Genomic DNA, 111,489 nt, shown 5'->3' on the forward strand with positions numbered 1-111,489 from the left:
AGCCGTCGGGCGGTGCTTCATCGGGTTGATGCAGGCGCAGCCATTCGTGCAGACGCAGCAATTGCTTGAGCGTCCAGGCCAGGTAAATCCCCAGACCCGCCGCGAGGCTCCAGCCGTAGTAGCCGCTGATCAGGCCGATCACCAGGCAAACGGTGACCAGCAACAGCATGTGGCGAATCAGGGTGCCATGCCAGTTTTGATTCACGGGGGCGTCCTTAGCCGCAGCTTCAAGTTTCAAGCTGCAAGCTACAAGTCAGAGCGGCTCGCTGTTTCTTGCCGCTTGTAGCTAGAAGCTTGCAGCTGTTTTTATGCTTTTGTGGAGAACCGGTAGCCGGTGCCGCGCACGGTTTGTACCAGATTTTCGTAGGCGTCGCCGAGGGCCTTGCGCAGACGCCGGATGTGCACGTCGACGGTGCGCTCTTCAACATAGACGTTGCCACCCCAGACCTGATCCAGCAACTGGCCACGGGTGTAGGCGCGTTCCTGGTGGGTCATGAAGAATTGCAGCAGACGGTATTCGGTCGGGCCCATCTCGGCCGGTTTGCCGTCGATGGTCACGCGGTGGCTGATCGGGTCGAGCAACAAGCCGCCGACTTCGATCGGCGCTTCGCCATCGGTCGGGCCGGCGCGGCGCAGCACGGCCTTGAGGCGTGCCACCAGTTCGCGGGGGGAAAACGGTTTGGTGATGTAGTCGTCGGCGCCGACTTCCAGACCCTGGATCTTGTTGTCCTCTTCGCCCTTGGCGGTGAGCATGATAATCGGGATGTCCCCGGTCAGCTCATCACGTTTCAGACGACGGGCCAGCTCGATGCCGGAGGTGCCGGGCAGCATCCAGTCGAGCAGGATCAGGTCCGGTTTGCGGTCGACGATGATGGCGTGCGCCTGCTGCGAGTTCTCCGCCTCGAGGCAGTCATAGCCGGCCATTTCCAACGCAACGGCGATCATTTCGCGAATGGGCGCTTCGTCGTCGACGATCAGAATGCTCCTGCCAACCATGCCTTAATCCTCTTGTCATTTAACTGTCTTGCGCCGCATTAGATAACGGAATTATTGCAGTCGTGTGACAGTATTTTAGTCCGGCGGCGATTGTACGGATCCTGAACTAAGCTCTAAGTCCGAATCCTGACAACCACAAAAGAAGGTTTCCATGACTCAAATGACTGCTTCTTTCAAAGCCCTGTTGATGGCTGCTGCCCTGACTCTGCCTGGATTTGCGCTGGCTGCCGAGCCGGCCATGATGAAGGACGGCATGATGGTTGATCACAAAGGCATGACCGTTTATACGTTCGACAAGGACGCTGGCGGCAAGTCGATGTGCAATGGTGATTGCGCCAAGAACTGGCCACCGATGATGGCGCCGGCGGGTGCCAAGGCAGAAGGCAAATGGACGGTCATCAAGCGCGATGACGGCATGATGCAGTACGCCTACGATGGCAAGCCGCTGTACACCTTCATGAAGGATGAGAAGCCTGGAGAAATGAAGGGCGATGGCATGAAAGACGTGTGGCACGTCGTTCACGAATCACAAAAATAACCGCAATCTCCCTGTGGGAGCGAGCCTGCTCGCGAAAGCGGTGTGTCAGTTAACCAATTTGCTGACTGACACGACGCCTTCGCGAGCAAGCTCGCTCCCACATGTTTAAATTCTTATCGCAACGCGTAATCCAGCACGATCCCGACAAAAATCGCCAGCCCGGCCCAATGGTTGTGCAAAAACGCCTGGAAGCAGCGCATCCGGTCCTTGCTGCGGGTGTACCAGAACTCCCACGCATAACACCCGGCAGCCACCAGCAAGCCAAGATGGAACCAGACGCCCAGCTCAAATTTCGACCCCGCCAGCAGCAGGCAGCCCAGCGACAACGCCTGCAAGCTCAGGATGATTACCCGGTCCGCCTCGCCGAACAGAATCGCCGTCGACTTCACGCCAATCTTCAAATCGTCATCGCGGTCCGTCATCGCGTAATAGGTGTCGTAACCCACCGTCCACAGCAGATTGGCGATCCACAGCAGCCACGCCGCCGCCGGCAACTCGCCCGTCTCGGCAGTGAACGCCATCGGCATGCCCCACGAAAACGCCGCGCCCAGCACCACCTGCGGATAATAGGTGTAGCGCTTCATGAACGGATAAGTGAAGGCCAATGCCAGCCCACCCAGCGACAGCCAGATGGTCGGCGCATTGGTGCACAACACCAGCAGGAAACTCACACCCATCAGCAGCGCGAAGAACACCAGGGCTTCTTTCGAGCTGATCTTGCCGCTGGCCAGTGGTCGCTGCGCGGTGCGTTTGACGTGGCCGTCGACCTTGCGATCAGCCCAGTCATTGATCACGCAGCCACCGGCGCGGGTCAGCACCACGCCGAGGACGAAAATCACCACGTTGGCCAGCGACGGTGAGCCTTTGCCGGCTATCCACAAGGCCCACAGCGTCGGCCACAACAGCAGATAAATGCCGATCGGCTTGTCCATGCGCGTCAACTGAATGAAATCCCAGGCACGCGGGTTCAAGCGATTCAGGGACTTGAGCAGGCTCTGATACATCAGCAGTTCTCCGGATGGGCGCGGACGGCGCTCCACAGGCTCGGCAGGAAGATTTCGGCAACCAGCACGCTCAGCGCGCCACGATCGAAACGCGAGCGCCGACCCCACAATTCAGGGGCGCGGGAGACTGGCGGCAGCCAATGTTCCGGGTAGTGGCAGACTTCGATGGCGCGGCGCTGAAAGGCGTGATCGCAAAACAGCAATTCGCCCAACGAGCGGCTGCCCAATTCGTCCATGTGCAAGCCGTCACCCTGCAGGGCTGCGCGCGAGGCCACGCTGCGGGCAAACACCCAGGCCTCGCCATGGCCACGCAAATACACCTCGCGCACCCAGCCTTCGCTGCCTTCGGCCAGGTCCAGTGCTGCACATTCGTCCGCGCGCAAGGTGTCCCAGCCTTCGAACAATGGCGTGACGCTGAAGCCATCGTTGGACAGACGGGTCAATCGGCGGGTCAGCGAACCTTCGTCGAACAGCCAGTCGAGGGTCGACGAATCGGGGAGCGGGGACAGTTGGCTTTGAGTCAGCCAGAGCGGGGCCGGGCAAGGATTAGTCTGTTGCACAATGAGTCATTATTGGCCGCAAATGAGGCGGCGAGCTTACCATGGCGGGCGGCGATATTGATTGATCCGGGTCGCCGTTGCGCCGAACAGGCTTGCATCTGCCCGGCTCGATCAGTACAAAACGCGCTGAGCCGGACGGCAGCGCAGCACCCATCGACCGTCCGTGCCGGCAAAACAGCCTGAACCCTGAGGAAGTACCTGAATGAAGAAGTGGCAATGTGTGGTCTGCGGCCTGATCTACAACGAAGCCGATGGCTGGCCGGATGACGGCATCGCACCGGGCACCCTGTGGCAGGACGTGCCGGAAGACTGGCTGTGCCCGGACTGCGGCGTCGGCAAGATGGACTTCGAAATGATCGAAATCAACTGAGAAAAACCAAGGAGTAAGGCATGAACGCACCTGTCGTAATCGTCGGCACCGGGCTTGCGGGCTACAACCTGGCCCGGGAGTTTCGCAAACTCGATAGCGAAACCCCGTTGCTGCTGATTACCGCCGATGACGGCCGCTCTTACTCCAAGCCGATGCTCTCCACCGGTTTCGGCAAGAACAAGGACGCCGATGGCCTGAGCATGGCCGAACCGGGCGCCATGGCCGAGCAATTGAAAGCCGAAGTGCGCACCCACACGCGCATCAGCGGCATCGACGCCGGCCACAAGCGCCTGTGGATCGGCGAAGAAGCGGTGTACTACCGCGACCTGATCCTCGCCTGGGGCGCGGAAACCGTGCGCGTGCCGATTGAAGGCGATGGCGCGGATCTGGTGTTCCCGATCAATGATCTCGAAGACTACGCACGTTTCCGCGCAGCGGCGGCCGGCAAGCGTCGGGTGCTGTTGCTCGGTGCCGGCCTTATCGGCTGCGAATTCGCCAACGACCTGATCCTCGGCGGCTACGAGGTGCAACTGGTTGCACCGTGCGAGCAGGTCATGCCGATGTTGCTGCATCCTGCTGCGGCGGCAGCGGTGCAGGCCGGGCTGGAAAGCCTGGGCGCTAAATTTCACCTCGGCCCGGTGCTGACCCGTCTGCAGAAAGTCGCCGACGGTCTGGAAGCGCACCTGTCCGACGGCCAGGTCATCCCGTGCGACGTGGTGGTCTCGGCGATCGGCCTGCGCCCACGCATCGATCTGGCGGCGGCTGCCGGCGTGCAGGTCAATCGCGGTGTCGTGGTCGATCGGCACCTGAAGACTTCCCACGCCAATATCTATGCCTTGGGCGATTGCGCCGAGGTCGACGGGCTGAATCTTTTGTACGTCATGCCCCTCATGAGCTGTGCGCGAGCGCTTGCACAAACCCTCGCCGGAAACCCGACGGCGGTGAGCTACGGCCCAATGCCGATCACCGTGAAAACCCCGGTGTGCCCACTGGTGGTTTCGCCGCCACCACGCGGCAGCGAAGGCGTCTGGACCGTTGAAGGGCAGGGCGTCGACATCAAGGCCCTGTGCCACAGCGCCGACGGTCAGTTGCTCGGTTATGCGCTGACTGGCGCGGCGGTGATGGAAAAACTCGCACTGAACAAACAGCTTCCGCCCCTGCTGGCGTAAATACTGGTCGTTCTGTCGGAATCACCCCGCTTTTGCCCCCACAAAGGTCGCGGGGAGACTGGCGCCGCCGGTATCCGCGTGCCATTCTCACTCCCGTCTGCCGCAGAGTAGAGCCTGCGGCGCCTTGGGCGCTGTTCCAACGAGAACAGCACGGACATAACAACAAAAAACCGTCAAAGGGGCTTCACTAATGCGTAAACCAGAACTCGCCGCTGCAATCGCTGAAAAAGCAGATCTGACCAAAGAACAGGCCAACCGCGTACTCAACGCCGTCCTCGAAGAAATCACCGGCGCTCTGCACCGCAAGGACAGCGTGACGCTGGTAGGCTTCGGCACCTTCCTGCAACGCCACCGCGGCGCCCGCACCGGCAAAAACCCGCAAACCGGTGAACCGGTGAAAATCAAGGCCAGCAACACCGTTGCGTTCAAGCCAGGCAAATCGTTGAAAGACAGCGTTAATCCTTAATTGCGGCGAACTCCCTGAGTAAAGGGGAGCACCGTAAGAAGAAATGGGCACGTCGATTGCGGTCGAGTGCCCATTTTTTGTGGATGTATGTCAGGTTATTTGCGGAAGCAGGCTTTGCCGTTGCCAAAGTCTACGGCCAGGCAGTTTGGCTCGATCGCCAGTTGCAGATCTTTGAACAACACAGAAAGATCGCCGTTGGCAGGGTCAGGATAGGCTTGCCAGTCCAGCGTCGCCCATCGAGTTCCCGGCATGACGGTGAACCACTCGATTTCATCAGGAGAATTTTGTGTATGTAAGCCGATTTTTGCCAATGCTTTATTTGGGGAGAACGGCAGTGTCAGCGTGTTTCGCTGCGAGTCTGTCCAAACCTCCTTCAACGTCGAACCGTCTTCGAGTTGCCAATGAACTTCCACTGGATGGATCGCGGGTGGTGAGACCGGATCGAAGTGATAAAACGTCAACCAATAGTTATGGTCAACTCGTTCTCGCTCTACTGGAGCCAAATAACGGCTGGTGGTCGCCAGATCAAATTCGATTGGTTGTTCGAACGTTAAGGGCTGGTTTTTTCGTTTCTTCCAGCCAATGTTGAAGGCTCGGCTATCCCCCGCGACATCGAACCATTGATAGGTTCCACGATTATGATCTGTGCCAAAGCCAATTTTTTTCAGCGTTCTCTGGTAATCGTAAGGAAACCAGAGGTCTGTTTGTTGATTCGAGTTCAAGAGCAATTGACCCGGTGGGCCTGTATTGAACTCGAGACTGACCATCACGGGCTTCAGGGGCGGCGGCGGAGGTTGGTGATCGTACCGTAGCTCTAAAACGTAGCTCTCTTTAGCCAACTCATTTTTTTCTTTTTCGGCATATTCCTTTAGTTCGATCAGCGTTCTCTCGCGTGAAAGATTGTAGGAAAGCTTCTTTGCTGGTTGGGCAGCAGGCTCTTGCTCCAACATGAGAGTGTTTTCCTCGACATACCAGTTTCCCTTGGCGACACCGCCAGCCGATCCGTAGGCGATACCAGCAGAAAAGGTGCCGTCCTTACGCAACAGCAACTCGGCGCCCATTTCCATTGCGCCCGTCAGGTAGTAATGGCCGTCCAGTGGCGGTTTGTCTGCGGATGCGTGGGTAACGGGAAGCCACATCAGCGCTGCGAACAACAGCGGTTTCAATTCCATGAGGTAATGCTCCTTACCAGCTCCCGAAGGGAATGCCGAATTTTTCGATGTAGGCTTTAGATTCAGGTGATAGAGACAGTGCGTACCGCCCCTCGTTTTTTCCTTGATACGGGCCTTCCTTCATTGCACTCCCTTCGACCCGAGTAATCTCGACAGACTTGAGGCAAGCGCCCCCTAGCCAGACCTTTGCAATACCGCCGGGGGCCAAGCCAATACCGATGTCATCGCGGTAGTCCGTGATCCATTTGCCATCAGCCCTGCAGAAAGCTTTTTCCGGCTTACGCATGATTTCCCGAGCCGATTCGGAAATGGTGATGTAAGCCTCATAGGTTTGAGGTTCGGCCAGGGATTGCCATCGTACATAGATCAAGCGGGGCAGGTCGGCGCCGGTGATATCCCGCCCTGCGCCACTTCCGGGGTTTTCTGGCCACCCTGCGGGCGTGCCTTTGTTATCAGCGGGAGCTCTTACCGAAGCAATACCGGCTCCGGCACGTCGGAATACTCGCTCTCGAATATCCACCACATCGGCGGTTTCAATCCAGACCTCCATGTAGTCCGGTGCTCCAAAGCCAAGGAACCATGGACGCTTGTCCGCAGCTTGGGAGACGTCTAGTCCGCAGCCGGCCAATAATATGCCTAGAAGGAAGTACATTGTTTTCCTGATAGGTCGAGTGAAGTCATTCATGGGGGTGCACCACTCGTTGGTTGTTCTTGGTTGGTCGGTTGATGAAAACAATATTCAAGTCGCTGCTGTTCAAGCCCTTGGCCGCATTCCAGTGAGCAGAGAGATGTATATAGCGGCTACGTAACAATGCCCTTTCTTTGATAGTCAGGCCTTCGACGGGAGACTCGCCCAAGGCGTAGGACTGGAGCTTCCTGTGAATGGGGACCAACTCTTCGGGCAGTTTCAGATTCGGCGTATCTGGGATGACCTTGAACGGCACATTTGCTCTGACCGCAAGCTCACGCATGATGCGCAGATACACCAGTGACAGCTCGCCATGTACTGGCCGCTCAATGCTGGCCGCCCCGTAAACCCGCTTTTGGGGATCCGGACTGAATCTGCCCTTTTGTGCTGATTGAGCCACGGCTCTTTCCCAAAATGCCACGCGCAATTGACTGCCCGGGACGTCCTCTTCGATGACGCCTTTTGCATACCAGGCAAATGCTTCTTTCTCGGCAGCAACATAGGCTGCACTGCGGGTCGCGTCCTTGTCTCGGCTGATAGTGCTGGTGATCGGGTTGCTCAGCAGAAGTTTTTCCTTGGCTCTGGGCAAGTAGCCGCCGCCCAGATCCGAGTGAGCGCCGGGCAAAAACAGATCGATGTCGCCCAGGCTGTTGAGTGCAAAGTTCTCGCGATATTCATCGCGCGCAACCAGATGGACTACTTTGTTGGCGCAACCATCAGGCAGCTTTAGATCGAGTCCGGAGTTTCTGCTGTTAGCGCCGGTAAAATCGAACAGCCATGGGTTGGCGATTGCTGCAACGGTGTCAAACAGACCAATGAAATTGATGCTGATGCTCGATTGCGGGCGCCAGTCAAAGGTGCTGGAGAGTGCCGGAGAACCTGCTGGAAACGCATCTGCGAGAATACTGCGCTCGCCTTTGAGAACCTCATTTGCAAAGTGTCGAGCCGCGGCGGCACCACGACTGAAGCCGAAAATATCGAACTCGATCTTTTCTATAAGTAGATTGGGATTCTTATCGATCAGTGAGCGCACTTGACCGATAATTTTTTCAGGGCTCTGCTCCACACGAGCTGATACGCCAGTCTCACCTCGGCCTGTCGCTTGTGCGTAAAGTGAGTCACCTGCGTCAGCTGTTGTGCCAATACCTTCGATGTACACGCGCAAAGAGGCATTTCTCGTTTTCTCCGGCAGTGTTTCGAAGGAATGATCCGTATACAGCTCATACAGCCGCACAATATTGCTCACATCATTTCCATAACTGTTGTCCGGCGAACTCCCGTTTCCGTCGTAACCGTAGGTGGCGCAGTGCTGCTGGATCTCTGCAGCCGCTTCCGCAAGATTGGCATCTGCGGCGTAGCACGCGGCGACTGTCTCGCTGTTGGCCTTGTTATTCCCAGTGCCATCGAAAAACACGCCGATACGCAAAGTTATTCCCCCAGGTGTCTCATCCTCCAGGTCGACTTCTTCCTCCTCTTCCTCAAGTTCTTCCTCTGCACGTGCGTTTACCGCTGGCGCAACGGGAAACGCTTGATCCAGGCCTGGTAGCAGCAGATTGGGCGCTTCACTGTCGTGTGGCTTGCGGCCCGTTTCGATTTCCTTGCTACTGAAAATGCCGCCAGCATCGATCACGAGGTGATGGCCGCCGGCTTTCAGCGTGATGCTGGCGCCGGCATCCAGCACCACACTGGCGCCGGCCTTCAGATGCACTTGCTGACCGGCCTCGATGTCGAAAGACTTTCCAGCCTGGGTGTAACTGCTGCCATTGATGGTTTCGCGACGTTCGTTGCCCACTTCCAGTTGAAGGCTGTTGCCGATTTTCTGCGCCATGTCGCGTTGCGCGCGCAGGTAAATCAGTTCCTGCCCGGCGCGATCCTCGATCGACAGTTCGTTATAGCCGCCGGTGTCGGGCGAGCTATGGCTGCGTAGCACTGTTCTGGTTTTGTGGTCGGGCAACGTGTAGGGCGGCAAGTTGGCTTTGTTGGTTACGCAACCGGTGATCAGCGGTTTGTCTGGATCACCTTCCAGAAAGGTCACCACGACTTCCATGCCAATGCGCGGAAGTGTCACCGCACCGAAGTGATCGCCGGCCCAGCTTGAGGAAACCCTCACCCAGCAACTGCTGCGTTCACTGTTGAATTCGGCGCGATCCCACGGAAGTTCGATCTTCACCCGACCTAACTCATCACAGTAGATGTCCTCGCCCTCAGGCCCGGTGATGCGCGCGGTCTGGGCAACCAGTGGTGGACGACGCGGGGGCAGAGGCGGGCGGAAAACTACCTCGGCGGGAATGGCGCAGAAACTATTGCGATAACCCTGGATGAAGTCGTCATCGGGTTTGAAGTCGCTGGTGGCTGATTCTTCCAGCACTTGGGGTTGCCTGCCGGTGTGCATCACACTGGCCAGCAGCCACAGGACATTGCACTGCTTGCGGGGATGCTCGGCAAGTTGGAACAAATGGCCGCAGCGCAGCGTCGGCTGGTCGCTTTTACCCTCGGCCAATTCATAGTCGGTGCGGTGTCGCTCCAGTGCCTGTCGGGCAAGCTGTTTACCGTGCTTTTCGTTTTCCAGCAGCGACGGGTAGCGGTAGTCCTCCAACGCCGGGATGAACTCAGCGGTAAATCGGCTTTGCAGCAGAAGATTTGGGCGTTTGAGGTCATAGCCGCGGCGAATCGCCGTGCTGGTTCGAGTGCTGTTGCGGACGCTGAAACGGCTGATGACCGAATGCTCCGCGACCATCCCCGTGTCTTGCTGATACGCGGTAGCACCCAGTTTTGGCAGGAACACCTGGTCATCGGTGAAGACCAGCGAATGGCCGTCTGACGAGTGTTGGTGGTGCCAGGCAATTCCATCCTCGGCACAAAGACGCTGGATAAACGCGAAATCACTTTCGCCATACTGCGTGCAGTATTCACGCTCCGGGCTGGTGGAGACGTGAAAAATATACGCATCGGCCAATATGCCGTGGGGTTGGAGAACCTGAGCAATGATCTGCGGCACAGTCAGATTCTGGAAAATCCGCTGATCCTGACTGAACTGCAAATAGTGCAACGCCGGCACCAGCGTCAGCTCATAGCGGGTCAAGCGTCTCCCGAATTCACCCACCTTCACATCTTCAATGCGCCCGTGAATGCCTTCCTTGTTGAACCCGAATTGCAGAAACGCCGGCTGACTGAGCAGGCCTTCCAGATCGATGTCAGCGCGTTCGCTGACCAGTTCGATCCGGATGGCGTATAGGCAACTGATGGCTTCCTCACCATCGAACGCGAGCACTTCAAAGTCGTGGCGAACTCCGGGAATTTGCAGGATAAAAGGTGCGCAACTGCCCGTGCTGAACATACGCTTGTCCTTAAGCAAAGTGAGTCGATGCGCGGTGTCCGATCATCCTTGATCGCCACGCGAATAGAATTTGCCAAGGCACGCTAGCAACGCGGGAAATAAATTGATGTAAGAAGTATCTCTGACATTTGTCAGAGCATTCCGGGTGTGAAAGTGCGGGATAAATTTGAAGGAGAAGACTGTAGGAGGGCACTTCGATAATTATTGAGTTGGCACTGATGTGCAGTATTGCCGGTTCGGTGAAACTTTCAGAAAAATGAAATGCCATCAAATTGATGGCACTTTTTTTGTTGGGCGTTGTCGCCGGTGAATGGTTAATAGAAGTGCGAGAATTTTCGGAAGAGTCCTACTTCTATTTTTTTCGAGAGTTGTCATGCTTGGCGCCGCATAAAGAGACCCGCGTTCGGGGCGATGCGGTCAGGCTTGATCGGGCCGCTCTGGCTCAAGGGTTGTGAGGGAGGAAGACAAATGTGCGCAATATAAATCGCTATCAGGGATTCCCCTGTCGAATATAGGGTGATCTCTTACAGGCGCCAATGAACACTTCGTCTTGTTGTTTGATCAGATGCTTGCTAGTGGCCATCATAGTGATTACGATGCGCCCACTTGAAAGAGCACACACTCAATTGGATGAGTTACGTCACTGCTCTTCGATACTGTCCAGCGCCGCGGCAACTCCAATAGGCGCATGACCGTAATCCTAAATAAAGGCCATGGATGTCCTACTCAAGCAAACTTTCCGCCCATTACCTCGAACTCGCAAAAGTCTCTGTTTCCAAAGAGAATTTCGCGGGCGAAGACGTTCGTTTTTCGAGCGAATTCGAGGCGCTGGAAAGCGAGCTGGCCAAAGCCTCTTCGATGCACGAAAGCGGGCAGATCGACTGGCTGAAAATTCGCGAAAACAGCGAAAATCTCCTGCGTACCCAATCCAAGGATCTGCGTGTCGGCGCCTGGCTGACCTGGTCGCTGTACCAGCGTGAATCCTTCCCCGGACTGCTGGCCGGTCTCGGTTTGCTGCACCATCTGTCGGAAAACAACTGGGCCGACGTTCACCCGCTCAAACCCCGCACCCGTGCCGCCGCGATTGGCTGGCTGGTGCCGCGTCTTGAGCAGGTGATTACCGAAAACATCGCAATCAAAGAGCAGTTGCCGATGTTCCGGCAGCTCTCCGAACACCTGTCCGGCCTCGAAGCCGCGTGTGCCGAGCACTTGGGCGACGACTCGCCGCTGTTGCTGCCGATCTCCCGTCGTCTGAAAACCATGATCCAGCGTGCGGCCGACAATCAGCCGGCCCCCGGCGTCGTGGGCGCGGCGGTGGCGCAGGTCAAGCAGGCCGCCAGCCAGTTGCTTGCACCCGGCGCACCGATCGACAACGAAAGAGATGCACACAAAGCCCTGCGTGCCCAACAGGACAGCGCCCGGCCGTTGTGCGCCTGGTGGCTCAAGCAGAAAGCCACCGACCTGCGTGCCCTGCGCCTGAATCGAACTCTGCTGTGGATGACCATCGACGCCGTCCCCGAGCGCAACGCCGAACAGATCACCGTGTTGCGCAGCTTGCCGGTCGACAAGCTCAAGCAATATCAGGATCGTTTCGATCAGGGTAAGTACGCGGACTTGCTGGTGGAACTGGAGGCGAGCCTGGCGAAGGCGCCGTTCTGGTTCGATGGCCAGCGAATGGTCTGGGAATGTCTCCAGAACCTCAACGCCGAGTTGGCCATGCGCGAAGTGGAAATCCACTTCGCGCTTTTGGTTCAGCGCCTGCCCGGCATCGTCGAGTTGCGTTTCCATGACGGCGTGCCTTTTGCCGACCCGGTCACCCGGGCGTGGATCGCCGCCAATGTCATGCCGCATCTGCAAAGCGCCAGTGCGCCGCGCAAGGTCGAAAGCGAAAACGTCGAAACCCAGCCGGCCTGGGAAAAGGCTCTCGAAGACGTCCTCCCGCTGCTGCGCAAGGAAGGCCTGAAGCCTGCCGTGCAGACGCTCAAGCAAGGCTTGCAGTCGGCCCATGGCGGCCGCGAACGCTTCTTCTGGCAGTTCGCCCTCGCCCGGCTGTGCTTCATGGCCAAAAAATACGAACTGGCCAAGAACCAGCTCGAAACCCTCGATCAGACATTACAGGACTCAGGCCTGCACGCCTGGGAGCCCGATCTTGCATTGGAAGTGCTGCACCTGCTGCACAGTTGCTGCGAGTTGTTGCCGCAGAACCATGCAGTGCGTGAACGCAAGGAAGAGATTTATCGCAGGCTGTGCCACCTCGATCTCGAAGTGGTACTCGAATAGGCCCCAGGGCCACAACCGCAAGGAGAAAAGCCATGGCCAAAGAAGGCTCGGTAGCCCCCAAGGAACGCATCAACGTCACCTTCAAACCCGCCACCGGCGGTGCTCAGGAAGAGATTGAACTGCCGCTGAAGCTGCTGGCAATCGGTGACTACACCCACCGCAAGGACGATCGCAAAATCGAAGATCGCAAGCCGATCAGCATCGACAAGATGACCTTCGACGAAGTGTTGGCCAAGCAAGAACTGGGTCTGACGCTGAGCGTGCCGAACCGTCTGCAAGAAGATGGCGAGGCCGACGAGCTGGCTGTGCAACTGCGCGTCAATTCGATGAAGGACTTCAACCCGGCCAGCCTGGTCGAGCAAGTGCCTGAGCTGAAAAAACTGATGGAACTGCGCGATGCGCTGGTGGCCCTCAAAGGCCCGCTGGGTAACGCACCTGCGTTCCGTAAAGCCATCGAAGGCGTGCTCGCCGACGACGAATCCCGCGGTCGCGTACTCGGTGAGCTGGGCCTGAACGCCGCAGCCCCGGACGCCTGAGACTCCAGCCAAGGAAGCCAACACAATGAGCACTAGCGCAGCACAAGAGAAGAGCGCCGGCAACGGCGAGTACAGCATTCTCGACAGCATCATCGCCGAAACCCGTCTGACTCCGGACGACGAAGCCTACGACATCGCCAAGCGCGGCGTGTCGGCGTTCATCGAAGAACTGCTCAAGCCGCAGAACAACGGTGAGCCGGTCAAGAAAGCCATGGTTGACCGCATGATCGCCGAGATCGATGCCAAGCTCAGCCGTCAGATGGACGAAATTCTGCACCACCCGGACTTCCAGGCGCTGGAATCGTCGTGGCGTGGTCTGCAGCTGCTGGTCGATCGCACCAACTTCCGCGAAAACATCAAGATCGAAATCCTCAACGTCTCGAAAGAAGACCTGCTGGACGATTTTGAAGATTCGCCGGAAGTCATGCAGTCGGGCCTGTACAAGCACATCTACACCGCTGAATACGGCCAGTTCGGTGGTCAGCCGGTTGGCGCGATCATCGCCAACTACTACATGTCGCCAAGCTCGCCGGACGTGAAACTGATGCAGTACGTGTCCAGCGTAGCCTGCATGTCCCACGCGCCGTTCATCGCCGCTGCCGGCCCGAAATTCTTCGGTCTGGAAAGCTTCACCGGCCTGCCGGATCTGAAAGATCTGAAAGACCACTTCGAAGGCCCGCAATTCGCCAAATGGCAGAGCTTCCGTACCTCGGAAGACTCCCGCTATGTTGGCCTGACCGTGCCGCGTTTCCTGCTGCGTAACCCGTACGACCCGGAAGAAAACCCGGTCAAATCGTTCGTGTACAAGGAAACCGTTGCCAACAGCCACGAGCACTACCTGTGGGGCAACACCGCTTACGCGTTCGGCACCAAGCTGACCGACAGCTTCGCCAAATTCCGCTGGTGCCCGAACATCATCGGCCCACAGAGCGGTGGTGCGGTTGAAGACCTGCCTCTGCACCACTTCGAAAGCATGGGCGAAATCGAAACCAAGATTCCTACGGAAGTATTGGTTTCCGACCGTCGTGAATACGAACTGGCCGAGGAAGGCTTCATTTCCCTGACCATGCGTAAAGGCTCCGACAACGCGGCGTTCTTCTCCGCAAGCTCGGTGCAGAAGCCGAAGTTCTTCGGCATCAGCGCAGAAGGCAAGGCGGCAGAGCTGAACTACAAGCTCGGCACCCAACTGCCGTACATGATGATCGTCAACCGCCTGGCTCACTACTTGAAAGTGCTGCAGCGCGAGCAACTCGGTTCGTGGAAAGAACGTACCGACCTCGAGCTGGAACTCAACAAGTGGATCCGCCAGTACGTGGCTGACCAGGAAAACCCGAGCGCCGAAGTCCGTGGCCGTCGTCCGCTGCGCGCTGCGCAAATCATCGTCAGCGACGTTGAAGGCGAGCCGGGCTGGTACCGCGTGAGCTTGAACGTGCGTCCGCACTTCAAGTACATGGGTGCCGATTTCACCCTGTCGCTGGTTGGCAAGCTGGACAAAGAGTAAGAGCGACTCATGGACGGATACGGCAGCCTTTTCGAACGCCTCAATGGCGACGCGGAACTACGCAATGGCAAGAGCCTTGAGGTTTCTGCCATGGCGTCGGTGGCTGCCCATCTGGCCAAAATGCTCAGCACCCGGGCGGGCAGCGTGCAAACGCTGTCCGACTACGGGTTGCCCGATCTCAATGACATGCGTCTGAGCCTGCACGACTCCCTGAGTCAGGCCCGTCTGGCCATCGAAAACTTCATCGAAGCCTACGAGCCGCGCCTGAGCAACGTGCGTGTCATTTCCCTGCCGCGTGATCACGATCAGCTTCGCCTGTCCTTCAGTATCGAAGGCCTGCTGGAAGTTGAAGGTTTCAAGCGTCAGGTCAGTTTTTCCGCGCGCCTGGATGGCAGCGGGCAAGTGAAGGTGAATTAGGACCATGCGAGGGAGCGCCGTTCACCGGGGAACGTTGGCAATGTTGGGGCGTAGCACTTTGCTATTTGTCGCCTTGGCTGGCGCTGCGCTGATCGCTGCTGCCTGTTACGTGAAAACGACGGCGGCACGCCTGGCTCAAGAGTACTCCACAGACTGGAACGAAGCCGGAACCTGTTTCATCCGCTCCTGCATTCCGCAGTATTCGGCGCTGGGCGTCGCGGGAAGCATTGCGAAGATGTTCACCAGCGAAGCTTTTTTCCGGGTTTACGCCAAAGACGGCACGTTGTTGAAGTCGTCGGAATGGTTGCTCTGGCAGAACGAGTTCACCACGGATGAGCGCTCGTATTGGCTGGGTACCCGAGCGGTCTACCCGACAGTGTCGGGTTACGAGGGCTGGAATGTTCCAGCGTGTGGTCAAGAAATGAACAGTCGTCATCCCAAGTTGTGATTCTGGAAAATTGATGAGATGACTCGCCCATTACGTCCCCATTCGTTCGCGCGGACTGTGTCGAAATGATCTGGCTACAGCGCTTCCTCATGGTGATGGGTGCGCTCGCCTGCGTGGCGCTCGCGCAGGGCGCTGAAAAAGCCATGGCCGGGATCGCGCATGAATAGCCGTCGAGTCATCGGTCTGGCCGTGCATGCGCTGGCCTGCGTGATTTATATCGTCCTGAATGGCTATGCCGTGCCGGCCTACAAACAGCTGGTCGGCGGGCTGACCTCGCGTGGCGTTGCAATCGGCATGGCGATGTACCTGATTTTCTATTTTTTCGTTTCTCTTAATCTGATTCTGGTCTTCATCCAGCGCCAGGCCATTCAGTTCGGTCTGGTGGTTTTCATGATGCTGGCGATCCTGTTTTACCTGCTGCCGCAGTATCCCATCCGGGGTTTGGCGTATTGCGCGCTCACGGGTGGTTTGACGGTTGGCGCGCTCCTGCTGAGCAACGCCCTGAACTCGGTGTACAGCCGCTGGCGCCGGCCGGCGGGCGGGCAACCGCTGACGATTCATCCGCGTCGAGCGACATCGCGACTGCTGCTGATTACCGCGCTGATCGGTGTGTGCATATGTACCGTTTTGCTTGGGTTGAAGATTTTCGGTGGTGTAACGGCAAAGCCCATCACCCGACACTCGAACGATTCGGGCGAGTGCTATCTCGTCACTTACGCGCCCGGCTATCACAAGCTGGGATTGATCGGGCGAGTGTTCGAATTGTTCGCCAGCGAATACTTTTTCCGCGTCTACACCGCTGACGGCGCGCTACTCGAATCGTCCGAATGGAATTTTCGGGTCACTGAAATTTTCGGTGGGCCTCCGGAGTTCAGCGGCTCGACAGTGCTGTATCCCGGTACGCAAGGTTATGAAGACTGGTGGGTGCCGGAATGCGCCTGATCACGCCATTGAACACGTTGCTCGTCCTCGCCAGGCAGCCTCTTTTTTACGGGCTGACGGCGCTGCTGTCGGCGCTGGCGCTCTTCGCGACGCCGGTGTTTTCCAACGCGATGATGTTGCTGATGGAACGGAGCAACTTCATCCCGCAAGAGTCGTCGATCTGGGCCTTCGAACCTTACGAAATCAATCAAGGCTCCTCGTCGTACTGGCTCTACGGTGAGGACCGGGTGAATTACTACCACTTTGCCTACAGCCCTGAAAACGCCTACCGCCTGATCGCCAAAAACAACCAGTGCGCAGGCTTCGACAAGCGTGATGTGCGCACATGGTGCACGCCATGATGCCTTGGCCGCGTGTGTGGAAATGGCTCAATCACCTGCTGAGCCTTATCGGAGCATTGGCCATCATCGCCGTCGTGATGGTCGCGATCAAATTGAGCTGGAGTCACTCGAAAAAGCCGGTATTGCCCGGTTACCCCGACGCGGTGTGGCGGGGTGCTGAGGATGGTGGCGACTTCATCGAAATTACCCGGTCGATGCCGCCGGACTACTTCATCGAGGTGCGCTCAGAGGGCGGCAGTCTCGTCAAAGCAGGCTGGGTGCGCTTCGCCACTCACGATGGCAAGCCGTTGACGATGAACCGTGTCAGTGCTTCCGACGGTGAATACCTCTTCATCGACTCGTATGTGCCGATCACCGCCAGCAAGGGAGGGCGCGCTCAGTGAAATTTGGCACCTGCATGAAATCGCTGTCGGCGGTGGCCACTCTGTTGTTGGCGGGCTGCACGACGCAGCTGGTTTATATGAATGATATTTACCTGGTCAACACCTGTGGTGTACCGCTTGAAGTACAAGCGCAGCACGCGACCAACTGGCTGCCGCCATTGGAACTGCGTGTGGTTGCGCCGGGCGAGCGAGTCAGCGTGGCCAGTTACCGGTCCTACGGCGAAGACGTCGATGGGCAGGTCAGCTGCCGCTATTCGCTCACGGTGAAAGGGCCGCAACGCACGCGCCTGGTCAGTGCCGATGAAATGCGCCAGGCCTTGCTCGACATCAAACGCGAGCGCGATGGACTGCAGCGCAGCTGGACTCTCAAGGAAGGAGTGTTTTGCCCATGATCGACGTATCGGATGAGATGCGCTCGTACCTGATCTTCATGGTCGACAGCGATCTGTTCGGCAGCATCGCGATCCTGAGTTTTCTGCTGCTTGTCACGGCAATCAGCAAGCGCCTGCGTCAGTCATGGCTGCATCGCGCCTTGACGTTCTCGGTGCTGGTGGCGTTGGTCGCCATCGAAATTGCCGGCGGTTACTACTCATCGTTGCCTGTCGCATGAACCTGCCGGCCCGCCTGATCTGCTGCCTGTTGATCCACACAGTTTTCTGTGTGGGTTACACGTTGCTCAACAACTTCGCGGCCGACTGGTACATCTCCACCTACGGCAGTTTGACCTCGCGTGGCGTGAACATTCGCCTGACCAGCAAATTCCTCTACGAGTTTTTTCTGGTGTTCAACTGGCTGCTGGCGATGATTCTGGTCCTGCGCGTGAAGCTGGTGTTGTGGGCGATCTGGGTGACGCTGGTGCTGTTGTGGATGCTGCCGGATCACCCGCTGCGGGCGCTGTTGTATGGCGTCGGTCAAGGAACTTTCACCTTGGCGGCGATCCTTCTCTGCACCGGGCTGGACCGCTGGTACATGCGCAAATCCATGGCCGGCAAGAGCCGGGCACTCGGGCAAGCAGCGGCCAGCGTGACTGCTTCGGGGGCCGACCATGCTTAGTCGCGCGCAACTGAATTTCTTCATGGCGGCCTTGTGGGCGCCATTGCTGTTGATGCTGGCGTTTTCATCCTATGGCCTGTGGATTGGCGACTCCTCGACAATCGAATCGTCCGAGACCCACTGGGTATATCTGTTGTGGTTCGGCATGCCCGGGCTGCTGTTGTTCGCCCTGTGGGTATCACGGACCGCGAAGAGCCGTAATGAGCAACAAGCGTTACGGATGGTGTGGTGGGCGCCAGTCAAGTTCATCCCGTTTTACGCCGTGCCATGGATGCTTTATGGCCTGTGCAGCCTGATCGCCGGCCCGTTCGATGACGCTTTCATGGCCTACAGCTGGATCATGCTGGTGCCGTACCTCCTGATCGCCGGTTACTTCTGTGCCGGCGTGACGGTTGCGCTCTACAGGATATTTTTTTGATGAGTTCCACTACCAGGCAGGTAACCCGTGTCCTTTAACCACTACTACCAAAGCGAACTCACCGCTCTGCGCCAACTCGGTCGCCGTTTCGCCGAGCGTAGTCCGGCGCTGGCCCCGTATCTGGGGCAGGCCGGGCGGGATCCGGACGTGGAACGGTTGCTCGAAGGCTTTGCGTTCCTGACCGGGCGGCTGCGTCAGAAGCTCGATGACGAGCTGCCGGAACTCAGCCATTCGCTGATGCAACTGTTGTGGCCGAACTACATGCGCCCGTTGCCGGCGTTCAGCATTTTGCAGTTCGATCCGCTGAAGCGCTCGGGCCCGGCGCTGTTGGTCGAGCGTGATACGCCAATTGAAAGCAAGCCGATCGAAGATGTGCGCTGCCGTTTCCGCACCTGCTACCCGACTGAAGTGTTGCCGCTGGATCTGGCTGCGCTGAACTACTCGGTGAAGGGCGACGGCTCGCTGCTCAGCCTGCGTCTGGAAATGAGCGCCGACGGTCACCTCGGTGAGCTGGAACTGAGCAAACTGCGCCTGCACTTTGCCGGTGAGCGTTACATCAGCCAGATGCTCTACCTGAGCCTGCTGCGCAACCTTGAAGGCATCGAACTGATCCCGCTCGACGGCGCTGGCAAGCCCATCGATGGCGTGGCCGGCAAGCCGATGGCGTTCAAGATTCCTGGTGACCGGGTCAAACCGGTGGGCTTTGCCGAAGAAGAAGCATTGATCCCGTATCCGCTGAACACCTTCCGTGGCTATCGCTACCTGCAGGAATACTTCGCCTTCCAGGACAAATTCCTGTTCGTCGACGTCAACGGTCTGGACATCCTCAAGGCGCTGCCGGAAGACACCCTCAAGCAGATGCGCGGCCTGGAATTGCGTTTTGATATCCGCAAGAGCGGGATCATGCGCATGCGCCCGACCCTGGATAACGTGAAGCTGTTCTGCACGCCGATTGCCAACCTGTTCGCGCACGACGCACTGCCGATCCGCCTCGACGGCAAGCAGGATGAATACCTGCTGCTGCCGGCGGAATACGATCTGGAAAACTGCGGTGTGTTCTCGGTGGAAACCGTGACTGGCTGGAAGCCCGGCGGCCTCGGTTATCAGGAGTACGTGCCGTTCGAGTCGTTCGAGCACGACCCGAGTTTCGACGTGCCCAACAGCCGTCCGCATTACAGCATCCGCCAGCGTTCGTCGCTGCTGCACGATGGCCTCGACACTTACCTGAGCTTCGGCATTCGCCACACCGAGGCCCACGAAACCCTGTCGATCGAGCTGATGTGCACCAACCAGAACCTGCCGCGCAAGCTCAAGCTCGGCGAAATCTGCATGGCCTGCGAAGAGACCCCGGAGTTCTTGAGTTTCCGCAACATCACCCCGGCCACTTCGAGTTTTGCACCGCCGCTGAACCGAGACTTCCTGTGGAAGCTGATCAGCAACATGTCGCTTAACTATCTGTCGCTGGCCGACGTCAATGCGTTGAAGGTGATTCTCGAAACCTACGACTTGCCGCGTTACTACGACCAGCACGCCGAAAAGGTCAGCAAACGCCTGCTCGGCGGCCTCAAGCACATCAAGCATCACCACGTCGATCGGCTGCACCGTGGCCTGCCGGTGCGCGGTTTGCGCACCGAACTGACCATCGACCCGGAAGGGTATATCGGCGAAGGCGACCTGTTCGTTTTCGCTTCGGTTCTTAACGAGTTTTTCGCGCTTTACGCCAGTCTCAATTCGTTTCACGAGTTGCGCGTAAAAAGCACACAGGGAGAGGTGTACCAATGGACACCACGTATGGGCCTGCAGCCCCTGCTTTAAGCGGGCTGACGAAGGTAATACGCGAGTACTCGCTGTTTCAGGCCGTGCTGCTGGTGATCGACCGGCTGCGCGAGGCACACCCGCACCTGAGCGAAGACGATCTGTACGATCAGGTCGAGTTCCAGGCTAACCCGAGCCTGGGCTTTCCGCGCAGCGATGTCGATCGCGTGGAGTTTTTCGAAGAGCACGGGCAGATGCGCGCGCGCATGCGATTCAACCTGATCGGCCTGGTCGGCTCGGGTTCGCCGTTGCCGGCGTTTTACGGCGAACAGGCGTTGGGCGACAGCGAAGACGGTAACCCGACGCGCAACTTCCTCGACCTGTTCCACCATCGTCTGCAACGGCTGATGCTGCCGATCTGGCGCAAATACCGCTATCGCGCGAGCTTCCAGAGCGGTGCGATCGACCCGTTCTCGTCGCAGCTGTTCGCACTGATCGGCCTGGGCGGTGACGAGATCCGCAAGGCCAAGGAGCTCAACTGGAAACGCCTGCTGCCGTACCTCGGCCTGCTCAGCTTGCGGGCGCACTCGGCGGCGTTGATCGAAGCCGTGCTGCGTTACTACTTCAAGCACGAAGACCTGGTCATCGAGCAGTGCATCGAGCGTCGCGTGGAAATTCTCGAAGAGCAGCGCAATCGTTTGGGTCGCGACAACAGCGTGCTCGGCGAAGACCTGGTGCTCGGCGAGCAGGTGCGCGACCGCAGCGGCAAATTCCGCATTCACATCACCCAACTCGACTGGCAGCGATTCCATGAATTCCTGCCGATCGGTTTCGGTTACCAGCCGCTCTGCGCGCTGGTGCGGTTCACCCTGCGTGACCCGCTCGATTACGACATTCGCCTGGTCCTGCGCCAGGAAGAAATCCGCGAACTGCGCATCGGTGAGCAGAACGCCTGTCGCCTTGGCTGGACCAGTTGGCTGGGCCGCGAAAAAGCGGACGGCGTGGTGACCCTGGGCAGCAAAATTCATTAAGGACGTGAGCCATGATCAACGTAGACCTGCAACAACTCATCCAGGCGCTGGACGCCGAAACCCGCCGTGATCTGGAACGTTCGGCCGAGCGTTGCGTCGCCCGTGGCGGCAGCAAGATCCTCGTCGAAGACCTGATGCTCGGCCTGCTGGAGCGCCCGAATGGTTTGCTGTCGCGCGCGTTGCAGGATGCCGACGTCGATGCCGGTGAACTCAGCGCCGCGCTGCAATCGCGGGTTGAGCACAGCGCTTCGCGCAACCCGGTGTTCGCCCCGGAACTGGTGCAGTGGCTGCAAGATGCGCTGCTGGTGGCCAACCTCGAACTGGGCCAGACCCAGGTTGAAGACGCCGCGTTGATTCTCGCCTTGCTGCGCAATCCGATGCGCTACGCCGGCAGCCGTTATCAGCCGCTGCTCGCCAAGCTGAACATTGATCGCCTGAAGGAATTTGCCCTGTCGCAAAAAGAGCAGCCGGCCGCCAATGGCAAACCCGCCGCGCAGGGCGAATCGCTGTTGCAGCGCTTCACCCACAACCTGACCCAACAGGCCCGCGACGGCAAACTCGACCCGGTGCTGTGCCGTGACGGCGCGATTCGCCAAATGGTCGACATCCTCGCCCGTCGCCGCAAAAACAACCCGATCGTGGTCGGTGAAGCCGGCGTCGGTAAAACCGCCATCGTTGAAGGCCTGGCGTCGCGCATCGCTGCCGGTGAAGTGCCGCAAGTGCTCAAAGGTGTTGAACTGCTGTCGCTGGACATGGGCCTGCTGCAGGCCGGCGCCAGCGTCAAAGGTGAGTTCGAACGCCGCCTCAAAGGCGTGATCGACGAAGTCAAAGCCTCGCCGAAACCGATCATTCTGTTCATCGACGAAGCCCACACCCTGATCGGCGCCGGCGGCAATGCCGGCGGTTCCGACGCGGCCAACCTGCTGAAACCGGCACTGGCGCGTGGCGAACTGCGCACCATCGCCGCCACCACTTGGGCCGAGTACAAGAAATACTTCGAGAAAGACCCGGCGCTGGCCCGTCGTTTCCAACCGGTGCAGTTGCACGAGCCAACCGTCAGCGAAGCGGTGACCATCCTCCGTGGTCTGGCTCAGGTCTACGAGAAGAGCCACGGCATCTACCTTCGCGATGACGCAGTGGTCTCGGCGGCGGAATTGTCGGCGCGTTATCTGGCCGGTCGGCAACTGCCGGACAAAGCCGTCGACGTCCTCGATACCGCTTGCGCCCGTGTACGCATCAGCCTCGCCGCTGCCCCGGAAAGCCTTGAACGCCTGCGTGGCGAACTGGCTGAAGGCGGTCGTCAGCGTCAGGCCCTGCGCCGTGATGCCGAGGCCGGCCTGCTGATCGATCACGAAGCACTGGACGCACTGGAAGCGCGGCTGGAAGAAGCCGAAAGCGAAATGGTCGCGCTGGAAACCCTGTGGACTGAGCAGAAAGCGTTGGCCGAGCGCCTGCTGGAACTGCGTCAACAACTGGCCAAGGCCCGCGAAGCCGCCGCCGTCGAGCCGACCGTCAGCGTTGAAGAAGACGCCGAAGGCACCGTGATCGAAACCATTGCGGCTGAAGTTGAAGAAGGCCAAAGCGTCGAAGCGCTGGAAGCCGAACTGAACAAGACCCACAGCGAGCTGACTGCCGCACAGGTCAAGGAGCGCCTGGTCAGCTTCGAAGTCTGCCCACGTCTGGTGGCTGAAGTGATCAGCGCCTGGACCGGTGTGCCGTTGGCGCAACTGGCCCGTGAGCACAATGCCAAAGTCGCCAGTTTCGCCACCGACCTGCGCACGCGCATCCGTGGTCAGGAGCAGGCCGTGCACGCCCTGGATCGCTCGATGCGCGCCACAGCTGCTGGTCTGAACAAGCCTGATGCGCCGGTCGGCGTGTTCCTTTTGGTCGGCCCAAGCGGCGTCGGCAAGACTGAAACCGCATTGGCGCTTGCCGATCTGCTGTACGGCGGTGACCGTTTCATCACCACCATCAACATGTCCGAGTTCCAGGAGAAGCACACCGTCTCGCGTCTGATCGGTGCGCCACCGGGCTACGTCGGTTATGGCGAGGGCGGCATGCTCACCGAAGCCGTGCGGCAGAAACCGTACTCGGTGGTCCTGCTCGATGAAGTCGAAAAGGCTGATCCGGATGTGCTCAACCTGTTCTACCAAATCTTCGACAAAGGTGTGGCCAACGACGGCGAAGGTCGCGAGATCGACTTCCGCAACACGCTGATCCTGATGACCTCGAACCTCGGTAGCGACAAGATCAGCGACCTCTGCGAAGACGGTGCGCGGCCGACTGCCGAACTGCTCGAAGAAACCATTCGCCCGGTACTCAGCAAACACTTCAAACCGGCGCTGCTGGCGCGTATGAAAGTGGTGCCGTACTACCCGGTCGGCGGTCCGGTATTGCGCGAGCTGATCGAGATCAAACTCGGTCGTCTCGGCGAGCGCCTCAACCGTCGTCAGCTGGATTTCAGCTGGTGCCAGAACCTCGTCGATCACTTGTCCGAGCGCTGCACGCAAAGCGAAAGCGGTGCGCGCCTGATCGATCATTTGCTCGATCAGCACGTCCTGCCGCTGGTGGCCGATCGTCTGCTCGACGCGATGGCCACCGGTGAAAGCCTCAAGCGTGTGCATGCCACGCTCGACGGCAACGCCAGCGTGATGTGCGAGTTCGCCTGAGGTGGCGGTGATGTTCACTCAAGTACCGCAACCACTGGTCTACGCCGAAGCGTTGCTGGCGCAGTTCGCCAGCCTGTCGCGGGCGGCGGACGGTGCTGCGTTGTTGGGTGACTTCGTGCGTGGCCTGGCCGAGCTGAGCGGTTGCGAACTGACGCAACTGTATCTGCTCGACGCCACCCACACCTGCCTGGGGATGAACGCCGAGTGCCTCGACGGCGCGCTGCAACCGCGCCAGGCGGCGAGCCTGCCGGCGGATTACAACGGTGAGCAATTGCTGCAATTCGCCCTGTGCCAGAACCGCGTGGTGTGTCTCGACGACCTCGGCGGCAGCCTGCACGAAACCAGCTTTCTGCCCGCCGTTTCGGCGCCGTGGCAGTCGCTGTTGTGCGTGCCGCTGGTCAATCGGCACAAGGCTGTCGAAGGCCTGTTGTTGTGTGCCAGTCAGCGTCGCACCGACTTGCACGGTTTTGCCGAATCGCTCGGCCAGCTTGGCTCGTTCGTGCTCGGCCAACTGCATTTGCTGCAACGCCTGCGCCAGCCGCTGGATGCTCATGCGCCGGCGGTGCGCAGCGTGCCAAGCATCAGCGGTTACGGTTTGATCGGCAAAAGCGCCGCGATGCGCCAGACCTACTCGTTGATCAGCAAAGTCCTGCACAGCCCGTACACCGTGCTGTTGCGCGGCGAGACCGGCACCGGCAAGGAAGTCGTGGCGCGGGCCATTCACGACTGCGGCCCGCGACGTTCTCAGGCGTTCATCGTGCAGAACTGCGCGGCGTTCCCGGAAAACCTGCTGGAAAGCGAGCTGTTCGGCTATCGCAAAGGCGCCTTCACCGGCGCTGATCGCGACCGCGCGGGGCTGTTCGATGCGGCCAATGGCGGCACGCTGTTGCTCGATGAAATCGGCGACATGCCGCTGTCGTTGCAGGCCAAGTTGCTGCGCGTGTTGCAGGAGGGCGAGATTCGTCCGCTGGGCTCCAACGACACGCACAAGATCGACGTGCGCATCATCGCCGCGACCCACCGTGATCTGTCGGTGTTGGTCAGCGAAGGCAAGTTCCGCGAGGACCTGTATTACCGCCTCGCGCAATTCCCGATCGAACTGCCGGCCCTGCGTCAGCGCGAAGGCGACATTCTGGAGCTGGCCCGGCACTTCGCCGACAAGGCCTGCGCGTTCTTGCAGCGTGATCCGGTGCGTTGGTCAGAGGCGGCGCTGGAACATTTGTCCGGCTACAACTTCCCCGGCAACGTCCGTGAACTCAAAGGCCTGGTCGAACGCGCAGTGCTGTTGTGCGAGGGCGGCGAGTTACTGGCCGAGCATTTCTCCCTGCGCATGGAAGCGATGCCCGAAGACAACAGCGGCCTGAACCTGCGCGAACGCCTGGAGCAGGTCGAACGTACGCTGTTGCTCGATTGCCTGCGCAAGAACGACGGCAACCAGACCCTCGCTGCCCGTGAACTGGGTTTGCCACGGCGCACGCTGCTGTACCGCCTCGGTCGCTTGAATATCAATTTGGGTGACTTCGATGGTTGATCTGATCACTGCTTTCGCAGTCTGCACAAATCCTGTGTTGAAGGGCTTCTCTGTGGCGAGGGGACTTGTCCCCGATCGGCTGCGCAGCAGTCGTAATCCGGTGAATGCGGTTGGCCAGAACCACCTCGGTGTCTGGTTTTGGGGCTGCTTCGCGGCCCAGCGGGAGCAAGCTCCCTCGCCACAGGAGGTGCGTGCACCTCGTTGGTCTGGCTCAAGGCCCCGATGTAGAGCCTTACAAATGACTAAAAGAATTAATTTCAGCGCCGCCCGCAAGGGTCGGCGCTTTGTGCTTTGTCTACCCCTGGAGACCCTCTGATGTCTGTTCGTCACTGGCAAGCTGTCCTGCTGACCCTCGTCGTTCTCTGCGGCCTTGGTGGCTGTAGCGGCAATTACAAATTCAACGATAACGACTATCGCCCGTTGGGTGATCCGCAAGCGGTCAATCGCGGCAAGTGACCGCAAGGAGCATCAAACATGGAATTGGTTTTCGAAATGCTGAACACCAAGCAGTTCGTGCCCACCGAGTTGTGCCAGAAAACCTTCAAACAGGCTGGCGGCGTGATCGGACGGGGCGAGGACTGCGACTGGATCATTCCTGACCGCAAGCGTCATTTGTCCAATCACCACGCGATTGTCAGTTACCGCGAAGGCACGTTCTTCCTGACCGACACCAGCAGCAACGGGGTCCAGGACGGCGACAGCGGTGCACGTCTGCACAAAGGCGAGCCGGTGCGCATCGAGCACGGCAGCACCTACGTGCTGGGCGATTTCGAGATTCGCGCGCGGCTGGTGCGTGACCCGGCGACCTTCGACGGTGAAGCCGGCCGTCCGCGTGCTGCCGGCAGCATCATCCCGGACGACGCGTTCCTCGATCTTGACCCGCTCAACGCGCTCGAACAGCAAGAACGCGTCTACTCGGAAATCGACGAACTGCTGGCGCCGAACACCAAGCCTGAAGACTCGCGTCAGCGTGCCGACTACGCGCGCATCGACATGGAAAGCCTGATGGTGCCGGAGCTGATCGCAGCCCCCGCCGAGCCTGAACCGGCGCCGGCACCGAAAGCCGTCGAGCGTCAGAGTGAAGGTTTCTGGGAGCACTTCGGCGCGGCGCTGGGCGTGGATGTCAAAGGTCTCAGCCACGACGAACGCGAAGCCATGGCGCTGAACGCTGCGCGTCTGTTGCGTCAGAGCGTCGGCGGTTTGCAGCAGAGCCTGCGCACCCGTTCCGAATTGAAAAACGAGCTGCGTCTGGCCCAGACCACCGTGCAAGGGACCAACAAGAACCCGCTGAAATTCGCCGTCGATCCGAGCGAAGCACTGCAGATTCTGTTGCAACCGAGCAAGCCCGGGCATCTGCCGGCCGAACAAGCCATCTCCCGCGCGTTCCGCGATTTGCAGGCGCATCAGGTGGCGTTGCTCACTGCCAGCCGTGCCGCCGTGCGCGGCACGCTGGAACACTTCTCGCCCGAGCAGTTGACCCTGCGTTTCGAACGCGACAACAAACCGCTGATCGCTACGTCTGGCGGGCGCTGGAGAGCATTCGGCCGCTATCACCAGGCGCTGCGTCAGGACGACGACTGGAGCGAGCGTCTGCTCGCCCGCGACTTCGCCCAAGCCTACGAAGAACAGATCCGTCTGATCTCCACCCTCCACACCGACCACCAAGGATGATGCGCATGTCTCGCCGCTCGACCGCTTTTTTCAAGACGCTGACTGCGCTCACCGTACTGGTGTTGCTCGCCGGTTGCTCGTCGCTGTCGCCGTACTCGAAAGTGACCAAAGTCAATCTGAAGCTGACCGGCAGCGATCAGCTCAACCCGGACCTCAACGGTCGCCCGTCGCCGATCGTGGTGCGTCTGTTCGAACTCAAGCACCCGGTGACTTTCGAGAACGCTGATTTCTTCAGCCTCTACGAACGCGCCAAGGAATCCCTGAATCCGGATCTGGTGGCCAGCGAAGAGCTCGAACTGCGCCCGGGTGAAACCGTGGAAATGAAGCTCAGCGTGGAGGAGGGCAGCCGTTACGTCGGCATCCTCGCCGCCTACCGCGACCTGCCGGAAACCAAATGGCGCTACACCGTGCAGATCACCCCGCTGGAATTGACCGATGCTGATCTGACCCTGGATCAGGCCGGTATCCGCAATACCCACGAAGTGCTCGCCAAGGCGGATGACTGACCATGAATACCCATAAAGTCATTTGGCAGGAAGGCATGCTGCTGCGTCCGCAGCACTTCCAGCACAACGATCGTTATTACGATCACCAGATGAAAACCCGCACCCAATTGCTGGGTGGCTACACCTGGGGTTTCCTCAATCTGCAGATCGACCTGCAGTTTCTCAACATGGGCAAACTGGTGATCAGTGAAGCCTCGGGGATTCTGCCGGACGGCAGCCTGTTCGAACTCGGTGGCAACACCGAGCCGCTGGCGCTGGACGTGCCGCCGAATACCGGCAACACGCCGATCTACCTGGCGCTGCCGCTGGTCACCGGCAATCACATCGAGTCGCGCCGTCCGGAGCAATCCGACGTGCTCGCGCGTTACACCGCCTACGACGCCGAAGTCGCCGACTCCAACGCCGGCGACGATTCCGCCAGCCAGGTCAGCTGTGGTCGTCCGGACTTCAAACTGCTGCTCGGCGAGCAGCAGAGCGATCAGGCCTACGTGAAGCTGAAGATCTGCGACGTGCTCGACACCACGCCCGACGGCGTGATCAGCCTCGATCCGGATTTCGTACCGACCTACATTCAGGCCCACGCCTCCAGCTACCTGCTGTCGTGCCTGAAAGAAGTCATCAGCATGCTCAACCACCGTGGCGACACGATTGCCGAGCGGATTCGCTCCAACGGCAAGGTCGGCGGTGCGGAAGTCGGCGACTTCATGATGCTGCAACTGATCAACCGCACCGAACTGCTGCTGCGCCACTATCTGGGCCTGGAGCAGGTGCATCCGGAAGAGTTGTACCGCACGCTGTTGACCATGCTTGGCGATCTGGCGACCTTCTCCGGCGAGAGCAAACGCCCGCGCCTGGACAGCCGCTACTCCCACGCCGACCAGGGCGCGAGCTTCCGCAAACTGATGGAAGCGATTCGTCAGGTGCTGTCGATGGTGCTCGAACAGCACGCCATCGAACTGATCCTGCAAGCGCGTCAGTACGGGATCATCGTGTCGCCGTTGCACGACCACAAACTGCTCGGCTCGGCTTCGTTCGTGCTGGCAGCCAGTGCCAACTGCGACTCCGAAGAATTGCGCCACCGCTTGCCGGCGCACCTAAAGGTCGGCCCGGTGGAGCGCATCCGCCAACTGGTCAACCTGCACTTGCCGGGGATCAAGGTCAAACCGTTGCCGGTGGCCCCGCGGCAGATCGCGTTCCACTCCAACAAAACCTATTTCATCCTCGAACTCAGTTCCGAAGACCTGGCACAACTCGAGCGCTCCGGCGGCTTCGCGTTCCACGTGTCGGGCGAATTCGCCGAGCTTGAACTGAAATTCTGGGCCATCAGGAACTGACCGACATGATCAAGGACATGGAACACAATCAGGACGACAAAACCGTCCTGCTCGACCGTCAGGGCCATGGCCCGGCGTCGAGTCCGCTGACCGACTTCGCTGCGCCGCCGCGCTTCGAGCAACTGGAAGAACGGATGATCTACGCCGCGCGCCTGCGCCCGGCGGAAGCGTTCAACATCAGCCTCAATTCGCTGGTAGCGGCGTCGTCCGAACTGCTTTCGGAAGTGGTGCGTCTCAAGCACAGCGAAACCCGTGAAGACCTCTACGCGCTCAACGAGCGCCTGACCGCCGGGCTGAAACTGTTTGAAGTGCGTGCGCTGCACAACGGTGCGGAAAGCAGCCAGGTGATGGCCGCACGTTACGTGCTCTGCACCGTGGTCGACGAAGCTGTCGTGACCACGCCGTGGGGCAACGAAAGCGAATGGTCGCAGATGAGCCTGCTGAGCAGCTTCCACAACGAAACCTTCGGTGGCGAGAAGTTTTTCCAGCTGCTCGATCGGCTGTCGAAAAACCCGGTCAAGCACCTGCCGATGCTCGAACTGATGTACCTGTGCCTGTCCCTCGGTTTCGAGGGCAAGTACCGCGTGCAGGCGCGCGGCATGCTCGAACTCGAAGGCATCCGTGACGCCTTGTACCGGCAGATCCGTCAGTTGCGTGGCGACGTGCCGCGTGAGTTGTCGCCGCACTGGGAAGGCCTCAACGATCAGCGTCGCAGCCTGGTGCGCATCGTGCCGGCGTGGATGGTGGTGTTGTTCACTTTTGTCTGCCTGGTGGTGATGTATTCGGGTTTCGCCTGGGTCTTGGGCGAGCAGCGCGAAACCGTTCTGCAACCTTATCAGCCGCTTGATCCGGCCGCGGTTCAGCCGCAGTCGCAGCCGTAAACAGGGACGTGTGATGAAGAATTTTTTCAAGAAAGTCGGCGCCTTTTTGCGCCAGACCTGGGTCTGGACCCTGCTGCTGGTGCTGTTCGTGGCGCTGCTGGTGTGGTTCGTCGGCCCGTTGCTGGCGGTGGATGACTACAAGTTCTGGGAAGGCGCGACCTCGCGTCTGCTGACCATCAGCGTGCTGTTCCTGATCTGGGGCCTGACCATGGTCTTCGTCAGCTGGCGCGCCGGTGTGCGCAAGAAAGAAGTCGAAGCCACCGAAGACGGCCAGGAGCGTATTCGCCGCGAAGAGCAGATCGACGACGAGCAGAAGGAGTTGAAGGCACGTTTCAAAGACGCGCTGAAAACCCTGAAAACCTCGAGCCTGTATCGCGGCCGCAGCGAACGCTGGCGCAGCGACTTGCCGTGGTACTTGCTGATCGGTCCGCAAGCCTCCGGCAAGACCAGCCTGCTGGACTTCTCCGGTCTGGAATTCCCGATCAACAAGATCGACCGCAAGCTGACCCGTGACACCCTCGGCACCCGTCATTGCGACTGGTACTTCGCCGACCACGGTGTGCTGATCGACACCGCCGGCCGCTACACCACCCAGCCTGACGCGGAAGTTGACGGCAGCGCCTGGCGCACCTTGCTGGAACTGTTGCGCAAGCGTCGTCGCGGCCGTCCGTTGAACGGTGTGCTGGTGACCATTCCGGTGGAATCGCTGACCGGTGGCACCGAGCAGGACATTGATGTGCTGGCGCGCCAGGTTCGCGCCCGTCTGCAGGAGATCTATCAGAAGCTGCACGTCGATGTGCCGGTGTATCTGGTACTGAGCAAGGCTGACAAGCTGCTCGGCTTTGACGAGTTCTTCGATCAACTGACCCGCGAAGAAAGCGATCAGGTACTGGGCACCAGTTTCCGCAAGGAACAGGTCGGCACCGACGTCGCAGTGCTGCGCAACGAGTTCGAAGAACTGCTGCGTCGCTTGAATAGCCAAGTGATCATGCGCATGCACTCCGAGCGCGACACCCAGCGCCGTGGCCGCATCCTCGACTTCCCGCATCAACTGGGGCAGATCGGCGAGCGTCTGTGCCTGTTCGTCGACATGGCATTCACCGGCAACCGCTATCAGCGTGCAACGCAACTGCGCGGTTTCTACCTGACCAGTGCACCGCACCTGACCCAGGAAATGGACGCAACCACCGCTGGCATTGGCGCCAACCTCGGCATTAATGCCGGCGTGCTGCCGACCTTGCGCAGCGGTCGTTCGCGCTTCATCCATCATCTGCTGAGCCAGGTGATTTTCCCCGAGGCCGATCTGGCCGGTCTGGACAAGCGTGAGCGCAGCCGCATTCATTGGGGCCAGCGTGCGTTGTACGTCGGCGCACTCGCAGCACTGGCACTGTTCGGCATGCTCTGGGCGGGCGGTTTCTCGGCCAACTACGAGCGTCTGGAAAACCTGCGCACACTGGCGCAGAACTGGACTCAGCAGCGTTCGGCACTGACCCCGCGCGATGATGCGATGGGCGTGCTGAAAACCCTCGACACCAGCTACGCCGCGACGCAGGCCTTCCCGAAGAAGGGCGACGTTTCGTATCACGAGCGCGGCGGTCTGTATCAGGGCGAAGACGTCAATCCGGTGGTCAAAGTGGCTTACGAGCGCGAGCTTGAGGCGCAACTGCTGCCACGGGTTGCAACCATGCTCGAAGGGCAAATCCGCGCCAACATGAAGGACCGCGAAAAGCTGATCAACAGCCTGCGTGCGTACCTGATGTTGAACATGAAGGATCGTCGCGACGCCGCGTGGCTCAAGGACTGGGTCGCCACTGACTGGTCGCAGCGCTACACCGGCAACACCGCCGTGCAGAACGGCTTGACCACCCACCTTGAGCGCCTGCTGAAGCAGCCGTTCATCTACCCGCTGAATGATCAGTTGGTCACGCAGGCACGTCAGGTTCTGCGTGCCGAATCGCTGGCCACCGTGGTCTACCGCATGCTCCGCGAGCAGGCGCGCAACCTGCCGGAATACCGCTTCAGCCAACACCTCGGCCCACAGGGCTCGCTGTTCATCGGCACCGAATACGTGATCCCGGGTTTCTACACCCAACAGGGTTATCAGCAGTACTTCTCGGTGCAGGGTTCGGCGCTGGTTACCGACATCCTGCGTGACAACTGGGTGCTGGGCGAAGGCGCGGGCATCAGCGACATGGACTTGCGTCGCCTGATGGTCGAACTGGAGCAACTGTACTTCCGCGACTACGCCAACTACTGGAGCGAGGCCGTTGGCCAGGTGGCCTTGCCACCGATCAGCGACGCCGGTGAAGGCGCCGAGCAACTGGCGGGCCTGACTTCGGCCAACTCGCCGGTGCTGGCATTGCTCACTGAAGTACGCGAGAACACGCGCTTCCCGGCCGCCGCTGATCCGGTGGATGAAGCCGGTGACGCTGCCGATGCACTGGCTGGGCAGAAGGGCAAGCTGGGTAAAGTCGGCAAACTGGCCTCGGCCGTAGCGGACAAGGCTTCGGCGATGGCCGTGGCGAAAAACCTGCCGGACACCGCTAAGAAGTCGCTGCAACGTCGCTTCGAGCCGCTGCATCGTTTGCTTGATGACAACAACGGTCCGGCCGCTGACCTGACGCCGGCCCTCAGCGCGCTCAACGATCTGCAACTGCAACTGTCCGGTCTGGCCCGTTCCAGTACGCCGGAACAAGCCGCGTTTGAAATGGCGAAAACCCGCATGAGCGGCCAGCGTGATGCGCTGACCAACCTGCGCACCGCGTCGGGTCGCCTGCCGCGTCCGCTCAGCGTGTGGTTCAACGTGCTGGCCGAAGACTCGTGGCGTCTGGTGCTCAACGATGCTTACCAATATCTGAACGGCCGTTATCAGAACGAGCTGTACAGCGTGTATGGCAAGACCATCAGCAAGCGTTATCCGTTCAGCGCCAGCAGCACCAGCGACGTGGCGATCAGCGATTTCCGCGAGTTCTTCCGGGCTCAAGGCACCGTCGACCGCTTCTTCGACAGCTACATGCGTCCGTTCGTCAGCGGTGATCCGGGCAACTACCGCATGCGCAGCATCGACGGTCACAGCCTGCCAGTGTCGAAGATGTATCTCGACCAGATGGCGGCAGCCCTGACCATTCGCCAGAGCTTCTTCTCGATCAACCCGGCCGAGCCGACCGTGCAGTTCAAGCTTGAGCCGTACACCCTCGACCCGGCGGTCAGTCGCTCCGAGTTCAAGTTCGGCGACAAGACCATGGAATACCGTCACGGCCCGATCCTACCAATGTCGTTCAAATGGCCGACCGATGCTGAAGACGGTCGTACCAGTCTGGTCATGGACAAAATGGCCGGGCGTCCGATCGGCATCGAGAAGAACTCCGGCCCATGGTCGCTGTTCCGTCTGTTCGACCTGATGCAGACCGAGTACTTGAGCGGTCGCGACGTGCTGGTGCTGAAAGCTGACGTGGGCGGCCTGCGCGCCAACTACCTGCTGACCAGCCAGCGCACGCCGAACCCGTTCGACATGGGCGTGCTGCGCACCTTCCGTATGCCGGTGCAGCTCTGATGCTGGTGGCCAGTCCCTGGCGCAGCGCGGCGCGTACCGACCCGGGCAAGGTGCGGGCGCGCAACGAAGATGCCTTCCTCGACAATCCGCAGCAGGGGCTGTGGGTGGTCGCGGACGGCATGGGCGGTCATCAGGGTGGCGACATCGCCAGCCAGTTGATCGTCGCCAGCCTGGCTGAACTGCCGCAACACGAGGACTTCGACGAACGCCTCAAAGCCATTCGCCAGTGCCTGCACTGGCTGAACCGGCGTTTGGGGCAAGAGTTGACGGTCACCGCCGGGCGTCACGACAGCATCATGGGCAGCACCGTCGTGGCGCTGCTGGTGGAAGGCAATCGCGCGGCCTGCATCTGGGCTGGCGACAGCCGTTGCTACATGTGGCGCGGGCAGCGGCTGTATCAGCTGTCCAAGGACCATTCATTGCAACAGCAACTGATCGACGAACAGCAAATGAGCGTCGAGCAGGCGGCAGCGCACCCGGCGGCTCAGGCCTTGACCCGAGCCGTCGGCGCCGCCGAAACACTGACCCTGGATGTGCTGGAACTTGAGGTGTATCCGGGCGATGCGTTTTTGCTCTGCAGCGATGGTTTGTACCAGGGACTGAGCAGCGATGCCCTCGGCAACGCCCTCAGCCTCAGTGCGCCGCACGTGGCGCTGGAACGTTTGTTCGACGGCGCCCTGCGCGGCTCCGCTCGCGACAACCTGACTGCCGTGGTGATCCGCCAATGAGCAAAATCGAATCGCCAATCGATGACTTGCTGATGAGCGAAGAACAGGCCAACAACCTGACCTACTTCGCCTTCGCCAAGGCTAACAACGCAGAGCCTTTGCTGGCGCCAACCAAGGCCAGCATCGGTGCACTGCCAGACGTACTCGCCGGTCGCTACCACCTCGAGCGTCTGCTCGGGGCCGGCGGCATGGGCGCTGTTTACCGGGCCAGGGATCTGCTGCACGAACAGTTCGGCGATCCCGACCCTTACATTGCGCTGAAAATCCTCAGCGAAGAATTTGCCGAATCGCCGGACGCCAGTGCCTTGCTTTACAGCGAGTTCGCCCTGACCCGACGCCTGCGCCACGACAACGTTGTGCGCGCGCACACCTTTGAAGTCGACACCGATTGCCAGCGGGCCTTCATCACCATGGAATACATGCGTGGCCTGACCCTGGACAAATTGCTCTGCGAGCGGCCACTCGGCCTGCCGTGGAAAGAACTGCGCGACATCGTCCTGCCGCTGCTCGACACGCTGGCCTACGCCCACCGTCGCGGCGTGCTGCACGGAGACATGAAGCCGAGCAACGTCATGCTCAGCGAAGACGGCCTGCGCCTCTTCGACTTCGGCTTGGGTCAGGCAGAGGAGGGCACGTTGCCCGGCCTGCCGCACCTGAGCCGCGAACGCTTCAACGCCTGGACCCCGGGCTACGCCGCCCCCGAACTGCTTGAGGGCCAACAGTTGTCGGCCAGCGCGGACGTGTACGGCGTGGCCTGTGTGATCTATGAACTGGCGGGCGGCAAACACCCGTTCCGCCGCTTGCCCTCGACCCAGGCCCGCGACGAGCACCTGGAGCGCGAGCTGCAAGCCCCGCAGAACTTACCGAAACACTGTTGGCCAGCGCTGCAAACCGCGCTGAGCTTCGATGCGGCAGCGCGCACCATTACTGCCGAACAACTGCGTGACGCCTTGGGCGCCACTTCATCCTGGCTGCAACGTCTGCGGCTTCGGGCGTAACGGATGACATTCGAACAGGGAGCACACAATGTTCAACTCAGCTAACGAGACCCACTTCAGCCTCAAGGTCGAAGACTACGTGGGCGACCTGCAAGTGCTGGCGTTCACCGGTACCGAAGGCATCAGCCAGCCGTTTCGCTTCGACCTCGAACTGGTCAGCGAAAACCCCGATCTGGACCTGGAAAAGCTCCTGCACAAACAGGCATTCCTGGCGTTCGATCCACAAGGCTCCGGCATTCACGGGCAGATCTACCGCGTCGCCCAGGGCGATGCCGGCAAGCGCCTGACCCGCTACAAAGTCTCGATGGTGCCGCAACTGCAATACCTGCATCACCGCACCAACCAGCGCATCTACCAGCAGATGTCGGCGCCGAAAATCATCGCGCTGATCCTTGAAGAGCACGGCATCAAAGGCAACGCCTACAACTTCCAACTGAGCCAGCCGTGCCCGGATCGCGACTACTGCGTGCAGTACGACGAAACCGATCTGCACTTCGTCCAGCGCCTGTGCGAAGAAGAAGGTATTCACTACCACTTCCAGCACACCCCGAAAGGTCACCTGCTGGTGTTCGGCGACGACCAGACCGTGTTCCAGAAACTCGGCCAGCCGACCGCGTACGTGCAAGGCAGCGGCATGGTCGCCGACGAACCGGTGATCAAAGGCTTCAAACTGCGTCTGGAAACCCGCACCAGCCGTGTCACACGCCGCGACTACGACTTCGAAAAACCGCGTCTGCAAATGGAAGCGGCATACAAGCCAGAAGGCGAGAGCACCGAACCGGATCTGGAAGACTACGACTACCCCGGCCGCTTCATCGACCGCGCGCGCGGCAAATTCCTCAGCCAGCGCGCCCTCGAACGCCACCGCGCCGACTACCGTCAGGCCGAAGGCCGCAGCGACCAGACCCGCCTCGTCAGCGGCCACTTCCTGGAAATGTCCGACCACCCGCGCACCGAGTGGAACGACCTCTGGCTGCTCACCGAAATCGTCCACGAAGGCAAACAGCCGCAAGTCCTCGAAGAAGGCGTGACCAGCGACACCACCGACAACAAGGACGACTTCCACCAGGGCTACCGCAACACCTTCCTCGCCACCCCGTGGGAAGTGTTCTACCGCCCGGCCCTCGAACACCCGAAACCCCGCGTCCTCGGCAGCCAGACCGCCCACGTCACCGGCCCCAAAGGCGAAGAAATCCACTGCGACCAGTACGGCCGCATCAAGGTGCAATTCCACTGGGACCGCGAAGGCCAGGCCGACGACAAAACCAGCTGCTGGCTGCGCGTCTCCAGCTCCTGGGCCGGCGACCGCTACGGCGCCATCAGCATCCCGCGCATCGGCATGGAAGTCCTCGTCACCTTCCTCGAAGGCGACCCCGACCAACCCCTCGTCACCGGTTGCCTGTACCACAAGGAAAACCCGGTGCCCTACGCCTTGCCGGCGAACAAAACCCGCAGCGTCTTCAAAACCCTCAGCTCACCGGGCGGCGGCGGATACAACGAACTGCGCATCGAAGACAAAAAGGGTGCAGAGCAGATCTACATCCACGCCCAGCGCGACTGGGATGAAAACATCGAGCACGACCAGAAGATTCGGGTCGGCAACGAACGCCACGACACCGTCGAGAAGAACACCTACACCGAACTCAAGGCCGAAGAACACCGCACCACGGTGTCCGACCGCAAGGTTGAAGCGCGAGTCGATGATCACCTGACAGTTGGGCAGAACCAGCACATCAAACTGGGCACCGCGCAACTGACCAGTGCCGGGAAAGAGATACACCTCAAGGCTGGGGACAAGATCGTTATTGAGGCGGGGACTGAGCTGACCATTCTTGGCGGTGGCAGCTTTATCAAGCTCGATGGCCGTGGGGTTACGGTGGTTGGGCCGGTGGTGAAGATCAATGCTGGCGGGGCGCCTGGGAATGGGACCGGGATCGGGATCAAACCGCCAGTGCTGCCGGGGGCGGCGGATAAGGATAAGGCTGGGAGTTTGATGGATCAGGCGTTGGCTAATTCGCCGCCTGAGAAGGTTAAACCGAAGGCTTTTTTTGTGTTTTCCGAGTGATTTTGTGATGACAACAAAAAAGTATGTAAGACAGATGAAGTGGTTTTTCATTGCACTGTTGAGCCTGGGTATGAGTTCGGGTGTCTTTGCCTCTTCGTCCAGTACCGCCAAATGTCCAAGCGACAGTTTTGCTGAGTTCGTCAAAGCTTTTTCATCCGAACGAGAGATACAGAAAGCCTTTGTTGTGTCTCCAGTGAAGCATGTTCACGTAACAGCTGATGGGAAAATACCGAAGGTTGTCGAGCAGAGTCTGAGCGCTATCGCCGCTGATGAGTTGAATGTACTGCTACCTGAAAATGCCATCAGCTTAAATCTCAAGATCGAAATCGAACTGCCGAATAGGGTTATCGTTCGAGACGAGAAAGGTCACTTTTTGAAGATTTTTGTCTTCAAACATGATCACTGCTGGGCTCTGAAGCGTGTAGAGGACTGGACACTCGATGCGGTCATGGACGAAATCACCCAGTCTGAGAAACTAGCGCCCGGTGAGCTAGAGTTAAAAAAAGGCGTGATATTCGACAGACTGGTCAATAAGGCTTCTGCCGAATCCGGTATCTATTTGTACGCTGCGGTATTGGATAGCTATTTAGATGGCGCGCGTAAAGGTTCGGCTCAAGCTGCAGTTGCTGCTGCGGGAATCAGCCTTTCGGGAATGGCACCGCGATTGGACAATGACGAAATTTTGAGTCTTTTAATTCAGGCATATAACAGCATTCCTGATGTGGCTGTGTCGCTCGCACAATTTTACTGCGATCAGGGGGATTACGAAGTTAGACGTGCTTGTGTGGATCCACAGAAATCAATAGCCACATTGGAGGGTGCAGTGATGCGTGGTTCAACCCGTGCGCTTATTAGACTGGGTGAAGTTTATGAAAGTGACGCTGTCGTTCCTTCCGATCTTCCTCGGGCATTGGCGTGCTATCGGGAAGCCCAAAAGACAATGCCTCAATTAGTTGCTCGTAAGGTTGACCAACTAGTGGCGAGAGGTGTCTTGGATAACTCAATTCAGTGTATTAAAGCAGGAAGCCTTTGATGAGCACCGGACTACTAGAGCAGCTGGATAAATATCGCAGCGGTTATGAATACGGCCCTCACAAGGGTGAGACTGACATTGATAATGACGGTAAAAAAGAAATCGATTGCTCAGGCCTGGTTTATCGATTGCTGAAGGATGCCGGGTATACAATCCCTTACCGCACAACATCACAACTCAATACAGATCGAGTTCATTTCGACGAGATTCCGGTTGAGAGCGCCGAACCTGGTGATATCGCGCTTTGGATTAATTTTCATGGGCATACCGGCGTTATTGAGACTCTTAGTGGTATTTCAAGTTCAGGAGATTTTTTTGGCTCACAATCTCGTGGCCCGAAAACCGCGAAATATGGTCCGGGTAGCGATCACTGGCCAATGCCAGAGAAGGTTCTGCGTCCTAAACCACAATTTAGAGGGGCGCAGCCTGCTCCTGCGGCTGCACCAGTTCCTACTCCTGTTTCCGCAGGACCCGCACCACTGATGAACTTCCAATACCCGTTCCGAAAATCAGATGGTAAACAGTTCACTGATTCAGAGGAGATTTATAAGTTATTAGAGAATGAAACGTCGGGCAACTTCTTGTTGGGGAGTCATGGGTTCTGGCATGGTGGTATTCACATTTCCAATAACGTTGCGCCGCAATGTATGCGAGATGAGCCAATACGTTGCATTGGTGATGGTGTAGTTGTGGCGTATCGTTTGAATGAAGATTATCTTGCTACCGCCTTTGAGGCGGAATATACGACAGAGGCATTAAGGTACTCAAATTCATTTTGTCTTGTTAGGCATGATTATAAGTCACCTCCAAATACAGATGTTACACCCAATACCAATAACGAGCTTACATTTTACAGTTTATACATGCATTTGTTGCCTTACCAACGTTATGCAGATGATCCGGATTCTCTTGTCGCGCCAAAAATTAAAATGGTTGCTAGTGGATTCAAGGCTCGCAGTGATATTAATGGAGCAGCGGATTGTGTCTTATATGGTTCTATTTCTGCCGGAACGGAAATTGAAGTGCTTGAAGAACACGCGGATCATATTCATGCTAAAGGTAAGCTGATTAAAGGAACTGTTGGAGGTCGTACAGTAGGACAAGAGTTTTGGTTTGCATACAAACAAAACGGTGTCGCTTATCCCAGAGATGGTGGAGCTCCGAGTTGGACGCAGATAAACGCACCAGAGCGAAAGCGGCCAGACTATTGGAAAGGTAAGGTCAGAGCGATTGTATCCGGTATTGGAGTTACATTACGGGCCGCACCCTCACCGCAGAACAACGGTGCTTCAGCTGGTGAAGCTATGAGGCAAGTAAATGATCATGGAGAAAACAAAGAACTTATCCTCTGTGCAAACAGCGTAATAGAGTTTGATAGCGAAAAAATTCTTAATCTTAAGATTGGGCCGAAGTTATATAAAATGGCGGAATGTAGCTTCTTGCCGAGCGCTTCCGGTGCTCCTACCGGTTTGAAGTACCATTCTACGTCGGTGCCCGAAGTTTTTTGGGCTTGTGTTGAACAACCTTATGTCCAGTGGCAAGGGCTGGTCCCAGCGGAGTTTGATAAAGTTGTGCCGATGAATGCGGCAATTAAGGCTGGTGATACAATCGGCTTCCTTGGTTTGAATGAGACGCTGGCAGGTCCGGATGGTGGGGTGTCGAGAAGTTATCAAGTTCATGTTGAGATTTTCTCTGCTGATCCCAAGATTGAAGATTTCCTGAAAAATAAAGCGGCTGTTAAAAAGGGAAAGCAATATTTGCATTTGCCTGCCGATACTAATTTGAAAGGTAAATCTCCGCAAACTGGATTGGTAAAAATTTCAAATGAAAACTTCGTTGAACTCGAGAAAGCTATTCCGTATAAGGATACGGAAGATTGGTATGATGTAACGGTCACAGATAATGCAGAGAAAAAAACGGGCTTGCTTAAAAAGGAAGGCGCTTTGCTCCTCAGTCAGCACGACTGGGAAAAATTAGGTTTTCGAGTTGTTAAGGAATCGAATTCGAATGCTGACGGTTTTCTAGATCCTGATGATATGCCAGATTTTTTTCAAGCCTTATATAAAGAGTTGGATAGGCTTGGTAATAAAGATCAAAAAGTTACTCCCGAAGATTTTCCAATCGCACTTAAGAATGTAGAGTTTAGGAATCATTGGTCAAGGCTTATTGCTTATCACCCAACTGAATGGAAGTCGAAGTCGGATTCTATCAAGTGGGCGCGATTGGACAAATTGCTTGAAGATTCTCCATCTGTTCTAAAGCATGAGAAGGAGCGGATAGATAGCTTAGTATTTTGGGATGACCCAGTTGTACAATCTAAAGGGTTAGGTGACGGTGTGATTTGGCACTTTCACCCAATAGCATTCCTCAGCAATTTCATAGGCGGAGGGTGTTGCGAATTAACACTTGAAAGCTTCAAGGCTATTTTTGGCAATCGTCCGCTATTTACCGCGGATAACATGTCGACAACTTGCTCGTCTTATAATGTTGATCATCAGAAGTTTGTAGATTTGTTAAATGCTGCATTCAAAAAATTTAATTTCACTGATTGCAGATATAAAATACATTTCTTGTCTCAGTGTTATCATGAGAGTGATAAATTTGCGACTACTAGAGAGTATGCATCGGGTAATGACTATGACCTGGCAACTTATCCGGCATCGATGTGTACTCTCTATGATGAGGGTCACAAGAAATGTAAGCGGCACAGGCAGATTCTTGCTGAGGGAAATACCACGATAGGTGATGGGCCCAAATACAAGGGTAGAGGTATCATGCAGGTTACGTGGAAAGGCACCTATCAAAGATATAAGGATTTTAGCGGTATAGATTGTATTGCGAATCCGGAAATTCTATCTGAGCAAATCGAGCATGCGGTCAATGCCTCTGTTTGGTTTTGGGTGAAATACAAAAATCTTAATGCAAGGATTGATCAGTATTACGATAGTTTGAAAAATAGCGGGAAAACACAAGAAGAAATCGACGCTGAAGTGGTTCGGCTAGTTACTAGAAAGGTTAACGGTGGTGCGACTCATCTTGGTGAAAGGCAACAACTGTTTAAAAAGATAAATGAGGCTATGAAGTGAAATATATATCGCTGCTTATACTCGGCTCTCTGTTTGCTGCCACCTCTTGCTATGCTGATTTTCAAACTGTCACGATAAAGCATCAGAGTGAGAGCAGCATTGGGGTTCCATGTGTAGGGAATGATTCAATTATTCAGCTTCGGAATGGGAAAATTGGAATAAGGACCTCTTCCGGTAAGCACTACAGTTTAAATCTCGATGAGCAGGATGAAGACCTTTCAGCCTTTGTTGGCTCGGTTACAGACTCTGATCTGTGTGTGATTGCGCTTAAATATTCAGAAAATGATGTGAATGAGAGTTTTTCTTTGTTCGTCTTTGATGAGGCTTCTGGTAGGTTTAAGCAATCTTCCATAAAAATGGTAACTAATCCAGAGTTTTTAAATGATAAAATCATAAGCGAGTATATGGATGGGCCGAAAAGTAGGAAAGATACGGCCTGCTATTCGGTTCATGCAAAAGATTTCTTTTTCTGTGAGCAAAGAGAGCAGTTTTCAGAAAAATTAGAGCGAGTAGAAACGTGCAATGAGAAATCTTGTGCTCCTCCGGTTGTTGTAAGGCCTGGTGAAGCTGTTCCAGTCAGGGCTACAGTGGCAATCGAAAAGGCTCATTTCTATGAAAAAAAATCTACTGAGAGTTTTGATCAGAAACAATCTTATTTGATTAAGGGCGATAAAGTAGTTCTAAATGATTACTATCGTGGTGATGAGGGGCTGTTCTACCAAGTGACTTTTTTTGGAAAGAAGACGATTACAGCTTGGTTGACAGCTAGCGCCATTTTGATTGATGAATAGAGTTGTAAGTCTGAGCTATAACAAGTAGTCGAATAAGGGACGGATTTTATCCGTCCCTTTGACGTCTCTTACGTTTTCACTTCCTGCCTCGCCGCAATCAACTCCTCCAGATGATCCAGCGCACGCTCCACCATGAGCTGTGCGCCATCGGCGATTCGACTCAGGGCCAGCGCTACTGAGCGGTTCGAGCCTTCGACATCGTCGGCTAATTTAGCGGCGATGGCGCTGATGGACAGCATGTCTTCGGAGGCGTTGGCCAGGAGGGCTTCCGGGTCAATGCCGGTGGAAATGGTGAAGAGCCTGCCTTTGCGGCGTTTGGACGGTTTGTCGTTGGTCGGTGGGAAGTAATGAGCGAAGGCGCGGTCGGCGGCTTCTTTGTCGAGCATTTCTGTATCGATGGATTGCTCGGCGGGGGTGCCAGTGTTGTCTGGCGGGTTGGGCGTTACTTTGAACATGGATACATCCCGATATGAGTATTTAAAGGGACTGACACCCGTTCGCTTGCATTCGAATGAAGGTGGCAGCTGTACGCAGGTGTGCAAGACCGGGCATATCGGACCCGGCAGACCCCAAAAGGACCTCCCGCGCACAGCCGCCATAAAGCGTCATAACGAGCACTTGAAAGCTCGAACCTCTGACCAGGCGTTTGTGCGGCGATATGTACCGGACTTGCACGTCCGTGTCACCGTTTTTTGCGGTGACAAATCAAGGTTAGCGGTGAATGCAAGGGGTGGATAGTTCATGGATGGCTCGGCGTCTTGCGGGAAATGTCCGACGAACATGACATCCGTTTAGCCGAAGATCGAAAGATCGTAGGTTCTGTTTAAGCGCTTGCTCCAGAAAGTGGATGGGTCTTACAGCAGGTCAGCTGCGTCTGGTTTTGAAGGTTGAATGGGTCAAATTCAGATCGGATGAATTGCAGTCTTTTTTTATTTTTCCAAGGAAACCAGGGAATGAAGATTTTCAGATTCGGCGTCGTTTTTTTACTGTCCTTGCTATCGTCCCTCGCCCACGCGGAAGGCACGTTTATAGCGACCGTGCTTCAGGCGGACTTTTCCAAAGATCCGGAAGTACGACTGCTCGTCAGAGTGATAGACATTGCAGCGGGGCCGGATACGCCCTCTATGGCGCTTCGTAAGGAGTGTCTGGCGCGGGTGAAATCGTCTGACCGTCCCGGCCCGGACCCATGCTTTTCGATTGAAATCACCGAGAGCAAAAAGCAACGGGCCATCGTTCGGCAAACGCTGCTCAATGATCCTCAGCGTTCAACTGACCCGATCTATCTGGAGATTGTTTACCAGTCGGAAGTCAGTGCGAGCGATCCGACCAATCATTATGGGCGCTCAGCCTGGCTGAAAATTGAAGAGAACGGTTTCTACAACTGGAACAACGAAACCAAGCAGGCATTGGCGGACGTTGAGTGGCCAACTGTGTCGAGTGGGGCGCTTGATCTGGTCGTGACGGATACGGATGCGTTGCTCAACCTGGTTTACCGGGAGCGCATGGAACGGTTGGACGAAAATGCACAGAAAGGGCTGAGAGAAACCCAAAGAGCCTGGATGAAGTTTCGCGATGCGGAGTGTCTGCCTGAGGCGAAATCGTATAAATCGGTTTTCGGTGAATGGTCAAATTCCTGCTTGATCCGCGCGACGATAGAGCGAGCGCGTCAATTGGCTATGGCTCCGGACAAGAACAAGCAGTGAGCTAAAGCGTTCATGTTTATGGAAAGTTCATGGATAAGGACATCCTTTTAATGATCACTATGATGGTTGGAGAATTGACGAATTATGGATAGCCGTCAGCCCTTTATGACTGAGGCGTATTACAAGCGCCTTGTCGAGTTTTATGACTCTTCGGAATCATACTGGCGTTCTCACAATCTGGATGAGGACTTTCCGGGTCAGGCTGTTTCTTTAAAAGCGTTTGAAGTTAAACAGGATTCACTCCATGCCTTGATCATCAGGTATACGGCAGGTGAGCCTATTGCAAGTCTGCATGAGCCACTTGAAAGGCTCGTGGGAAATTTTGAGTTGTACCAACAAGCCTTGGCTGATTATGAAGGCGTACACCATATATCGCCGTTAAATATCGAGGATTATCCCGGCGAATTTGAGGAGTTTGTACAGGTTGCGAGCCTGTGCATACTCATGCATCGGAATGATCTTTTGGCCAGGTTTGTGCTCTTGACTGATAGGGCTGGCTTCAAAGGCGAAGATACGCTCTACGAAGATTTACTGCGGAAAAATCTGCCGGGAAGGGCAGATATTGATGAATGGTTTCATCCGGTGTACTCGCAATTGATCAGGGCGATATATGCGCCAGATCGGGCAGAGGCGTCTGCGCTTTTGAGTGAATATTGCGCTCAATGGTACGTTTCATTCGGGGACCTGCAAGCCAGTTGGCATGATACTCACTTGAGTATTAATGGTGATGACGGTAGTTACTTCGGGTATTGGGCCTTTGAGGCGGGTGCCATTGCATTTTTGTATGGGATCGACGATAGCCAGATAAAGCAGATGGTTTATCCAAAAGATCTTGTTGAGTATGCGAGAGAGATTGCAGGGCAGGAGAGGCAATGAAGGTCGTTTACCTGTTGTTTATGGCGTTGACATGGACATTGTCCGCAAATGCAGCGCTAGTCGGTTTAAGTACAGGCTCTACAATGCCTAACAACATGATCGCCGCCATCGTGAAGGAAAGTGAAATGCCTGCCGATAGTTTCCACTCCATTGCAGATGGCGTCTTGAACTGGAGCGGCGGAACGATAGCTGCCGTGGTAATCGAAGATCCGAATGGCATTTGCGCGATTTACAGGTACCAAGGAGGCCAGTTGGATCTGCCTTTTGATGGCGTGCCCTGTAAGTTTCAGGGGCCACCCTCGCTGATGTCGGATAGAAAAACTGCTATGCCCGATGTCGTGTTCGCTGTCGAGTTGTTCGTCCCCAACCGGGGCGGGATGGCCAATCACAAGGTCGCGTTTTATTACGATTCCGAGAAGAACGCTTATTGCGAGAGTCAGTCGCTTGCGAGTTGGTATCTGTCAGGGAATCGGGCGCTGGCTCCTGATCTTCAGGACGGCCAGTGTCTAGCAGGATCGGAATAGGCCAGTGCCCCGATCTCTCATAAGGAAATGAACATGAAAAAAGTACTACTTCTCTTGGGCAGCCTCCTGCCCCTGATGGCCCATGCAGAAGTCAGCACTGAATCACTTTGCTTCGAACTCTCCCAGGACAGCCCAGTAAAATTTGAGCTCCGCACTTACTACGATGGGGCCAGCAAATGGTCAGGTGGCTTCGTCAAATACGCCAAGTCCAAAGTGCCCATTTCCATCGTGTTGACGGATTCCGAAAGTGAAATCCTCGACCCGGATGCCCCTTGGCAAAACACCAGAACCTGGTCTGAAGTCGTCTACGGCAAGGTCACGGGAACCTATGAATTAATGACTCAAGGTTCACAAATCGTCTCCATGTCGTACACCAAAAAGTCCAACGGCAAGGAATACAGCTTTCTGCTCAGTCCCGGCGTTGACTCATCCCTGGAGTCCGGATGCAAGTGGGAATAGGGCAAGCACATGCAATTCAAAACTCTATTGGTATCACTGCTCGGCCTGCTGTGGACGATCCCGGTGTGGGCCGAAACAACCACGTTTAGTCCCACCAAAGGCATCGAAGCAACATTGGTCCTAGAAGGTTCCACGCTGAACGTCGCCGCTAAAAGCGCAGCCCATAGCGAGTCGCAGACAATCGATTTTCAAGCGGAAAAACCACTGCATATGCAGATCGACGATTTCAATTTCGATGGCCTGAAAGACTTTTCCGTTTGGCAAATTGATGACGGTATGGGCACTTACAGCTACTTCAGAGTGTTCATCTATCAATCCAAGACAAATCGTTTCAAGGAGGCTCAGCCCGATTGCGGCGATGGCTTCATCAATCTGCGCGTGGACAAAAAGCGTAAGGCGTTGCTCAGCACTTATTGGGGCATGAACGGGCCAGAGCAATGCATCACCCGATTCACCAATCGCAAAACCCGAATGACTCAAGGATGAATACAGTGAACCGTTTTTTTGCGGTACCGAGTTGCGGTATGACAACACGCAGGCTAACCCAGTGGCTTTCCTTCGCATTGTTGAGCACCGGCCTTTGCACAAGCGCCTTTGCCTCTACTGAACAACAATGCCCGGCTAACAACTTCGCTGACTTCGTCAAAGTCTTTTCATCGGACTCGACGGTACAGAAAACATTTACCGCATCGTCGGTGAAGACAACTCACGTCGTGGCTGAGAACAACATACCCATGGTCGTCGTGCGCAGCGTCAAGCATTTGCCCGCCGATGAATTCAGCATGCTGAGTGCGGAGAATGCTGCAGCGTCGAATCTGGCTATCGAGATTCCGTTTCTGAACAGGGTGGTGGTGCGTGATCAGCAAGGGGCCTTCTTGAAGATTTTCGTCTTCAAGCACAGCGACTGCTGGGTGCTGAACAGTGTTGAAGACTGGACGCTCGAAGCGGTGATGGATGACGTGGCTCGGACTGACCAACCCGCACCCGGTGAACGCGAACTGAAAAAAGGCGTGATGTTCGATCGGCTGGTCAACAAGGCATCAGGCGAATCTGGTGTCTCTTTGTACGCGGCAGCGCTGGATAGCTATGTGGACGGTGCCCGCAAAGGTTCGGCCCAAGCGGCGATAGCGGCTGCGGGAATCAGTCTTTCCGGGCAAGCACCACGATTGCCGAATGAGCAGATTCTGGAGCTTATGAATCAGGCATTTCAGAGCAATCCCGACGATGGCGTGGCTCTCTCCTTGTTTTACTGCGATGAGGGTGAGTACGGCGATGACAAGGCCTGCATCGATCCGCAAAAGTCGATGGCGACATTGGAAAGCGCCGCGCTACGAGGCTCTACCCACGCACTCCTGCGATTGGGTGAAGTCTACGAAACCGGCACCGTCGTCGCTGCTGATCTACCCCGCGCAATCGCCTGTTACCGCGAGGCCAGCAAGACCGAGCTTAAGTGGAGCCCTGCTGCGGTCGAGCGCTTGTTGGCCCGAGGCGTCGTCATGGACAGCTCAATTGAATGTATTGGCGCAGGTGGAACTCAGTGAATGTCGCCCGTTTGATGTTCTTTGCATTTGTGGCGATGTCAGTCTCGTCAGTCAGCTATGCCCAAGATGCAGATTGCGAGGCCGTGGCCGGGCAACGTGCCGAGTGCGCAGAAGAAGCGATGAAGGCTGCGGATCGCGTGCTTAATGACCGTTACCAAGCGCTGATTGATAGAGCAGGGTCTCGGTATATTTTTCAATACCAGTCTCGGCATGAAGAGCATAAGGCGTTTCTGGATCGACTGAAAAACTCCCAACGGACGTGGATAAAGCTGAGGGATTCGAACTGCAGGCTTGAGGGGTTTGAGAATGAATGGGACAAGCCATCCTATTCTGCAGACCTGAATAGGTGCACCGCGAAGATGAGTCTGGAGCGAGCCTTATATTTGGACGGCATCCTTCCGGCACATTGATGTTGTGCTGATTAATGTTTTTGCTTGGTTGGGTGGTGATATGGAAATGTATAAAAGGGCCATTCGATTGAGTGTGTCCCAATCTTCTTTCACCTGGGTGTTCGCGTGCTGCACGGCACTTCTATCACCGACAGTGTTTGCTCAACAATCCACCTGCGAGTTTCACGACGTCCAGTCAACGCTCGAGGTGGTCAGTTGTCTCAACGAGGGCGCCGTGGAAGTCCTGAAGCTGGCGCCACGCAATCATCCAACTTATGAGAGTGATATAGATCGCCTCTCTACATTTATCGTGCGGGGTGATGACCTCAACGAGGTCAAGAAAACGGTGGGAATGAGTGCTTTGTCGTCGCCCTACAACTTGCTCGTCAAGTTGCCGAATGCTGAGGGAATCATGTACTTCGATCAGTTGCCCGAATCAGCCACTAAAAAACTGGCAATGCCAGGCTGGGTACTGACTGATGCCCGAGATGTCGTGTATGAACGACAGGGTGGCGGGGAAGGTTTTGGACTTGTATGCAGTACCCACGAAAAAGCAAACGGCTCTCAATATGTAGTCGTCACGCAATGTAATGGCTTTTACGAAGAAGATATTGCCAGGTTGAAGAATTTACTCGGCGTGATCGACGCTCACGCCGTGCGATAGCGGTTACTGAACGCGATCAATCGTTTGTCTTCGAGCGACTGATAGCCCGCGTTTTCCTTTAAACTCCCCACCCCCAAAGGAATGCGCTCAGGACACGGAATGCCAGCCCCCTCTTTCTCCCTTCGCCGCGCGTTGGTGCTGTGGTTATACGCCGCCGCGCTGGTGCATCTGCTCGCCGGTCTGACCCTGAGCTGGGCCGGTCATTCCGGTTTGCTCGACGGCTATTTGCACACCCTCGAACAGATTTTCTGGGGCGTCGACGCGGTGCCTGCCGCCGCCCGCGAACAGCAGGTCTGGTGGCTCGCGCTGTTCGGCGCGACGCTGCAAAGTTATTCGCTGTACATGCTCGCGCTGGTGCACATCGGCCATCGTCTGAAAGCGCCGATGGCCTGGGTCTGGTTGCTTGCCGGCATCCTGCTCTGGGCTCCGCAGGACATGTTGCTCTCGGCACAAAAACAGGTCTGGTCGCACCTGTGGCTCGACGCTTTTGCGCTGCTCGTCCTGTTGCCACCGCTGCTCTGGCTGTACCGCCATGACCGCCGAAATTCCCTTTCCGATACCGCAATGAGTGAGTCGTCCCATGCCTGATTTTTCGCTGCTGGATTGGGCGTTCACGTTGCTGATCGCGCAGGCTTGCCTCGGTGCGCTCGACACCCTGTATCACCACGAGCTGACCGTGGCGCTGCCGTATCGGCATAGTGCGCGGCTGGAGTTGTCGATTCACGCGCTGCGTTCGTGTTTCTACGGCGTTCTGTTTCTCGGCATCGCGCACTTGCAGTTCGGTGGCGCCTGGGCGCTGGTGATTGCGTTGTTGTTCGCCCTGGAAATCGGCCTGACGCTGTGGGATTTCGTGGTCGAGGATCGCAGCCGCAAACTGCCGGCCATCGAGCGCATCATGCACACCGTGCTGGCGGTGAACGGCGGGGCGTTTTTTGCGTTGTACGGTATGCAATTGGCGCAGTGGGCGAGTTTGCCGACCGGCCTGAGCGCTGTGGATTTCGGCTGGAAGGGCTGGGTGCTGACGCTGTTTGCCGTGGGCGTGACGGCGTCGGGGATTCGCGATGGTCTGGCGGCGTTGCGCATGCAGCGCGAAGGCAAGCCGTCCAACCCGTTTGCCGGCGGCGCTTTCAAACGTGTGCTGGTCACTGGCGGCACCGGGTTTATCGGTGAAACGCTGGTCAATCAATTGCTCGATGCCGGCCACACCGTCAGCGTGCTGGCGCGGGATCCGTTGAAAGCCGCGTACCTGTTCGACGGTCGCGCCCGCTGCGTGCGTTCGCTGAGCAAACTGGGCTACGACGAAACCTTCGACGTGGTGATCAACCTGGCCGGGGCTCCGGTCGCCGGGCCGCGCTGGAGCCCCAAGCGCCAGGCGCAACTGATCGCCAGTCGGGTCAACACTACCGAAGCGCTGATGACCTGGTTGAAAAACGCTCGGCACAAACCGGCGTTGTGGGTGCAGGCCTCGGCCATCGGGTTCTACGGCGTGCGCGATGCCAGCGAAAGCCTCGACGAACAGGCGAGCAAGGGCGACGGTTTCATGGCCGAACTCTGTGCGCGCTGGGAAGCCGCCGCGCAACCGGCCACCGAATTTGGCGTGCGTCAGGTAGTGCTGCGCCTCGGCGTGGTGTTCGGTCCGGGCGGTGCGTTGTTGCCGTTGCTGATTCCGTTTCGCCTGGGCTTCGGCGGGCGCATGGGCGATGGTCAGCAGATCATGAGCTGGGTGCACCGCGACGATGTGATTCAGGTGATCGCTCGATCCTTCCACGATGAAAACCTGCGCGGCACCTACAACATGGTCGCCCCGGAAACGGTCAGTCAGGCAGCGTTCGCCGAGAATGTCGGCAAGGTCCTCAAGCGTCCGGTGTGGTTCCACATTCCCGCCGCGCCAGTGCGCGCGTTAGCAGGGGAAATGGCGCAGCTGTTCTTCGACGGGCAGCGTGTGGTGCCGCAGCGTTTGAGCGAGGCCGGATACACGTTTCGTTATCCGACCCTCGACGCCGCTTTGCGCGATCTGGCCTGAGGATCGTCCATGAGCAAGCCCTTGATGTACCTGCTGGCCGGCAACGGCAGCGCCGCCGATTGGTGGGACGACGCGCTGCCGCACTTTCAGCGCTACGAAGTGGTGCCGCTGGAATTGCCCGGTTTCGGTGCCAACCCGCAGCCACCCTGCGAGGATCTCGCGGACTACGCGCAGACCTTGCTGAAGATGACGCAAAAGGGCAGCGCGATCATGGCGGTCGGGGTCAACGCGTTACTGGTGCTGCATGCGCTGCAACGTCGGCCGGGGCATTTTTCGCGCAGTGTTTTGCTGGCGCCGGTAGGGGCGTTTTTGTGGCAGCGGCGGTTGCCGGCGCTGATGTCGCCGCTGCCGATTCGCAAGACCATTCACTGGCTGTTGTCGAACAAACCGACGCTGTTCGCACGCAAGTTTTCCAATCAGACCTGGACGCCCGCGCAGTACCAGCGCATGGGCGCCGGTTATGCGCGTTGCCGGGCATTTGTGCCGCATTGGGACCTGGTCCGCGCTGACACCGCGCTGCTGTTGCTGGAGTGGATCACCGATCCGGTCGAACTGGTTTGGGGCGATCAGGACAACGTGCTCGGCTTCGAGCAAGCGGCGGCGTGGTCAGCGATTCTGGCTCGCGCCGATCTGACCATCAGCCTCAAACCCGGCTGGGGTCATTACCCGTGGATCGATTCGCCGGCCGAATTTGCCGCGTGGCTGGAGTCCGGCGAGCGCGGATTTGTTGCGCACACCAAGGGCGGTCGGTTGCGCCTCGCTGAACTAGCCCGGCAACCGGTGCCGGCGGCGCTGACCCTCAACGATTGCGATGATCCGCGTCTGTCTGCGTTTCTCGCCGCGCAACCCGACGTGACCTGGGCGGTGCGCTCCTCCAGTTATGGCGAAGATCAGGCCGACTCGGCGAATGCCGGCCTGAGCACCACTTATCTGCGCGTGCCGCGCGCCAACGTGCCGACGCGCATCGCCGAACTGACCGCCGAAGGCGTCGAGGAAGTGGTGGTGCAGCGCTTCATCACGCCGCAGGTTTCCGGCATTGCGTTTGTGCGGCATCTGTCGGTGGAGCTGGAATGGGTTGAAGGCCATCTGGAGTCGCTGGCCGACGGTCATGTCAGCCCTGAGCGGGCGACGCTGTCGCGGTTCGGTGATGCCTGGCGCAGCGGCACGTTCACCACGTCCCACGGTTTGACCGAAGCGCTGCTCTGGCAGTTTCTGCAAGACGTGTTGCGCGTTTTTCACTACGTGCCCGGCGACGTCGAATGGGCCTGGGACGGTGCGCAACTGTGGCTGCTGCAATACCGGCCGATCAGCGACTACGGCTGGCGTCGGCACCTGACTGCCGCCAACATCGCCGAGATCCTGCCGCCGCAACCGAGCGTTTTTGTCGAGTACGCCCAGCGCCGGGCGGCGGCGAGTATCCCGGCGATCATGGCGCGTTGGGATGCGCGGGTGTTGCAGGACAACGAGCCGTTCACCGCAGTGTTCGGCGGCGCGTCCTACATCAACAATGATCTGTTTCTCGCCCGACTCGCCGACTGGGGCATCAGCGCCAGCAACTACGCCGGCGAAGTCGGCGGCGCGACCCCGCATTTGCCGTGGCAGCTGCTGAAAATACTGCGCTCGTTGCCGCTGTTCCTGCGCATGCAGCGCATCGCTCGCGGGCATCTGCCGAGCCTTGAACGCGGCTTGCAACGCTTCGATCAAGAGCTGACCGAACTCGTCGCCCAAAACGCTGACGGCCAACAACTGGCGGACTGGTTCACCCGGTTTTACGTGTTCGTCGTGCAAGGCAATCTGTGCATCGCCACGGCGCTGGCCAGCAGTGGCGGCGATTGGCTCGGGCGCCCGCCGACCGCTTACGACAACCTTGAAAACAGCCCGCATCGATTGCCTTGGGAGACCGATCCCGGCACCCCTCGGCCGGCGTCGAGCGAACTGCCGCTCCAGCCATTTCCGCAATGGTCAGGGCTGATCCGCCTCGCGCATTCCACCGGCCTGCCGGGCCTGCGCGGTTATTACCTGCAAGTGCGCGAGTGGTACCGCGACAACCTGATGCGCATCTTCTTCCGCCTGCATCACGCCATGCCGCTGGCCGACCGCGAACACTGGTTCGCGCCGCACCCGGACGTGCGGACGCGCGATGGCAGCTTCTGGCAGGACGGCCGTGAAGGCGCCGAGCAGGCCACCGGGTTCATGATTTATCCGGGGCAGGTGCAGGGCATTCTGGGCGAGGACATTTTGCTCGAAGACACCCTCGATCCGGGGCGTCATGCGCATTATCAAACGGCGCGGGCGGTGATTGCTCGGATGGGCGGGCGCTTGTCCCACGGTTCGACGTTGTTGCGGGAATTGCGCAAGCCGTCGGCGGTGATGCCGCAGGTTGATCCGGCGTGGGTGGGCTGTGAGGTGTTGTATCGGGATGGTGAGCTGCAATTGATCAATGCGAAGGATGCGCAGTGAAGCCTCGATATTTCCATGGATTACTGGCGTGTTTGTTCATGCTTGCTCAAATGGGCCATGCCGCTGAGACCGTGATGGTCGGCAATACGACAGGCCAGTCGCGGGTCGCTCAGGGGCCGGCGGACGTTGGCGTCGATATGGGGGCGTGCCGGTTTTCCATGCCGCTCTTGCAAGACCAATGGCTGCAATTCAACGCCCCCGATCTGATATTCATCGCCTCCCGACAACGGCCCGATCCCTCCAGCGCACCGCACTTGTGGCAAGCGCCGACATCCAGCGGTTATGAATGGAATTTTGAAACGTCGGCCAATCGGACTCAGCCATGGTTCGGGATGATGTGTGAAAACCTCGGCAGCTTTTCCTCCCTGACGACGCAGCCGCCAGCGGATGACACGATCGAACTGCAACTGCTGCGCGAGGCCAATGACCGCAAGTGCCCGGCGACCTTGACCGAAAACGGCTGGCGGCCAACAGCGCTGGCGGGTGATCCGCAAACCTATGCGTTTGAGTCACTGGAGGGGGCGAAGTCGTCGGGGTTCATCATCGGCTACCACCCACCGCATCAGCCCCAATTCAGCCGTATCGCCTTCTGCCTGATGCAAGGTGAGCAGGTGCTGATCGGCGCTGCCGAATCAGGCTCGGCCACGCCGTTGTCAATTAACGCCGCAGGCTTCGAACAGATCAAGACAGCGGTGCGCAGCATTGCCTTCGAATGAACATCCCGACGATACGTCGCACAGATGGAGTTACAGCGTGAAAGGATTTCTGGTTCTACTCGGCAGCTTGCTGCTGGCGGTCTCATCCATGGCCTTCGCCGCCGACCCGGATTTCAAGGATTACACCGTCACCCCGGTCTTCACCGGCACTCACCCTGCGCTGGTGCCGCAGGAAAACAGCAGCCCGGTGATGGAGCAGGCACGCGCCCAGGCGCTGAAAGGCAAGGTCAACTTCGCCGGCCATTACATCGTGCACCAGTTTGGTTGTGGCGGCGGTGCCATCTGCGCCGAAGTGCTTGATGCGCGCACCGGAGAAGTCGTCGGCGGGCTGCCGAATGCCTACGACGGCAGCACGTTCGCCATGCTCCACCATCCCGACAGCCGCTTGATCTTCATCACCGGGGTTGCCCTCGATGGTGAAGTAGACGCTCAGGGCAATTCGCTGGAGAGCGTTAACCGCTACCGTTACTACGAATTTGTGAACAACGAATTCCGCCTGCTGACGATGACCGACGCGGAATCGCCGCCGCTTGAATAAGGATGATGGAATGAACCGTTTTTTCATTCGGAGCGTGCTGAGCGCGCTACTGCTTTTGCCTTTCGCCCTGCCGGCGAGTGCCAGTGAAGGCAGTTGCTACGGCTACCTCACTGAACTGGTCAGGAGCAGCGATTTCCCGTTTCAGTATGTCGGCAAGGACAAGGTCAATCTGCTGATTGATGAGGACGACGGAGAAATGGTGCGCGCCCAATTGTTCTTCGACACCAACGGCACCGGGACCATTGGCTGGGTCAAATACACCCCGGCGACGCGCGTGTTGCTCAACACCTCGGCGGAACTGGACGAACCGGTGGCGTTGTCCTTCGACGCCAGGTTCGCCGATGGCTACGCAAAATGCCTGACGGAAAAACAGGCCGGCTAACGGCGACAGGGAATTCTCGATGAATCAGTTTTATCTCGCGGGCAGCCTGGGGTTGCTGCTCTCTGCGCCTGCGTTTGCAGCGCCGGCGGATGCTTACACCCAGCGCGATGTCATGCAGTGCGGCGGGGTTGAAGTGGTGTTGGTGTCGTCCTGCCGATCGGTGACGGTGGATGACGCAGAAACCCACCTCATCCCGGTCTGCTCCGACCAGACCATCAACATCGGAGGCAAAGTGCTGCGGCGTGATGTCGGCAAGGTTCTACAGCGTACGTCCGACGGTGCGAGGACGAAGATGCTGAATAACGTGGTGGTGGCAATGGATTGCGTGACAGGTAGCAAGGGCAGCCTTGTTTCAATCGGTGGCTACGGCGGTTGCGGTGCCTGTCCGGAGTGGCACGGTTATTACTCGACAGCCGGGCGACTGGAGCAATACAGCTTCGATAACACCCAGCGCTCGTTTGGCTCGAAGGGGTCATGGGAGGAGCTGATTGAGGCGTATGGGGTTAGCAAAAGTCAGCTGCAATCGCCAAGCCCGGCGGTGAAAAGGATTGAATATGGTCAGCCTTAAGTGGGTGTTGCTTGGCAGTCTGTTGGCCACCGCCAGTGCGTTTGCCGAGGATCCGCCCATAGTTGGTATTAATGGGCATACAGTGACATTACAGGCGAAAAAGTGGACTTCACCTGTGGTGGAATCTTTCACCGCACGGTTCACCGCGAATGGTAAAACGTTCCCGATATTTCATGCCGACATTGGCACCCAGGTCTATCCCGAATGGCTTAGTCCCGACAAGAAAATCTTGCTGGCGACCCCAGTGGAGTACGGCGTAGTCATAGGTGAGAACGGTGAAGAAATACCGACATCACAGGGGCATTGCGCTGTGATCTCGATGGAAACCGGTTGCGTGTTGGCTGAGAGTTACGAAAGGTTTTGTGAGGGTAAATGGGTGGGGAATCAGTGGGTTTCCGAAGAGGGTGGGGTGCTCAAGCCTGCCTTGGAAACTAGGCCTCCCAACGAATTGCTGAAACATGCCTTGAGCATCAAGGCGGCGCAGTCCCGCGCCGAATCTCTCGAGTGGAGCATGAGTTTTTTAAGTCCCGAATCCTACATGGCATGCCATCCCCCGGCGCAAAACGTTCAAACCTACAACGACCTGGGTTTTTACCTCGCCGAGGGCGGTAAAGATGAACTGGCGCTGAAGTTTTATCGCGGTGTTGAGGCGGTTGGCAAACGCACAGTGTTGATGCTGAACATGGCCGATTCACTGTGGCGACTTGATCGAAAAGACGAAGCGCAGCGCTATTACCGCGAGTACGGCGAAGCGATGGCAGCCGCTGGCAAGACACAGAAAATTCCGCAACGCGTCGTTGAGCGAACTGCACATCAGGGATTGAAAAATTGAACAGGATTATCCGCTTTATTGCGTTACTCCTCGGGATGTTGTGCGCGTCGATTGCATACGCTGAGGGTGAGTGCAAAGTCATCAGCTCTAGCTTGGAGTTTAATCAATGCGTGGCGGTCGAACTCAAGCGAGCCGACGCCAAGCTCAATGCCAGCTACAAAAAACTGATGGCGAGGTTTGAGAGTCAGCAAAGACGTGACCCTGAACAGGGCAAGGCTTTCATGGCCATCGCTAGGGAGTCACAGCGTGCGTGGATCAAGTTGCGAGATACCACATGCCCGCTCGAAGCCACGGATATCGACCCTGATACAGCGCTTCACTCCACAATAGTTGATAGCTGCATCACCAGAATGAGCCTGGAACGCACGGCATATCTGGACGGGGTCGTGGCAGATGGCTCGGGTGATGTAGTTGATATGAACAAGGTATCGAGATCCGGCGCGAAGCGTTACCAAGACGTAGTGGCACGCTATCTCTATTCGTTCGACAACCCATGCCTGACGGTACAGATTCTCGCGCCTGACGGTGGTTGGCGAGTATTGTCATCTGCGCAGTTCTGCAGTTTTGACGGCAAGTCATTCCAGTCCGGTTACGCCGATGCTGGATTTGAGAAGCCTGTATTTGCAGATGACGGTCTGCACCTGACGTTAAGCACTACGGAGCTTCGCGCACCCGGAGAGAAGCGTCGTGCCTGTGTGATTCCGATCAAGAACGCGCAAATCAAAGAGCTGAAATGTGGCGCACCTGAGTCGACATGAAGATTAACCACGGAAGGAAAACAAAATTGGGCAGGCTTCCAGGTTTTGTTTGTGCACTTGGGCTTACGGCTGGTGTGTCGACTCAACTGGCACTGGCGAGCGATCCGCAGACCATCGGTGAGTTACATCCGCCGGTGGTGGCGTCGTGGGGCGATCAAAAGATCACGGTGTTCTTTCTGAAGAACAACCTGAAGCAGCAGGCGACGGAGGTTCATGTTCCTGCCGCCGAAATCTTCTACTCAGCTATGAACGCGACCAAACCGACGCTGAATTATGTGTGGAAGGTGGAGGGCGATCAGATTGCGTCGGTGTTTTTTCATGAGCGCAAATCCCCGGGGCGGGCAGGGAAGTCCATGTACGTGCTGACGGAAACGCAGGTGTCGAATCGAAGTTTCGAGGGCGCGTCCTACTCGGTTCTGGAACTGCCACTCATCAAGGACGGCAATCAGTTGTCTTTGAATTATTTCCGTGGGGATCTACCGGAACCTGAGTTTCAGAACTGTCGCGACGGGCTGGATCTGGAGGAAAGTCAGGAAGTGGTGTGCGCTTACAAAGACGCGGCAAGTGTGAAAAAGCGCTTGTCTGTACTTGATGGGCAGGCTGTTGAGCAGCCTCAACCGAAGCCGGTCACGGTGAGCGCTAACGCAACTGCCATGGCGTGTCCTTCGCCGGACTTCTCAACCTTCCTCGCAGCTTTTTCCGAACACGCGGATGTGCAAAAAGCCTTTGTCCAGCAGCCGCTGCAGATGGTCACGACGGTAGCGGGCGATCCCGAGCCGGAGCTGCAAAAGAGCAGCCTCAGCGGTGATCAGCTGAAGTTCCCAATCCTGCCCGATCGCATCAAGCGCGACGCCCAAGGGCTGACGCTGACCGTCAAAGAGCAGCAGGACAACCAGGCCACGGCGATTCTGCAGAAGCCGGATACCGACTATGTCTTCGAGTATCGGTTTGAGCGTGGGCAGTGTTGGCAGTTGAAAGAAGTGATGGATTACTCGCTTTAAAACGCAGGACACAGGGTTCAAAGGCGAAAGGCCTTCTGTTCGATCAGACCCGTAAATCATGAGCAGGAAGGCAAGTTGAAAAGATTAGGGTTGGTCGCGTTATTGCTGTGTTCTTTCTCTGTGGCAGCGGGGCCGATGTTTCCGTCGCTCAAGTCATGCATGGATGCCGACAGCGACTGTGCGCTGGCGCTGAAAGACGATTTCTTGGTGGACGCCAAGTCTGGGCAACGTCTCTCCGAAAGGCCGGTATCGGCGGGAGCGATGAGTGTTTTCTGGCTGTATCGAGATGGCGAGCGTTACATCCTGGAGGAAGAAAACTCCTCACAGGCGAAGTCGCGCCGCTGGCTGGTGTTCACCTACCACAGCGGCAAAGTTATGCTCGACGGCGCCTATATCTTCTCGATAGACATTGACCCGAACACCGGGCCTTACTGGCATGGCTACGATTGCCGAGGTGATGCCAAGCCGTTCACCGTGCCAACGAAAGATTCGTTCAATGAAGTCGCTTTGGAGGAGTTGTGTGGGGAGGCCGAAGGCTGGGTCGTCTCGGGCCGGGATGCAGAAGTGCCGGTGTCTGCCAAGGGACTGGTCGTCAGTGTTCCCGTTTATCACGCCCGCAACCGTGACGGTTCAGCGACGTACCTGTTTACTGAAAGCGATGTTCCGGATCTTTCCAAGTTGGTGTGTTTGTCCAATTGTGCCGATGTCGCTCAAACACCAGAACGCGTTTCGCAAGAGACAGCGCCATTGAAGGGTGAGCAGGAGGGTACGTTGTGTTCGGACGACGAAGACATTTACTTCAGTTGCCCGTTGCAGGGCGGCAAGACGGTTTCCATTTGTGCGCAAGGAAACAGCAAGCCCACGGCCGGTTCTGTTCAGTACCGTTTTGGCGTGCCGGGAAAAATAGAAATGGTCTATCCGAAGACTGCCTCGCCGCCCAAGGGCAAGTTCTTCGTCGTGGATGCGTCGGAAGGCAGCGTGAACCTGAACATCATCAAGTTCAAAAGCGGTGCTTATACCTACCTCGTTAACCAGGCGTTTGTGAGTTATCTCTCAGTGCTCAAGGACGACAAGGTTGTGTTCCGACAGTCTTGTAATGCTGGTGGTGATGCGTACATCCACCGCGCAGCGATTTTCGGGTTGGAGGCACGTCCAAAAAGTGCAGAGGACTTTCGCTAGTCGTTGTTGAGGAGGAAAGAGGAGTTAACGTCAAGTTTGATCCGGTCCGATAATGAGTGTCAGCGTATTTCTGTTGATGTTCAAAAGCTTTCAAACGCCGCTACTCTCTCGACCTTGAAAATTGGCAGTGGTCGTCCAAGAGTCCGAGAGGTTTCCATGAAAAAGTCCAAACATGAACCAAAGCCTATGATGGCTGCCCGGTTCCAGGCTGAAGCTCGTGAAGTTTTGGCCAAGCGCTCTGGTAAGCGCAGCGGCTTTCTGGATGTTGCTCTGTCCAACGGCAGTGATTTCGAGCCTGTCGGTCGACTGGCCGGTTGAAGGTTTCGGATTCTCAAAAAAGCTGCCCTGATTGGCAGCTTTTTTGTATATGGATTTTTTGCAGACAGTTGCAGAAAGGGGACCTGACGTCCCCTTTTTTCATCCGCAAATCCCGTTACTGCTTGGCCTTCACACTCCGCACTTCAATGTGATCAAGCATCCCTTCGACGATCAATCGCACCCCATCCGCCAGGGATGTGTTTCTTCAGGTGTAGGACCGAGGTTATTAGCCGACCTTAAATATATAGATATCCCGGATGCCCCAACCCCAGTAGCAATCGCGTAGCTTCTGCCTTACTTCTTGTGCGACCACGGCGTTGGTGGCACCAGCCTGCCAGCTATACCGACCCTCGTTAACATCAAGAAATTGATAGATCCCAGCTCCAGTACGCACCATGGCGACAGTGTGCCCCCAGTTCTGTGCGGCGGCGGGTTGGTTGGCATCGGAGCCAAACATAACGATGACCGCGCCGGTGCCTGCAGCTAATGCAAGGTGAGGGGCCATTTGAATGAGGCTATGAACGTGATGGGCTTGAAACGGCCGTCCTTGGCGTCGCGCCGGGTCTTCGATAAATCTTTGGGTGGGGGATTCGGCAATCTGCAGATACTGGGCATATTGGGCACCACCCCAATTGCCTCTGAGTGCATATTCCCATCTGAGGGCATAGGCCCTTTGGTGAGACACTCCACGAAAATACGCAGTCTCGATATCCCAAGGTTGATTTTGCAGTGTGGAAAGAACCCACTCAGTCGACATGGCATGACAGACGCCACCCAGGCTTTGAAGATCTATGACATTGGTGTCGAGCCACGTTCCTTGATCAAGCGGAATGTCCAAGTTCATCGAATCTTCCTTTTTCGATTGGTTGGAAAACTGGGGGGGATGACCCAAACGGCACGATTGTGGGTATAGCACACAAAGCCAGCGTATGTAGTTGCCAGGCGAGATGGCGTGACTTGGCAGTCATCATGCGAGAAAAGCGCGACATCGTCTTCTAACCATCAGCGATAGTGGCGAATCTTTCCGAATCCCTTACACTGCCCCGGCCGTTCATTTTCCTTTTGAGGCTGTGCGCATGAAATTTCGTTTTCTTCTGTGGATGCTGGGTCTGTTGATGGGTAAGGCCAGCCGGACAAATCCTGCGTTCCAGCAGCAGTTGGGTGACAAGGAACTGGTGTTCCAGCTACAGACACTGGATGGGAAAGTGGCGCGGCATTTCCTGGTGAAGAATCAGCGCATCACCAGCAAGTCTGGCGTGGTGGCGGAGCCGGCGTTTGCGATTGCCTTTAAAGATGCCGCTTATGGCTTTGCCACGATGCAGGCAAAGAACAAGCAGTTGGCGTTTATGCAGGGGATTCAGGACAAGTCGATCCAGCTCAAGGGCAATCCGGCGCTGGTGATGTGGTTTCAGGGGTTGATGAAATATTTGGTGCCGAGGAAGGCCAAGCCTAAGGCTTGAAGCGCCATTTTTTTTAAAAAGCAGTGAGTAATTGATTCGGCTCGATAAGTCAGTCAATTGGCGCGCAATACCACGAGCACCTGTCAGAAGTGACAGGTGTTTTTGTTTGAATGATGAGGCTTCATAGGGGCGTCCAGCAGTAAAGGGACTTATCCGGATTGGAGAGTTATCAACATGACCGTACAAGCAGGCGAGTTTGATACAACATTCGCCAATGACGGCAAACTCAATTGGGAGTTTCCTGAGTTTGTCAGCATTACTCCGCAAGTTGTTCTTCCTTTGCCTGACGGTCGGCTGCTCGTCGTGGCAAATGAGTCAGGTAGGTCCCCTGGCTTCGTAGTCGCAAGGCTTACTGAGAAGGGGCAGCTTGATGTTGGCACCGGGTTTGGCGAAAACCAGCAAGGTTTTGCGCGGATTTCGACAGGGGAAAAAATGTTATCAGGGAGATTTGGCGCAAGCTTGTTGAGAAATGGTGGGATGCTGATAACGGTCCATTACACGTCGCGGCAGCCGAGTTATGAAAGTGGTTTCGTTGCCATCCAGTTGCTACCGGAAGGTCGACTCAACGATGAGTTTGGTGAAGGCGGTGTGGTTACGTTCCCGTACGGTTCAATACCCGTAACACTAAGTCGAGCGGCCACGGCTGCACGAGCACGCCAAAATTTATCTCGAAATATTAAGCCTGCTGTTCAGAGCACCGCCAATTCCGGAGCGTCTGGTATCGAGTTGTCAGGCGGCAAAATAGCGCTGGTGTCATTTGGCTTTGATCCTGCTGCGCAGCAAACCAAAGGCTTGGTCATGCGACTCAATCCTGATGGTACTTTTGATGACACCTTCAACAAAATCGGTTCGGCCACTGTTGAATTGGCCGAGTTGGGTCCGGGAGGAGATAACGCCGCCCGTGGAGTGGCTGTTCAAGCAGACGGTGGCTTGGTGGTGTATGGCGACTTTCATGATGAAGGCACCTTCGGTACGTATGCCGTGCGCTTCACAAAGGATGGAATGCGGGACGATAAGTTCAGGACAACCATTATGTCCTCTGATCGGCTGCCGATTTTCAACGATATTGCCGTGAGGAAAAAGGACGGAATCATTGCTTTGATAGGAGGCCAGCACGATGACGGCTTCATTGGTGGTGAAGGGGTGATTGTCGTACTCAGTGCGGATGGCTCACCTCACCCTATGTTCAACAATGGCCAACCGTTATGTACCAAAGTCGTGCCTGAGGTTGGCCAAAATTGGTCGAGCTGCGCGTTTGGCGAGGTGGATGAAAGCAAGTTGATTGTCGCCGGCACCAGTGGTGATGTGTTTGCTACTGATGAGACGCACGCCGTCTGTGCACGTTATCGCCTTACCGGCGAGCTCGATTCGACGTTCAACGGCAGTGGGTGGGTATCTTTTGATCAGGAGGAGAAACTGGAAATTAGTTTAGATCTGCACGTCACCGCGCAAAATAAAATCGTCATCTGCGGTGAGTATTGGAAAGACCGGTTGAGTTTTGCTACAGGCGGATGGATAGCACGCTTCATTGCCTGATCAATAAACAACGCTCTGATGGCCCGCTCTCACGAATAAAAATGATCTCGTGAGAGCGGGTTTTTTATGCCTGGCTGAACTGCGAAGCCAGTTCGCGCAGCAGGACTTCGGCTTCGAGGACTTTGCTGACGACGTCGTTGGCTTTGTCGCGGGTCAGACCCACACGCTCCAGCAGGGCGTCGGGGATGTCTTCATCCGGGCCGGAGCCGATGCCACGGCTGCGCAGCAGGCGTACGGCCAGGCAGACGAGATTCGGATATTCAGCGTAGGCGCCGTCGTAGCTTGGGTCGTGCTGGAAGCGCAGGGCGGTGGCCAGTTCGTCGGGCATGTCCCAGTAGCGCATCAGCCACGAGCCGATCTGTTCACGGCTGATACCGAGCAGGTGTTGCTCGATGTAGCTGTGGCACAGGTGCGGGTTGACCTCCAGGTGGCGGCAGATCAGCGAGAAGTGTGGCGGAAAGACGTGGGCCAGCAGCAGGTAACCGAAGTTGTGCAGCAGGCCGGCGAGGTAGGTCAGGCCGGCCTCCGGACGCTGGGCGCGTGGCATGGCGCGGGTCAGGCCTTCGATGACGGCGGCGGTGTAGATCGACTGCTGCCAGTACGGCGTGGTGTGTTGCGGGTGGTCTTTGGGCAGGCTCAGGGTCTTGCCGAGGGCCAGGCCCAGCGCCAGGTTGATCACCAGATCGAAGCCGAGTACGCGAACGATCGCGTCTTCCACCGAACGAATCTTGCCCGGCGAGGCGTAGTACGGCGACGCCGCCCAGCTCACCACTTGCGCGGCCAGCGCTGGGTCGGTTTCGACCACGCCGGTGATGTCGTCGATGGTGGCGTTGGGGTCGACGCGCAACTTGATGATTTTCTGCGCGGTTTCGGCCAGTGGCGGAATCTCGATGGTCGCTTCCAGACGCTGCTGGATACGCCGCGCGGTGAATGCCTGCACGGCCTGGGTGATTTCCTCGCGGTCATCGTCCGGGCGGTCGAGGTTGGGGCGGATGCTGCTCAGGGCTTCGCCGAAGTTGGCGGCGCTGGCCTTGGTCAGCATGGTCTTGAAGTCTTCGCTGGCGATTTCCAGCAGCAGGCCCGGCTCGCCGGAGTTGATCAGCAACTTCGGTTCGCGCAGCAGGCTTTCTTCATAGAGGCACGGCGAACTGGTCAGCGCCGGCAGGCCTGGCAGCAGGCTCAGGCTGTGTTTGCCGAGCATCTTTTCCAGGCGCTCGGTCGAGACGGCGGTCAGGCGACGGCCCGTCAGCTCAGCGAGGCGATTGAGATCCAGCAACTGGCTCTGTGGAAACAGCACCATCAGGGCGCCAACGGCGTCGTCCAGCAACACGGCTTGCACTTTGCGCGAGGCATTGAGGCCGTGGTGCTCGAGCACTTCTTCGTAGGCGACGCCCAGCTTGTTGAGCAGCAGCCGAATGACAGACGGAGCGTGCGGAGATTCGGGGGCGAGAGCAGCTTCGGTCATGGTCTGTATCCGTTTTTGAAACAATGGCAGGAGTATAACCAGCTCTGTCGGAAGGATCTTTCAGAAACTGCGACGGTGCTCACACTTGGCCGTATTGCTGCCCGTGGCGCAGCCAGCGATCAAGCAATGGGCTGACGTGGGTCGGCCAGCGCTCCAGCAAAGCCTGCGCAGCATCGCGCACGGCGGGCAGCAGGTCGGCGTCGCGCATCAGGTCGGCGACCTTGAATTGCAGCAGGCCGGTCTGGCGGGTGCCGAGCATTTCGCCGGGGCCGCGCAGTTCGAGGTCTTTTTCGGCGATGACGAAACCGTCGTTGGTCTCGCGCATGATGCCCAGACGCTGACGACCGATCTGCGACAGCGGCGGATGATAGAGCAGCACGCAATGGCTGACCGCACTGCCCCGGCCAACGCGGCCGCGCAATTGGTGCAGCTGCGCGAGGCCAAGGCGTTCAGGGTTTTCGATGATCATCAGGCTGGCGTTGGGCACATCGACGCCGACTTCGATCACCGTGGTGGCGACCAGCAGTTGCAGGTTGCCGGCCTTGAATTCGGCCATCACCGCAGCTTTCTCGGCGGGCTTCATGCGCCCGTGAATCAACCCGACTTTCAACTCGCCGAGGGCGAGGGTGAGGTCTTCAAACGTGGTTTCGGCAGCCTGACAGGTCAGCTCTTCCGACTCTTCGATCAGCGTGCACACCCAATAGGCCTGACGGCCCTCGGCGCAGGCACTGCGCACGCGTTCGATGACTTCGACGCGGCGGGTGTCGGTGACCAGCACAGTGTTGACCGGGGTTCGACCGGGCGGCAGTTCGTCGAGGATCGAGGTGTCGAGGTCGGCGTAGGCGCTCATCGCCAAGGTCCGTGGAATCGGTGTGGCGGTCATGATCAGTTGATGCGGACACATGCGCCCGCCGACACCTTTCTGCCGCAGCGCCAGGCGCTGCTGGACGCCGAAGCGGTGTTGTTCGTCGATGATCACCAGTGCGAGATTTTTGAACTGTACTTCGTTCTGGAACAGCGCGTGAGTGCCGACCACCATCGGCGTGCCGCTGGCGATCTGCTCCAGCGCGGCGACGCGGTTCTTGCCCTTGAGCTTGCCGGCCAGCCACGCGACATCTATGCCCAGCGGTTCGAGCCAGCGTTTGAAGGTGATGAAGTGTTGTTCGGCGAGAATCTCGGTCGGCGCCATCAGCGCAACTTGGTAACCCGCCTCCAGCGCTTGCAGCGCGGCGAGGGCGGCGACCACGGTTTTACCCGCGCCAACGTCGCCCTGAATCAGGCGCAGCATTGGTTCGTGCTGACTGAGGTCGTAGGCGATTTCGTTGCCGACGCGTTGCTGGGCGCCGGTCGGGTTGAAGCCGAGGTTGGCCAGATATTTCGGCGGCAGTTTTGTGGCTTTCGGCATCGCCGGCGCGCGCAGTGAACGCATGCTCTCGCGCAGGCGCTGCTGCGACAGTTGATGCGTCAGCAGCTCTTCGAAGGCGAGGCGATGTTGCGCCCAGTGATGACCGAGGGCGAGTTCGTCGACATCGGCATCGGCGGGCGGGTTGTGCAGGTAGCGGATCGCATCGGCCAGCGGCGCCAGTTGATAGTCGCGGGCAAGCTCGGTCGGCAGCCAGTCGGGCAGGGTGGCAGGCTTGAGCATCGTCAGGGTCTGCATGCACAGCTGGCGCAGACGCGCCTGGGTCAGGCCTTCGGTGAGCGGGTAAACCGGGGTCAGGGTTTCATCCACCGGCGGCGGTTCGTCGCCAGTGATGGCGCGATATTCCGGGTGGTAGATTTCCAGTCCTGACGCACCGGGACGGGCTTCGCCGTAGCAGCGAATCCGCGTGCCGCGCTTGAGGCCTTCTTTTTGCGCGTTGCTGAAGTGGTAGAAGCGCAGGCTGAGGCCGCCGGTGCCATCCTGCAAACGCACGACGAGGCTGCGGCGGCGGCCCATGACAACATCGGCACCACTGACAGTGCCTTCGACCACGGCGTCCTGCCCTGGCCGCAATGCGCCGATCGGCACCACGCGGGTGCGATCCTGATAACGCAGCGGCAGGTGGAACAGCACGTCCTGGAGATTCTCCAGGCCGACCTTGGCCAATTTCTCGGCCATGGCTTCGCCGACACCCTTGAGTGCCGTCACCGACACTTGCGACAACTCAGTCATGACGCTGGCTTAACCGGCCGTAACCGGTGCCGCTGGCTTGGCCACCGAGCACAGGCGAACGGAATCGGCGAGGATCTCGATGGCTTTCGGCCGCGGGAAGCTCGCGCGCCAGGCGATGGCCACGGTGCGGAACGGCACCGGCGGCGACAGCGGCCGCACTTCGATCACGCCCGGGGCGTAGTGATGGCTGTCCACTGCCGACAACGGCAGGATCGAGATGCCCAGACCGGAGGCGACCATGTGCCGAATGGTTTCCAGCGAGCTGGATTCGACCGTGGTGTGCTTGGCGCCGTCGTTGCCCTTGGTCAGGGTCGGGCAGGCTTCCAGCACTTGATCGCGGAAGCAGTGGCCTTCGCCGAGCAGCAGCAGGCTCTTGTCGTTGAGCAGGCCGGCGTCGATGGTTTCTTTTTGCGTCCACGGGTGCTGGGCCGGCATCAGGACGTAGAACGGTTCGTCGTAGAGCGGCAGGGTCAGCACGTCGGCTTCGTTGAACGGCAGCGCGATGATGATCGCGTCGAGCTCGCCGTTGCGCAGTTTGTCGCGCAGCACGTGGGTGAAGTTTTCTTCGATGTACAACGGCATCTGCGGGGCGACCCGGTGCAGTTGCGGAATCAGGTGCGGGAACAGGTATGGGCCGACGGTGTAGATGGCGCCGACTTTCAGCGGGGCGGTCAACTGGTTCTTGCCGGCCTGGGCCAGTTCGCGGATGCCTTGGGCCTGCTCCAGCACTTTCTGCGCCTGGGCAACAATGCCTTCGCCGACCGGGGTCAGGCGCACGGCGCTTTTGCTGCGCTCGAAAATCAGCACACCGAGTTCGTCTTCAAGCTTTTTCACGCCCACGGAGAGGGTCGGCTGACTGACGTGGCACTTCTCGGCCGCGTGACCGAAGTGCTGCTCTTGGGCGAGGGTAACGATGTAGCGCAATTCTGTGAGAGTCATAGCAAGCGTCCATGAAGATGCGGGCCAAGCATACCGGCTGCAATCGATAGACGCACGTTATCAGACTGAGGGAGGCGTGCGACACCGGGCAATGTGTGTTTGCCGTTGTTAGATATGCAAAAGGCACCTTTCGGTGCCTTTTTGACTTGGTTCTCTGGGTTTGCAGAGAGTCCAGTGGGAGCTGGCTTGCCAGCGATTGCAGTGTGTCAGCCAAGGATTTATCAACTGATCCACCGCTATCGCTGGCAAGCCAGCTCCCACAGGTATTGCAGTGTTGCTTAGCGGCGGCGTTCGAGGGAATAAACAAACGGCGCAACAATTTCGATCGAGCCATTGTTCAGCATGTCGGCCGGTGGCTTGGGCAGCGGTTGTGCGCGGCGGATCATTTCCAGGGTGGCCCGGTCCAGATCGGCGTTGCCGGAGCGGCCCACCAGTTCGAACGACAACACATTACCTTCGGCATCGACCACAAAACGCAGACGGTTCAAGCCTTCCTTGCCCCGTGCCTGAGCGCTGGCCGGGTACTTTTTGTACTTGGCCAGATGCGCGAGCAGGGTGCCTTGCCAACTGGCCTTGGCGGCCATTTGTGCAGGCGACGGGCCTGGCGCAGGCTGGGCGGATTTCTCCGTCGGTGCCTGAGTCGGTTGCGTGTCGGCCGGTTTTTCCTCGGAAGGTTTTTCCTTCGGCGGATCGGGCAGCTTCTTCTCGACCGGCTTCGGCGGTTTAGGCTTTGGCTTCGGTTTAGGCTTCTGCACCGCGATTTCGGCTTTTGGCGCTTCGGCCAGTTTCGGGATCGGCAACTCTTCGACCGGAGCCGGTGGCTGCGGCGGTGTGACGACTTTCGGCGGTGCAGGCGGTGGCGGGGCCGGAATCGGGGCCAGCTCGACCATCATTGCCTGCGGCGGCAATTCGATGGGCGGGCGGGCGGTCCAGTTCAGCGCCAGCGCGATGGCCAGCGCATGAACGCCCAGCACCACGGCCAGGCTACCGCTGTAACGCGTCAGCTTATGGCGCGTCGTGATCATTTCTTGACCGCGCTCTCGAGTCCGACCAGACCAACCTTCAGGTAACCGGCGGAGCGCAGGTTATCCATCACGCTCATCAGATCGCCGTAATCCACGCCTTTGTCGGCCTGGAAGAAGATCGTCGTGTCTTTCTTGCCTTTGGTGCGGGCGTCGAGGGTGGCGCCCAGTGTTTCGGGCTTCACTTCGTCTTCACCGAGGAACAGGCGCTGGTCAGCCTTGACGCTGAGGAATACCGGTTTCTCTGGCCGCGGCGCCGGTTTGGCGGTCGAGGCAGGCAGGTCGACTTTGATATCGACGGTGGCCAATGGAGCGGCCACCATGAAGATGATCAACAACACCAGCATCACGTCGATGAACGGCGTGACGTTGATTTCGTGGTTCTCGGCCAGATCGTCGTCTGCGCCTTCTTTCAAATGCAGGCCCATGGCCGATTACCCCACTTTGACCATGTGCGGCTGCGAGCTGCGCTCAGGCTGGTGGTCGAGGTCGCGGCTGACCAGCAGCAGAACTTCTGCCGAGGCATCGGACACCTGCGCCTTGTAACCGGCGATGGAGCGGGCGAAGACGTTGTAGATCACCACCGCAGGAATGGCCGCAACCAGACCCAATGCAGTGGCCAACAGCGCTTCAGCGATACCGGGCGCTACGACAGCAAGGTTGGTGGTCTGGGTTTTGGCGATGCCGATGAAGGAGTTCATGATGCCCCACACGGTACCGAACAGACCCACGAACGGTGCGGTGGAACCGATGGTGGCGAGAACGCCAGTGCCGCTGCTCATGTTGCGACCGCAGGCTGCAACCAGACGCTCAAGACGGAAGCTGACGCGTTCCTTGATGCCTTCTTTCTCGCGGCTGTTGACCGACAGGCGCATTTCTTCGAGCGCGTCGTGCACCAGCAGGTTGGCGAGGGTGCCCTCCTTGCCCGCCGTGGCGCTGGCTTCCTTAAGGGTGGTGGCTTTCTTCAGAGCGGCGATTTCACTACGCAGACGACGCTTGGCGCCCATCAGCTCGAAGCCTTTGGCGATCCAGATGGTCCAGGTGATGATCGACGCGATGGCCAGACCGATCATCACGATTTTCACGATGATGTCGGCGTTCTGGTACATGCCCCATGGCGACAGGTCGTGGGCCATGCCCAGCGTGTTGTCGGCTTCGAGCACTTCAGGAACGTCGGCAGCGTCTACTGCTTGCACCGGATCGGTGGCGGCAGGAGCAGCGGCTGGCGCGTCAGTAGCAGGTGCATGCTGTTCGGTCGCGACCGGGGCGGCTGGTGCCTGGGCGTCGGCGAAAGCAGCGGTTGGTGCCAGCATCAGGCTGAGCAGCAAAGCCGCCATTGCGCTCCAGGCGCGAGGTCGATTGGTTGGCGAAGCGGGAATTTGATTGCGTGTCATGCTGGCCGGACCTGAGATAGAAAAACGTTGATGCTCTTCCAGGCCTCGTAAGGCCGAGAACAAAAGTGGCGTGCATTATTGCAAGTAATTCTTGTTAACAAAAGTAATAGAGTATCTTTTTTTCCTTCATTGCTAGCCGCCCGTCCTTTGCCAGCGCTAGTCTGTATCTTTCCGATAGGAGTTTTTTGATGTCCGCGCCTTCTGTTTTGATTGCCGGTTGTGGTGATGTCGGCAGTCGTCTGGCCAAGCAATTGCTGGCGGCTGGCTGGGAAGTTCATGGCTTGCGCCGGGATGTTTCGAAGCTGCCCGACGATGTGATCGGCGTCGCCGGCGACCTGTTCAACGAAGACTGTCCGGCGACCTGGCCGGTGGGTGCCGTGGACTATCTGGTGTATTGCGCGGCAGCCACCGATCACGACGAGGCTGGTTATCGCGCCGCTTACGTGCAGGGTTTGCAGAATGTCCTGAGCTGGCTCGACGACTATGGTCAGGTGCCGGAGCGGCTGATCTTTGTGTCCAGCAGCAGCGTTTATGGACAGCAGGATGGGGAGTGGGTGGATGAACACTCAGAGACCGTCGCCGCCGGTTATTCCGGGCGCTTGATGCTGGAGGCTGAGCAGGTGGCGCTCAATAGCGGCATTCCGGCGAGCATTCTGCGTCTGACTGGCATCTATGGCCCGGGCCGCGAATGGTTGTTGACTCAAGTGCGTCGCGGTTATCGCGTGGCGGTGGAGCCGCCGCTGTATGGCAATCGGATTCATGCTGACGATGCGGCCGGTTTGCTGGCATTCCTGTTGGAGAAGGCTCGGCAGGGCGTGAAGCTGGAGGATTTCTACATCGGCGTCGACGATGCACCGGCGCCGTTGGCCGAAGTGGTGGGCTGGCTGCGCGAGTATCTGGGCGTTACCGAATGGGCGGAAGATGCCAGCGTTCGGCGCACCGGCAGCAAGCGTTGCAGCAACGCCCGGGCGAAAGCGTTGGGCTGGACGCCGACTTACCCAAGCTACCGCGAAGGTTATGCCGCAATTCTTGAAGGTAAGTGCTGACTCCCGCACACCACAAACCAGTGTGGGAGCGGGCTTGCCCGCGATGGCGGCATGGCAGTCAACACAAGTGTTGAGTCTGATGGCCTCATCGTGGGCAAGCCCGCTCCCACAGGGTTATGTTGTTCTAAGCGTGTGCTTACTGCTTTTCGAGCAACCACTTGCGTTCGCCCGGCGTGTACTGCGGCATTTCATCAGCCAATGCAGTGTTTACCGCCTGGAAGATCTCCAGTTCCTTGCCCTTGCGCGCAAAGATGTAGGCGTTGCCCTGACCATTGAGCTGCAGCCACATATTGTCATTGGTGCTGCTCATCGATGCGCAGTCACCCGCCAGGCACAGGGCATAGCGATCGGCACCCGGCAAACCGGAGACCTGGCCATCGGCCTGGAACTGCACGGTGTTGCCTTCACCCTGGCCGCTGGCGATTTTCCAGCTGCCGCCCATGTAAGCGGAATACAGCGCGCGTTCGAAACTGGCGCCGATCGGTGCGCCTTCCGGCACCGGGATCTGGGCGCGGTCGAAGACCTGTTCCGGTTCGTTGTCGCTGGCGGCTTGCTGCAGTTGCCCGCCATCACGTTTCAGCTCGCTGGCGGAGCTGCCATAGAAGTCGACTTTCCAGGCGCCGGATTTCTCACCCAGCAGCCGTCCTTCGACGTTCTCGAAACCGTTGGTGTAGCGGGCCTGGCTGGCCTTGGTGTTGATATCCCATTCCAGATTCGGGCCGTAGGCCTGAAGCGCTTCGCGCAGGGAGCCGCCCTTGGTGGCAGCATCGATCGCCACCTGGTTGATCCAGGTGCCGCTGATGTCACGGTCGGCAGGGTTGCTGGCGCAGCCGCCGAGGAAAATGGCGAGCAGCGGGAGAGCTAGCGCTTTGCGCATGGTGGAATCCTTTCAAAACCTTGTCTTGCTGAGCAGTCGGCGCGGCGTTTGAAGGCCGCGCCGTGCGCATCACTCGATGACCAGAATGGCATCCATTTCAACCTGCGAACCCTTTGGCAAGGCAGCTACGCCGATGGCGGCGCGGGCCGGGTATGGCTGGTCGAAGTACTTGCCCATGATCTCGTTGACCTTGGCGAAGTGGCTCAGGTCGGTGAGGAAGATGTTCAGTTTGACGATGTCCTTGAACGAACCACCGGCAGCTTCGGCCACGGCTTTGAGGTTCTCGAACACCTGGACGGTCTGGGCTTCGAAGCCTTCAACCAGTTCCATGGTTTTTGGGTCCAGAGGAATCTGGCCCGACATGTAGACGGTGTTACCAGCCTTGATCGCCTGGGAGTAAGTACCGATGGCGGCCGGGGCCTTGTCGCTGGTGATAACAGTCTTGGTCATGTATGACTCCTTGTTAGGTGTGAGTTATGCACGCATGCGGGTAATGCGGATTACCCCGGTCAGGGCGCGCAGTTTCTTGATCACGCGGGCCAGGTGCACACGGTCGTGGACGCTGACCACCAACTGGACAACGCTGATGCGACCATCGCGTTCGTCCATGCTGATTTTCTCGATATTGCCGTCGGCCGCGTTGACGCTGCTGGCCAGCAGAGCGATCAGGCCGCGCTGGTGTTCCAGCTCGACGCGCAGCTCGACGTTGAATTCGCCGGTGACATCCTTGGCCCACGAGAGCTGGATGCATTTTTCCGGGTTGTGCCGGATTTCGCTGATGTTGCGGCAGTTGTCGAGGTGCACGACCATGCCTTTGCCCGCCGACAGATGCCCGACAATCGGGTCGCCCGGGATCGGCGTACAACATTTGGCGTAGCTGAGAACCAGACCTTCGGTGCCGCGAATCGCCAGCGGGCCTTCCGGACTCGGCAGTTGTTCGCCTTCACCGAGCAAGCGGCGGGCGACGACGTAGGCCATGCGATTGCCCAGACCAATGTCTTCGAGCAGGTCTTCAATCAGTTCGAGGCGGTACTCGGTGAGCATCGCTTTTACGCGTTCGGCCGGGATCTTCTCCAGCGCGCTGTCGAAACCGTTGAGGACCTTGTTCAGCAGGCGTTCGCCGAGGCTGATGGATTCCGAGCGGCGTTGCAGTTTCAGCGCATGGCGAATGTGCGTTCGCGCCTTGCCGGTGACGACGAAGTTGAGCCAGGCCGGGTTCGGTCGTGCACCGGGGGCGCTGACGATCTCGACCGTGGAGCCGCTTTGCAGCGGTTCGGACAGCGGTGCGAGGCGGCGGTTGATCCGGCAGGCGATACAGCTGTTGCCGACGTCGGTGTGCACCGCGTAGGCGAAGTCGACCGCCGTGGAGCCTTTTGGCAGCTCCATGATCCGGCCTTTGGGCGTGAACACGTAGACCTCGTCCGGGAACAGGTCGATCTTCACGCTCTCGATGAATTCCAGCGAGTTGCCGGCACGTTGCTGCATTTCCAGCACGCCTTTGACCCACTGGCGGGCGCGGGCGTGAGTGCCTTTCGGCTGCTCGTCACCGCTGGATTTGTACAGCCAATGGGCGGCAATGCCGTTGTTGGCCATCTCTTCCATTTCGCGGGTGCGGATCTGGATCTCGATCGGTACGCCGTGCATGCCGAACAGCGTGGTGTGCAGCGACTGATAGCCGTTGGCCTTGGGAATCGCGATGTAGTCCTTGAAGCGCCCCGGCAACGGTTTGTACAAATTATGCACAGCGCCTAGCACGCGGTAGCAGGTATCGACCTTGTCGACGATGATCCGGAACGCGTAGACGTCCATGATCTCGTTGAAGGCTCGACGCTTGCCGCGCATTTTCTTGTAGATGCCGTAGAGGTGTTTCTGGCGACCGCTGACTTCACCCTGGATGCCGTCGATGGCGAGGCAATGGCCGAGGGACTCTTCGATCTTGTTGACGATTTCCTTGCGGTTGCCCCGGGCGCGCTTGACGGCCTGGTAGATCCGCGCGGAACGCATCGGGTGCATGGCCTTGAAGCCGAGGTCTTCGAATTCGATGCGGATCGCGTGCATGCCCAGCCGGTTGGCGATGGGCGCGTAGATTTCGAGGGTTTCCTTGGCGATCCGTCGGCGTTTTTCGCCGGACAGCACTTCCAGCGTGCGCATGTTGTGCAGACGGTCGGCAAGCTTGACCAGGATCACGCGAATGTCGCGCGCCATGGCCATGGCCATTTTCTGGAAGTTTTCGGCTTGTGCTTCGGCCTTGGTCTCGAAATTCATCTGGGTCAGTTTGCTGACCCCGTCGACCAGTTCGGCCACGGTTTCACCGAACTGCGCTTGCAGCGCTTCTTTGGCGATACCGGTGTCTTCGATCACGTCATGCAGCATCGCGGCCATCAGGCTCTGATGGTCCATGTGCATGTCGGCAAGAATATTGGCCACGGCAAGAGGATGCGTGACGTACGCCTCGCCGCTGCGGCGGCGCTGGCCGTCGTGGGCTTGTTCGGCGTAGAAATACGCTCGGCGGACCAGGTTGACCTGGTCATTGCCGAGGTAGGTCGATAAGCGATCGGCGAGGGCGTCTATGCTCGGCATGATGATTCCTGCCGTAGGCTGTGATCCCGCGCCGTGCTACGTCGACCAGGCATAGGCTTAGACGGCCTCGTTGGACTCGTCCTCGAACGCTGCGAACAGCGGTTCGTCTTCGACGATTTCAGCGTTGGCGATGAACTCGTAGCTCATCAGGCCTTCAGCGATTTCACGCAGCGCTACAACGGTAGGCTTGTCGTTTTCCCACTGAACCAGTGGCTCTTTGCCGCCGGTGGCCAGTTGACGGGCACGTTTGGTAGAGAGCATGACCAGCTCAAAACGGTTTTCCACGTGGTTCAGGCAGTCTTCAACGGTTACGCGGGCCATGGTATTCCTCGGAGCGAATGCAATATGCGCGCTGCCCGGTTGGGCGAGCGGACTCAACAGTTTAAAAAATCACCAGCGATTAGGGAAGCGCTGATTTTTTAACCAAGCCCTTCAACGCGCCGCAAGTGCCAATGTAAAGCCCTTGCAGCGGTTTTGGGAAGTGCTGATTAGCCGAGCAATTCGGCCAGTAATTTGCCGAAACGCACCTGTTGGCGTTTCTGCTGCAACTGATTGGCACGGAAAATCGCCTTCAGATCGTCCAGCGCGTGGCCGAAATCATCGTTGATGATCAGGTAGTCGTACTCGACATAGTGGCTCATTTCACTGACGGCTTCGCGCATCCGCCCGGCAATGATCTCGTCGCTGTCCTGGCCGCGGTTGGTCAGGCGCTGATGCAATGCTTGCAGCGACGGCGGCAGGATGAAGATCGAACGTGCCTGCGGCATCAGCTTGCGCACTTGCTCGGCGCCTTGCCAGTCGATTTCCAGAATCAGGTCGTGACCTTCGTCCAGGGTTTGCTGCAGGCGGCTTTGCGAGGTGCCGTAGAAGTTGCCGAAGACTTCGGCGCGTTCGAGGAAGTCGCCGTGCTCGCCCATCTTCACGAACTCTTCGCGGGTCACGAAGTGATAGTTAACGCCGTCCACTTCACCCGGACGCATGGCGCGTGTGGTGTGGGAGATCGATACGCGAATCTCCGGATTGGCATCGGTCAAAGCTTTGACGAGGCTGCTTTTGCCCGCACCCGATGGCGCGGAAATGATGTACAGGGTGCCGGTGCTGTGGGTCATGTCTGTTGCCTTACTCAATATTCTGCACTTGTTCGCGCATCTGCTCGATCAACACCTTGAGGTTGACGGCGGCTTGGGTGCTGCGCGGGTCGAAGGCCTTGGAGCCCAGTGTGTTGGCTTCGCGGTTGAGTTCCTGCATCAGGAAGTCGAGGCGGCGCCCGGCCGCACCACCGGACTTGAGTACCCGGCGAACTTCGATGATATGGGTGCTCAAGCGGTCCAGCTCTTCGGCCACATCGCTTTTTTGCGCGAGGATGACCATTTCCTGTTCCAGGCGCTGCGGATCCAGTTCGGCCTTCATGTCGGCGAAGCGGTCGAGAACCTTCTGGCGCTGGGTCGCGAGCATCTGCGGTACCAGTTCACGCAGGGTCACGACGTCTTCTTCAATGGACGTCAGGCGTTCGTTGATCAGTCGAGCCAGCTCTGAGCCTTCACGCTCGCGGCCCGCTTTCAAATCTTTCAGGCCTTGATTGAACAGTGCGAGGGCTTCGGCATTCAGCGCTTGCGGATCGCTTGCATCAGCAACCAGCACGCCAGGCCATGCCAGCACCTCCAGCGGGTTCAGCGCGGCCGGATTCTTGATCAGCCCGGCAACGGTTTCGGCGGCGGCGACCAATTGCGCGGCGCGCTCGCGATCAACTTGCAGCGGCTTGCCGGTGCTTTCTTCGGTGAAACGCAGGGTGCATTCCAGTTTGCCTCGCGACAGGCCCTGACGCAGGGCTTCGCGGACGGCGCCCTCAAGGTCGCGGAACGACTCCGGCAGGCGCAGGTGCGGTTCCAGATAGCGGCTGTTGACCGAGCGCAATTCCCAGCTCAGGGTGCCCTGGACGCCGGCTTTTTCGACGCGGGCGAAGGCGGTCATGCTGTGCACCATGGCGGTGACCTCGCAATGCAGATCGGCGCGGAACTGCAGTTCCACGGGCGCGATATGAATGAATTTAAGCCGACTGGCAGCAAAGGCGCAGGATTGTAGCGCAGTGCGGCGAATGCGCCCAAACACACGGTGTGACAAAGGGCTGCAGCCCGTCGGTAATGCGTGGTTCAGGTGCTTCGGTCGTCGGCGCGGATTTTTAACAAGTGCCCAGTGACGGTGCAGCGCTCTATAATGCTCGGCAGTTTTCCGTCCCTAGTACAGGTATTCCCTATGAAACGTCCAAGTGGTCGCGCTGCCGATCAGCTCCGCTCGATCCGCATTACCCGCAACTACACCAAACACGCCGAGGGGTCCGTACTGGTCGAGTTCGGTGATACCAAAGTCATCTGCACCGTCAGCGTCGAAAACGGCGTGCCGCGTTTCCTCAAGGGCCAGGGCCAGGGCTGGTTGACTGCCGAGTACGGCATGCTGCCGCGCGCCACTGGCGAGCGTAACCAGCGTGAAGCGAGCCGTGGCAAGCAAGGCGGCCGCACCCTGGAAATCCAGCGTCTGATCGGCCGTTCGTTGCGCGCTGCGCTGGACATGTCGAAGCTGGGCGACGTGACGCTGTACGTCGACTGCGACGTGATCCAGGCTGACGGCGGCACCCGCACCGCGTCCATCACAGGTGCCATGGTCGCGCTGGTCGATGCGTTGAAGGTCATCAAGAAGCGCGGCGGCCTGAAAGGCGGCGACCCGCTCAAGCAAATGATCGGCGCGGTATCGGTCGGCATGTATCAGGGTGAGCCTGTGCTGGATCTGGACTATCTTGAAGATTCCGCCGCCGAGACTGACCTCAACGTGGTCATGACCAGCACCGGCGGTTTCATCGAGGTGCAGGGCACCGCCGAAGGCGCGCCGTTCCAGCCTGAAGACTTGAACGCCATGCTGGAGCTGGCCAAGAAAGGCATGAACGAAATTTTCGAACTGCAGAAGGCCGCACTGGCCGACTGAGCAGGTTCCAACCCGCAAGGAGGACGCGATGAGTGACGAGCAAGAGTTGCTGCCCAAACCGAGCCAGGAGGTTCGCCAATGGGCGATGTTTTGTCACCTGTCCGCCTTGCTGGGGATCTGGATTCCGTTCGGTAATCTGATCGGGCCGTTGATCCTGTGGCAGATGAAGCGCGAGTCGGATCCGTTCATTGATGCCCAGGGCAAGGAAGCGCTGAATTTTCAGATCACCGTGGCGATTGCTGCAGCGATCTCTCTGCTGCTGATGGTGTTGATCATCGGTTTCTTCCTGCTCGGTCTGCTGGCCATCGGTGCGCTGGTGTTGACGATCATCGCCGGAGTGAAGGCCAACGAAGGTTTTCCTTATCGTTATCCGTTCACTTGGCGCTTGATCAAATAACGATCAGTGCACATTTCCCCTGGGAATTGTTGAAGTTCGTAGTGCTTTAAAATAAATGCCCTGACTTGTCAGGGCATTTGTATTTTTGCAACTGAAATAGTTTTCCTGGCGCGTAAGATTAGTCTGCTTGCGATAAGCGGACAAATAGGTTGTAACATCATTTTCGGTTTTACACTTTTAGTCACAACTGCGCAGCCTTAGTGCTGTGCACGATCTTGGCAATTAGAGTTCGTGATTGTTAAAGTCGTCGCACGTTATATTCCTGTTGAAATATTTCGATATATTCAGACCATCGAAGGTTCTTGAATTTCACAGCAATCAGTGTTGAGACGATCAGCCGATTCATGGGGCGTGCCCAGGTAAAAAGTGCGCCTCTGAATATATAGCCAAGAATAATCCCAATGATTCAGCTCGATTTTTATGGAACGCTTGTTGCCGCCTCCTTGGTACTTCTGCTGGGGCGCGGACTTGTTGCACGTGTCGGATGTTTGCGTAATTACAATATCCCGGAGCCCGTCGCGGGCGGTTTAGTGGTTGCTCTGGTTTTATTGCTATTGCGCACTTTCGAAATTGAAATTCGATTCGATACTTCCCTGCAAACTCCTTTGATGTTGGCATTTTTTGCCACCATCGGATTGAGTGCGGACTTCGCCAGCCTGAAGAAGGGTGGTCGGGTCGTAGGCATATTTCTATTGGCGGTAACCGGCCTTCTGGTCGTTCAGAACGCCATGGGCATCGGCCTTGCGACAATGCTCGGGCTGGATCCGTTGATGGGCCTGCTGACGGGCTCGATTACCTTGGCGGGTGGCCACGGCACAGGCGCTGCGTGGGGAACGGTGTTCAGCGAGAAATATGGCTTGGCATCGGCTTCCGAACTGGCGATTGCCTCTGCGACGTTTGGCCTGGTGCTGGGTGGCTTGATTGGTGGTCCGGTGGCTCGTCTGCTGATCAGGCGTGTTCAAGTGCCGGGCTGCAATCCACAGGAAACGCCACGTTTGCCAAAGGGATTTGAGCAGCCGAATAAAGAGCGCTCGATTACGCCGTTTTCGTTTATCGAGACGCTGGCTTTGATCGCAGTCAGCCTGCTGGGCGGCAATCTCTTGAATGGCCTGTTGCAAGGAACGGCTTTTGAGTTGCCGACGTTTGTCTGCGTGCTGTTCGTCGGGGTCGTGCTGCGTAACGGCTTGTCAGCGTTGGGCTTGTATCAGGTCTTCGAGCGAGAAGTCTCTGTGCTGGGAAATGTCAGCCTGTCGCTGTTCCTGGCAATTGCCTTGATGTCGCTCAAGTTGTGGGATCTGGCCGCTCTGGCGTTGCCGATTTTCATCATCCTGGCGGTACAGGCCTTGGTCATGGCGCTGTTCGCGATCTTCGTGACATTCAGAATGATGGGTAGTAACTACGATGCGGCGGTACTGGCAGCAGGTCACTGCGGTTTCGGGCTAGGTGCGACGCCAACGGCCATCGCCAACATGCAGGCGGTGACTCAGCGCTACGGGCCTTCGCAGATCGCGTTTCTGGTGGTGCCGATGGTGGGGGCGTTCTTTATCGACATCATTAACGTGATCGTTATCAAGCTGTACCTGGTACTGCCGTTTTTCGTTGCCGTCTGATCCCCGGTTCATGTCCGGCGATCGGCTTTAGCGTGGGTTAGCGCATAAAAAAATGCCCGTATCGTTTGATACGGGCATTTTTCATGTCTGCGAATCGACGCTTAGATGGTCAGCGTCCAGTCGTAGTCGACGATCAGCGGCGCGTGCTGCGAGAACCGTGGCTGACGTGGCAGGCGTGCGCTGCGTACAAAGCGGCGCAGACCCGGGGTCAGGATCTGGTAGTCGAAGCGCCAGCCGAGATTGAGCATCTCGGCCTGTTCGTTGTCCGGCCACCAGCTGTACTGGTCGCCTTCGCGGCTGACTTCGCGCAGGGCGTCGACATAGCCCATGTTGCCGACAATCTCGTCCATCCAGGCGCGTTCTGGCGCCAGGAAGCCCGGGGATTGCTGGCTGTCGCGCCAGTTCTTGATGTCGAGCTTCTGCTGCGCCACGTACAGCGAGCCACAGTAAATGTACTCGCGACGTTTACGCCGCTGTTTGTCCAGATACTTGCCGAAGTCGTCCATGAGCTTGAACTTCTGGTTCAAGTCCTCATCGCCGTTCATCCCGGAAGGAAGCAGCAAGGTGGCAATACTGACTTTGTCGAAATCTGCTTGCAGGTAGCGCCCGTAGCGGTCGGCCGTCTCGAAACCGAGACCGCTGATGACAGCCTTCGGTTGCAACCGCGAATACAAAGCCACGCCACCTTGGGCAGGGACTTCAGCATCGCAGGCATAAAGGAAGTAGCCATCCAGTTGGAAGGCTGGGTCATCCAGTTCAAAGGCGGAGGCACGGGTGTCCTGCAGGCAGATGACGTCGGCATTCTGTGCTTGCAGCCAACTGAGCAAACCACGCTCGACTGCCGCCTGAATACCATTGACGTTCACACTGATGATCCGCATAAATGGCCCCAAAAATCGCGTGCGTGTATGATACACGGCGTCAAGCTAATTAGCTAAATCCGTGGTATTTGGGGTTTTTTTCATGCAAGCGTATCAGCGCGATTTCATTCGTTTTGCCATCGATCGCGGCGTTTTGCGCTTCGGTGAGTTCACCCTGAAGTCCGGGCGCACCAGTCCCTACTTCTTCAATGCCGGCCTGTTCAACTCGGGCTCGGCCCTCGCGCAGCTGGGGCGTTTCTACGCCGCAGCCATTGCCGAGAGCGGCATTCCCTTCGACGTGCTGTTCGGCCCGGCCTACAAAGGCATCCCGTTGGCGGCAACCACCGCCGTCGCGTTGGCTGAACACCACAACCGTGACCTGCCTTGGTGCTTCAACCGCAAGGAAGCCAAGGCCCATGGCGAAGGCGGCAGCCTGGTCGGTGCACCGTTGACCGGCGAAGTGCTGATCATCGATGACGTGATCACCGCCGGCACCGCGATCCGCGAAGTGATGCAGATCATCGCTTCCCAGGATGGCGCCAAGGCCGCAGGCGTGCTGATCGCCCTGAACCGTCAGGAACGTGGCAACGGTGAATTGTCGGCGATCCAGGAAGTCGAGCGCGACTTCGGTATTCCAGTGATCAGCATTGTTTCGCTGAATCAGGTTCTGGAATTCCTCGCTGATGACCCACAGCTCAAGCAGCATTTGCCTGCCGTGGAAGCGTACCGCGCCCAGTTCGGCGTGTAATTGCCTGGAGCAAGCTCCCTCGCCACAAAAAGTGCTTCATAGTGAAAGACCCCGTTCATTCAGGATGAACGGGGTCTTTTTGTCTGCGCTAGCGCAGGTTGCTCCATTTTTTCAGCAGTCTCAGGGTCAATCTCGCGTTGATCAGTGCAAACGCCAGCAACGCCAGCACCACCATCACGTACAGCGTGCGATCAACGTCAAAGTCCCACAGATCCAGCGTGCTGCTGCGAATAATGCGCACGGCGGCGGGGAGGTTGACGTAAAACAGCGCTGCAAAGGCGCATGTCAGCGGCAACCCACAGTTCAAAAAAGTCCCCATGACCTTTTCTCTGCTGCGTTTTCTCACCTGAAGGCCTTGTTGGTATTCATCCAGTGCCAAGGCTTCATTGAGCCTGGGCCAAGCCAGATTGAACAGGAAAGTGGTCAGGGTCAGCAGCAAGCCACTGACCGCGACGATGTCACCGAACGGCATTGAGCCCCAGCGTGGCACACAGTAAATCGTGGGAATCCTCACTGATCTCGAATTGCCCGGCGCTGCCTTTGCGCTTGGTGATGGGTTTGAAGGTCGGCTCGTTTTGTGTAATCAGCATGTTCAGTTCATCGCGAATCACGTCTGAACTGATGACCACCAGATAGACATCCTTCGCATGTTCCGCAGACTCGACGACCGCGCGCATGCTGTGCTGCAGGATGTCGTCGAGTTGATTGCGGAAGCGCGACACGGTGTTCTTCAGCAAGGTTTTGCTTTGGCTCTGGGTCAGTTGGAAGATTGTCGAGATCTGCGACTCTGTCGGCAATGTCTGCCCAAAGTAACTTTGAATCAGATAGAGCAGGCGGTCCTGTTTGGCCTCGTCGGCCCGGCTGGGCATGCCGCCCTCGACCAGCATTTTCAGGTATTCGGTCAGGCTGGCCTTGGCGATACGCTGCAGGGCGTGGGTGATTTCCGCATCGCCAATCCGCAAGGTCTTCTTGACCGGTTCCTTTTGTTCTTGCTCGAAAGCGTCGGCGTCGATCGTGAACGAGATCTGCATGGCTCAGGCGCTCCGGGATTATTTTTTGTGCGAGGGCCTAATGACCTCGGCGCTCTTGATGCCGGAAGGCTTATCGGTTTTCTGTGGATAGGGATCATTAGGCGCGTCACCTTGTCCGGTCAGGATCTTCCAGCCGTTCAGAACGTGCGCGGTCTTGCGAAATTGCGGGCAGGGCGGCATCGAGGTTTTGGCTTGATTGGAATACTGGTGGCCGCAATCCACGCACTCGTAGGTGCCTGGGGCAACATCACTGCCATAGGGAACGTAGTCTTTTTGCATGGGTAGATCTCCGGTAGGTGAAGGGAAGATCCTAGGGAGATTTGTTCTGATGGGCTGTCGGACGTTTCGCTTAGTGAAGTCAGAAACTTCCTGCGCGCATAAAAAAGATCGCGGACTTCGTCAGTTCCTACAGCACTTTCGTACTGTGTTGCAGGCGCTGCCGCAGACCGCGATCTTTTGTGTTTCAGCAATCAGGGACGCTTGCGATTGCTGATCAGCGTACCCACGCCGGTATCGGTGAAGATTTCCAGCAGGATCGCGTTCGGTACACGACCATCGATGATCAGCGAGCTGCCGACGCCGCCCTGAACCGCTTCCAGCGCACAACGGATTTTCGGCAGCATGCCGCCGTAAATCGTACCGTCGGCGATCAGGTCGTCGACCTGCTGGGTGCTCAGGCCAGTCAGGACCGTGCCCGACTTGTCCATGAGCCCGGCGATGTTGGTCAGCAGCATCAGCTTCTCGGCTTTCAGCGCTTCGGCGACTTTACCGGCCACTAGGTCAGCGTTGATGTTGTACGACTCGCCGTTCTCACCCACGCCAATCGGCGCGATCACCGGGATGAAGTTGCCTTTGACCAGCAGGTTGAGCAGTTCGGTGTTGATCCCGACCACTTCGCCCACTTGGCCGATGTCGATGATTTCCGGCTGAGTCATCTCTGGGGTCTGACGGGTGACGGTGAGCTTTTTAGCACGAATCAGCCCGGCGTCTTTACCGGTCAGGCCGATGGCGCTGCCGCCGTGACGGTTGATCAGGTTGACGATGCTTTTGTTGACCTGGCCGCCAAGGACCATTTCCACCACGTCCATGGTTGCGGCGTCGGTAACGCGCATGCCATCGACGAAGTGGCTTTCGATCGACAGGCGCTTGAGCAGATCACCGATCTGCGGACCACCACCGTGAACCACCACCGGGTTGATACCCACGGCTTTCATCAAGACGATGTCGCGGGCGAAGCCGGTTTTCAGCTCCTCGCTTTCCATCGCGTTGCCGCCGTATTTGATCACCAGGGTCTTGCCGACATAACGTCGGATGTAAGGCAACGCTTCGGACAGGACCTGGGCGGTGTGGGCGGCGGCTTCGCGTTCGAGGGTCATTCAGGGCTCCGGGTGAATCAGAACGGTAGTTGGAGATCAGGTGCAACGCGTTTCAGTTGGGCGTGAAACACATCCTTGATGCGCTGCAATTCAGCCTCGTCATCGGCCTCGAAGCGCAGCACCAGCACCGGTGTGGTGTTGGATGCGCGCACCAGGCCCCAGCCTTTGGCGTAGTCGACTCGCACGCCGTCAATGGTGGTCAGGTCAGCGCCTGCGCCCCACTGTGCGTCGTGCAGTGCATCAATGATGCTGAATTTGCTCTCTTCGGTCACATGGATATTGATTTCCGGCGTAGAAATATCGTTCGGGAAGGTCGCAAACAGCTCCTCCGCCGTGGATTTTTCCTTGCTGAGGATCTCCAGCAGCCGTGCGGCGCTGTAGATACCGTCGTCGAAACCGAACCAGCGCTCCTTGAAGAAGATGTGCCCGCTCATTTCACCGGCCAATAGGGCACCGGATTGTTTCATCTTCTTTTTGATCAACGAATGACCGGTCTTCCACATTAGCGGACGACCACCGTATTCCTTGATCAGCGGCACCAGGCGACGGGTGCATTTGACGTCGAAAATGATCTCGGCGTCCGGGTTGCGCGCGACCACGTCACGGGCGAACAGCATCAACAGGCGATCCGGGTAGACGATGCTACCGGTGTTGGTCACCACGCCGACGCGGTCGCCGTCGCCGTCGAAGGCCAGGCCGAGGTCAGCGTTGGTTTCCTTGACCTTGGCGATCAGGTCGACGAGGTTCTCAGGCTTGCCCGGGTCCGGGTGATGGTTCGGGAAGTTGCCGTCGACTTCGCAGAACAGCGGGATGACTTCGCAGTTCAGCGCTTCGATCAGTTGCGGGGCGATCACCCCGGCCGCACCGTTGCCGCAGTCGACCACCACCTTCATGCGCCGGGCCAGTTTGATGTCCTGGACGATTTCGGTGTTGTAGCGGTCGAGGATCTCGACCTGGGTGACGCTGCCCGCGCCGCTGCTCAGGTTGTTGGTCTTGAGGCGTTCGTGCAGGGCCTGAATCTGTTCGTTGGCGAGGGTGTCGCCAGCGATCACGATCTTGAAGCCGTTGTAGTTCGACGGATTGTGGCTGCCGGTGAGCATCACCCCGGATTTGCCGGCCAGTACGTTGGCGGCGTAGTACAGCGCAGGGGTCGGTACCAGGCCGACGTCGCTGACGTGGCAGCCGCTCTCGGCAATACCGCGGATCAGTTCTGCGACCAGCTCCGGGCCGGACAAACGGCCGTCGCGACCGACGGAAACGTTAGGCTCGCCTTGGGCCAGGCTCTGCGAGCCGATAGCGCGGCCGATCCAGTAAGCGGTTTCGGCATTGAGAAATTCCGGCACAGTGCCGCGAATGTCATAGGCTCGGAAAATGCTGTCGGGCAGCTTCGGGGCGATCTTGGCTGGGGTGCTCATCTACGGAAATGCTCCATCTCGAAAGTGGCGGGACAGACCGACGAATCGTTCGACGGCAGGCTCAAACTGAAGGGTATGACGGCGTTTTCCACAGAGAGTTCGTGGTGTGAAAGGGCCATGACGCCTTGTCTGGCGTGGCTTTCGCCCGGCAAAACCTTGATTTGCGGTGCTAAAACCTGCTGCCGATGTAGCGCATTTTTTGTGGCGAGGGAGCTTGCCCCCCCGCCACAGTAACGGGTTATCTGTTATTTCGTGCCGGTATGGCCGAAACCGCCAGTGCCGCGTTCAGTTTCGACGAACTCCTCAACCATTTCGAAGTGCGCCTGCACCACCGGTACCAGCACCAATTGCGCCAGACGTTCGCCGACGGTCATGGTGAAGTCGGTCTGGCCACGGTTCCAGCAGGACACCATCAGCGGACCCTGATAGTCGGAGTCGATCAGACCGACGAGGTTGCCCAGCACGATGCCGTGTTTGTGGCCCATGCCCGAGCGCGGCAGGATCAGCGCGGCGAGGTTCGGATCGCCGATGTACACCGACAGACCGGTAGGGATCAGCACGGTTTCACCCGGCTTGATCACGATGTCCTGTTCCAGCATGGCGCGCAGGTCGAGGCCGGCGGAGCCCGGGGTGGCGTATTGCGGCAGCGGGAATTCGGTACCGATGCGTGGGTCGAGGATTTTGGCTTGCAAAGCGTGCATGTAAATTAAACCTGGTTCAGACGTTCGGCGATAAAAGTGACCAGTTGGCGAGCGATCTTGCTCTTGCTGGTCTGGGCGAAAACCGTGGCGTGCAGCTCACGGTCAATCACGCTGCAGGCGTTTTCTTCGCTGTTGAAACCGATGCTCGGGTTGGCGACGTCGTTGGCGACGATCAAATCGAGATTCTTGTCCTTCAGCTTGCGTGCAGCGTAGTCGAGCAGATGTTCGGTCTCGGCGGCGAAGCCGACACTGAACGGACGGTCGGGACGGGTCGCGATGGTGGCCAGGATGTCCGGGTTACGCACCATTTGCAGGACGAAGCCGTCACCGCTCGTAGGGTCTTTCTTGAGCTTTTGCGGGGCAACGACTTCCGGGCGGTAGTCCGCGACCGCTGCCGAAGAGATAAACACATCACACGGGATCGCGGCTTCGCAGGCGGCGAGCATGTCCCGGGCGCTGACCACGTCGATGCGGGTGACGCGATCTGGTGTTGGCAGATGCACCGGGCCGCTGATCAGGGTCACGCGGGCGCCGGCCTCTACTGCGGCTTCGGCCAGGGCAAAGCCCATTTTTCCGGAGCTGTGGTTGGTGATGTAGCGCACCGGGTCGATGTTTTCCTGGGTCGGGCCGGCGGTAATCACTACGTGCTTGCCGGTCAGTGCCTGACGCTGGAAGCAGTCTGCCGCGCACTGCGCCAGATCGGTGGCTTCCATCATCCGGCCCATGCCGACGTCGCCGCAGGCCTGGCTGCCGGAGGCTGGGCCGAAGGTCTTCAGGCCACGGCTTTCCAGAAGTTGCAGGTTGGCCTGGGTGGCCGGGTCGCGCCACATCGCCTGATTCATTGCCGGCGCAACGGCCACGACGGCATCGGTGGCCAGCACCAGAGTCGTCAGCAGATCGTTGGCAATACCTTGGGCCAGGCGGGCGAGCAGGTCGGCGGTAGCCGGGGCGATCAGCACCAGATCGGCCCATTTGGCGAGTTCGATGTGGCCCATCGCCGCTTCGGCGGCCGGGTCGAGCAGATCCAGGTGAACCGGGTGCCCGGACAGGGCCTGCATGGTCAACGGGGTGATGAACTCGGCGCCGCCATGGGTCATGACCACGCGCACTTCGGCACCCTGGTCGATCAGGCGTCGAACCAGATCGGCGCTCTTGTAGGCCGCGATGCCGCCGCCGACGCCCAGAACGATGCGTTTCCGATACAGCCGCTGCATAGGTCTGCCTTTCATTTCGTGGGTGACATACGTGGCGAAACCCCCTCCCCAGGGTGAATTCGCCCGCAAAAAAGATGGGCTACGATATCACAGCGACCGCTACGGAACAGCGGCGCCCACAGACAAGGAATGTGTATGAGTATTCGCGATTGGCCAGCGGCGGAACGGCCGCGGGAACGGTTACTTGAACAGGGCTCTGCGAGCCTTTCGGACGCCGAGTTACTGGCGATTTTTTTGCGCACGGGAGTCGTTGGAAAAAGCGCAGTGGACTTGGCGCGACACTTGTTGAATCAGTTCGGCAGCCTGCGTTTGTTGCTTGAGGCCGATCAGGAAGCATTCAGCAAACAGTTGGGACTGGGGCCGGCAAAGTTTGCACAGTTGCAGGCTGCTCAAGAAATGAACCGCCGGTATCTGGCCGAGCGCTCACGCAGAGAGCCGGCGCTGGAGAATCCGCAGGCTGTTCGCGATTACCTCAAATCCATGCTCCGACACGAGCCGCACGAGGTGTTTGGCTGCCTGTTTCTGGATTCCAGGCACCAAGTGCTGACGTTCGAGGCGCTGTTTCGTGGCTCGATCGACAACACCAGTGTGCATCCGCGTGAAGTGGTGAAGCGTGCATTGGCGAATAACGCCGCGGCGGTGATCCTCTGCCATAACCATCCGTCGGGCAATACCGATCCGAGTCAGGCGGACAAGCTGCTCACCAAGCGTTTGCAGAAGGCGCTGGAGCTGATTGATGTGCGGATTCTGGATCACTTCATCATTGGTGATGGTGAGCCGCTGTCGATGGCGGAGTGTGGCTGGATGTAAATCTCAGGAAAACGCCAATCCCTGTGGGAGCTGGCTTGCCAGCGATAGCGGACTGACAGACAACATTTGTGTTGCATGTGCCGCCGTCATCGCTGGCAAGCCAGCTCCCACAGGTTTCAGGGTGTGGCAGTTATTTGAGATTGACCTTGGAATAGTCCTGGCGACCGAACGGGCTAACCGAGTAGCCCTGCACATCCTTACGGGTCAGTGCGTACGCGGTCGGGTGCGCCAGCGGCAACCACAGCGCCTGCTGCTGAATCTGGGCCTGCGCCTGTTCGTACAGCTTGGTGCGAACACCTTGCTCGCTGGTGGTCTTGCCGGCGCTGATCAGTTTGTCCAGGTCAGCATTGCAGTAACGGGCGAAGTTGGTGCCGGACTTGACCGCCGCGCAGGAAAACTGCGGCGTGAGGAAGTTATCCGGATCGCCGTTGTCACCGGCCCAGCCCATGAACAACAGGTCATGCTCGCCAGCCTTGGCGCGGCGGATCAGCTCGCCCCACTCGATCACGCGGATTTCCGCCTGAATGCCGATCTCCGCCAGATCCGACTGCAACATCTGTGCGCCGAGGCTCGGATTCGGGTTGAGCAGGCTGCCGGATGGGCGCGTCCAGATAGTGGTCTGGAAACCGTCCTTCAAACCGGCCTTGGCCAGCAGCGCCTTGGCTTTGGCCACGTCGTGCGGGTAGCCCGGCAGGTTTTTCGCGTAGCTCCAGGTGTTCGGCGGGTAAACGCCGTTGGCGGGTTCGGCAGTGTCCTCGAACACGGCTTTGATGTAGTTGGCCTTGTCGAAGGCGAGGTTGATCGCCTGGCGCACTTCCGGCTTGTCCAGCGGTGGATGCTGGCTGTTGATGCCGACGAAAGCGGTCATGAAGGCGTCAGTCTTTTCGACTTTCAGTGTCGGTTCTTTCAGCGCAGCCTGTACGTCCAGTGGCTTCGGCGACAGGGCGATCTGGCATTCGTTACGTCGCAGTTTTTGCAGGCGCACGTTGGCGTCCGGGGTGATGGCGAAGATCAGCGGGTCAACCGATGGCTTGCCGGCGAAATAGTCCGGGTTGGCCTTGTAGCGGATGGCGGCGTCTTTCTGGATGCGGGTGAAGACGAACGGGCCGGTGCCGATCGGCTGACTGTTGAGCTTGTCGGTCGCGTTGGCTTTCAATAACTTGTCGGCGTATTCGGCGGAATAGACCGAGGCGAAGCCCATGCTCAGCGTTGCCAGGAAGGTCGAGTCCGGGTGATCGAGGGTGAAGCGCACGGTCAGCGGATCCAGTGCGTCGATCTTCTTGATCAGCGTCGGCAACTGCATCGACTGCGCATGCGGGAAGCCACTCTGGGCGACTTTATGCCAAGGGTTCGCCGGGTCGAGCATGCGGTCGAAGCTGAATTTGACGTCTTCAGCGGTCAGTTCACGGCTCGGCTTGAAGTAATCGGTCGTGTGAAACTTCACCTGTGGATGTAGCTTGAATACGTAGGTCAGGCCGTCGGTGCTGACTTCCCAGCTGTCAGCCAGGCTCGGGACGACCTTGCCGCTGGCGGTGTCGAACTCCACCAGGCGGTTCATCAGCACATCGGCCGAGGCATTGGTGGTGGTCAGCGAGTTGTACTGCACCACGTCGAACCCTTCAGGGCTGGCCTCGGTACAAACGCTCAGCGCGGCGGCCTGGGCCAATGGGCTCAGCAGGAGCGGGGCGAGCAACAGGGGTAGGGCAGCGAGGCGCATGGTCGGCTTCCTTTTACAGATCGAAGGCCCATCTGCAAGTGCAGTCTGGAAAAGGCCTACCCTAGAGGTCGCGATTGCAAATGACTATCCCCTTTTTGTATTTTTGGGGCCGCTGTTAGTCAGTTTCGCTTGGCGGTCGACAGCGCGAAGGGCGCCAATCTTGCCTGTAGGCGGTTTTCTGCGACGAGTGGTAAAAACCGGTGCCAGCCTTTATCCAAGGCGTTCGCGGGTCGGAAAAGCGCATTTTTGTGGATTGATTGCACACGGAAAGTTGTTGCACCCCGGTCTTTCTGGTATAAAGCAGCGCTCTTTTCTAGGGGCCCGGTTCCTTCACTGTAGGTGTAGCCGGTAAGACCTCTAAAGAAACGCGGCGCCTGGCGCCAAATGACTGAGAGATTAAGCGGCCAACCCATGCCGGGTTGGGCATGTGGTTTTAGAGGGCTGAGGCATGTCGAGAGTATGTCAAGTTACCGGTAAGGGTCCGGTGACTGGGAATAACATTTCCCACGCAAACAACAAAACCCGTCGTCGTTTCCTGCCGAACCTGCAGCATCACCGCTTCTGGGTTGAAGAAGAGAAACGTTTCGTGCGTCTGCGCGTATCTGCCAAAGGCATGCGTATCATCGACAAGCGCGGCATCACTGTCGTGCTGGCCGAACTTCGCCGCGATGGCAAGATTTAAGGGAGCTAATCATGCGTGAATTGATTCGTTTGATCTCGAGCGCCGGTACTGGTCACTTCTACACTACCGACAAGAACAAGCGTACTACTCCGGACAAAATCGAGATCAAGAAATATGATCCGGTTGTTCGCAAGCACGTGATCTACAAGGAAGGCAAAATCAAGTAATTGATTTTTCCTGACTTACGAAAAAGGCCCGTATCTCACGATACGGGCCTTTTTTGTTGCCTTTGAAAGGGTAATCAACCGCAAATGAGTTCAATGATCTCGTTGCGTTCGTTCACCAACACTCGAATTCGGTCCGGATCAGTGCGCAGGTTGTACAGGCCGTCTGGCACTTCCAGGCGATGTTTCTTCACGCCGGCGGCATTGCGCACAGCGAGCAGGTTGTCCGAGTCGGCAATATCGCCGAGGAAAAATTTTGCGTTATTCAGGTTGCAGTAGTTGGGCATGATGCCTCCTTGCGTCGATTCGAAAGAAAGGCGCCTTCTGGTCAAGCCCGTCGACACTTCCTGTGCCGGCATGGGAATTAACGCTGAAATTCGGCGCCTTCGCGAAGTTTCGCTCAAAGGGCTTGCCCACGTCCTACCTGTCTCGTCACCTTCTGTGTCGGATCAGCCCTTCTGTTCAAAGATCACATAGATCTTGCGGCACGCCTCCAGCACTTCCCAAGTGCCACGGAAGCCAGCCGGAATCACAAAGCGGTCGCCAACACGCAAGGTCTTGGCATTGCCATCGCTGTCACGCAGCACCGAAACCCCCTGCAGGATCTCGCAATACTCATGCTCGGTGTAATTCACCGTCCATTGCCCGACTGCGCCTTCCCACACGCCGACACCCATTTGCCCACAAGGGCTTTCGTATTGATGGAACACGGCTTGTTCGGGGTCACCCTTGAGCACTTTGGCCGGGTCCGGGCGATAGCGTTCGGCTTCGCTGCCGGTCAGGCTGATGTCGACGACGTTCTGGATGTTCATTGTTGTTTTCTCCCGTGATGACGGCGCGGTGGCTTGAAAGGGCCAAAGTCTATGTTTATTAAAATGAACACCGCAAGGCCGTATAGCGCGCTTATGTCAAATATATTGAAACAACCCCGGCCGCTGGTTTAGGGTGGCGGGTGCCTTGTCCGAAAGCAGGCCTGGCAGAATTCCTGAAGACGTCCGCGAAGAGCGCGGCGCTCTATTCAACAAGAGGAGGACACTCGAATGACCACCCTGACTCGTGCCGACTGGGAACAACGCGCCCGCGACCTGAAGATCGAAGGCCGCGCCTACCTCAACGGCGAATATACCGACGCCGTTTCCGGCGAGACCTTCGAGTGCATCAGCCCGGTCGATGGCCGTCTGCTGGGCAAGATTGCCAGCTGTGACGCCGCCGACGCCCAGCGCGCCGTGGAAAACGCCCGCACCACCTTCAATTCCGGCGTCTGGTCGCGCCTGGCGCCGACCAAACGCAAAGCCACCATGATCCGTTTCGCCGGCCTGCTCAAGCAGCACGCCGAAGAGCTGGCCCTGCTCGAAACCCTCGATATGGGCAAACCGATCAGTGACTCGTTGTACATCGACGTTCCGGGCGCGGCGCAAGCGCTGAGCTGGAGCGGTGAGGCGATCGACAAGATCTACGACGAAGTCGCGGCCACCCCGCACGACCAACTGGGTCTGGTGACCCGCGAGCCGGTCGGCGTGGTTGGCGCCATCGTGCCGTGGAACTTCCCGCTGATGATGGCCTGCTGGAAGCTCGGCCCGGCGCTGTCGACGGGTAACTCGGTGATCCTCAAGCCGTCGGAAAAATCCCCGCTGACCGCCATCCGCATCGCCGCGCTGGCAGTCGAAGCCGGCATCCCGAAAGGCGTGCTCAACGTGCTGCCGGGTTACGGTCACACCGTTGGCAAGGCGCTGGCCCTGCATAACGACGTCGACACCCTGGTGTTCACCGGTTCGACCAAGATCGCCAAGCAACTGATGATCTACTCCGGCGAATCGAACATGAAGCGCGTCTGGCTGGAAGCCGGCGGCAAGAGCCCGAACATCGTCTTTGCCGATGCGCCGGATCTGCAGGCTGCTGCCGAATCTGCCGCCAGCGCCATCGCCTTCAACCAGGGCGAGGTCTGCACCGCTGGTTCGCGTCTGCTGGTCGAGCGTTCGATCAAGGACAAATTCCTGCCGATGGTCATTGAGGCGCTGAAAACCTGGAAACCGGGCAATCCGCTGGATCCGGCGACCAACGTTGGCGCGCTGGTCGATACCCAGCAGATGAACACCGTGCTGTCGTACATCGAATCCGGTCATGCCGATGGCGCCAAACTGGTGGCCGGTGGCAAGCGCATCCTTCAGGAAACCGGCGGCACGTATGTTGAGCCAACGATTTTCGACGGCGTGAGCAACGCCATGAAGATCGCTCAGGAAGAGATCTTCGGCCCGGTGCTGTCGGTCATCGCTTTTGATACAGCCGAAGAGGCGATCCAGATTGCCAACGACACACCTTATGGCCTCGCCGCTGCGGTGTGGACTCAGGACATCTCCAAGGCACATCTGACCGCCAAGGCTCTGCGTGCCGGCAGCGTGTGGGTCAATCAGTACGACGGCGGCGACATGACCGCGCCATTCGGCGGCTTCAAGCAGTCGGGTAACGGTCGCGATAAATCGCTGCATGCGTTCGACAAATACACCGAGCTGAAGGCGACGTGGATCAAGCTGTAAGCCTTTAGCGGGAGCCTGGCTCGTTCAGGCTCCCGAACTATAGAGATCCCCCTGTGGGAGCAAGCTTTTGTGGTGAGGGGATTCATCCCCGATCGGCTGCGAAGCAGTCGCAAAACCAGTGCATGCGAGGGTGCAGGTTTTGAGGTCGCTGCGCGACCTGTCGGGGATGAATCCCCTCGCCACAGGGTTTGCTCCCACATTTGGTTTTGTGGCGCACATAAAAATAATCCACAGGAGCGTGGACCATGCGTTGGGCGACGTATTTTGCGGTGTTGGCGTCTGTCTTGAGTGTCGGCCTGGCCCTGGGGGTCAGCATGCCGCTGGTGTCGTTGCGTCTGGAGGGCTGGGGTTACGGCTCCTTCGCGATTGGCGTGATGGCAGCGATGCCGGCGATTGGCGTGTTGTTGGGCGCGAAGATTTCCAGTCATCTGGCGGCGCGTTTCGGCACGGCGAACCTGATGCGCCTTTGCCTGTGGGCCGGAGCCCTGTCGATCGGTTTGCTGGCGCTGCTACCGAGTTACCCGATCTGGCTGCTGTTGCGCTTGATGATCGGCGTGATCCTGACCATCGTTTTTATCCTCGGCGAGAGCTGGATCAACCAATTGGTGGTGGAGCACTGGCGCGGGCGGCTGGTGGCGCTGTATGGCAGCAGCTATGCGTTGAGCCAACTGTCTGGTCCGTTGCTGCTGGGCGCGCTCGGCACTGAGCACGATTATGGGTTCTGGGTGGGCGTCGGGCTGCTGACGGTTTCGCCATTTCTGTTGATGGGCCGCAGCGGTGCGCCGAGCAGTGAAGCGAGCAGCGTGACCTTCCGCGATCTGTGGGGCTTTGCCCGCGAGCTGCCGGCGATTGCCTGGGCGGTGTCGTTGTTTGCCGCGTTCGAGGCGATGATCCTGACGCTGCTGCCGGTGTACTGCCTGCAGCAGGGCTTCACCGCCGAGATCGCGTTGGCGATGGTCAGCACGGTGGTGGTCGGCGATGCGTTGCTGCAACTGCCGATTGGCGCGTTGGCCGATTACCTGTCGCGGCGCACGTTGTTCACCGGCTGCGCGGTGGTGTTGATGCTGTCGAGCCTGGCGATCCCTATGTTGATCGATACGTTGCTGATCTGGCCGTTGTGGGTGTTGTTTGGCGCCAGTGCCGGAGGGTTGTTCACCTTGTCACTGATCCTGATCGGTGAGCGCTATCGCGACGATGCGCTGGTGCGGGCCAATGCGCATATTGCGCAGCTGTGGGGTGTTGGTTGTCTGATCGGGCCTTTGATGGCGGGGGCGGGCAGTCAGTGGGTCAGTGGGCATGCATTGCCGTGGTTGATGGCGGCAGGGGCGTTCGGGCTGGTGATTCTCCTTATGCGACAGGGTGCATTCGGTACGGTGGCCGAGCCGGCCTGAGTCTGGTTGCAACGTTTGTGATTACCTTTTGGTGAGGGTATTCATCCCCGATGGAGCGCGCAGCGGCCCTGCTTTTTTCCACATGACAGCGGGACTGCTATGCGGTCTATCGGGGATAAATCCCCTCACCACAAGAGCCTCCTCTCACAATAGAAGCTGCGTGTCCGGCTACAACATCCGTTCCAAACCGACCGAGGTGCTGAACCACGCATTGAAGCGCCGCCACCAGCTCCCAGGCTCCTTGGTCAGCGTGTGCATCTGGCCGTTGTCCTCGGTCACCCAGACGATATTTCCATTCCGCATTTTTGCTTCGTAGCTAAGCGCCGGCGCCATACCTTGCAACGCCAGTTCGCGGACGTGTTCGGCCAGCTCCGGACTGTCCACCAGCACGCCCACCTCGGTGTTCCACAGCACTGAGCGAGGGTCGAAGTTGAACGAGCCGATAAACGCTTTTTGCCGGTCGAAGATCATCGCCTTGCTGTGCAGGCTCGAGTCCGAGCCGCGAAACGATTTGCTGTAGAACACGTGCGGGGCGCTGCCGCCACCGTCCCCCGGCTGGCGCCGCAGTTCGAACAGTTTCACCCCATGCTCCAGCAGTGCCTTGCGATAAGGCGCGTAGCCACCGTGCACCGCCGGCACATCGGTGGCTTCCAGTGAGTTGGTCAGCAAGCTCACCGAGACTCCGGCGTCGGCGCGTCCGGTCAGGTACACGAGCCCTGGCTGGCCCGGAACGAAGTAGGCAGAGATCATGATCAGTTCTTTGCTGACGCCGCGCAGTTCCGGCGCCAGTTGCGTGGTCAGCAGCAATTGCGGATCAGGCTCGGCCTTGGCCAACACCTTGCTCGGCGCATCCCACAGCGCCTGATTCCACGCCCAGATCAGTTCCTTGCGCCAGATGTCCATGCGCGGTGCGGTCTTGAACGTCATCAACTGCTGATACAGCGCGTGATTCTGCTTGCGGGTTTCTTCGAGGGATTCTTCCAGGCGTGTGCGGGTGTTCTGCAAGTCCTTGGCGGTCGGTCTGCTCGAGAGAAACTCGTCGATCGGCTTGCTCAGCGCACTGTTCCAGTACTGGTCGAAACTGTGCCCGAGCTGTTCGGCCACCGGGCCGACGCTGAGCATGTCGATGTCGGTGAAATTCAGGTTTGGTTCGGCATCGAAATACTCGTCGCCCAGGTTGCGTCCGCCGACAATCGCCACGCTGTTGTCCGCCAGCCACAGTTTGTTGTGCATCCGCCGATGTTGCAGCGACAGATTGAACAGGCGCCCGGCTGCCCGCGTGACACCCGTGCTACGACCCAGATGCAACGGATTGAACAGGCGAATCTGGATCTGCGGATGCGCCGCGAGGGTAGCGATGATCTGGTCGAGGCCGTCGCTGGTGGTGTCATCGAGCAGAACCCGCACCCGGACGCCACGGTCGGCAGCCTTGAGCAGTTCTTCCACCAGCATCCGCGTGCTGATGCCGTCATGGACAATGTAGTACTGCAGGTCGAGGCTGTTTTGTGCATTGCGGATCAGTTCGGCGCGGGCGGTGAAGGCTTCGGTGCTGTTGGACAGTAGACGGAAACCGGAGCGCCCCTGATGTGGCGCGGCCTGTGCCTGGATCGAGCGACCAAAGCTGGAGTCTCCGGCTGGTAATGCCTGGCTGGGTTCGCGAGGTATTTCGAGGCTGGCACAGCCAGCGATCCAAGTGACCAGGAGGCACACAGCAAACAGCTTTAGTCCAGGGCGCACGTTGTGTTCTCAAATCGTGACAGGAGGTGAAGTATGGCACGCACTGCAATGACATCAACGCTGGCAGTAAGTGCGTGCTGTTCATGCAGTAGGAAAGAGTTAGTAAACGAATTTTGCCTATAGAAGTTGTCGTGCTTTCCCTTCGTGATCAGTGTCGTTTCCTACAGATTTATCTTTCATAAGCCGCAATCATCTGCCCGCTTACTTGCATCAAAAGTTAGTAGGGAACGAACTTTCATTTAAATGGATATGACGACTTATGAAAAAGACAATTCGGATTGCTGCTCTGGCGGCGATGCTTTTACCCGTATCGGCAATGGCCGAAAGCGTTGACCTGAACGTTATCGGCACCATCATTCCAACCGCCTGCATTCCTGCCTTTGCCGGCGGAGGGACAGTGGATTTGCGCAAGATCTCCGCTGCAACACTGAATCAGACAACGCAAACCATTCTCGCAGGTCGCGATGTTTCGCTGACCATCAACTGCGATGCTGTGGCACAAGTTGAAGTGTCGGTTCGCGATAACCGCGAGGCAACAAAATTGCCAGGCATCAGCGATGGCACGGGCCAGACTGATCCGGCACTGTTCTTTGGTCTCGGCGATATCAATGGCACGCGTATTGGTGGATTTGCCCTGCGTCACGGCACTCCCGAAACCGACGGCACGGGCCGGGCGTTGCTGACCCGAGCGAGCTTCCTGTCTCCTTGGCAGGTGCCCACCAGCACATTGGTGAGAAATGCACCGGATTTGTATTCCTGGGGTATTAGCGCCGCCACCGGCCCGATCGGAGCCAGGCACCATGCCTTCCCGATGCACTTGCTACCGATCATTGGCCCCAGCAACGCTTTGCCGATTGCCAACGAAATCCCGCTTGATGGCTCGGTAACATTCGACATTTTCTACATCTGACGGCCTGCCCCGGCGGTTGCGTATCGTCGAGTACCGTTCGCCCATGCAAGAGCGCCCCGGCACGGCCCGGGGCGCTCCCAGGATTCTCCCGGATATCCCGATGCCTATTTCTCTCAGTCTTTTGTTCAAGGCGGCGCTGCTGTGTCCGCTCGCCTGGCTTTCGATCGCTATCGCCCACTCCGCCGGCATGGTTCCACAAACGCCGGTCCTCGTGGTGGAGGAGGGCGTGGGTGAAGCCGTCATGAATGTGCGCAACACGGATTTGCATCCTGCGTTGCTGCATTCAAGTGTTGAAAACGTCGAGCAGGATGATGAAATACTGCTCCTCGTTACGCCCCCTCTGGCGCGCGTCGAAGCGGGCAGCATTCAGCAGGTGCGGTTCATCCTGCAAAACCCCCGTTCTTTGCAGGTCGAGCGCTTGAAGCGGGTGGTGTTCGAAGGCATTGCTCCTGCAGCAGACTCCAGTGGCGCCCGAGTCAGCCTGGGGATAAGGCAGAATTTGCCGGTGATTCTGCGTCCCGCTGGGTTGGCGGTTGAACGAGAGCCGTGGAAACGACTGAGCTGGAGTGCCACACCTGGCGGCCTACAGGTGTTCAACCCTAGCCCTTATGTCGTACGCCTGGCCAAAGCCTTTGTGCCGTTGCCCGGCTCAGAAATGGCCAATTTGCCGCGCACCTACATCCTGCCCGGCGAACGCTTGAACATTGCGCTGCCCTTGAGCACCTCCGTACGAACAATGGCGGTGCGGATCTATCCGGCGACCACTTACGGATTTTCGGTTGAACACTTCGATGCCCCGGTCACTCGCTAGTGTGGGTCAATTTTCGCCGTTGCCTGATGGTGGTTCTGGTGAGCAGTTCGAGTTTCGTGACAGCGCGCGAGCCTGTGGAATTTGATGCCAAAGTACTGAAGGACCGCGGAATCGATCCGGCACTGGCGCAATATTTTCGTGATTCGCCGCGCTTTACCCAAGGCTCGCGTTTAGTCGCGCTGGAGGTCAACGGTCAGCCCAAGGGGCGCGTGCGCATGACCTTCAGTGCTCATGGCGAGTTGTGTCTGGAGCCGCAGTGGTTGAAGGCTGCCGGCATACGGCCCTTGTCTCCGGTGGCCAAGTCGCAACCGGATGAATGCGTGACCGTCACAGAAGGTTTTCCCGACGCCATTGTGCAGCTGTATCCAGGCAGGGAGCAGGTCGAGTTGTTGGTGCCCACCAGAACCCTTGCGTTGCCGGAGCGTACCGCGCATGACTTTGACGATGGCGGTGTCGCTGGCGTGTTCAACTACGACTTGCTGGTGGCGGGCAGCGAGCTCGGAGGGCAGCGCAGCACTTATCGAAACCTTGGCTCCGAAGTCGGCTTGAATGCCGGAAACTGGATATTGCGCAGCCGGCAGTCTTACACGGCGTTACCCGGCAGTACGCGATTCGAACATCTTTACGCCTATGGCATGCGCACGTTGGAGGCCTACGAGGCCAGTGTGCAAGTCGGTCAGTTGAATCTGGCCTCAGCGCTCTTTGCCGGTGAATCCTTCACTGGTGTGCAGATCCTTCCCGAGACGGCATTCGCGCAGTTGCGTGCCGCGCAGAACGGTGCTCGTGGTCACGTCGAAGGGGTGGCTTACTCGCCGTCCCGGATCGAGGTCCGGCAGAACGGTGTGGTGATCTACACCACGATGGTGCCGGGCGGCCCCTTTACGTTGCGCGCGTTGCCACTGTTGAGCAATCAGCTCGATCTTGAAGTGAGCGTCCATGAGCAAGATGGGCAGATACGGCGATACCAGGTTCCGTCCGTCAACCTGCGCGAGGGAATGGTTGAGGGGACGGGGGGATTCAATTTTGCGCTCGGTAGCGTACGGCGACTGGGAACGGACGACCGACATGCGCCGTCCTTTGCCACATTCAGCAAGGACTGGGACTGGAACCGAGTCAGTCGCATCACCGGCGGCTTGTTGGCGGGAACGGACTATCTGTCGGCGGGTTGGGGGTTGCAAAGGCAGTGGGGCGATCTCAACCTGGGCGTGCGACAAGTGTTTTCTGACGCGGGCGTCGAGGGCGTGTCCGGCAATCAGGTGCAGATGACGCTTAACGCGTCAATATCGCCAACACTGTCGACCAGCCTGATCGCGGTGCATCAGAGCGGGGGTTTTCGCACGCTATCGGATACCGGCTGGAATCAGGAGCGCGGCGAGCCCGGGTCACGCAGTCGCAATCACTTACAGGGTTCACTCAATCTCTCGACCGAACACTGGGGCGCCTTTGGTGCGACGTGGTCGCGTTACCTGAGCGAGGGCGCACCGCCACAATCGCGGACGGGTTTGTCCTGGTCGCGGACATTGCCACAGCGAATCAGCCTTTCCGTCAGTCTGGAACGGGATGTGGGGGGGCAATCGCGAGAGAGTCGGGGCACTTCCGCCTATCTGACCCTGGGGGTTCCGCTTGGCGGTCAGGCGAGGCTGCGGAGTTACCTGCGCACTGATGAACAATCCGGAACGCGCAAGGGCCTGGCGGTCAGCGATGTGCTCAGCGAAAACCTGGCTTACACCGTCAGGGCGGAATATCCGGACGCGGCGCCCGCCAACTACGCTGCGCGCATCAACGCCCTGCCGTACTACACAAGCCTTGATCTGGGGGTCGGCCAGCGCTCCGGTGCGACGGACTATGACGTGGGACTACGTGGAGGCGCAGCGTTTCATCGCGACGGTGTGACATTGTCGCCCTATCCGCTAAGAGACACGATTGGCGTGCTGAAGGCCGGTGATCGGGCCGGCGTCAAACTGAACACGCCTCAGGGCCCGGTCTGGACCGACGGCACAGGCCACGCGATAGCCGCGACGCTCCCTGCCTATTCGACGGCCAGGCTGGAAGTCGATCCTTTGAGTCTGCCGCGTAATGTCGAGGTGCTCGACGGGTTGCAAGAGGTGACGATGGGGCGCGGCTCGGTGAAGCACCTGGATTTCTCTATCGTGACTGTCAGGCGTTTGTTGTTGAGGGCCATGACAGTTGATCGGCAGTGGCTGACTCAGGGGCTGACAGTCGAGGACGAGCAGGGCCGTTATCTGACAACCGTGCTGGAGTCCGGAACCATTTTTCTGCCGGATGTGAAGTCCGATCAGACCTTGCTGGTGCAACTGCCCGACACCACACGGTGCATTTTGCAGTTCGCCCTTTCCGATGCCCCCGAAGACAGCGCACAGATTGAGCGCGTCGATGCGATGTGCACCCCTGTCGAGCTGTCCTGAGCGAGTGTCTGACATGAATGTATTGGTTACTGTGGTCTTGCTTGTTTGCCTGTTCTCACCTTTTGCGCTGGCGAGCGACCAATGCCGATTGGGGCTGTCCCCGGTGGGGGTGGATTTTGGATCACTCACTCGGGCCGAGCTGTTCGAGCGTTCGGGCTCGTTCGGTGAGGGCGGCAGTTTCGGTGGGCGCACGCTCCATTTGCGAATTCAATGCGCCGTTCCTCGTGCCATGACGTGGGGGTTCGTTGCGACGATGGCGGATGCCCAGCGTTACCGCTGGTCTGCGGGTACGTTTCAGATCCGCATCATTGCGGCGCGGCTGGACGGAATGGCAGTGCGACTGCGGCGGGCCGGCGATGACGCCGTCGAGGCTGATCTGTTGCGCCCGGGTGAGCGCCTGGTGACATGGCGTTCAGGCGCAGTTGTCCAGGGCGGACATCTGGAGGTCGAGTTGCGGATCGAGGCCCATGTGGATGAAACCATGAGCCGGGTTCGCGACTTGACCCGTCATGAGGCACAGGGGACATTTCTGCTCGACTGAAGACGATCCGCCTGCACGTTTCAGCCTGAGTTGAGGGTGTTCGCTTCGGCCAGCAGCTGGATTGCCGTCGCGCCGACCTTGCGCACCGCTTCTTCGATCTGCGGCGTCGGTTTGGCTGCGTAGTTCATGCGCAGGCAATTGCGGTACTTGCCCGAGGCGGAAAAGATGCTGCCGACGGCAATCTGTACGCCTTGATCATGCAGCTCACGATTGAGTTTCAAGGTGTCAAAACCTTCCGGCAATTCCACCCACAACATGAAACTGCCTTGCGGACGGCTGGCGCGGGTGCCGGCCGGGAAATAGCGGGTTACCCAGTCGATCATTAGGTCGCGATTACGCTGGTATTGCGTGCGCATCCGCCGCAAATGCGGTTCGAAATGGCCGGATTTGAGGAATTCTGCAATGGCGATCTGCGGTTGCGGCGCGGTGGAACCGGTGCTGATGTATTTCATGTGCAGCACCCGTTCCAGATAGCGGCCCGGCGCAACCCAGCCGATGCGCAGCCCCGGCGCCAGGGTCTTGGAAAACGAACTGCACAGCAACACCCGGCCATCCTCATCGAAGGATTTGATCGTGCGCGGACGGGGGTAGGTGTAGGCCAGTTCGCCATACACATCGTCTTCGATGATCGCCACGTCGAAGCGCTGCGCGAGGTTGAGCAGCGCGCGTTTGCGCGACTCCGGCATGATGTAGCCGAGCGGATTGTTGCAGTTGGGCGTGAGTTGAATGACCTTGATCGGCCATTGCTCCAGCGCCAGTTCCAGCGCTTCGAGGCTGATGCCGGTGAGCGGGTCGGTGGGGATTTCCAGAGCCTTCATGCCCAGCCCTTTGAGGGTCTGCATGGCGCCGTGAAAACTCGGCGAATCCACCGCGACGATGTCGCCCGGCTCACAAATCGCGTGGATGCTGGTGGACAGCGCTTCGTGGCAGCCGGTGGTGACGACGAGGTCGCTGGCGCTCAACTGGCAGCCGGAGTCGAGCATCAATCGGGCGATCTGTTCGCGCAGTTCGAGGGTGCCGTGGATATTGTCGTAATACAGACCGGGCATGTCCTGCCGACGACTGATTCGCGCCAGGCCACGCAGCAGCGGTTTCATGGTCGGTGAGGTGACGTCGGGCATGCCACGACCGAGTTGCACCACATCCTTGCGCGGCACCGCGCGAATCAGTTCCAGCACCTGATCCCACTGCGAAATCTCCACCGGCCGCTGCGCCGGACGGCCGACGGCGGGCAACTCCGGCAACTCGCGGCCGACCGGCACGAAATAGCCTGATTTGGGTTTCGGCGTGGCCAGGCCACTGTCCTCAAGCATGCGGTAAGCCTGCTGCACCGTGCTGAGACTGACGCCATGTTCTACGCTCAAGGCGCGCACCGACGGCAACCGGTCACCCGGACGATAGAAGCCTTGTTCGATGCGGGTGCCGAGCAGCTCGGCGAGGTTCACATAAAGCGTCATGGCACTGCCTCGATGCAGGTGATTCGAAAAACCAGTACAGATGCGGCGTAAATCGACAATTCAGTGGCAGAAACAGCAAATCTGTATGGAAATAATACAGATGTGTTGAATCTGTAATGCTTTTGCCGACCCGCGCATCATGGAATCTCTGGCTACCCAAGTAAACAGGAGCGACAAAAATGAACGGCTTGAGCGATGTGCGGCTGACGTTACACAGTCAGGAACTGGAGGCAGGGCAGGAGGACAGTGCGTGGAACACGGCCATGCGCAACGCGCCGTCCGGCCTCAGTCGCTGGGGTCTGTTCTGGCATCGTCTGCACACGCGCAAGGCGTTGCTCGGTTTGACGCCCGAGCAGCTCAAGGATGTCGGGCTGACGCGGGAGCAGGCGCTGGAGGAGGGCTTGAAGCCGTTCTGGCGGATCTGAGATCTGTATTGTTCTTTCGGGCATCGCGAGCAGGCTCACTCCTACAGGGGGAACGCATTTCAACTGTAGGAGTGAGCCTGCTCGCGATAGGGCCTTCACATCCACCGCAAAAACATCAGACCAGTTCTTTAAGGCGATGCCACAACATCCCCAGCGCCAGCAACGGCGAGCGCAAATGCTTGCCCCCTGGAAAGGTGATATGCGGCACCTTGGCAAACAGATCAAAGCCGCCGCTGTGCTGCCCGCTGATCGCCTCGGCGAGCAACTTGCCCGCCAGGTGCGTGGCGTTCACCCCATGCCCTGAATACGCCTGGGCGTAATACACGTTCGGCTGATCCGCGAGCCGACCGATCTGCGGCAAACGGTTGGCGCCGATGCCGATCATGCCGCCCCACTGATAATCAATGTTTACTCCGGCCAGTTGCGGGAAAACTTCGAGCATCTTCGGCTGCATGTACGCGGCGATGTCCTTCGGGTCGCGCCCCGAGTAATGACAGGCACCGCCGAACAGCAACCGGCGATCCGCCGAGAGCCGGTAGTAATCCAGCGCCACACGCTGGTCGCAGACCGCCATGTTTTGCGGCAACAGGCGATGCGCCTGCTCTTCGGACAACGGCTCGGTGGCGATGATGTAGCTGCCGGCGGGCAGGACTTTTCCGCTGAGTTGCGGGTTGAGGCCATTGAGATAGGCGTTGCATCCCAACACCAGCGTCTTCGCCCGCACCGAGCCTTGCGCCGTGTGCACTTTCACTTCAGGGCCGTAATCAATGCGGGTCACCGCCGATTGCTCGTACAGCTGCACGCCCAGTTGCTGCGCCGCTGCGGCTTCGCCCAATGCCAGATTCAGCGGATGCAGATGCCCGGACCCCATATCGACCAGGCCGCCAACGTAGCGTTTGGAACCGACCACTGTGTGCATTTCATTGGCTTGCAGCAGACGGGTTTCGTAGCGATAACCAAGGCTGCGCAGCTCTTCGGCGTCCTCGGCAAAACCCTCGAGGTCGGACGGCTTGTTGGCGAGGTCGCAATAGCCCCAGGTCAGGTCGCAGGGGATCTGAAAGCGCTCGACGCGCTGGCGGACGATTTCCACGGCTTCCAGCCCCATCAGTTTCATCTGCCGCACGCCGTCAGTGCCGATCACGTTGGCGAACTGGTCGAGACCATGACCGACGCCGCGAATCAGTTGCCCGCCATTGCGACCGCTGGCGCCCCAGCCGATCCTGTGTGCTTCCAGCAGCACCACGCTGAGGCCACGTTCGGCCAGTTCCAGCGCGGTGTTCAGCCCGGAAAAACCGCCGCCGACCACGCACACGTCGGCAATCACTTCACCTTGCAGCCGCGGATGGTCCGGTTGCGGCAGGCTGCTGGCGGCGTAGTAAGAGGCAACGTGGGGTTGGCTCGCGGTGGTTCGGGCGCGGGCGGTCATGGGCGTCATCCTGAGCGGGGTGTCGAGAAAATTTGACGGAGCATAAGCCGCACCCGCGAAGGTGGGCAACATTGGTCGGTCTACGGTGTCTGGATTGCGGCTTTTGCGGCACAATTGCCGCCTATTCCACGTTGGTCACCGTTTCGATGAGCTGCAACAGCGAGAAAATCCGCACCCTGCGTCAGCAGATTCCCTCGTTCGAGTGTGTGCCCGGCTGCCACGATTGTTGTGGGCCAGTGACAACTTCGCCGGAAGAAATGGCGCGCCTGCCGCGCAAGACCCGCGCCGAGCAGGATGCGGCGATGGAAGAGCTGAACTGTGTGCACCTGGGGCCGAATGGCTGCACGGTGTATGGCGAGCGGCCGTTGATTTGCAGGTTGTTCGGAACGACGAAGACGTTGCCTTGCCCGAATGGGCGGGGGCCGGTGGAGCTGATTCATCCACGCGCGGAAAAGCAGATCTTCGAGTACATGGCGGCGAATCGGCAGGTGCTGGTTTAGTGGGTTCACTCTGGACCGAGTCGAGGCCATCGCTGGCAAGCCAGCTCCCACAGTGATTGTTGTCGGACACAGAATTTGCGTTGGACACTGAACCTGTGGGAGCTGGCTTGCCAGCGATAGGGCCGGGTCAGGCCCGGCAAAAATCAGTCCGGGATCGGCAGGCTCAGGCTCTCCTTCACCTCTTCCATCACGATATAGCTCTTCGACTCGCGCACATGCGGCAGCTTCAACAAAATGTCGCCCAACAGCTTGCGGTACGAGGCCATCTCGGAAATCCGCGCCTTCACCAGATAGTCGAAATCCCCTGACACCAAGTGGCACTCCAGCACATGCGGCAACTTCAGCACCGCGCGTCGGAACTCTTCGAAAGTGTCGCCGGATTTGTAGTCGAGGCTGATCTCGACGAACACCAGCAAGCTACCCTTCAAATGCTGCGGATTCAGCCGGGCGTTGTAGCCCATGATGATCCCCTCACGCTCCAGACGCCGCACCCGCTCGGTGCACGGCGTGGTGGAGAGGCCGACCTTTTCCCCGAGCTCGGTGAAGGAAATCCGCCCGTCCGCCTGCAGGATCCGCAAAATGTTGCGGTCGATCTTGTCCAGCTCACGTTTGGTCTGAGTGTTGGTACGCATAGGGGATGCGCCTCCGTGAAAAGGGTTTTTGCCGAGAATTGTCGCCAAATATAGGCGCTTATATAGTGAAAAGCACTGGCATTTATTTTTTACACTGCGCGCATCATTGCTCTAACAACAGACGTACGCGGCCCCTGCCGCGATGAGGGATACAAAATGCGCGTAATGGTCTTGGGTAGCGGCGTCATCGGTACCGCCAGTGCTTACTATCTGGCCCGTGCCGGGTTTGAAGTGGTGGTGGTCGACCGGCAGCCAGCCGCCGCCATGGAGACCAGTTTCGCCAACGCCGGCCAGGTCTCGCCGGGCTATGCCTCGCCGTGGGCCGCGCCGGGCGTACCGCTCAAGGCGATCAAGTGGCTGCTGCAACGTCACGCGCCTCTCGCGATCAAGGCCACCGCCGACATCGATCAATACCTGTGGATGGCGCAGATGCTGCGCAACTGCACCGCCAACCGTTACGCGGTGAACAAAGAGCGCATGGTGCGTCTGTCCGAGTACAGCCGTGACTGCCTCGACGAATTGCGCGCCGAAACCGGCATCGCCTACGAAGGCCGCAGCCTCGGCACCACGCAACTGTTCCGCACCCAGGCGCAACTTGATGGCGCCGCCAAAGACATCGCCGTGCTGAAAGAGTCCGGTGTACCGTTTGAAGTGCTCGACCGCGCGGGTATTGCCCGCGTCGAGCCGGCACTTGCAAATGTCACCGACATCCTCGCCGGTGCTTTGCGCCTGCCGAACGATCAGACTGGCGACTGCCAGATCTTCACCACCCGTCTCGCTGAAATGGCGGTGAAACTGGGTGTGGAATTCCGCTTCGGCCAGGACATCCAGAAACTCGACTTCGCCGGTGACCGCATCAACGGCGTGTGGATCGACGGCAAGCTGGAAACCGCCGACCGTTACGTGCTGGCCCTCGGCAGCTACTCGCCGCAACTGCTCAAGCCGCTAGGCATCAAGGCCCCGGTGTATCCGCTCAAGGGTTACTCGCTGACCGTGCCGATCACCAATCCGGCGATGGCCCCGACCTCGACCATTCTCGATGAGACCTACAAGGTCGCGATCACCCGCTTCGACAACCGCATTCGCGTCGGCGGCATGGCCGAGATCGCCGGTTTTGACCTGTCGCTCAACCCGCGTCGCCGCGAAACTCTGGAGATGATCGTCAACGACCTTTATCCTCAGGGCGGCAATCTGGCCGAGGCGAGCTTCTGGACCGGCCTGCGTCCGACCACTCCGGACGGCACGCCGATCGTTGGCGCCACCCCGTTCAAGAACCTGTTCCTCAACACCGGTCACGGCACTCTCGGCTGGACCATGGCGTGCGGTTCCGGTCGCTTGCTGGCTGACCTGATGGCGAAGAAAAAGCCGCAGATCAGCGCCGAAGGCCTCGATATTTCCCGTTACGGCAACAAGACCCAGGAGTCCGCAAAACATGGCAATCCAGCGCCAGCTCACCAATGAGCGCATGAGTCAGATCGTCAGCCACAACGGCACCGTGTATCTGGCCGGGCAGGTCGGCGACGATTTCGACGCCGGGATTGAACAGCAGACTCGCGACGTACTGGCCAATATCGAGCGCCTGCTCGATCTCGCGGGCACCGATAAACAGCACCTGTTGTCGGCGACGATCTACCTGAACGACATCGAAGCGCACTTTGCCGGGATGAACTCAGTGTGGGATCAGTGGCTGCCCAAAGGCGCCGCCCCGGCCCGTGCCACCGTCGAAGCGAAGATGGCCAAGCCGAGCATCCTGGTCGAGATTTCCATCGTCGCCGCGCTGCCGTAAACCGCTGTAAAGATCCCTCTCCCGGTGCTGTTGGCGGTTCACGCCGTCAGCCAGCGCCGGTTTTTATTCCCATGACCGCCTAGAAGTCTGCCGCCATGCGTCCTGCCCGTGCCCTGATCGACCTAGAAGCCCTGCGCCACAACTACCGAATTGCCCGCGAAGTCACCGGCGCCAAGGCGCTCGCCGTGATCAAGGCTGATGCCTATGGCCATGGCGCGGTGCGTTGCGCCCAGGCGCTGGAGGCCGAGGCCGATGGTTTCGCCGTCGCCTGCATCGAAGAAGCGCTGGAGCTGCGCGCTGCCGGCATCAAGGCCCCGGTGTTGTTGCTCGAAGGCATCTTCGAGGCCGATGAACTGGCGCTGATCGTCGAGCATGATTTCTGGACCGTGGTGCACTCGCTGTGGCAACTCGAAGCGATCGAGCAGACTGCGCTGAGCAAACCCATCACTGTGTGGCTGAAACTCGATTCGGGCATGCACCGCGTCGGTTTGCATCCAAAGGATTACCCGGCGGCGTATCAACGCCTGCTGGCCAGCGGCAAGGTGGCGAAGATCGTATTGATGAGCCACTTCGCCCGTGCCGATGAATTGCACGCGCAAAGCAGCACCGAGCAAGTTGCGGTGTTTGAGGCGGCTCGCCAGGGTCTGGCTGCAGAAGTCAGCTTGCGCAACTCGCCTGCCGTGCTCGGTTGGCCGCAGATCCACAGCGACTGGGTTCGCCCGGGCATCATGCTCTACGGCGCCACGCCGTTCGAAGAAGCCAACGCCGTGGCTGATCGCCTGCAACCGGTGATGACTCTCGAATCGAAAGTCATCTGCGTGCGTGAATTGCCGGCCGGCGAACCAATCGGCTACGGCGCCAGATTCATCACCGACAAGCCAATGCGCATCGGCGTGGTGGCCATGGGTTACGCCGATGGCTACCCGCGTCAGGCGCCGACTGGCACACCAGTGCTGGTGGCCGGCAAACGCAGCCGCATCCTTGGCCGCGTGTCGATGGACATGCTCTGCATCGACCTTACCGATGTGCCGGAAGCGGACCTCGGTTCGACCGTCGAGCTGTGGGGCAAAAACATCCTCGCCAGCGAAGTCGCGCAGTGGGCCGACACCATTCCCTACCAGATCTTCTGCAACCTGCGTCGAGTGCCAAGGCTCTATTCCGAGGCTTGAGGCTGCGACGGGTCCCGAGTGTTGTAAATACTGAACGCTGTCGCCATGATAACGCTCAATATTTCTACAACACTCTGGAGGCTCCAGCCTTGGACGTCGGTGAACGACTGCAATCGATCCGCAAGCTCAAAGGGCTTTCCCAGCGTGAACTCGCCAAACGCGCGGGCGTCACCAACAGCACCATTTCGATGATCGAAAAGAACAGCGTCAGCCCTTCGATCAGTTCGCTGAGAAAAGTTCTGGGCGGCATTCCCATGTCCATGGTCGAGTTCTTTTCCGAAGAAATCCTGCAGGAAGTCCCGACCCAGATCGTCTACAAGGCCAACGAGCTGATCGACATTTCCGACGGCGCCGTGACCATGAAGCTGGTCGGCCGCGCACACCCGAGCCGGGCTATCGCGTTTCTCAACGAAATCTACCCGCCGGGCGCCGATACCGGCGAAGAAATGCTCACCCATGAGGGCGAGGAAACCGGGATTCTGGTCGAAGGTCGTCTGGAACTGGTGGTGGGGCTGGAAACTTTTATTCTCGAAGCCGGCGACAGCTACTACTTTGAAAGTACCAAGCCGCATCGTTTCCGTAATCCGTTCGACGCGCCTGCGCGACTAATCAGCGCAGCCACGCCGGCGAATTTTTAAAGATAGAGGCGCCAAGCCATGACGGCGAAGGCATCCAACGAGTTTTTCCACCGTGCGGTATAACCCCTTCGACTATGGGGTTGTTTCAGTGTGGCGGGCTACCCGCTATACTTCCGCCCGCCTGCGAACCGTGGCCGCAGGCGTGAATAGCCACCATTGAGGGTGAACGCGTGAACCTAATTATGAAAATGCTGGCCGCACCAGCAACCGTACTGGCCCTCTGGGCTGTCAGCGCTCAAGCTGCGACGAATGACGACATTGCCAAACGCCTCGAGCCGGTTGGCCAGGTGTGTGTTCAAGGGCAGGAATGCAAGGGGATGGAAGTGGCTGCAACTGCCGGCGGCGGTGGCGGTGCGAAAACCCCGGACGAAGTGATTGCCAAACATTGCAACGCTTGCCACGGCACGGGCCTGCTGGGCGCACCAAAAATCGGTGACACGGCAGCCTGGAAAGACCGCGCCGATCACCAAGGCGGTCTCGACGGCATCCTGGCCAAAGCCATCACCGGCATCAACGCCATGCCGCCGAAAGGCACCTGCGCCGATTGCTCGGATGACGAGCTCAAGGGCGCAATCCAGAAGATGTCCGGCCTGAAGTAAGGCGCGCTTCTGATGAAAAAAACCGTCTTCGGACGGTTTTTTTGTGTCTGCCATCTCACTGCATGTTTTTCGCGATATAGGCGCCGGAAGAATTAAGCACAGCTTTGTACACAGCATAAGCATCAGTATCTACCGGGGCTATTGGTTCGGAACGCCCTTCCGATATCTGTCTCAGATCACATCCCGGGATCGACATAATGAGAGGTGAGTGAGTAGCAATGATGAACTGTGCGCCTTTGCGCGATAGCTCCATTACGCGGTTGATAAATACCAATTGCCTCAATGGAGATAGCGACGCTTCCGGTTCGTCAAGAACATACAGCCCCTGAGCTTTGAACCGGTGTTGAAACAGTGCCTCCATTGCTTCGCCATGAGACATGCAATGCAGATCCACACCGCCATAATAGGTCTTTATTTCGGGATCAAAGCTTGTCTCTTGATCAAGCTTGCGAATCGCAGTGTTCAAGTTATAAAAGGTTTCGGCTCTGTAGAAAAATACATCCTTCTCCCTTCGATAACCTTTTGATAGCCTCAGAGTTTCGTGTAACTCCGAGTGAGTATTCTCGGTCGAAAAGTTGAAGTTCTTCCCGCCACCTTCTGGATTGCATCCTAAATTGATGGCAAGTGCTTCAAGCAGCGTGGATTTTCCAGAACCGTTTTCACCGATAAATACGGTAATTCTGTTACTGAATTGAAGCGGAAAAAGGCCGCGTAGAAAATGAGCCGCTACCCTGTCTGGTTTCAGGCGTATCTGCTGGATGAATAAATCATTCATATTGGTGCCCCCTGAATACTCTACCTACGGATACCTTTACTCCAATCATCGTGATGCCAAGTCTTATCGAACTCGTGCTAGCCATGGTAAAAATCCCGACGTAGCCAAGATAGGCAATAAGACGCTCGCCGAATAACTCCGGCGTCGCAGTGGCGCTAAAAATGATGACCGATACTGTCCCGGCCGAGATAGCCATTTCCGGCCAGAAGCACTGAATGGCGTTGGCTTTTTGATATTTGTAGCGTGCTAGTATTGTGTTCCTTAAACATTCATTACTACTGCTGATAAGTGCCTGATAACTTTGCTCATCAGTTGTGGGTGAACTGAAAGTGCTGATGAGCGACTCCTTGTACAGGTCTTCATTGATCATTTCTGCTTTATACAGACTCTGGATTTGTGGTTTGACAAATTTTAACTGCACACAGGTCAACACAATGATAAATGTCAGGGGGATGAAAAAATAAGCGTTTTCACGAAGTAAGATATAGGCTGTGGCAAATGTCAGAATACAAGATCCTGCCAGATGAATTGAGTCATGAAGGACTGAAGCAATTTTCTCGGCATCTTCTTTGATCATCGTCACGCGACAGCTTAATGGACAAGGTCTTTCATCATGCACAATGAAATTGATGAGTGAAAAGCGAGATTTCGCTTCCATGAGCGCCGCGATGGAGCTGCCCAGAGTTTGCGTCGCGAGTTTTGATAAAAAAACAGCGGTGAGAATGAAATACAGATTAGTGCTTACAGCACCACTGCTGAGAGCAGTAAGTCCCTCTGCCACGATCGAAGGTATTAGCAACTGACATGCAGCTGCTAAAGTCAGGCACATTGTTGAAAACAAAAATAATGCCACGTTTTTCTGCAAGCACATAAGCATAATTCAACGCCCCCCGTACTGTAGTTTATAGCTCAGAATTCGGTTGCGGCGATAAGAGGCCTCTCTGCTTGAGTAGTAAATGGATATAAGCGACATAGTTGGGCTGAGCACGCGTTCGAGGTAGATGGCGGAGGCAAAGATAGCGCCTGTTGTCAAAGCGCGTTCACTTATTAAATGAGCAGATATCAAGAATAAAAAAACTATCGCTATCAAGTAACAGATTCCTGAAATTGATTCGAAAAATGATGCTTTCAGATTTGAGCGAAAAGCGAGGCGCTCAATGTTTTTGATGTCCAGCTTGACTCTATCGTTGTATGGTTTTGCATCGCATACATGCGCACAGATTGCCCCGATTGCAACGGTGTTTTTTTGTACGTATTCTTCAAAAAGGGTTTCGCTCTTTTTCCGGGTTATAAAATATGCAGCTGAGGCATATAGCAGACCGCCAAGGGGGGGTAGCGCCAGAAGTGGATGATACTGAGCTGTTATAATCAGTGCGAAGATTATGATGCTGAAGTTGAGTGAAGTGTCAAAGAATACCGAGTGGTAAAGATACATCGAGCCGTCAACATCACCGTCTATGAGTTCGATCTGTTCACCCTGGTTTCTCGTGTGTGTGGATGCCTTGCTTCGCAGGTGCGTTAGGATTTTCCTTTTCAGAGTATATCTTGTCTTGGCAGCAGTCCTTTGTAGATACATGTTAGCTGCTAGCTTCAAGGGAGGCGTCGCGATGATAAGAAGCGAAGCGCCTGCGAGTGCATATAAATATAGGCGATCTTGGGATAGATACAAATTAATTGAATTACCGATTAGGTAGGGCGATGCGCTTGTTAGAACTGAGACGCCCAGGCCAAAGCAGCAAAGTATGAAGTTGCTTTTCATGGTTTGATAAATTCCATTTGGTGCGGAAGAAATGGAAACTCGTAGTTACGGTCAATCAAACCAATGGAACCGAGTAGTGAACCCACGCGCCCGATCCATAATCCTAATGGATCGGCAGTTTTTGTTCTCAAGACTCTTGAGTCTTGTTCGCTTAAATTGATGATATTCGACCATAGAAAAACTTGTGGATCGAGCAACGATTCGGGTGAGATCTTTTTCATGATATTCAGAATCCCGTAAGCACCATGACATAAAGAGTCATTGACGGGTCTCTTTCTCTTTTCGAGATTCGAATATGAGAATGCAGCTTTGGGTGGGTGCCTTTCCAAGAAATCTAGCGCGGGCTGGACTCCATTGTTTGCGAAATAGCTGATAGCCAAATAATTTCCAGGTAAACCGTGGCTCCACGCAAACTCGCCGGCGCTTGATTCCGAGCGTTTTCTGTAGTCACGCCAATTTTCAATTGACTCATCATATTCGTTAAGCTCCCAAGACAGAAATCCTAGGAATAATTCGTGGATTGAATCTTTTTTTGCGATCACGTTATTAAAATAAAATAATGAGTATGCGCATCCCATTATTCCGTGAGATAGACCACTCAATAAAGCGTCGCTTC

114 protein-coding genes and 1 pseudogene (2 of these 115 cut by a window edge) are annotated in these 111,489 nt (G+C 58.0%); 75 read left to right on the top strand and 40 right to left on the bottom strand.

The window, feature by feature from the left end:
* Positions 1–169, bottom strand: partial view of a phosphate regulon sensor histidine kinase PhoR gene (gene phoR, locus AC3WMT_RS04065; protein ID WP_256583480.1) — the beginning only. The gene continues 1,118 nt to the left of window position 1, outside the view; 169 of the gene's 1,287 nt are visible here — the first part of the coding sequence; its start codon is at positions 167–169; the stop codon falls past the left edge of the window.
* 137 nt (positions 170–306) lie between these two features.
* Complete coding sequence (gene phoB, locus AC3WMT_RS04070) at positions 307–996, bottom strand: phosphate regulon transcriptional regulator PhoB (RefSeq protein ID WP_007896474.1); 690 nt, start codon at positions 994–996, stop codon at positions 307–309.
* A 151-nt stretch (positions 997–1,147) separates the two neighbouring features.
* Between phoB and AC3WMT_RS04075 the strand changes: the two genes are divergently transcribed.
* Positions 1,148–1,534 carry a COG4315 family predicted lipoprotein gene (locus tag AC3WMT_RS04075; protein ID WP_103302689.1) on the top strand — a complete coding sequence of 129 codons (387 nt, stop codon included), beginning with the start codon at positions 1,148–1,150 and terminating at the stop codon, positions 1,532–1,534.
* A gap of 113 nt (positions 1,535–1,647) precedes the next feature.
* Here AC3WMT_RS04075 and ubiA read toward each other — a convergent pair whose 3' ends face one another.
* Both ubiA and AC3WMT_RS04085 read right to left on the bottom strand, forming a co-directional pair.
* Entirely contained in the window at positions 1,648–2,538 is an 891-nt protein-coding gene (ubiA, locus tag AC3WMT_RS04080; RefSeq protein ID WP_103302687.1) for a 4-hydroxybenzoate octaprenyltransferase, read from the bottom strand.
* Entirely contained in the window at positions 2,538–3,098 is a 561-nt protein-coding gene (locus AC3WMT_RS04085) for a chorismate--pyruvate lyase family protein (protein WP_103302685.1), read from the bottom strand. Before AC3WMT_RS04085 ends, ubiA begins: the two co-directional genes overlap by 1 nt.
* Before the next feature lie 202 nt (positions 3,099–3,300).
* Here AC3WMT_RS04085 and AC3WMT_RS04090 point away from each other — a divergent pair, with 202 nt between their 5' ends.
* The 3 genes from AC3WMT_RS04090 (at position 3,301) to AC3WMT_RS04100 (ending at position 5,103) form a co-directional block, all read left to right on the top strand.
* A complete protein-coding gene (locus tag AC3WMT_RS04090; RefSeq protein ID WP_007954349.1) occupies positions 3,301–3,468 on the top strand; it encodes a rubredoxin in 168 nt (55 codons plus the stop codon).
* Positions 3,469–3,488: 20 nt separating this feature from the next.
* Entirely contained in the window at positions 3,489–4,637 is a 1,149-nt protein-coding gene (locus AC3WMT_RS04095) for an NAD(P)/FAD-dependent oxidoreductase (RefSeq protein ID WP_103302684.1), read from the top strand.
* 190 nt (positions 4,638–4,827) lie between these two features.
* Positions 4,828–5,103, top strand: a complete 276-nt coding sequence (locus AC3WMT_RS04100; protein WP_003213368.1) for an HU family DNA-binding protein — start codon at positions 4,828–4,830, stop codon at positions 5,101–5,103.
* 95 nt (positions 5,104–5,198) lie between these two features.
* On the opposite strand, the gene AC3WMT_RS04105 is transcribed toward AC3WMT_RS04100, so the two are convergent.
* From AC3WMT_RS04105 to tssI, 3 genes are read right to left on the bottom strand one after another with little or no spacing between them, the layout of a single operon-like run.
* Positions 5,199–6,275: a hypothetical protein gene (locus tag AC3WMT_RS04105; RefSeq protein WP_177431360.1), complete on the bottom strand. Its 1,077-nt coding sequence runs from the start codon at positions 6,273–6,275 to the stop codon at positions 5,199–5,201.
* A gap of 13 nt (positions 6,276–6,288) precedes the next feature.
* Positions 6,289–6,960 (bottom strand): DUF2931 family protein, encoded by a 672-nt coding sequence (locus tag AC3WMT_RS04110; protein ID WP_103302683.1) that lies wholly within the window; start codon positions 6,958–6,960, stop codon positions 6,289–6,291.
* A complete protein-coding gene (gene tssI, locus AC3WMT_RS04115; RefSeq protein ID WP_103302681.1) occupies positions 6,953–10,300 on the bottom strand; it encodes a type VI secretion system tip protein TssI/VgrG in 3,348 nt (1,115 codons plus the stop codon). Before tssI ends, AC3WMT_RS04110 begins: the two co-directional genes overlap by 8 nt.
* A 717-nt stretch (positions 10,301–11,017) precedes the next feature.
* On the opposite strand from tssI, the gene tssA reads away from it, so the two are divergent.
* The 28 genes from tssA to AC3WMT_RS04255 all read left to right on the top strand — a co-directional run bounded on the left by tssA (position 11,018) and on the right by AC3WMT_RS04255 (position 42,251).
* Positions 11,018–12,580 carry a type VI secretion system protein TssA gene (gene tssA / locus AC3WMT_RS04120; protein WP_103302679.1) on the top strand — a complete coding sequence of 521 codons (1,563 nt, stop codon included), beginning with the start codon at positions 11,018–11,020 and terminating at the stop codon, positions 12,578–12,580.
* Positions 12,581–12,612: 32 nt separating this feature from the next.
* Positions 12,613–13,116, top strand: a complete 504-nt coding sequence (tssB, locus tag AC3WMT_RS04125) for a type VI secretion system contractile sheath small subunit (protein WP_003229587.1) — start codon at positions 12,613–12,615, stop codon at positions 13,114–13,116.
* Between the two features lie 25 nt (positions 13,117–13,141).
* Positions 13,142–14,617, top strand: coding sequence for a type VI secretion system contractile sheath large subunit (tssC, locus tag AC3WMT_RS04130; RefSeq protein WP_103302677.1), 1,476 nt, complete (start codon positions 13,142–13,144; stop codon positions 14,615–14,617).
* Between the two features lie 9 nt (positions 14,618–14,626).
* Positions 14,627–15,034, top strand: coding sequence for a type VI secretion system baseplate subunit TssE (gene tssE, locus AC3WMT_RS04135; protein WP_103302675.1), 408 nt, complete (start codon positions 14,627–14,629; stop codon positions 15,032–15,034).
* A 40-nt stretch (positions 15,035–15,074) separates the two neighbouring features.
* Positions 15,075–15,482, top strand: a complete 408-nt coding sequence (locus tag AC3WMT_RS04140) for a hypothetical protein (protein WP_249412084.1) — start codon at positions 15,075–15,077, stop codon at positions 15,480–15,482.
* Between the two features lie 159 nt (positions 15,483–15,641).
* Positions 15,642–16,424 (top strand): hypothetical protein, encoded by a 783-nt coding sequence (locus AC3WMT_RS04145; protein WP_256583470.1) that lies wholly within the window; start codon positions 15,642–15,644, stop codon positions 16,422–16,424.
* On the top strand, positions 16,415–16,765 hold the full coding sequence (locus AC3WMT_RS04150) for a hypothetical protein (RefSeq protein ID WP_177431362.1): 351 nt from the start codon (positions 16,415–16,417) through the stop codon (positions 16,763–16,765). Before AC3WMT_RS04145 ends, AC3WMT_RS04150 begins: the two co-directional genes overlap by 10 nt.
* Positions 16,765–17,148: a hypothetical protein gene (locus AC3WMT_RS04155; RefSeq protein WP_146041222.1), complete on the top strand. Its 384-nt coding sequence runs from the start codon at positions 16,765–16,767 to the stop codon at positions 17,146–17,148. Before AC3WMT_RS04150 ends, AC3WMT_RS04155 begins: the two co-directional genes overlap by 1 nt.
* Positions 17,145–17,540: a hypothetical protein gene (locus AC3WMT_RS04160; protein WP_103302671.1), complete on the top strand. Its 396-nt coding sequence runs from the start codon at positions 17,145–17,147 to the stop codon at positions 17,538–17,540. The genes AC3WMT_RS04155 and AC3WMT_RS04160 overlap by 4 nt, the downstream gene beginning before the upstream one ends.
* Positions 17,537–17,758, top strand: coding sequence for a hypothetical protein (locus AC3WMT_RS04165; RefSeq protein WP_103302669.1), 222 nt, complete (start codon positions 17,537–17,539; stop codon positions 17,756–17,758). Before AC3WMT_RS04160 ends, AC3WMT_RS04165 begins: the two co-directional genes overlap by 4 nt.
* Positions 17,755–18,201, top strand: coding sequence for a hypothetical protein (locus tag AC3WMT_RS04170; protein ID WP_103302667.1), 447 nt, complete (start codon positions 17,755–17,757; stop codon positions 18,199–18,201). The genes AC3WMT_RS04165 and AC3WMT_RS04170 overlap by 4 nt, the downstream gene beginning before the upstream one ends.
* On the top strand, positions 18,194–18,619 hold the full coding sequence (locus AC3WMT_RS04175) for a hypothetical protein (RefSeq protein WP_103302665.1): 426 nt from the start codon (positions 18,194–18,196) through the stop codon (positions 18,617–18,619). The genes AC3WMT_RS04170 and AC3WMT_RS04175 overlap by 8 nt, the downstream gene beginning before the upstream one ends.
* Before the next feature lie 27 nt (positions 18,620–18,646).
* Complete coding sequence (gene tssF, locus AC3WMT_RS04180; protein WP_103302663.1) at positions 18,647–20,434, top strand: type VI secretion system baseplate subunit TssF; 1,788 nt, start codon at positions 18,647–18,649, stop codon at positions 20,432–20,434.
* Positions 20,398–21,405, top strand: a complete 1,008-nt coding sequence (gene tssG / locus AC3WMT_RS04185) for a type VI secretion system baseplate subunit TssG (RefSeq protein ID WP_103302661.1) — start codon at positions 20,398–20,400, stop codon at positions 21,403–21,405. Before tssF ends, tssG begins: the two co-directional genes overlap by 37 nt.
* 11 nt (positions 21,406–21,416) lie before the next feature.
* The gene (gene tssH / locus AC3WMT_RS04190) at positions 21,417–24,074 is read left to right on the top strand and encodes a type VI secretion system ATPase TssH (protein ID WP_103302659.1); all 2,658 of its coding nucleotides are present in this window, start codon (positions 21,417–21,419) and stop codon (positions 24,072–24,074) included.
* A gap of 10 nt (positions 24,075–24,084) precedes the next feature.
* Complete coding sequence (locus AC3WMT_RS04195) at positions 24,085–25,605, top strand: sigma-54 interaction domain-containing protein (protein ID WP_103302657.1); 1,521 nt, start codon at positions 24,085–24,087, stop codon at positions 25,603–25,605.
* A 315-nt stretch (positions 25,606–25,920) separates the two neighbouring features.
* Positions 25,921–26,061, top strand: a complete 141-nt coding sequence (locus tag AC3WMT_RS04200) for a hypothetical protein (protein ID WP_007920296.1) — start codon at positions 25,921–25,923, stop codon at positions 26,059–26,061.
* An 18-nt stretch (positions 26,062–26,079) separates the two neighbouring features.
* Positions 26,080–27,276 (top strand): type VI secretion system-associated FHA domain protein TagH, encoded by a 1,197-nt coding sequence (tagH, locus tag AC3WMT_RS04205; protein WP_103302652.1) that lies wholly within the window; start codon positions 26,080–26,082, stop codon positions 27,274–27,276.
* Positions 27,277–27,281: 5 nt separating this feature from the next.
* Positions 27,282–27,782, top strand: a complete 501-nt coding sequence (gene tssJ, locus AC3WMT_RS04210) for a type VI secretion system lipoprotein TssJ (protein ID WP_103302649.1) — start codon at positions 27,282–27,284, stop codon at positions 27,780–27,782.
* Between the two features lie 2 nt (positions 27,783–27,784).
* Complete coding sequence (gene tssK, locus AC3WMT_RS04215) at positions 27,785–29,116, top strand: type VI secretion system baseplate subunit TssK (RefSeq protein WP_103302646.1); 1,332 nt, start codon at positions 27,785–27,787, stop codon at positions 29,114–29,116.
* Positions 29,117–29,121: 5 nt separating this feature from the next.
* On the top strand, positions 29,122–29,997 hold the full coding sequence (gene icmH, locus AC3WMT_RS04220) for a type IVB secretion system protein IcmH/DotU (protein WP_103302644.1): 876 nt from the start codon (positions 29,122–29,124) through the stop codon (positions 29,995–29,997).
* 13 nt (positions 29,998–30,010) lie between these two features.
* Positions 30,011–33,550 carry a type VI secretion system membrane subunit TssM gene (tssM, locus tag AC3WMT_RS04225; RefSeq protein WP_103302642.1) on the top strand — a complete coding sequence of 1,180 codons (3,540 nt, stop codon included), beginning with the start codon at positions 30,011–30,013 and terminating at the stop codon, positions 33,548–33,550.
* Positions 33,550–34,278 carry a PP2C family protein-serine/threonine phosphatase gene (locus tag AC3WMT_RS04230; protein ID WP_103302641.1) on the top strand — a complete coding sequence of 243 codons (729 nt, stop codon included), beginning with the start codon at positions 33,550–33,552 and terminating at the stop codon, positions 34,276–34,278. Before tssM ends, AC3WMT_RS04230 begins: the two co-directional genes overlap by 1 nt.
* Positions 34,275–35,276, top strand: a complete 1,002-nt coding sequence (locus tag AC3WMT_RS04235) for a serine/threonine-protein kinase (RefSeq protein WP_103302639.1) — start codon at positions 34,275–34,277, stop codon at positions 35,274–35,276. Before AC3WMT_RS04230 ends, AC3WMT_RS04235 begins: the two co-directional genes overlap by 4 nt.
* Positions 35,277–35,304: 28 nt before the next feature.
* Entirely contained in the window at positions 35,305–37,341 is a 2,037-nt protein-coding gene (locus AC3WMT_RS04240; RefSeq protein WP_103302637.1) for a type VI secretion system Vgr family protein, read from the top strand.
* A 34-nt stretch (positions 37,342–37,375) separates the two neighbouring features.
* The gene (locus AC3WMT_RS04245) at positions 37,376–38,374 is read left to right on the top strand and encodes an SEL1-like repeat protein (protein WP_146041221.1); all 999 of its coding nucleotides are present in this window, start codon (positions 37,376–37,378) and stop codon (positions 38,372–38,374) included.
* Positions 38,374–41,460: a hypothetical protein gene (locus tag AC3WMT_RS04250; RefSeq protein ID WP_103302633.1), complete on the top strand. Its 3,087-nt coding sequence runs from the start codon at positions 38,374–38,376 to the stop codon at positions 41,458–41,460. The genes AC3WMT_RS04245 and AC3WMT_RS04250 overlap by 1 nt, the downstream gene beginning before the upstream one ends.
* Positions 41,457–42,251, top strand: a complete 795-nt coding sequence (locus tag AC3WMT_RS04255) for a hypothetical protein (protein WP_103302632.1) — start codon at positions 41,457–41,459, stop codon at positions 42,249–42,251. Before AC3WMT_RS04250 ends, AC3WMT_RS04255 begins: the two co-directional genes overlap by 4 nt.
* 68 nt (positions 42,252–42,319) lie before the next feature.
* Here the strand turns inward: AC3WMT_RS04255 and AC3WMT_RS04260 are convergent, their stop codons facing one another.
* Complete coding sequence (locus AC3WMT_RS04260; protein WP_103302631.1) at positions 42,320–42,706, bottom strand: DUF6124 family protein; 387 nt, start codon at positions 42,704–42,706, stop codon at positions 42,320–42,322.
* Between the two features lie 498 nt (positions 42,707–43,204).
* On the opposite strand from AC3WMT_RS04260, the gene AC3WMT_RS04265 reads away from it, so the two are divergent.
* From AC3WMT_RS04265 to AC3WMT_RS04360, 20 genes are all read left to right on the top strand, one after another.
* A complete protein-coding gene (locus AC3WMT_RS04265; RefSeq protein ID WP_103302630.1) occupies positions 43,205–43,954 on the top strand; it encodes a lysozyme inhibitor LprI family protein in 750 nt (249 codons plus the stop codon).
* A gap of 84 nt (positions 43,955–44,038) precedes the next feature.
* Positions 44,039–44,830, top strand: a complete 792-nt coding sequence (locus tag AC3WMT_RS04270; RefSeq protein ID WP_103302629.1) for a PoNe immunity protein domain-containing protein — start codon at positions 44,039–44,041, stop codon at positions 44,828–44,830.
* Positions 44,827–45,354, top strand: a complete 528-nt coding sequence (locus tag AC3WMT_RS04275; protein WP_103302628.1) for a hypothetical protein — start codon at positions 44,827–44,829, stop codon at positions 45,352–45,354. Before AC3WMT_RS04270 ends, AC3WMT_RS04275 begins: the two co-directional genes overlap by 4 nt.
* A 33-nt stretch (positions 45,355–45,387) precedes the next feature.
* On the top strand, positions 45,388–45,813 hold the full coding sequence (locus AC3WMT_RS04280; protein ID WP_103302627.1) for a hypothetical protein: 426 nt from the start codon (positions 45,388–45,390) through the stop codon (positions 45,811–45,813).
* A gap of 9 nt (positions 45,814–45,822) precedes the next feature.
* A complete protein-coding gene (locus AC3WMT_RS04285) occupies positions 45,823–46,299 on the top strand; it encodes an XAC2610-related protein (RefSeq protein WP_103302626.1) in 477 nt (158 codons plus the stop codon).
* 5 nt (positions 46,300–46,304) lie between these two features.
* Complete coding sequence (locus tag AC3WMT_RS04290) at positions 46,305–47,354, top strand: SEL1-like repeat protein (protein WP_146041220.1); 1,050 nt, start codon at positions 46,305–46,307, stop codon at positions 47,352–47,354.
* Positions 47,351–47,764 (top strand): lysozyme inhibitor LprI family protein, encoded by a 414-nt coding sequence (locus AC3WMT_RS04295; RefSeq protein ID WP_158249164.1) that lies wholly within the window; start codon positions 47,351–47,353, stop codon positions 47,762–47,764. The genes AC3WMT_RS04290 and AC3WMT_RS04295 overlap by 4 nt, the downstream gene beginning before the upstream one ends.
* A gap of 214 nt (positions 47,765–47,978) precedes the next feature.
* The gene (locus tag AC3WMT_RS04300; protein ID WP_146041219.1) at positions 47,979–48,407 is read left to right on the top strand and encodes a hypothetical protein; all 429 of its coding nucleotides are present in this window, start codon (positions 47,979–47,981) and stop codon (positions 48,405–48,407) included.
* 99 nt (positions 48,408–48,506) lie between these two features.
* Positions 48,507–48,995: a cell division protein gene (locus tag AC3WMT_RS04305; RefSeq protein WP_103302622.1), complete on the top strand. Its 489-nt coding sequence runs from the start codon at positions 48,507–48,509 to the stop codon at positions 48,993–48,995.
* Entirely contained in the window at positions 48,988–50,430 is a 1,443-nt protein-coding gene (locus tag AC3WMT_RS04310) for a TIGR01777 family oxidoreductase (RefSeq protein ID WP_103302621.1), read from the top strand. Before AC3WMT_RS04305 ends, AC3WMT_RS04310 begins: the two co-directional genes overlap by 8 nt.
* Positions 50,431–50,439: 9 nt before the next feature.
* Positions 50,440–52,890: an alpha/beta fold hydrolase gene (locus AC3WMT_RS04315; protein WP_103302620.1), complete on the top strand. Its 2,451-nt coding sequence runs from the start codon at positions 50,440–50,442 to the stop codon at positions 52,888–52,890.
* A gap of 38 nt (positions 52,891–52,928) precedes the next feature.
* Complete coding sequence (locus tag AC3WMT_RS04320) at positions 52,929–53,606, top strand: hypothetical protein (protein WP_256583465.1); 678 nt, start codon at positions 52,929–52,931, stop codon at positions 53,604–53,606.
* Between the two features lie 88 nt (positions 53,607–53,694).
* Positions 53,695–54,144 (top strand): hypothetical protein, encoded by a 450-nt coding sequence (locus AC3WMT_RS04325; protein WP_103302953.1) that lies wholly within the window; start codon positions 53,695–53,697, stop codon positions 54,142–54,144.
* Positions 54,145–54,154: 10 nt separating this feature from the next.
* On the top strand, positions 54,155–54,526 hold the full coding sequence (locus AC3WMT_RS04330; RefSeq protein ID WP_103302618.1) for a hypothetical protein: 372 nt from the start codon (positions 54,155–54,157) through the stop codon (positions 54,524–54,526).
* Between the two features lie 19 nt (positions 54,527–54,545).
* Entirely contained in the window at positions 54,546–55,094 is a 549-nt protein-coding gene (locus AC3WMT_RS04335) for a hypothetical protein (RefSeq protein WP_103302617.1), read from the top strand.
* Entirely contained in the window at positions 55,081–55,926 is an 846-nt protein-coding gene (locus AC3WMT_RS04340; RefSeq protein WP_103302616.1) for a tetratricopeptide repeat protein, read from the top strand. The genes AC3WMT_RS04335 and AC3WMT_RS04340 overlap by 14 nt, the downstream gene beginning before the upstream one ends.
* On the top strand, positions 55,923–56,684 hold the full coding sequence (locus AC3WMT_RS04345) for a lysozyme inhibitor LprI family protein (RefSeq protein WP_256583464.1): 762 nt from the start codon (positions 55,923–55,925) through the stop codon (positions 56,682–56,684). Before AC3WMT_RS04340 ends, AC3WMT_RS04345 begins: the two co-directional genes overlap by 4 nt.
* Positions 56,681–57,685, top strand: coding sequence for a hypothetical protein (locus AC3WMT_RS04350; RefSeq protein ID WP_256583463.1), 1,005 nt, complete (start codon positions 56,681–56,683; stop codon positions 57,683–57,685). The genes AC3WMT_RS04345 and AC3WMT_RS04350 overlap by 4 nt, the downstream gene beginning before the upstream one ends.
* A 159-nt stretch (positions 57,686–57,844) precedes the next feature.
* The gene (locus AC3WMT_RS04355; RefSeq protein ID WP_256583462.1) at positions 57,845–58,864 is read left to right on the top strand and encodes a hypothetical protein; all 1,020 of its coding nucleotides are present in this window, start codon (positions 57,845–57,847) and stop codon (positions 58,862–58,864) included.
* A 156-nt stretch (positions 58,865–59,020) separates the two neighbouring features.
* Entirely contained in the window at positions 59,021–59,182 is a 162-nt protein-coding gene (locus AC3WMT_RS04360) for a hypothetical protein (RefSeq protein WP_177431361.1), read from the top strand.
* 226 nt (positions 59,183–59,408) lie between these two features.
* Here the strand turns inward: AC3WMT_RS04360 and AC3WMT_RS04365 are convergent, their stop codons facing one another.
* Positions 59,409–60,026 (bottom strand): hypothetical protein, encoded by a 618-nt coding sequence (locus AC3WMT_RS04365; RefSeq protein ID WP_103302613.1) that lies wholly within the window; start codon positions 60,024–60,026, stop codon positions 59,409–59,411.
* Between the two features lie 232 nt (positions 60,027–60,258).
* Between AC3WMT_RS04365 and AC3WMT_RS04370 the strand changes: the two genes are divergently transcribed.
* Positions 60,259–60,642: an SCP2 sterol-binding domain-containing protein gene (locus AC3WMT_RS04370; protein ID WP_103302612.1), complete on the top strand. Its 384-nt coding sequence runs from the start codon at positions 60,259–60,261 to the stop codon at positions 60,640–60,642.
* 174 nt (positions 60,643–60,816) lie between these two features.
* Positions 60,817–62,178: an NHL repeat-containing protein gene (locus tag AC3WMT_RS04375; protein ID WP_103302611.1), complete on the top strand. Its 1,362-nt coding sequence runs from the start codon at positions 60,817–60,819 to the stop codon at positions 62,176–62,178.
* A 64-nt stretch (positions 62,179–62,242) separates the two neighbouring features.
* On the opposite strand, the gene AC3WMT_RS04380 is transcribed toward AC3WMT_RS04375, so the two are convergent.
* From AC3WMT_RS04380 to exbB, 6 genes are all read right to left on the bottom strand, one after another.
* Positions 62,243–63,643 carry an aminoacyl-tRNA deacylase and HDOD domain-containing protein gene (locus AC3WMT_RS04380; protein WP_103302610.1) on the bottom strand — a complete coding sequence of 467 codons (1,401 nt, stop codon included), beginning with the start codon at positions 63,641–63,643 and terminating at the stop codon, positions 62,243–62,245.
* 79 nt (positions 63,644–63,722) lie between these two features.
* The gene (recG, locus tag AC3WMT_RS04385) at positions 63,723–65,798 is read right to left on the bottom strand and encodes an ATP-dependent DNA helicase RecG (protein WP_103302609.1); all 2,076 of its coding nucleotides are present in this window, start codon (positions 65,796–65,798) and stop codon (positions 63,723–63,725) included.
* 9 nt (positions 65,799–65,807) lie between these two features.
* The gene (locus AC3WMT_RS04390; protein ID WP_103302608.1) at positions 65,808–66,737 is read right to left on the bottom strand and encodes a hydrogen peroxide-inducible genes activator; all 930 of its coding nucleotides are present in this window, start codon (positions 66,735–66,737) and stop codon (positions 65,808–65,810) included.
* Positions 66,738–67,015: 278 nt separating this feature from the next.
* Positions 67,016–67,762, bottom strand: coding sequence for a TonB family protein (locus AC3WMT_RS04395; RefSeq protein ID WP_103302607.1), 747 nt, complete (start codon positions 67,760–67,762; stop codon positions 67,016–67,018).
* Complete coding sequence (gene exbD / locus AC3WMT_RS04400; protein WP_103302606.1) at positions 67,759–68,187, bottom strand: TonB system transport protein ExbD; 429 nt, start codon at positions 68,185–68,187, stop codon at positions 67,759–67,761. Before exbD ends, AC3WMT_RS04395 begins: the two co-directional genes overlap by 4 nt.
* Positions 68,188–68,193: 6 nt before the next feature.
* On the bottom strand, positions 68,194–69,153 hold the full coding sequence (gene exbB / locus AC3WMT_RS04405; RefSeq protein WP_103302605.1) for a tonB-system energizer ExbB: 960 nt from the start codon (positions 69,151–69,153) through the stop codon (positions 68,194–68,196).
* Positions 69,154–69,341: 188 nt separating this feature from the next.
* On the opposite strand from exbB, the gene AC3WMT_RS04410 reads away from it, so the two are divergent.
* Positions 69,342–70,199 carry an SDR family oxidoreductase gene (locus AC3WMT_RS04410; protein ID WP_103302604.1) on the top strand — a complete coding sequence of 286 codons (858 nt, stop codon included), beginning with the start codon at positions 69,342–69,344 and terminating at the stop codon, positions 70,197–70,199.
* Positions 70,200–70,335: 136 nt separating this feature from the next.
* Here the strand turns inward: AC3WMT_RS04410 and AC3WMT_RS04415 are convergent, their stop codons facing one another.
* The 6 genes from AC3WMT_RS04415 to AC3WMT_RS04440 form a co-directional block, all read right to left on the bottom strand.
* Positions 70,336–71,076 (bottom strand): putative periplasmic lipoprotein, encoded by a 741-nt coding sequence (locus tag AC3WMT_RS04415; protein WP_103302603.1) that lies wholly within the window; start codon positions 71,074–71,076, stop codon positions 70,336–70,338.
* Between the two features lie 69 nt (positions 71,077–71,145).
* The gene (locus AC3WMT_RS04420; protein WP_003229509.1) at positions 71,146–71,526 is read right to left on the bottom strand and encodes a RidA family protein; all 381 of its coding nucleotides are present in this window, start codon (positions 71,524–71,526) and stop codon (positions 71,146–71,148) included.
* Between the two features lie 24 nt (positions 71,527–71,550).
* Positions 71,551–73,656, bottom strand: a complete 2,106-nt coding sequence (spoT, locus tag AC3WMT_RS04425) for a bifunctional GTP diphosphokinase/guanosine-3',5'-bis pyrophosphate 3'-pyrophosphohydrolase (protein ID WP_064589822.1) — start codon at positions 73,654–73,656, stop codon at positions 71,551–71,553.
* A 57-nt stretch (positions 73,657–73,713) separates the two neighbouring features.
* Positions 73,714–73,977 carry a DNA-directed RNA polymerase subunit omega gene (rpoZ, locus tag AC3WMT_RS04430; RefSeq protein WP_007894670.1) on the bottom strand — a complete coding sequence of 88 codons (264 nt, stop codon included), beginning with the start codon at positions 73,975–73,977 and terminating at the stop codon, positions 73,714–73,716.
* A gap of 167 nt (positions 73,978–74,144) precedes the next feature.
* Positions 74,145–74,765, bottom strand: coding sequence for a guanylate kinase (gene gmk / locus AC3WMT_RS04435; protein WP_103302602.1), 621 nt, complete (start codon positions 74,763–74,765; stop codon positions 74,145–74,147).
* A 10-nt stretch (positions 74,766–74,775) separates the two neighbouring features.
* Positions 74,776–75,639, bottom strand: coding sequence for a YicC/YloC family endoribonuclease (locus AC3WMT_RS04440; protein ID WP_103302951.1), 864 nt, complete (start codon positions 75,637–75,639; stop codon positions 74,776–74,778).
* A gap of 270 nt (positions 75,640–75,909) precedes the next feature.
* On the opposite strand from AC3WMT_RS04440, the gene rph reads away from it, so the two are divergent.
* The 3 genes from rph (at position 75,910) to gltS (ending at position 78,639) form a co-directional block, all read left to right on the top strand.
* Positions 75,910–76,632 (top strand): ribonuclease PH, encoded by a 723-nt coding sequence (gene rph, locus AC3WMT_RS04445; RefSeq protein ID WP_027610407.1) that lies wholly within the window; start codon positions 75,910–75,912, stop codon positions 76,630–76,632.
* 28 nt (positions 76,633–76,660) lie between these two features.
* Complete coding sequence (locus tag AC3WMT_RS04450) at positions 76,661–77,029, top strand: DUF4870 domain-containing protein (protein WP_103302601.1); 369 nt, start codon at positions 76,661–76,663, stop codon at positions 77,027–77,029.
* Between the two features lie 401 nt (positions 77,030–77,430).
* On the top strand, positions 77,431–78,639 hold the full coding sequence (gltS, locus tag AC3WMT_RS04455) for a sodium/glutamate symporter (RefSeq protein ID WP_103302600.1): 1,209 nt from the start codon (positions 77,431–77,433) through the stop codon (positions 78,637–78,639).
* Between the two features lie 101 nt (positions 78,640–78,740).
* Here gltS and crc read toward each other — a convergent pair whose 3' ends face one another.
* A complete protein-coding gene (crc, locus tag AC3WMT_RS04460; RefSeq protein WP_007920349.1) occupies positions 78,741–79,520 on the bottom strand; it encodes a catabolite repression control protein Crc in 780 nt (259 codons plus the stop codon).
* An 82-nt stretch (positions 79,521–79,602) separates the two neighbouring features.
* Here crc and pyrE point away from each other — a divergent pair, with 82 nt between their 5' ends.
* Positions 79,603–80,247 carry an orotate phosphoribosyltransferase gene (gene pyrE, locus AC3WMT_RS04465; RefSeq protein WP_007954442.1) on the top strand — a complete coding sequence of 215 codons (645 nt, stop codon included), beginning with the start codon at positions 79,603–79,605 and terminating at the stop codon, positions 80,245–80,247.
* Positions 80,248–80,335: 88 nt separating this feature from the next.
* On the opposite strand, the gene AC3WMT_RS04470 is transcribed toward pyrE, so the two are convergent.
* The 7 genes and pseudogenes from AC3WMT_RS04470 to coaBC form a co-directional block, all read right to left on the bottom strand.
* Positions 80,336–80,719, bottom strand: coding sequence for a hypothetical protein (locus AC3WMT_RS04470; RefSeq protein ID WP_103302599.1), 384 nt, complete (start codon positions 80,717–80,719; stop codon positions 80,336–80,338).
* Entirely contained in the window at positions 80,706–81,278 is a 573-nt protein-coding gene (locus AC3WMT_RS04475; protein WP_103302598.1) for a hypothetical protein, read from the bottom strand. Before AC3WMT_RS04475 ends, AC3WMT_RS04470 begins: the two co-directional genes overlap by 14 nt.
* 18 nt (positions 81,279–81,296) lie before the next feature.
* Positions 81,297–81,557, bottom strand: coding sequence for a hypothetical protein (locus AC3WMT_RS04480; RefSeq protein ID WP_103302597.1), 261 nt, complete (start codon positions 81,555–81,557; stop codon positions 81,297–81,299).
* 191 nt (positions 81,558–81,748) lie between these two features.
* The gene (argB, locus tag AC3WMT_RS04485; RefSeq protein WP_003229488.1) at positions 81,749–82,654 is read right to left on the bottom strand and encodes an acetylglutamate kinase; all 906 of its coding nucleotides are present in this window, start codon (positions 82,652–82,654) and stop codon (positions 81,749–81,751) included.
* Between the two features lie 17 nt (positions 82,655–82,671).
* Positions 82,672–84,048: pseudogene (locus AC3WMT_RS04490) on the bottom strand (phosphomannomutase/phosphoglucomutase); the annotation flags it as partial.
* A gap of 266 nt (positions 84,049–84,314) precedes the next feature.
* Positions 84,315–84,770: a dUTP diphosphatase gene (dut, locus tag AC3WMT_RS04495; RefSeq protein ID WP_016985816.1), complete on the bottom strand. Its 456-nt coding sequence runs from the start codon at positions 84,768–84,770 to the stop codon at positions 84,315–84,317.
* 5 nt (positions 84,771–84,775) lie between these two features.
* Positions 84,776–85,984, bottom strand: coding sequence for a bifunctional phosphopantothenoylcysteine decarboxylase/phosphopantothenate--cysteine ligase CoaBC (coaBC, locus tag AC3WMT_RS04500; RefSeq protein ID WP_103302595.1), 1,209 nt, complete (start codon positions 85,982–85,984; stop codon positions 84,776–84,778).
* 135 nt (positions 85,985–86,119) lie between these two features.
* On the opposite strand from coaBC, the gene radC reads away from it, so the two are divergent.
* The gene (gene radC, locus AC3WMT_RS04505; protein ID WP_103302594.1) at positions 86,120–86,794 is read left to right on the top strand and encodes a RadC family protein; all 675 of its coding nucleotides are present in this window, start codon (positions 86,120–86,122) and stop codon (positions 86,792–86,794) included.
* A 130-nt stretch (positions 86,795–86,924) separates the two neighbouring features.
* On the opposite strand, the gene AC3WMT_RS04510 is transcribed toward radC, so the two are convergent.
* On the bottom strand, positions 86,925–88,511 hold the full coding sequence (locus AC3WMT_RS04510; RefSeq protein ID WP_103302593.1) for an ABC transporter substrate-binding protein: 1,587 nt from the start codon (positions 88,509–88,511) through the stop codon (positions 86,925–86,927).
* 448 nt (positions 88,512–88,959) lie between these two features.
* On the opposite strand from AC3WMT_RS04510, the gene rpmB reads away from it, so the two are divergent.
* Positions 88,960–89,193 (top strand): 50S ribosomal protein L28, encoded by a 234-nt coding sequence (rpmB, locus tag AC3WMT_RS04515; protein ID WP_007920377.1) that lies wholly within the window; start codon positions 88,960–88,962, stop codon positions 89,191–89,193.
* A gap of 11 nt (positions 89,194–89,204) precedes the next feature.
* Positions 89,205–89,360, top strand: a complete 156-nt coding sequence (rpmG, locus tag AC3WMT_RS04520; protein WP_003177274.1) for a 50S ribosomal protein L33 — start codon at positions 89,205–89,207, stop codon at positions 89,358–89,360.
* A gap of 74 nt (positions 89,361–89,434) precedes the next feature.
* On the opposite strand, the gene AC3WMT_RS04525 is transcribed toward rpmG, so the two are convergent.
* Positions 89,435–89,644, bottom strand: a complete 210-nt coding sequence (locus AC3WMT_RS04525; protein ID WP_103302592.1) for a peptidase inhibitor — start codon at positions 89,642–89,644, stop codon at positions 89,435–89,437.
* 162 nt (positions 89,645–89,806) lie between these two features.
* Positions 89,807–90,169 (bottom strand): cupin domain-containing protein, encoded by a 363-nt coding sequence (locus AC3WMT_RS04530; protein WP_103302591.1) that lies wholly within the window; start codon positions 90,167–90,169, stop codon positions 89,807–89,809.
* A 228-nt stretch (positions 90,170–90,397) separates the two neighbouring features.
* On the opposite strand from AC3WMT_RS04530, the gene AC3WMT_RS04535 reads away from it, so the two are divergent.
* Both AC3WMT_RS04535 and AC3WMT_RS04540 read left to right on the top strand, forming a co-directional pair.
* The gene (locus tag AC3WMT_RS04535; RefSeq protein WP_103302590.1) at positions 90,398–91,891 is read left to right on the top strand and encodes an aldehyde dehydrogenase; all 1,494 of its coding nucleotides are present in this window, start codon (positions 90,398–90,400) and stop codon (positions 91,889–91,891) included.
* Between the two features lie 245 nt (positions 91,892–92,136).
* On the top strand, positions 92,137–93,282 hold the full coding sequence (locus AC3WMT_RS04540; protein WP_103302589.1) for an MFS transporter: 1,146 nt from the start codon (positions 92,137–92,139) through the stop codon (positions 93,280–93,282).
* Between the two features lie 168 nt (positions 93,283–93,450).
* Here AC3WMT_RS04540 and AC3WMT_RS04545 read toward each other — a convergent pair whose 3' ends face one another.
* Positions 93,451–95,019 carry a phospholipase D family protein gene (locus tag AC3WMT_RS04545; RefSeq protein ID WP_103302588.1) on the bottom strand — a complete coding sequence of 523 codons (1,569 nt, stop codon included), beginning with the start codon at positions 95,017–95,019 and terminating at the stop codon, positions 93,451–93,453.
* 316 nt (positions 95,020–95,335) lie between these two features.
* Here AC3WMT_RS04545 and AC3WMT_RS04550 point away from each other — a divergent pair, with 316 nt between their 5' ends.
* The 4 genes from AC3WMT_RS04550 to AC3WMT_RS04565 all read left to right on the top strand — a co-directional run bounded on the left by AC3WMT_RS04550 (position 95,336) and on the right by AC3WMT_RS04565 (position 99,707).
* Positions 95,336–95,929 (top strand): DUF1120 domain-containing protein, encoded by a 594-nt coding sequence (locus AC3WMT_RS04550; protein ID WP_256583461.1) that lies wholly within the window; start codon positions 95,336–95,338, stop codon positions 95,927–95,929.
* 100 nt (positions 95,930–96,029) lie between these two features.
* Positions 96,030–96,740 carry a fimbria/pilus chaperone family protein gene (locus tag AC3WMT_RS04555; RefSeq protein WP_103302586.1) on the top strand — a complete coding sequence of 237 codons (711 nt, stop codon included), beginning with the start codon at positions 96,030–96,032 and terminating at the stop codon, positions 96,738–96,740.
* 38 nt (positions 96,741–96,778) lie between these two features.
* Positions 96,779–99,166, top strand: a complete 2,388-nt coding sequence (locus tag AC3WMT_RS04560; protein ID WP_256583460.1) for a fimbria/pilus outer membrane usher protein — start codon at positions 96,779–96,781, stop codon at positions 99,164–99,166.
* Positions 99,167–99,179: 13 nt separating this feature from the next.
* Positions 99,180–99,707: a hypothetical protein gene (locus tag AC3WMT_RS04565; RefSeq protein ID WP_103302585.1), complete on the top strand. Its 528-nt coding sequence runs from the start codon at positions 99,180–99,182 to the stop codon at positions 99,705–99,707.
* 20 nt (positions 99,708–99,727) lie between these two features.
* Here AC3WMT_RS04565 and AC3WMT_RS04570 read toward each other — a convergent pair whose 3' ends face one another.
* Positions 99,728–101,164, bottom strand: a complete 1,437-nt coding sequence (locus tag AC3WMT_RS04570) for an aminotransferase-like domain-containing protein (protein WP_103302584.1) — start codon at positions 101,162–101,164, stop codon at positions 99,728–99,730.
* A gap of 179 nt (positions 101,165–101,343) precedes the next feature.
* Between AC3WMT_RS04570 and AC3WMT_RS04575 the strand changes: the two genes are divergently transcribed.
* Positions 101,344–101,589 carry a DUF1127 domain-containing protein gene (locus AC3WMT_RS04575; RefSeq protein WP_103302583.1) on the top strand — a complete coding sequence of 82 codons (246 nt, stop codon included), beginning with the start codon at positions 101,344–101,346 and terminating at the stop codon, positions 101,587–101,589.
* Positions 101,590–101,704: 115 nt separating this feature from the next.
* On the opposite strand, the gene AC3WMT_RS04580 is transcribed toward AC3WMT_RS04575, so the two are convergent.
* Positions 101,705–103,015: an NAD(P)/FAD-dependent oxidoreductase gene (locus AC3WMT_RS04580; protein WP_103302582.1), complete on the bottom strand. Its 1,311-nt coding sequence runs from the start codon at positions 103,013–103,015 to the stop codon at positions 101,705–101,707.
* Positions 103,016–103,161: 146 nt separating this feature from the next.
* On the opposite strand from AC3WMT_RS04580, the gene AC3WMT_RS04585 reads away from it, so the two are divergent.
* Positions 103,162–103,515 carry a YkgJ family cysteine cluster protein gene (locus AC3WMT_RS04585; RefSeq protein WP_103302949.1) on the top strand — a complete coding sequence of 118 codons (354 nt, stop codon included), beginning with the start codon at positions 103,162–103,164 and terminating at the stop codon, positions 103,513–103,515.
* 143 nt (positions 103,516–103,658) lie between these two features.
* On the opposite strand, the gene AC3WMT_RS04590 is transcribed toward AC3WMT_RS04585, so the two are convergent.
* Positions 103,659–104,147 (bottom strand): Lrp/AsnC ligand binding domain-containing protein, encoded by a 489-nt coding sequence (locus AC3WMT_RS04590; RefSeq protein WP_003177284.1) that lies wholly within the window; start codon positions 104,145–104,147, stop codon positions 103,659–103,661.
* A 156-nt stretch (positions 104,148–104,303) separates the two neighbouring features.
* On the opposite strand from AC3WMT_RS04590, the gene dadA reads away from it, so the two are divergent.
* The 5 genes from dadA to AC3WMT_RS04615 all read left to right on the top strand — a co-directional run bounded on the left by dadA (position 104,304) and on the right by AC3WMT_RS04615 (position 108,339).
* On the top strand, positions 104,304–105,608 hold the full coding sequence (dadA, locus tag AC3WMT_RS04595) for a D-amino acid dehydrogenase (protein ID WP_103302581.1): 1,305 nt from the start codon (positions 104,304–104,306) through the stop codon (positions 105,606–105,608).
* The gene (locus tag AC3WMT_RS04600) at positions 105,580–105,933 is read left to right on the top strand and encodes a RidA family protein (protein WP_038359209.1); all 354 of its coding nucleotides are present in this window, start codon (positions 105,580–105,582) and stop codon (positions 105,931–105,933) included. The genes dadA and AC3WMT_RS04600 overlap by 29 nt, the downstream gene beginning before the upstream one ends.
* A 95-nt stretch (positions 105,934–106,028) precedes the next feature.
* Positions 106,029–107,102, top strand: coding sequence for an alanine racemase (gene alr / locus AC3WMT_RS04605; RefSeq protein WP_103302580.1), 1,074 nt, complete (start codon positions 106,029–106,031; stop codon positions 107,100–107,102).
* Positions 107,103–107,191: 89 nt separating this feature from the next.
* Positions 107,192–107,740, top strand: a complete 549-nt coding sequence (locus AC3WMT_RS04610) for a cupin domain-containing protein (RefSeq protein ID WP_007920393.1) — start codon at positions 107,192–107,194, stop codon at positions 107,738–107,740.
* A 182-nt stretch (positions 107,741–107,922) separates the two neighbouring features.
* Entirely contained in the window at positions 107,923–108,339 is a 417-nt protein-coding gene (locus tag AC3WMT_RS04615) for a c-type cytochrome (RefSeq protein ID WP_047596762.1), read from the top strand.
* A gap of 55 nt (positions 108,340–108,394) precedes the next feature.
* On the opposite strand, the gene AC3WMT_RS04620 is transcribed toward AC3WMT_RS04615, so the two are convergent.
* The 4 genes in view from AC3WMT_RS04620 to lanM are tightly spaced (at most 9 nt apart) and all read right to left on the bottom strand, a layout consistent with a single transcriptional unit that may run on beyond the window.
* Entirely contained in the window at positions 108,395–109,114 is a 720-nt protein-coding gene (locus AC3WMT_RS04620; protein ID WP_103302579.1) for an AAA family ATPase, read from the bottom strand.
* Positions 109,107–109,985 (bottom strand): ABC transporter ATP-binding protein, encoded by an 879-nt coding sequence (locus AC3WMT_RS04625; protein ID WP_103302578.1) that lies wholly within the window; start codon positions 109,983–109,985, stop codon positions 109,107–109,109. Before AC3WMT_RS04625 ends, AC3WMT_RS04620 begins: the two co-directional genes overlap by 8 nt.
* A 9-nt stretch (positions 109,986–109,994) precedes the next feature.
* Positions 109,995–110,873: an ABC transporter transmembrane domain-containing protein gene (locus AC3WMT_RS04630; RefSeq protein WP_103302577.1), complete on the bottom strand. Its 879-nt coding sequence runs from the start codon at positions 110,871–110,873 to the stop codon at positions 109,995–109,997.
* On the bottom strand, positions 110,870–111,489 hold the final stretch of the coding sequence (gene lanM, locus AC3WMT_RS04635; protein ID WP_158249163.1) for a type 2 lanthipeptide synthetase LanM. Its footprint extends 2,314 nt past the window's final position; 620 of the gene's 2,934 nt are visible here — the last part of the coding sequence; its start codon lies beyond the right edge, outside the window — the gene reads right to left on this strand; it ends in the stop codon at positions 110,870–110,872. Before lanM ends, AC3WMT_RS04630 begins: the two co-directional genes overlap by 4 nt.

Source organism: Pseudomonas sp. FW305-7 (genome assembly GCF_058786735.1).

Bases quoted from the DNA above. Each gene is read 5' to 3' on its own strand.
- AC3WMT_RS04145 (WP_256583470.1), top strand. From the start codon at position 15,642: ATGAATAGCCGTCGAGTCATCGGTCTGGCCGTGCATGCGCTGGCCTGC.
- spoT (WP_064589822.1), bottom strand. From the start codon at position 73,656: ATGCCGAGCATAGACGCCCTCGCCGATCGCTTATCGACCTACCTCGGC.
- AC3WMT_RS04340 (WP_103302616.1), top strand. From the start codon at position 55,081: ATGGTCAGCCTTAAGTGGGTGTTGCTTGGCAGTCTGTTGGCCACCGCC.
- AC3WMT_RS04260 (WP_103302631.1), bottom strand. From the start codon at position 42,706: ATGTTCAAAGTAACGCCCAACCCGCCAGACAACACTGGCACCCCCGCC.
- alr (WP_103302580.1), top strand. From the start codon at position 106,029: ATGCGTCCTGCCCGTGCCCTGATCGACCTAGAAGCCCTGCGCCACAAC.
- dut (WP_016985816.1), bottom strand. From the start codon at position 84,770: ATGCACGCTTTGCAAGCCAAAATCCTCGACCCACGCATCGGTACCGAA.
- AC3WMT_RS04285 (WP_103302626.1), top strand. From the start codon at position 45,823: ATGCAATTCAAAACTCTATTGGTATCACTGCTCGGCCTGCTGTGGACG.
- recG (WP_103302609.1), bottom strand. From the start codon at position 65,798: ATGACTGAGTTGTCGCAAGTGTCGGTGACGGCACTCAAGGGTGTCGGC.
- tssM (WP_103302642.1), top strand. From the start codon at position 30,011: ATGAAGAATTTTTTCAAGAAAGTCGGCGCCTTTTTGCGCCAGACCTGG.
- AC3WMT_RS04585 (WP_103302949.1), top strand. From the start codon at position 103,162: ATGAGCTGCAACAGCGAGAAAATCCGCACCCTGCGTCAGCAGATTCCC.
- AC3WMT_RS04395 (WP_103302607.1), bottom strand. From the start codon at position 67,762: ATGATCACGACGCGCCATAAGCTGACGCGTTACAGCGGTAGCCTGGCC.
- tssG (WP_103302661.1), top strand. From the start codon at position 20,398: ATGGACACCACGTATGGGCCTGCAGCCCCTGCTTTAAGCGGGCTGACG.
- AC3WMT_RS04235 (WP_103302639.1), top strand. From the start codon at position 34,275: ATGAGCAAAATCGAATCGCCAATCGATGACTTGCTGATGAGCGAAGAA.
- dadA (WP_103302581.1), top strand. From the start codon at position 104,304: ATGCGCGTAATGGTCTTGGGTAGCGGCGTCATCGGTACCGCCAGTGCT.
- AC3WMT_RS04420 (WP_003229509.1), bottom strand. From the start codon at position 71,526: ATGACCAAGACTGTTATCACCAGCGACAAGGCCCCGGCCGCCATCGGT.
- tssE (WP_103302675.1), top strand. From the start codon at position 14,627: ATGGACGGATACGGCAGCCTTTTCGAACGCCTCAATGGCGACGCGGAA.
- AC3WMT_RS04195 (WP_103302657.1), top strand. From the start codon at position 24,085: ATGTTCACTCAAGTACCGCAACCACTGGTCTACGCCGAAGCGTTGCTG.
- rpmB (WP_007920377.1), top strand. From the start codon at position 88,960: ATGTCGAGAGTATGTCAAGTTACCGGTAAGGGTCCGGTGACTGGGAAT.
- AC3WMT_RS04305 (WP_103302622.1), top strand. From the start codon at position 48,507: ATGCCAGCCCCCTCTTTCTCCCTTCGCCGCGCGTTGGTGCTGTGGTTA.
- AC3WMT_RS04480 (WP_103302597.1), bottom strand. From the start codon at position 81,557: ATGCAAAAAGACTACGTTCCCTATGGCAGTGATGTTGCCCCAGGCACC.
- AC3WMT_RS04275 (WP_103302628.1), top strand. From the start codon at position 44,827: ATGAAGGTCGTTTACCTGTTGTTTATGGCGTTGACATGGACATTGTCC.
- AC3WMT_RS04555 (WP_103302586.1), top strand. From the start codon at position 96,030: ATGCCTATTTCTCTCAGTCTTTTGTTCAAGGCGGCGCTGCTGTGTCCG.
- AC3WMT_RS04360 (WP_177431361.1), top strand. From the start codon at position 59,021: ATGAAAAAGTCCAAACATGAACCAAAGCCTATGATGGCTGCCCGGTTC.
- coaBC (WP_103302595.1), bottom strand. From the start codon at position 85,984: ATGCAGCGGCTGTATCGGAAACGCATCGTTCTGGGCGTCGGCGGCGGC.
- AC3WMT_RS04565 (WP_103302585.1), top strand. From the start codon at position 99,180: ATGAATGTATTGGTTACTGTGGTCTTGCTTGTTTGCCTGTTCTCACCT.
- AC3WMT_RS04535 (WP_103302590.1), top strand. From the start codon at position 90,398: ATGACCACCCTGACTCGTGCCGACTGGGAACAACGCGCCCGCGACCTG.
- AC3WMT_RS04355 (WP_256583462.1), top strand. From the start codon at position 57,845: ATGGATGCCGACAGCGACTGTGCGCTGGCGCTGAAAGACGATTTCTTG.
- gmk (WP_103302602.1), bottom strand. From the start codon at position 74,765: ATGACCCACAGCACCGGCACCCTGTACATCATTTCCGCGCCATCGGGT.
- AC3WMT_RS04095 (WP_103302684.1), top strand. From the start codon at position 3,489: ATGAACGCACCTGTCGTAATCGTCGGCACCGGGCTTGCGGGCTACAAC.
- AC3WMT_RS04550 (WP_256583461.1), top strand. From the start codon at position 95,336: ATGGCCGAAAGCGTTGACCTGAACGTTATCGGCACCATCATTCCAACC.
- crc (WP_007920349.1), bottom strand. From the start codon at position 79,520: ATGCGGATCATCAGTGTGAACGTCAATGGTATTCAGGCGGCAGTCGAG.
- tssJ (WP_103302649.1), top strand. From the start codon at position 27,282: ATGTCTCGCCGCTCGACCGCTTTTTTCAAGACGCTGACTGCGCTCACC.
- AC3WMT_RS04100 (WP_003213368.1), top strand. From the start codon at position 4,828: ATGCGTAAACCAGAACTCGCCGCTGCAATCGCTGAAAAAGCAGATCTG.
- tssA (WP_103302679.1), top strand. From the start codon at position 11,018: ATGTCCTACTCAAGCAAACTTTCCGCCCATTACCTCGAACTCGCAAAA.
- AC3WMT_RS04620 (WP_103302579.1), bottom strand. From the start codon at position 109,114: ATGAATGATTTATTCATCCAGCAGATACGCCTGAAACCAGACAGGGTA.
- AC3WMT_RS04625 (WP_103302578.1), bottom strand. From the start codon at position 109,985: ATGTGCTTGCAGAAAAACGTGGCATTATTTTTGTTTTCAACAATGTGC.
- AC3WMT_RS04320 (WP_256583465.1), top strand. From the start codon at position 52,929: ATGCTTGCTCAAATGGGCCATGCCGCTGAGACCGTGATGGTCGGCAAT.
- AC3WMT_RS04165 (WP_103302669.1), top strand. From the start codon at position 17,537: ATGATCGACGTATCGGATGAGATGCGCTCGTACCTGATCTTCATGGTC.
- rpmG (WP_003177274.1), top strand. From the start codon at position 89,205: ATGCGTGAATTGATTCGTTTGATCTCGAGCGCCGGTACTGGTCACTTC.
- AC3WMT_RS04230 (WP_103302641.1), top strand. From the start codon at position 33,550: ATGCTGGTGGCCAGTCCCTGGCGCAGCGCGGCGCGTACCGACCCGGGC.
- AC3WMT_RS04590 (WP_003177284.1), bottom strand. From the start codon at position 104,147: ATGCGTACCAACACTCAGACCAAACGTGAGCTGGACAAGATCGACCGC.
- AC3WMT_RS04315 (WP_103302620.1), top strand. From the start codon at position 50,440: ATGAGCAAGCCCTTGATGTACCTGCTGGCCGGCAACGGCAGCGCCGCC.
- AC3WMT_RS04415 (WP_103302603.1), bottom strand. From the start codon at position 71,076: ATGCGCAAAGCGCTAGCTCTCCCGCTGCTCGCCATTTTCCTCGGCGGC.
- AC3WMT_RS04365 (WP_103302613.1), bottom strand. From the start codon at position 60,026: ATGAACTTGGACATTCCGCTTGATCAAGGAACGTGGCTCGACACCAAT.
- AC3WMT_RS04075 (WP_103302689.1), top strand. From the start codon at position 1,148: ATGACTCAAATGACTGCTTCTTTCAAAGCCCTGTTGATGGCTGCTGCC.
- AC3WMT_RS04410 (WP_103302604.1), top strand. From the start codon at position 69,342: ATGTCCGCGCCTTCTGTTTTGATTGCCGGTTGTGGTGATGTCGGCAGT.
- AC3WMT_RS04175 (WP_103302665.1), top strand. From the start codon at position 18,194: ATGCTTAGTCGCGCGCAACTGAATTTCTTCATGGCGGCCTTGTGGGCG.
- tssB (WP_003229587.1), top strand. From the start codon at position 12,613: ATGGCCAAAGAAGGCTCGGTAGCCCCCAAGGAACGCATCAACGTCACC.
- AC3WMT_RS04150 (WP_177431362.1), top strand. From the start codon at position 16,415: ATGCGCCTGATCACGCCATTGAACACGTTGCTCGTCCTCGCCAGGCAG.
- AC3WMT_RS04335 (WP_103302617.1), top strand. From the start codon at position 54,546: ATGAATCAGTTTTATCTCGCGGGCAGCCTGGGGTTGCTGCTCTCTGCG.
- AC3WMT_RS04140 (WP_249412084.1), top strand. From the start codon at position 15,075: ATGTTGGGGCGTAGCACTTTGCTATTTGTCGCCTTGGCTGGCGCTGCG.
- AC3WMT_RS04265 (WP_103302630.1), top strand. From the start codon at position 43,205: ATGAAGATTTTCAGATTCGGCGTCGTTTTTTTACTGTCCTTGCTATCG.
- AC3WMT_RS04105 (WP_177431360.1), bottom strand. From the start codon at position 6,275: ATGGAATTGAAACCGCTGTTGTTCGCAGCGCTGATGTGGCTTCCCGTT.
- pyrE (WP_007954442.1), top strand. From the start codon at position 79,603: ATGCAAGCGTATCAGCGCGATTTCATTCGTTTTGCCATCGATCGCGGC.
- AC3WMT_RS04380 (WP_103302610.1), bottom strand. From the start codon at position 63,643: ATGACCGAAGCTGCTCTCGCCCCCGAATCTCCGCACGCTCCGTCTGTC.
- AC3WMT_RS04615 (WP_047596762.1), top strand. From the start codon at position 107,923: ATGAAAATGCTGGCCGCACCAGCAACCGTACTGGCCCTCTGGGCTGTC.
- AC3WMT_RS04155 (WP_146041222.1), top strand. From the start codon at position 16,765: ATGCCTTGGCCGCGTGTGTGGAAATGGCTCAATCACCTGCTGAGCCTT.
- AC3WMT_RS04630 (WP_103302577.1), bottom strand. From the start codon at position 110,873: ATGAAAAGCAACTTCATACTTTGCTGCTTTGGCCTGGGCGTCTCAGTT.
- AC3WMT_RS04280 (WP_103302627.1), top strand. From the start codon at position 45,388: ATGAAAAAAGTACTACTTCTCTTGGGCAGCCTCCTGCCCCTGATGGCC.
- AC3WMT_RS04450 (WP_103302601.1), top strand. From the start codon at position 76,661: ATGAGTGACGAGCAAGAGTTGCTGCCCAAACCGAGCCAGGAGGTTCGC.
- radC (WP_103302594.1), top strand. From the start codon at position 86,120: ATGAGTATTCGCGATTGGCCAGCGGCGGAACGGCCGCGGGAACGGTTA.
- tagH (WP_103302652.1), top strand. From the start codon at position 26,080: ATGGAATTGGTTTTCGAAATGCTGAACACCAAGCAGTTCGTGCCCACC.
- AC3WMT_RS04575 (WP_103302583.1), top strand. From the start codon at position 101,344: ATGAACGGCTTGAGCGATGTGCGGCTGACGTTACACAGTCAGGAACTG.
- AC3WMT_RS04270 (WP_103302629.1), top strand. From the start codon at position 44,039: ATGGATAGCCGTCAGCCCTTTATGACTGAGGCGTATTACAAGCGCCTT.
- AC3WMT_RS04330 (WP_103302618.1), top strand. From the start codon at position 54,155: ATGAACCGTTTTTTCATTCGGAGCGTGCTGAGCGCGCTACTGCTTTTG.
- rpoZ (WP_007894670.1), bottom strand. From the start codon at position 73,977: ATGGCCCGCGTAACCGTTGAAGACTGCCTGAACCACGTGGAAAACCGT.
- AC3WMT_RS04200 (WP_007920296.1), top strand. From the start codon at position 25,921: ATGTCTGTTCGTCACTGGCAAGCTGTCCTGCTGACCCTCGTCGTTCTC.
- AC3WMT_RS04090 (WP_007954349.1), top strand. From the start codon at position 3,301: ATGAAGAAGTGGCAATGTGTGGTCTGCGGCCTGATCTACAACGAAGCC.
- rph (WP_027610407.1), top strand. From the start codon at position 75,910: ATGAAACGTCCAAGTGGTCGCGCTGCCGATCAGCTCCGCTCGATCCGC.
- AC3WMT_RS04580 (WP_103302582.1), bottom strand. From the start codon at position 103,015: ATGACCGCCCGCGCCCGAACCACCGCGAGCCAACCCCACGTTGCCTCT.
- AC3WMT_RS04325 (WP_103302953.1), top strand. From the start codon at position 53,695: ATGGCCTTCGCCGCCGACCCGGATTTCAAGGATTACACCGTCACCCCG.
- tssI (WP_103302681.1), bottom strand. From the start codon at position 10,300: ATGTTCAGCACGGGCAGTTGCGCACCTTTTATCCTGCAAATTCCCGGA.
- AC3WMT_RS04170 (WP_103302667.1), top strand. From the start codon at position 17,755: ATGAACCTGCCGGCCCGCCTGATCTGCTGCCTGTTGATCCACACAGTT.
- AC3WMT_RS04570 (WP_103302584.1), bottom strand. From the start codon at position 101,164: ATGACGCTTTATGTGAACCTCGCCGAGCTGCTCGGCACCCGCATCGAA.
- AC3WMT_RS04600 (WP_038359209.1), top strand. From the start codon at position 105,580: ATGGCAATCCAGCGCCAGCTCACCAATGAGCGCATGAGTCAGATCGTC.
- AC3WMT_RS04110 (WP_103302683.1), bottom strand. From the start codon at position 6,960: ATGAATGACTTCACTCGACCTATCAGGAAAACAATGTACTTCCTTCTA.
- AC3WMT_RS04370 (WP_103302612.1), top strand. From the start codon at position 60,259: ATGAAATTTCGTTTTCTTCTGTGGATGCTGGGTCTGTTGATGGGTAAG.
- exbB (WP_103302605.1), bottom strand. From the start codon at position 69,153: ATGACACGCAATCAAATTCCCGCTTCGCCAACCAATCGACCTCGCGCC.
- tssK (WP_103302646.1), top strand. From the start codon at position 27,785: ATGAATACCCATAAAGTCATTTGGCAGGAAGGCATGCTGCTGCGTCCG.
- phoB (WP_007896474.1), bottom strand. From the start codon at position 996: ATGGTTGGCAGGAGCATTCTGATCGTCGACGACGAAGCGCCCATTCGC.
- AC3WMT_RS04240 (WP_103302637.1), top strand. From the start codon at position 35,305: ATGTTCAACTCAGCTAACGAGACCCACTTCAGCCTCAAGGTCGAAGAC.
- AC3WMT_RS04475 (WP_103302598.1), bottom strand. From the start codon at position 81,278: ATGCAGATCTCGTTCACGATCGACGCCGACGCTTTCGAGCAAGAACAA.
- argB (WP_003229488.1), bottom strand. From the start codon at position 82,654: ATGACCCTCGAACGCGAAGCCGCCGCCCACACCGCCCAGGTCCTGTCC.
- AC3WMT_RS04440 (WP_103302951.1), bottom strand. From the start codon at position 75,639: ATGGTGCACAGCATGACCGCCTTCGCCCGCGTCGAAAAAGCCGGCGTC.
- AC3WMT_RS04470 (WP_103302599.1), bottom strand. From the start codon at position 80,719: ATGCCGTTCGGTGACATCGTCGCGGTCAGTGGCTTGCTGCTGACCCTG.
- AC3WMT_RS04250 (WP_103302633.1), top strand. From the start codon at position 38,374: ATGAGCACCGGACTACTAGAGCAGCTGGATAAATATCGCAGCGGTTAT.
- tssC (WP_103302677.1), top strand. From the start codon at position 13,142: ATGAGCACTAGCGCAGCACAAGAGAAGAGCGCCGGCAACGGCGAGTAC.
- tssH (WP_103302659.1), top strand. From the start codon at position 21,417: ATGATCAACGTAGACCTGCAACAACTCATCCAGGCGCTGGACGCCGAA.
- AC3WMT_RS04350 (WP_256583463.1), top strand. From the start codon at position 56,681: ATGAAGATTAACCACGGAAGGAAAACAAAATTGGGCAGGCTTCCAGGT.
- AC3WMT_RS04390 (WP_103302608.1), bottom strand. From the start codon at position 66,737: ATGACTCTCACAGAATTGCGCTACATCGTTACCCTCGCCCAAGAGCAG.
- exbD (WP_103302606.1), bottom strand. From the start codon at position 68,187: ATGGGCCTGCATTTGAAAGAAGGCGCAGACGACGATCTGGCCGAGAAC.
- AC3WMT_RS04375 (WP_103302611.1), top strand. From the start codon at position 60,817: ATGACCGTACAAGCAGGCGAGTTTGATACAACATTCGCCAATGACGGC.
- AC3WMT_RS04510 (WP_103302593.1), bottom strand. From the start codon at position 88,511: ATGCGCCTCGCTGCCCTACCCCTGTTGCTCGCCCCGCTCCTGCTGAGC.
- AC3WMT_RS04525 (WP_103302592.1), bottom strand. From the start codon at position 89,644: ATGCCCAACTACTGCAACCTGAATAACGCAAAATTTTTCCTCGGCGAT.
- gltS (WP_103302600.1), top strand. From the start codon at position 77,431: ATGATTCAGCTCGATTTTTATGGAACGCTTGTTGCCGCCTCCTTGGTA.
- ubiA (WP_103302687.1), bottom strand. From the start codon at position 2,538: ATGTATCAGAGCCTGCTCAAGTCCCTGAATCGCTTGAACCCGCGTGCC.
- AC3WMT_RS04245 (WP_146041221.1), top strand. From the start codon at position 37,376: ATGAAGTGGTTTTTCATTGCACTGTTGAGCCTGGGTATGAGTTCGGGT.
- AC3WMT_RS04530 (WP_103302591.1), bottom strand. From the start codon at position 90,169: ATGAACATCCAGAACGTCGTCGACATCAGCCTGACCGGCAGCGAAGCC.
- icmH (WP_103302644.1), top strand. From the start codon at position 29,122: ATGATCAAGGACATGGAACACAATCAGGACGACAAAACCGTCCTGCTC.
- AC3WMT_RS04310 (WP_103302621.1), top strand. From the start codon at position 48,988: ATGCCTGATTTTTCGCTGCTGGATTGGGCGTTCACGTTGCTGATCGCG.
- AC3WMT_RS04540 (WP_103302589.1), top strand. From the start codon at position 92,137: ATGCGTTGGGCGACGTATTTTGCGGTGTTGGCGTCTGTCTTGAGTGTC.